This window comes from Terriglobus albidus (assembly GCF_008000815.1).
In the GTDB taxonomy this organism is placed as follows: Bacteria; Acidobacteriota; Terriglobia; order Terriglobales; family Acidobacteriaceae; genus Terriglobus; species Terriglobus albidus_A.
Genome location: NZ_CP042806.1, coordinates 172,746 through 288,088 on the forward strand (window position 1 = coordinate 172,746; position 115,343 = coordinate 288,088).

Here is a 115,343-nt window from a genome sequence, read left to right on the forward strand (position 1 = left end):
AGATCGCCGTTAACCTTGACCGTCTGTCGTCGGAACTGGAAGACCTCGCCAGCTTCTCCGATGCTCCGCCCTCCGAGGAAGGCACCGCTGTTACGCGCGTCGTTTTCACCAGCACCGATCTGGAAGCGCGCACCTTCCTGGAGACACTGGCCGAGAAGGCCGGCCTCCGCATTCGCCGCGACGCCGTCGGCAACATCTTCTTCCGCTGGGAAGGCTCTGACCCATCGCTCGCGCCCATCGGTACCGGATCGCATACAGACGCGATTCCTCATGCCGGTATGTATGACGGTACGGTCGGAGTGCTCGGCGGTCTGGAAGCGATTCGGGCGCTGAAGGAAGCGGGCTTCCAGCCCAAACGCTCGATCGAGCTGCTGATGTTTACCTCCGAGGAGCCGACACGCTTCGGCATCGGCTGTCTCGGGTCACGTCTGCTCTCGGGCACGCTCTCGCCGGAGAAGGCCGATGCCTTGATCGACAAGCACGAACGCACACTGGAAGAGGTCCGTACTGCTGCCGGTTTCTCCGGCGGTCTCGATACCGTGAAGCTCCCCGCCGGCTACTACCACCACTGGCTGGAGTTGCACATCGAACAAGGACCGTTGCTGGAGCGGGAAGGCCTGCCCATCGGCATCGTCACCGCCATTGCGGCGCCTGCCAGCTATAAGTTTTACCTGGAAGGTTTCGGCGGACATGCTGGTGCCCTGTTGATGCCTGAGCGCAAAGATGCCCTCTGCGCTGCTGCGGAGCTGATCCTCTCGGTCGAGCGCAATACCCTGGCCACCGGCGCGATTGACACCGTCGGCACTGTGGGGACAGCGCAGATCCATCCTGGCGCCGTGAACTCCGTGCCCAGCCGCGTGACGCTGGAGCTGGATCTGCGCGACATCGACCCGGCGCGCCGCGAGTCTGTCATCGAAGCCGTCCGCCGCGATATCGCCGCCATCCAGGCGAAACGTGGTGTCACCGTCCGCGAAGAGCTGGTCAATGCCGACCCGCCGGCAACCAGCGATGCCACCATCGTGGCCGCGCTGGAAGAGGTCTGCCGCGATGCGAAGATCCTATACAAGAAGATGGTGAGCCGCGCGTACCACGACTCGCTTTTCATGGCGCGCATCTCTCCCATTGCGATGATCTTCATTCCATGCCGCAACGGCGTCTCGCATCGCCCGGATGAGTATGCCTCTCCAGAGGCAATTGGCACCGGCGTCAGCGTCCTTGCAGCCGCCATGGCACGGCTTGCGGCACAATAGGAACACAGACGCGCATGCCGATTCTCTCCATCAATCCCTCTACAGGAAAAACGCTGCGGCACTTCGATGCCCTGCCCCCGGAACAACTGGAGGCCAAACTGGCCCTCGCCGCCTCCGCCTGGAAGGCGTACCAGGAGGTGCCGCTGGAGCACCGCGCTCTCTGTATGCGCAAGCTGGCCTCTCTCATTGAAGATGAGACGGAAGAGCTCGCACGCCTGATGACGCTGGAGATGGGCAAGCCCATCCGCGCGGCCCGTGCCGAGGCACAGAAGTGCGCCACCGCATGCCGCTTTTACGCCGAGAACGCAGCCAAATTTCTTACGTCCGAGGCGGTCCCGACCGAAGCCTCCAGCAGTTATGTCCGCTTCGATCCACTGGGCGTCATTCTTGCCGTCATGCCCTGGAACTTTCCGCTGTGGCAGGTCTTCCGCTTCCTGGCTCCAGCCCTGATGGCAGGCAACGTCGGTCTGCTGAAACACGCCTCGAATGTGCCCCAGTGTGCTCTCACGATCGAGGCACTGACTCGGCGCGCAGGGTTCCCCCGTGGTGTTTTCCAGGCGCTTCTCATCGAGTCGTCTGACGTGGCAAAAGTCATTGATGATCCACGCGTCGCCGCGATCACGTTGACCGGCAGCAATCCCGCCGGTTCCGCCGTTGCCGCACAGGCAGGCAAGCTGATCAAGAAGACCGTCCTGGAGCTTGGCGGCTCTGATCCATTTATCGTGATGCCGTCGGCCGATCTGAACGTTGCGATCGACACCGCCATCAAGGCACGGACCATCAACAACGGCCAGTCGTGCATCGCGGCCAAGCGATTTATTGTTCACGAGAGCATCTACAACGAGTTTCAGGAGCGCTTCTCCGTGGGTATGGATAACCTGAAGGTGGGCGATCCCCTGCTCGATGAGACCGACGTCGGCCCGCTGGCAACTTCGAAGGGCCTGGAAGAAGTGCAAGCTCAGGTACAGGCCTGCATCGATGCCGGAGCTCTACTGATCACCGGCGGCGAACGCATGATGGTGGACCAGGGAAATTACTTCGAGCCTACCGTGATCGCAGGTTTGTCGCGCACCGCACCGGTCTATCGAGAAGAGATCTTCGGTCCGGTGGCGCTGCTCTTCCGTGTCCACTCACTCGATGAAGCGATTGAGGTTGCCAACGATACGCCCTTCGGCCTTGGAGCCTCTGCCTGGACACATGACCCGGTCGAACAGCAGCGCTTTGTTGCTGATCTGCAGGCCGGCTCGGTTTTCATCAATGCCATGGTCGCCAGCGATCCACGCCTGCCGTTCGGCGGAGTGAAGCAGTCCGGTTTCGGCCGTGAGCTTTCAGCAGTGGGCATGCATGAGTTTATGAATCGGAAGACGGTTGTCGTGGCTTAAGCAGTTAGGCGCTTTCGCCCTATTTTGATTCACCTCGAAGCTGGGTGGGATATATTCCCCAAAAACCGGGGTGCCTCACATATGGGTCCAAAACGGATCGAGCTTCGCTCGATCATCCCACATAAGCTTCGCGTATGTGGGGCACCCGGTGTATGGGCTGCAGATAAACAGAAAGGCGCGGCCGATAGCCGCGCCTTTCTTCATTTGGATTAGTTTAGAAGTTGAAGCCCATCTGCAGCGTGATGCGGCGTACTGCGTTGGAGGAGCCGCCGGGGCCCATGAAGCCGCCGCCACCGATCGAGTTCGACCGGCCGAATTGCTGCGAGGTCACCGTACCAACCGGAGCGCCGTAGTTAACCACGTTCAGGAGGTTGTTGGCCTGGATGGCGAAGTTGACGGTGTACTTGTGGCCGGAGCTTGCGCCGCCGAATGGTCCGCCAGGACCGCCGGGGCCACCCTGACCACGGCCGCCGCCACCACCGCCGCCGCCCGGAGGCGGCATCATTCCGCCCTGCTGCTGACGGCGCCCGCCGTTAGGACCAGCGGCAGCGCCGGTCTTCTCACCAAAGCCGAAGACCTTGTTCAGACGCAGGTTGAAGTTCAGCGAAGCCGGACCGGTGCAGTTGTTGATGGGAATCTGGGTGTAGTTTCCGCTCTGCTGAACGCTATACCAGGCGTTTGAGGTCTGCCCGGTCGGCAGAGCAGCAGCAGCGGTGCAGGCTCCGGCAAGGTTAGCGCTTCCCGCATTAGCCCACGCTGGACGATCGTTATAAACCGAGTCACCGTTCAGGTCTCTGCCGGCAAGGATGTTGTATGGCGTTCCCGAACTCGCTACCAGGAAGGGGCTGGCAGAGAAGCCGTGTTTGAAGTTAATGTTACCGGCCATGAGCATGCGGTTGCGCACGTCGAACTGAGTGCGACCGTAGTCGGCTTTCGTGTCCGTCGCGCGTGATGGGATAAAGGTGGCGCCAGAGGCGTTGCCGTTTACGAAGTTCAGCGAGTAGAAGCCGAAGAGAGAGACGACATTACTCAGCCGCATGTTGCCATTCACAAATATCTGGTTCTGGTTGAAGACACCGCCAGAATCGTAACGATAGTTGATCATGTTGGTTGCGGTGTTGGCGAAGGCGCGATTCAGGTACTGGTGCACACCACGCGAGTTCAGGTAGTTCACCGAGATGGAGGCCTTGCCGACCTGCTGGTCGACACCGCCGGCGAACTGCATGATGTAGGCCGAGCGGGTATCCCCGATGCTGTAGATCGTATTCTTCCCGGGCGTGCCGCCGCTCCCGGCGCAAGCGTTCGGATTGCTTGGACCGCAATTGAGATACCCACCCGGTGCGGCGCTGACCGTTGTGGTCTGAACATTGGTGCCGTTCTGGCGAACAACGTTCATCACCTGCGTAAGATCGAAACGATCATAGAAGATGCCGTAGCCGATGCGGACAACCGTCTTCGGCGAGCCGTGCTTGTTCGGAACACCCCAGGCAAGCGCAACACGCGGCGCGATGTCGTGATTCGAATCGATCTGATTCTGCGTCTCGAAACGCATACCTGCGCTGAGTGTGAGATTGGGACGGATCTTCCAGTCATCTTCCACATAAAGACCAACGTCGGTCACGCGCGAGGTGACCGACGCCTGGTTAATCGTTGAGACGGCATACTGGTTGACCTGGCCCTTCATGTAGTCCTGGATAGTGGCGTAGGTGAAGGTACCGTTCTGGTTAGCCGTTGAGTAAGCGCTCTCCTCGGTGGTACGCAGACGCCCGCCAAAACGCACGAAGTGCTTTTGCAGAGCGACGGAGGTATAGTTCTGCAGCTCAAAGTGAGTATCGGTCACATTGGAGTTACCGCTTGTGGAGCCGCCGATGCTCATACCGCCCGAGACATTCAGGCCGGGAAGATTCGGATTCAGAGCAGTCGCGGTCGCATTCGAACGCTGCCACTCGAAACGGGTCTCATTCACCACCTTGGGGCTGATGATCTGTGAGTCGCTGATCTGGATGGTATCTTCCTGGCTGGTGGAGTTCTGTCCGCGCGAGGGCAGCACATAGCTGCCGATATTGTTGTTCTTGTTGTTCCCCTGCTCATGCTCATACCGGAAGGTCAACGTGTTCTTGTCGGAGAGAGCGAAATCCAGACGCGGGTTGACCTCCCAGCGCTTCTGCGGATGGTTGATGGCGCTACCCGTGTATTCGCCGATCGTACAACCCGCAGCGATTGATCCGGGAGCGCAGATCGTCGACGCATCGCTAAAGTTCGTCGCGAAGATCGGTACGCCCTTGGAGATGATGTTGTTGTCCTCGATATCACGGTTGCTGCCACTGACATTGAACGATGAGGTCTTGGTCAACGGGCCGCTCAGGCTGCCCAGCAGGAAGAAAGTGTGATAGTCCGGCTGGTTCTGTGCAAACGGGCTGCTCGTGTTCAGCCACTTCTGATTGCCCTGCACGTTGATGTTGCCGCGGAACTTGTCCGTACCCGGCTTGGTGAGGATCTCAACGCGGCCGAAGCCCAGCTTCTCATACTGAGCCGAGAAGGGGTTCTGATTGACACGGATCTCACGGATCGACGACTTCGGAGGCAGCGTGCCACCGGTAAAGCCGTCGATGTAGATCTGCCCGCCGTTCGGTCCAGCCGAAGGTCCGGCCAGAGCCGAGAGTTGGTTCTGCAGCTCGTCCGGATCGTCAGAAAGAGCGTCCAGATCCTTATCCTTGATGACCGTGGCGCTGGCATTCGAGTCAGAGTCCACGCTGACCTGGTTGGTCTGCGTGGTAACGTTCACCTCGGCATTGGCTTCCGCGATCGCCAGCTTGACGTCCAGATTGAGCGACTGGCCCGCGGCGACGCGCACACCCTGGCGCACGAATGAACCGAAGCCGGACATTGTCACCGTGATCGAGTAGCTGCCCGCCGGCACGTTGGAGATGGAGTAGCTGCCATCTCCCTTGCTCTGCGCCGTCAAGGCCTTTCCGTTGGCCGCTGTCGCGGTAATCGTCGCCCCAGGCACCACCGCAGCATCAGGATCCGTCACGAGACCGCGAATCGTTCCCGTCTGCTGCGCCTGTCCGGCGACACTCGCTGCCAGAACCACCAGCAGCCAGACACACTTCCACCATGAGCGTTTCATCTCAGCTCCCAGGCACGACAAGTGCCACACTCAAAATCCGTTCGTACTGCGTTCGTTTGCTTTTCTACTTACTGCGCGTCCCCGCCTGCTCCGCCGCCCATGCTCCACGGCGCCAGATTCATGGAACTGGCTCCGTTGGGCGCGGCAAGGATAGGCTCAACTCCGCTCAACATGGTCACCGCCGTGACGGTGTCCGCATTCGCCGCGCCAGTGCCGACGATCATTAGCGCATCGCCGTTCTTCACCGTTGCCAGCTCACCCGTTGGAAGGCGCGACAGCATGGAAGCCAGGTCGCCTCGAGGACCACCACCACCCGGACCGCCAAAACCCCGTCCACCACCTGCACCGCCAGGTCCCATACCTCCTGAACCTGCAACAGCACCTTCACCACCGCCTGCCGGCCGTCCCATACCCTGCGGTGCACCGCCGCCTGAGACTCCACCGCCTTGAGGTGCGCCACCGGGAGCTCCTCCACCGTTAGCACCAGCCGCACCATTCGCAGCGCCGCGAGCGCGCGCAGCAAGCATGGCCGCCATCTGCGGTGGCAGAGCACGGAAGTCAGAGTTCGAAGTCACCATGACGGTGACGTTCTTCTTGCTGGCAAGGTCCTTCAGGACAATCTTGCCGCTGGCGGCATCCACGCTGGTCACCGTGCCGGCCAGGTTACGGAAGGCGCCGCTGACGATCTCGTCGGCCGCAATCGCGGTGCCGTCTTCGTTCTTCTCGCCACGCACGCGAAGCTGGTCGCCTGGCCTGATGTCGGACAGTGTGCCGGGCTTCGTATCTTCAAACTTCACCGAATCGGCCGCGTACCGGCGGAAGATAGTCTTCGGCGTTGTCGTGATCTCGACAACCTTCTGGCCCTGCTTAATGGAAATGGAGCCACCGTTCACGGCGTTGACAAGACCGCCCGATCCACGGCGAGCCCAATCCGCCTGGGTCGCCGCATTACGCTGGGCGATATCGCCGGACTTCATGAGAACCACGCGAACCGCCGTAATCGCGGAAGCATCACCAGGACCGCTGGCAAGCACGCGATCCCCGGCAGTGATATCAGAAGCCGTAGCCGGCTGCGCGGTCTTCAGATCAGTGCTCCCAGGGGCGAGCTGCACCACCTTGGTGGTGTCACCAAGGGTTACGGTAACCGTTGCTCCCTTGTCGGTCGCCACCGTCATCGTCTTTCCATCGACACTCTTTACGGTCCCGAGAGCCGATGCATTCTGGGCTACAGCACAGGGCGAAACGGTCATCACCACCGCGGTTGCGGTGAACAGGGTCGCCAGAAAGTCTCTCTTGGTTGCGAACATAGCCAAATCCTCGACGGACCACCACACAGAGTCGGCTATCTCGCACAAAAATCCTGCGTGCCGCACTGCAGTTGGGGAGTCTGCAGGGATTACGGTCGAACCGTCGTCTAAGTTTCATGAAATTTCGGGGGAAATTTACGCTGAAACCTTCCTGGAAAGCGCTCGTCTAAAGCGTTTTCTCTGTTGCTGGGTATCCCGGAAAGAACGTGCAGTGGCGTTTTATTGCAGAAAACGCCCATTAGGATACGAAGGCCCTACACCCACAGGGAAAATGCTCTATTGACGCCGCAGAACGGCCGTTGCCCCATCGTGTAGCGTCAGTGTACCGCTCTGGAGGGTAGAGGTGCCCGAGCCGAGAATCAGTTCGGTAACGAGTGGCACAGAAAGCCGTACCTGTTGACAACCCAGGTTCACCGCCACGATGACCACTCCACGGTGCACCATGAGCCATCCCTGTTGTTCATCAAATTCCACGCGGCAGGCGCCCGGAGCACCGTCCTCAAGCTCCGGCAAAGATCGCCGCAACCGGATCAGTTCCTTGTACCAGGCCAGCATCTGTGCGTGCTCTCCCGCAGCTGTTTCTTCCCAGCGAAGGCCGCTGCGCTCGTAGCTTGCACGCTCGACGGGATCGGGTACATCTTCCGGCTTCCATCCAAAGGCCGAGAACTCGCGCCGACGGCCTTCGCTCACCGCGCGTGCCATCCCAGGGTCTTCATGGTCGGCAAAGTAAAGGAAGGGCGTCGACGCAGCCCACTCTTCGCCCTGAAACAACATCGGCACAAATGGTCCCAGAAGTACCAACGCCGCGGCAGCACGCGCACGGTCCATCCCGGCGACCATCGCAACCCGATCACCCTGGGCACGATTTCCCACCTGATCGTGGTTCTGGATATAGCCCAGAAAACGATGTCGATCCAGAGTCCCAGCGGGCCGGCCGTGGATGCGGTTGCGATGACGTGAGTAGATGCCATCGTAGACAAAGGTCTCTTCCAATGCCTTGGCAAGCTTTGCCAGACCGCCAAAGTCTTCGTAGTAACCGCGCGTCTCCTGCGGAGCAACAGCAGTAAACAGCGCATGATGAAAGTCGTCGCTCCACTGCGCATCGATGCCATAACCGCCTGCTTCGCGCGAAGTCACGACACGGGGATCATTCAGGTCACTCTCAGCAATCAACGTGAGCTGCCGCCCGATCGCGGAGCTAAGATGTTCGACCTCGGTCGCAAGCTGCTCCAGGAAGTGAATCGCGGAACGGTCCACAAACGCGTGCACGGCATCCAGACGTAGGCCATCCATGTGGAAATCACGCATCCACATCAGTGCATTGTCGAGGAAGAAGCGCCGTACCTGGTCTGCTCCCCACTCTTCGAAATTCACTGCACCGCCCCAGGGCGTGTGATGGGTGTCAACCAGATACGGGCCGAATTTACCGGTGTAGTTTCCTACCGGACCGAAGTGGTTATAGACCACATCCAGCAGCACGGCCAGTCCTTTGCCGTGAGCCGCATCGACGAAGCGCTTCAACGCATCCGGTCCACCATACGGCTGATGCACGGCATACAGCGCTGCACCGTCATATCCCCAGCCAAAGACACCTGGAAATGCGGCTAACGGCAGCAGCTCCACATGAGTAACGCCCAGCTCGACCAGATAATCGAGCCGCGCAATCGCTGCATCCAGCGTGCCCTCCGGCGTAAAGGTGCCGATATGCAGCTCATAGATGACGGCGCTTGAAAGTGGCGGCGCCTGGAAGCCTTTATCGGTCCAGGCAAAGGCGGCCTGATCGTAGACGCAGGACAGGCCATGGACGCCATCCGGCTGCCATAACGACCGTGGGTCCGGCCATGGCTGATCGTCATCGTCTACGGCAAAGCCATAGCCTGTACCGGGCCCCGCGTCGGGAGCCTCCAGCCTCCACCAGCCGTGATCGTCCACACTCGCAGGCGGCTGCATCTCGCGAAGTTCGTTGTGCAAATACAGACGGACGCGAGAGGCGCGCGGCGCCCATACTTCAAATCGATGCATCTTTTACTCCCGCACCAGCAGCGCGACCGGAAAGCGCTGCAGGAAGCTGGCGGTCTTCTGCCGTCCGCCATGTTCGATCTCGCCGGTCAATACATTCTTCCAGCGGCCTTCGGGGACATCGACCGTGGTGCCTGCCCAGCTATCTCCAAGCTTAATGCGCCAACGCGGAGCCAATGTGATGACACTATGATTTCGCAGATACGCGATGATATGCGCCGCCTTCGGCCCCTGCACCTCCAGTGGCGTGTAGGCTGCGGTTGGTCCGAACCACTCGGGGTGATCCTTTCGCAGCCATAGCAGCTTGTGGATCAGCCACAGCTTGGGCAGGCCTTCTTCGCTGCGTTCCGTCATCTCCTCAGGAGAGAGTGACTGTACCTCCCGCAGGAGACTGCGGCGGAGATCATAGTCCACCGGACGGCGATTGTCGGGGTCCACCAGCGAGTAGTCCCAGAGCTCTCCGCCCTGGTAAAGATCGGGCACTCCCGGGGCCGTGTACTTCAGCAATGTCTGTGTCAGCGAGTTCATCCAGCCGGCCTCGCGGACACGTTCCACCATCTGCTCCAGCTCATTTACGAAAGGCTGGTGCTCGAGAATCCGTTCTATGAAGCGATGCAGTGCATCTTCATATTCACGGTTATTGTTCGTCCATGTGGTGTGCTGTTTGGCCTCGCGCATGGCCTTGTCCATGTAGGCCGTCAGACGCTTCTTGTCGATCGGCCATGCGCCGATCATCGTCTGATACAGAAAGTACTCCGTGTTGCGATCGGGATACCGCTCACCGCGGAACTCAGTATTCATGCGCGACCAGCGATTTAACGCGGCACGCCAACGAGCCGGAATCTCTGTCAGCACAGCCAGGCGCGCACGTACATCGTCAGCGCGTTTTGTATCGTGCGTTGAGAGCGTTGTCATCGTTTGCGGATGAGTCTGCTGCATGGTCGCGCAGTAGTTGTGAAACTCCTCCACCCCAATGCCGTTATGCGCTGGATCGGCGCCCACTTCATTCAACCCGATCATGCGGTTATAGGTGTAGAAGGCGGTATCTTCCACGCCCTTGGCCATCACGGGCGAGGTGAACTGCTGGAAGCGCATGACGAACTCGTTCTCGCGGAAGCCGCGCACCTTCAGCGTAAGCACATCGCCAACAAAGTCGAAGAGACCTGGATCAAGATCGGGACGGCGGCGCTTGGCTTGATTGATAGCCTGCCAGAAGCGGTAGCGGTCTTCATCGGTAATGGTGTCGCGATCGGTAGCGACATAGGTGCGGTAGACCTGGAAACAACTTGCCACCTCACGGATGACGCGGCGGATCTCCGCACGCGTCGTATCGCGGCGATCACGATTGTTCTCGCAGATCTCCACCAGCAGTGCCGCCAGACGATTGACGTCCGAGCCCAGAGCCTCCTGTGTGACATGATGCTTCTTCTCATGCGCCACATCTTCAAAATCGACAGGTTCGTGTGTGAAGTCTGAATAGATAGTAGTCATCTCTTCCAGACCGGGGCCATGCGCCAGCAGGCCATTACACACATTCAGAAAGTCATATCCGCTGGTGCCGTGGATGGGCCATTCCTGCCGTAGCCACTCGCCTGACTCGAGGATCTTCTCGCCGATGATCCACGCATCGGGAGCCTGTTCGCGCAGACGCCGAAAGTATCCCTCGGGATCGCGCAGGCCGTCGGGGTGATCGACACGCACACCGTCGAGCGCACCCTCTCTCAGCCACTGCAGAATCAGCCCATGGGTCTCTTCGAAGACGTGTTCACGTTCGACACGCAGACCGATGAGTGTATTCACATCGAAGAAGCGTCGGTAGCCAAGCTCCTGGTCAGCCGTACGCCAGTAAGCAAGGCGATAGTTCTGCTGGTTCAGCAGATCATCCAAAGCATCGATGTTGTTATTCATATCCGCCACAGCCTGATCGATAGAGCGGCAGATATTGCCGTCTTCAGCGCACAGACGTTCCAGCAAAGCGTAGATGACGGTCTTGTCGCGGTGGCGGTTGACGGCGACACTGCGGTCCGTCGCCTCCGGCGCAGGCAGGCGGGCAAACGAGTCGGCGATAAAGCTCAGGGTATCGCTACGCGCATACTCCCCGGCACGCAGCAACAGGCCGTAAAGCGAGCGCGGCGCCACGGGAAACTCGTTCTTGATGTAGAGCACGACGAAGCCCGCACCGCGGCGTGCGACTTGAATCTGGCGATCGGCGAGCACCTTGCCGTACTGGTCGCCAAGGATCGGTACCAGCACCTTGTTCTGCAGCTTGGCCTCGTCCGGATGCCAGTTAATGTCGAACCACGTCGAGAAGCGCGACGCCGGTCCGTTTTCCAGCACGTCCCACCAGAGCCGGTTTTCCGGTCCAAGCGCCATGTGGTTCGGCACGATGTCAAGGATCTGCCCGAGACCGAGTTCGCCCAGGCGCCAGCGCAGGCGCCCGTGGCCCTCGATACCTCCGAGCTCCTCGTTCACCTTCTGGTGATCAACAACGTCGTAGCCGTGCATGGACCCGGGAGCAGCCTGCAGATACGGCGAACAGTAAATGTGCGTGATACCTAAATCGTGCAGGTAGTCCGCGATGGCGGACGCGTGGTCAAAGTCGAAGCCTGCATGCAACTGCAGACGATAAGTGGACGTGGGGATGCGGGCCATTCTTCTCTACTTTCCGTGATGGCATGTCTCGGTCCTTGGGACACACTAAGGTCTGCACCTTAAGAAGCGAATTTCGCCGACGGGGTTGGATGGCTGACGCAGGAGACTAAACGGTAGAAAACAAGCGCTGCTTTCGTGGCATGTGACGTCAGGAGACGGCTTTTCCACCGGGCAGTTCGCGAGGAAGCCGGCTGGTCGCCACCGCTTGCGCGATATGAAAGGCGGACAACAGCGCAAAGGCCGCCGGAAATACGATGGAAGAGGCAGAGGCCATGCGCCAGGCAACAAACGTTGCAAGCAGAGTGGTCAGCGTAGGTCCTCCGAGACGCTGCACAATATTCAGCGTAGTGGTGGCCATGGGAAGCTGCTCCCACGGAACCGCGGCATACGCCGCCGAGATCGATGGTATTCCGATGGCTCCCATCCCCACCCCACGGAGAAAGAGCGTCACCGCGAGCATGGATGTCACGAGGCCATGCAGGCTGAGATAGAGAAAAGGAAGAGTTGCCGCCAGCGAGAGCAAAGCTCCGGCGAATGAGACGCGGCGAATGCCGAAGCGTTGTGTCAGCGTTCCCATCATGGGATAAGAGCAGAGCATGCCCAATCCCATCGGGGTAAGCATCAGACCGGTTGCCGAAGGCGACTTCCCGCAGGCGCGCATGAGGAAGAACGGAACCAACATCTGGCCTGCAAATGAAATTCCATTCGAGAGGAACTGTATCGTCGTCGCAGTCCGGAACGTGCGGCCACGAAAGAGCTGCAGATCGAGAATTGCTTCGTCTCCCTTACGTAGTGCAGAACGCACGAAACAGACAAGAAAGACCACTGCGATGATCATCAGAGCGATCCCTGCGGTCTCGCGGATGTGATCCGTACTGTAGAGGAAGAGCACCAGGGCCGGAGCGAGCAGCAGGAAGCCTTGAAGATCGAATGCCGTCGAGCGAAGATCGGTCTCGTCCTTCGGCAGAAAGAGCACGGCGAGTACAACTCCCAGCGCGCCTACCGGCACATTCACAAAGAAGAGCCAGCGCCAGCCGGCGTGTTGCAGGATCAGGCCGGCGATAACCGGACCAAGGATCGGGCCAAGCAGGATGGGCGCTGTGGCGTAGCCCATGATTCGAGCCATGTCCCGGCCAGCGGCGCGGGCAATCATCATTTGTGCCAGCGGCGCCAGCAGGCCGCCGCACATGCCCTGTAGTACTCGAAATGCGATCAACGACGCCGGTGACCAGGCAAAACCGCAGAGTGCGGATGTCGCAACAAAACAAGTGAAGGAGACGAGATAGAGCCGGCGTGTTCCCAAACGGTTTACCAGCCAGGCATTGAGCGGCAGCATCAATGCCAGCGCCAGCAGATATCCGCTTGTCACCCACTGAATCGCAGACAACGTCGTTCCCAGGTCATGTGCCAGCGATGAGAGCGAGACATTGACGATGGTCGAGTCAAGCTGCGACAGCAGCGAACCGATCACTGCGACGACAACAATCTTCCAGACCGCTGGTCCGGTTTTGGGATGCGTGGCGAGTTGGTGGGTCGTGGTCATCAGAGTAGAGAGATCGGGCCGCTTTTTTTGAGCGATGGAAAAGTGATCTCGCCTCGCTCAGCGGTGCTTTACGGGAAGAAGATGCGGTTCGCGCGAAACGCGAATGCCCATGTCCCGCAGGGGTTACCACCCCGGACATGGACATCCGAATTTGTGGCAGCTAAGCCAGAGCTTCCAAAATCTGAGCGGTAGTGCGCACGCGCGAAAGCCGCGGGAAGATGAACTGGAAGGCGAAGGCATGCATCTCTGAAGTGAAGGTGCTGCAGGCATCTTCGACGGTGACGAAGTCGAAACCAAGTCCAGTTCCATGTCGCAACGTCGACTCCACGCCCATGTTCGTGGCAATACCGGTCAGGATAACGGTCTCAATCCCACGGGAGCGAAGCTGCTGCTCCAGTTCGGTTTGCGCGAAGGCTCCCCAGCCGTACTTCGTGATCGCCAGATCGCCCGGCTGCATGCCGGCCGAAGGGACAATCTCCGAGGCCTCCGGCGGCGGTGGCGGAGCGCCGGGCTGGCGCGCCGGCTCATCCGCAACCATCGCCCTGTAGTTGGCAAAATCGACGTGAACGTACACCACCGTTCCTCCCTTGGCGCGCAACGCCTCCGCCAGTGCGCGGGAGTTGTCAACCACCTGCGAGGGCGGGTAAGGCTTCGTGGCGCGGCTGACGATGCCGTGCTGCAGGTCAATGATGACTAGGGCTGTCTTCGTGGGCGCCAGAGCAAGGGAGGACATGGGCGATAACTCCTTTTTTGTAAATTCGAGGGTACCCTCGAATTTCTGTCCGTAGAATATGAGGATGCCCTCGAATTTGTCAAAGACGCTGCGAACCGCTCCTGTACAGGAACGTTCCACCAAACGCCTGCAGGCTTTTCTCGACGCCGCGGCGGCGCTCTTCGGCGAGCTCGGATATGAGGGCACAACGATGACCGCTGTCGCCGAACGGAGCGGATCGTCCATCGGTGCGCTCTACAACTACTTCCCCGATAAAGTGGCGCTGGCCATGGCCCTGATCACCCAATACGGCGCGGAGATGGAGGCTGACTGGCGATCGCTGATCGACCAGGCTCGTTTGCTCTCCCCCGAGGAGTTCGCCGATTGGTTCATGGAGCGTATCCGGGCCTTTGCCGAAGATCGTCCCGCGTACCTGAGTCTGGTCGCCGCCCCCGTTAAATTTCGCCGGGATCCGAAGGTGCGCCGCTCCCTCCGTCTGGTTGTAGCCGAGGCCTTTCGCGCAAGGAACCCCAACATAGCGGAGGAGCAAGCCATGCTCTACGCAAATGTTGTGTTCCAGATGGTGAAGGGTATGACGGCGATGCTGGTAGAGTCTGGTCCGAAGGAAAAACCTGCCATTCTGGCGGAGTTCAAAAAGGTACTGACACTGTATCTGGGCAGCATCTTCGATGCCGCGTGACGCCGGAGCGGTAGACCGCATCCAACGGAGTGACCGTCATGAACGAGGCACGACCCCCTGTGAAGAAGGCCGGCAGCGCAAACGATCCGCTTTGGTACAAAGACGCCATCATCTATGAGTTACACGTCAAGGCGTTCTGTGACTCGAACAACGATGGCATCGGTGATTTCCCTGGCCTTGTCTCCAAGCTCGACTACCTGCAGGACCTTGGTATCACCTGCATCTGGCTTTTGCCGTTTTTCCCTTCCCCGCTGCGGGATGACGGCTACGATATCGCCGACTACACCGCCGTCCACCCGGCCTACGGCACTCTGGAGGACTTCAAGCTCTTCCTGACGGAAGCCCACCGGCGCGGTATCCAGGTGCTCATCGAGCTGGTCATCAACCACACCAGCGACGAGCATCCGTGGTTCCAGCGCGCACGCAGGGCTCCGGAGGGTTCCACGGAACGTGACTTCTACGTCTGGTCACACACCGACAAGAAGTATCCCGGCGTACCGATCATCTTCAAGGACACGGAGAAGTCGAACTGGACCTGGGACGACGAGGTGGGCATGTTCTACTGGCACCGCTTCTTCCATCACCAGCCGGACCTCAACTTCGACAATCCGCTCGTCTTCGACGAGGTGGTCAAGGCGATGCGTTTCTGGCTCGATCTCGGAGTAGACGGCTTCCGTCTGGACGCCATTCCCTACCTCGTCGAACGCGAAGGCACACGTTGCGATGCATTGCCCGAGACCCACGCCATCATCAAGCACATCCGGGCGATCATCGATAACGAGTACACCAACCGGTTTCTTCTCGCGGAGGCCAACCAGTGGCCCGACGATGTGCGTCCGTTTTACGGCGATGGCGACGAGTGCCACATGTGCTTCCACTTTCCCCTGATGCCGCGCATCTATATGGCGCTGCGGCAGGAGGACAGGCTTCCGATCACCGACATCATGACGCGCACGCCTCCCATTCCTGACAACTGCCAGTGGGCCCTGTTTCTGCGCAATCACGATGAGCTGACGCTGGAGATGGTAACGGACGACGAGCGCGACTACATGTACCTGGCCTACTCGGCCGACCCGCGCATGCGCATCAATGTGGGTATTCGCCGGCGTCTGGCGCCGCTGGTCGACAACAACCGCCGCCGCATCGAACTGCTGAACTCGATCCTGCTTTCGTTTCCCGGAACACCCATCATCTACTACGGCGACGAACTCGGCATGGGCGACAACATCTACCTGGGCGACCGCAATGGTGTGCGCACTCCGATGCAGTGGTCGGGTGACCGCAATGCCGGCTTTTCCCGCGCCAATCCGGAGAAGCTTTATTCGCCCGTGATCATGGACCCGGTGTGGGGCTACCAGACCATCAATGTGGAGGCACAGCAGACGGACACCTCCTCCCTGCTGCACTGGACCCGCAATATGGTGGCGTTACGTAAGCTCTTCCAGGTCTTTGGCCGCGGGTCGCTCGAGTTCCTTACTCCGGATAACCGCAAGGTGCTGGCCTACATCCGGGAGTATGATGGCGAACGGATAGTATGCGTCGCCAACCTGTCGCGCTTCGCGCAGCCGGTTTCTCTGGATCTGTCACGCTTTGTGGGCATGATGCCGGTGGAGATGCTGGGCTACGTTCCCTTCCCCCTCATCACGCATGCGCCGTACCCCCTGACGCTGGCTCCATACAGTTTTTTCTGGCTGGAGCTGCAGCCGGCGCCTCCACAACTGGATAGAGTGACGCAACAACAGCAGCACGAACCGGCCCGCGATCTGCTGTTGATGACCGAGCCGGTGGGACATCCGGTAGAAGAAGTGCCGGGACCTCCCGAAACAGGTAACGATCCGGGTAGTGTCAGCAACTAAACTTGCTTGAGAGCACGATGTCTACGACCGCCGCCCCTCAACCTTCGACCAGCGCACCCCAGGCAACCGCGCCTGCACTCCTGCTTGCACTGCCGCCGCTTGATGCCGAGCAATTACGTGCCGCCTTCAGTCATCTGCGGCCTGTCCTCGCCGGCCTGCCGGTACTTGTTGCGTATCTCGGGGAAGAGGTACCCGCCGATCTTCCGTTTTCGGCGGTTGCGGTCACACCTGCTGCGGCGATTCCTTCCGCACGCTGGATTCATACGGCCGCGGAGTATCTCAACGCCTACAAGCTGATGAACGAGTATCAGGCGCCGCGCTGCCTTATGCTGGGCTCGGAATCGTGGACCCTGGCTCCGCAAAACCTGCGGACCATGGTCACCGCCGTCATGGAGAACGAAACCGACCTGGTGCTGCCGCGCTACACAACGTCTCCTCACGACGCTCTGGTGAACAACACCATCCTGGCGCCGGTTACGCGGGCACTGTTTTCCATCAAGGTGCACACGCCCCAGCCGATCGACCTCGCGTTCTCCATGCGCATGGCAGAACGTCTGGCATCGACCGCGCAGCGATTTACGGCAGCCAATCAGAACGATGCCCTGCTGTGGCCTGTCGGTGAAGCCGCAACTGCCGGCTTCAATACTCAGGAAGTCGCAATGGACACGCGATCGTTCCCGGTCCCCGAGGTCACTGACCTTACCCAGTTGCTGACCTTGGTGGCGGGCTCGCTCTTCTCCGACGTGGAAACACGAGCCACCTACTGGCAGCGGGCGCGAACACAGGCAACCGTGGTCGGCAGCGAGCCTCTGGTCTTCAGTGCAGAGCCACCCAGGCCTGATGTCACCACCATGATTGAGACCTTCCGCATCGGCTACAAGAATCTCTCGGAGATCTGGTCGCTCGTGCTGCCGCCGAACTCTCTGCTTGGCCTGAAGAAACTCTCGATCCTGGAAGAGCAGAGCTTCTTCATGCCCGATGCGCTCTGGGTGCGTATTGTGTATGACTTCCTGTTGGCCTGGAGGCTGCGCACCATCAACCGCGCACACCTGCTGGGCGCTTTGGCGCCGCTGTACCTGGCATGGGTAGCGGGCTACATTCTGGGCGGACGGAAAGAGGCCCATATCGAAGCATTGGCCGCAGCCTTCGATTCCGATAAGCCCTATCTGGTCTCGCGCTGGCGCTGGCCCGACCGCTTCAACCCATAACCAACGTTTTTGCTGAGATATGAGATAAGAGTTACCGAAAGGAGACCAACGCGATGTGGCAACAGATTCAAGAGGCCCTCTCCGGCTCCGCCCACCGTGTTCTGTCGCGGCTGGCCAGCCTGCTGCCCGGTCTGCTGGCATTGATGCTGGCAATCCTGATCTGCACCCTGATCGGTGCGGCACTGGCATGGGTGGTGCGCCGCGTCCTCATGGCGATCAAGTTTGACGAACGCATCAGCTCCGGCGCGCCCACCAGCGTCTCGGACTTCGCTCCGCGTCGATCCGCAACCCTGCTGATCTCGCGCATCGTGCTGTGGGGATTCGTCGTGCTCGGCTGCATCATCGGTATCTCTACGCTCGATGTCTCGGCCGACTCGAAAGATCAGATGACGACTTTCTTCCTGCCCTACGTGACCCACTCCGTAGGTGCAATCATCATCTTCCTGATTGGCAACCTCTCCGCACGTTTCCTGGCCCGCACCGTGCTCATTGGCGCGGTGAATATGCGGCTGCAGTACGCCCGCTTCCTCTCGCTCGGCATCAAGTGGCTGGTGCTGGTGCTCACCGCCGCCATGATCCTGGATCACCTGCAGATCGGCGGCAACATCATTGAGCTGGCCTTCGGCATTTTGTTCGGCGGCATCGTACTGACGATGGCGCTCGCCATTGGTCTGGGATCGCGCGACATCGTCTCACGCTCGCTCGAGAAGAATGCACCGCAGGACCCGTTCATCCCAACGCCGCCGCCACAGGAGCGGCCACAGGTACGGCATTTCTGAGCACTATTGGTGAGCCACAAACCGGGTGCCCCACATACGCGAAGCTTATGTGGGACATTCGCGCTGCGCGCGAACCGCTTTTAGTCTGTTTCTCTAAATAACGAAACCACAAAGGTCAAACGGATCGAGCTTGCGCTCGATATACCCCACATAAGCTTCGCGTATGTGGGGCACCCGCTCAATGCATCAACGATGCGCTATCGCCAGTCGTCGCGGACGGACTGCTGCTCTTCCATCACCTTGTCGAAGTCGTCTGCCTTCTTGATCATGATGTCACCGAAGGCTTCGCCCTGGCGGAGCAGCACAGCCTGCAGACGCACCAACTCCAGCATGGCGAGGAACATGCAGATGAGCGCGCGCTGTGAGTGGGTATTCAGCAGCAACTTGCGCAGTGAAACCGGACGGTCTTCCATCACCATGCGGCGCTTCACATAGTCGATCATCTGCGCCACGGTCACGGACTCCTCGTCCACGTTCAGCACCGGGCGCTTCTTCATGCGGTCCAGGATCTCCTGGAAGACGCGCACCAGATCGACCGTGTCGGCCGCGATCTCGCGGTCGCCTTCGGTGATCTGCTTGAAGTCACGCAGGCCCGGATTGGTCCAGACAGCCTCTTCGATCTGCTGTTTCTGCAGCAGCATCTGCGCCGCGGCCTTGAACTTCTCGTGCTCCAGCAGGCGTTCGACCAGCTCGCGCCGCGGATCTTCGGCCTCGCCGGCGGCGACCTCAGCGGCCTCGCGCGGCAACAGCATCTTGCTCTTGATGTGAATCAGCAGCGAGGCCATGTAGATGAACTCGCCGGCGGCATCCACATCGGTCTGCTTGATGTGCTCGCAGTAGGCCAGGAACTGCTGGGTGATCTTCGCGATCGGGATGTCGTAGATATCGATGGACTGCTTGCGGATCAGGTCCAGAAGCAGGTCCAGGGGGCCCTCATAGACCTGTCCGACAAGGATGGAGAACGGTGACTGCGACGCCTCTTCCTTGGCGGGATCAGGGCGCTTGGGATCTACCTTCGCAGGAGCGGCCGCTGGCTCCGCCACGGTCTGGACTGGCCCCTGATCTGGACCCAGATCAGGGCTCTGACCTGGGGTCTCGGCCGCGGGAGCCTGCGTTGCCTCGGTGATGGTCTCTTCCGGCATTCGTTTTATTTTAGGGCGTTGCCCATGGCGGAAAAAGTGGGGGAAATTTCCCCACTTTTCCGACTAGCGGCGACGACGGCCGCCGCCAGAACGGTTACCAGAACGGTTACCCGGACGCTTACGACGGCCGCCACTCCCACCATTCCCGTTCGAGGCAGGTGCTGCGGCGCCATCGCTCTTCCAGCTCCGGTTCTCCAGGGCCAGCAGAGCGTCGATGTTGCCCAGGTCAAGGTTTCCCAGGTCGACCGGCTTATTGCGCTCTTCCTTTTCGAGAGCTTTATGATCGGCCTCGATCCACTTGAAGGCAAAGCCCAGCTCCCGTTCCAGTTTTTTGGCCTCTTGACGCTCCTGCGGCATCACGTAGGTGGTCGCGGTGCCTGTGGCGCCTGCTCGTCCGGTACGGCCGATGCGGTGCACAAAGTCGTCAGACGCGTTGGGCAGATCGTAGTTCACCACGTGCGCAATGTGAGAGATATCGATGCCGCGCGCCGCAACATCGGTCGCCACCAGAATGCGGTGATTGCCATCGGAAAAGCTCTTCAGGGCAGCGGTGCGCTGCGACTGCGAGCGGTCGCCATGAATCACCGTGGCGTCATGTCCCTGCTTCTGCAATTTGCGCGAAATCCGCTCGGCCCCATGCTTAGTGCGCGAGAAGACAAGGAAGCTGCCCTCGTGCTCGTTTAGCTCCTGGTCCAGCAGCGCCTGCTTCTGGTCCTGCATGACGACGATAGCCCGCAGGGTGACACGGTCGGTGGGCTTGCTGGTGGTGCCGATCTTGATGCGGACCGGCTGCTTCACATAATCCGCCAGAATGTGCTCAATGTTGGCATCCAGCGTGGCCGAGTAGCACATGGTCTGGCGCTGACGCGGAAGCGCACCCACAATACGCCGAATCGAGGGCAGGAAGCCCATGTCGAGCATGCGGTCGACCTCATCGAGCACCAGCATCTCAACGTGCTTCAGGCTGACTTCGCCACGCTTGAGAAAGTCTTCCAGACGTCCCGGAGTTGCGACCACCAGGCGCGGACCGCGGCGAAGCTGGTCAAGCTGCTGGCCCTCGCTCAGACCACCGACGACCAGGACAGAGTCCTTCTTGGCGGCGGGCTCGATCTTCGCGTAGCTGTCGATCACCTGCATGGCCAGCTCGCGTGTAGGCAGAAGAATCAACGCACGTACCGGCTTTTTCACGCCGGCCGCAGGCACCTGTGTCTCCATGCGGTGAATCAGCGGAACCAGAAAGCTGAGTGTCTTGCCGGTGCCGGTCGCGGCAGTGGCCAGCACGTCCTTGCCTTCCAGAGCTGGGGGAATAGCGCCCGCCTGAACGGGCGTGGGAGTAATAAATTTGGCTGCATCCAGGCGCTGCTTCAACTCCGGCGAGATGGCGAAGTCAGAGAAGTGCACCTTGTGTGTATGTTCCTTGGATTGTGTCGTCAAAAAAGAATGTCCTTTACGGGTATGGTTTCTACAACGCAGCGGCGGCACCAAAAGGCCAACCGGTAGAGCAGCACTGCGTTTTACGTAAGAAACCCATCGTCCGCGGGACGCGTGCTGTGCAACATGGCGAGGAAAGCGGATATGCCTTCCATCCAAGCCAGAGTAAGAACTGCGCTACAGCTCCGGTTGTGCTGGTCTCTGGCCACGCCACCCTGCGGCGGCGCTCCCCATCCACAACCTCTACTTCAAGGGTACCATGCGTAGCGCCCTAACAAATTGTGGGCCATTCTGCCTCCCCGAGCATCAGAAGCATTGAATAGAAAAAAGGACATAAGCGAGGTCCGCATGAAGCAAGTCCTGCGGTTTTTTGCCCTGGCCGCTTTAGGATGCATCAGTACAGCCGCCCTGGCGGGCGAGAAGTACCACATCAACACCCATCCCATTCCAGATAACACCGTGCTCCGCGGTGTGCGCGTCATTGATGGTACGGGCGCCGCGCCCATGGAAGACATGGCGATCGTCATCCACAAAAAAAAGATCGTTGCCATAGGCCCCAATGCGCAGATCAACACTCCCAGACATGCGGAGGAACTGAACTGGAACGGTAAGACAGTGATTCCTGGTCTCATCGACGGCCACGTGCACCTTGGCTTGGTGCTGCACGACAAGGCCGAGGGCTCAGCCGACGCCTACACCGAGGCCAATGTGGTGGGCGAGCTCTATCTGTACCAGCGCTACGGCGTCACAACCGTCAACTCTCTCGGCTTGAATCCCGACCTGGTCTACGACCTGCGCAAGCGCCAACGTCAAGGCTTGATCGGTGGCTCGCGTCTGCTCACCGCCGGCCGCGGCATTGCGATTGAAGGTGGAGCTCCTCCCCTCACGGTGAAAGACGATGCCATCTATCGCATCAAGAACCCGGAAGAGGCGCGCGAAGCCGTGCGCGCTATGGCGAAGCAGAAGGTAGACATCATCAAGGTGTGGGTAGATTCGTTGCGCGGCTCACGCCCCAGCATGAATCCCGCGATTTACAAGGCTGTCATTGATGAGGCTCACCAGCATCAGCTTCCTGTTGCAGCGCATGTCTATTACCTGGCCGATGCCAAGGATCTGGTCGCAAGCGGCGTGGATATTCTCGCGCACTCCGTGCGCGATGCCGGCGTCGATCAGGAATTGATTGACGCGATGAAGACCAAGGGGACCTGGTACATTCCGACGCTCGCAGCCGACGAGTCTACCTTCACCTATCTGGACCATCCGGAGTTTCTGGATGGCACCTTTGTCCGTCTGGCTGCGGGTCCGGGACTCTCGGCCCGCCTTGCCGACACGGTCTACGAAGGAAAGATCGCTGCTGATCGTGGCACCACGATCAAGCGCCAGGACCTTGCCATCGCAATGCAGAATCTTCGCCGCGTTGCAGAAGCAGGCGTGAAGATCGGCTTCGGTACGGATGCAGGGGCGCAGCCGGTACGCATTCCTGGCGTCAGCGAGCATCGTGAGTTGCAACTGATGGTGCAGGCCGGGCTCACTCCGATGCAGGCCATCACCATCGCCACTTCAAAGTCAGCGGCGATGCTGCACCAGACGGATACCGGCACCATTGCGGTTGGGAAGACCGCTGACCTTTTGGTGCTGGATGGCGATCCGCTCACGCAGATCGAGAACACCGAAAAGATTCTTGGTGTGTGGCATAACGGACAGCGCGTCGGTGAACTGGCGACCAAGTAAACAACGAAATACGCAGCAAAGAAGAAGGGCCGGTGAATACCGGCCCTTCTTTCTATTCGATGCTCGACTTAGAGGAGGCTGACGCTCAGATATGACAGGCAACCATGCCGCGCTTTTCGAGATATTTCTGGTGATATTCCTCTGCTTTCCAGAAAGTCTGCGCTGGTTCAACGGCTGTCACGATGGAGCGTGAGTAGGTTCCCGAGGCGGACAGGTCGGCGATCTTCGCCTGCGCTGCTTGGGCCTGCTGCTCGGAGTGGGTGAAGATGACAGAACGGTACTGGGTGCCCCAGTCCGGTCCTTGGCGATTCAACTGCGTTGGGTCGTGCAAGGAGAAAAAAGCATCGAGCAGGCGATCGTAGCTGATGCGGCTTGGATCAAAGATGACCTGAACCACTTCTGCATGGCCTGTCCGGTCCGTGCAAACCTCTTTATACGTTGGATGTTCGAGGGCCCCGCCCTCATAGCCGACTGCTGTTTCTAACACACCGGAGAGCTCATCGAAGCGTGTTTGCACGCCCCAGAAGCACCCGGCACCAAATGTTGCTTTTTCAATTGGCACTGCGGTGTTCCTTTCTACAACTACGAACACGAATAAGATGCCAGCCGAGTATGGTTTGTCATCAACAATCTGATGAAAAATCGAAAGATAGTAACCGGTAGTTCCATTGTTAACAACAGGTTGCGAGTTATATACACACGGGTGTACCCTACCGATCACCGGGCTGCGCAAGGCGTACACGACGCCCTGTTTTCTAACAATCGTCCCTAAAATAAAGACGCATTAGTGCGAAATGTGGATGACATGAAAGTCGTGCCCGAAATGGGACAAAGAGGCTTTGGACTGTAACCCGAAAGCTTAGCGGGACCGGCGCCTGGGGCCTGCCGGTTTGAAGCTGGACTTTGCTCCGGGCTTACGCTTCGGTTTGGCTGGTTCCTTTAGCTTGGCAGCCTCTGGGAGCACCTTCTTGCGTTCCACCTTGCGGCCCTGGCTGGCGCGCCCCAAGGCAGTAACCTCACCCGGCGTCAGCTCCCGGAACTCGCCCGGCTCCACGTCCAGCACCAGGCCGCCGTAGGCGATACGGCGGATCTTTTCGACGTGGTGGCCTATCTCTTCGAACATCTTGCGGAGCTGCCGGTTACGTCCTTCGGTCAGGGTGACCGAGTACCAGGGATTCTCGCCGCCGCGGGTCAGCGTAATCTCCGCCGGCTGGGTCAGCACACGGTTGCGGCGATCGCCCTCCTGCAGGCGGCCGCGCTCGATCATGATGCCGCCGCGAAGCTGGTGCAGCGCCTGCTCGCTGGGCTGGCCGGAGATCTTCACCAGATAGGTCTTAGCCACACCACTGGAAGCCTTGGAGAGAGCATTCGCCAGCTCGCCATCGTTGGTAAGGATCAGCAGGCCCTCGGAAAGGTAATCGAGCCGACCGACGGGGTATAACCGCTCCCGCGGAGCCTTTGGCGACTTCGCAAGGAGCTCCATGATCGTCGGCCGGCCCTCCGGGTCAGAGAGCGTGGTGACGTAGCCGCGCGGCTTATTCAGAACAAAGTAGCGATGGCGCTCGGGACCGTGCAGCAGCTTACCGTCGACACGGATGTGATCGCGCTCGGGATTGGCCTTGGTGCCAAGCTCGGTGACAATTTCGCCGTTCAGGGTGACACGACCGGTAAGAATCAACTCTTCCGCAGCACGCCGCGAGGCGAGCCCAGCCTGGGCAATGATCTTCTGGAGACGTACGGGCTCGCTCATATCCCCTCCATTATCGCCTGTCAGAGCGGAAAGGAAGGAATAACGAATTCGATCGCACTACACGGTCTCGATGCCGGCAGCGCTCGCCTTCTCCTCAGATTCCACATCCTCAGGCTCCGCGACGGAGGCCGGAGCTTCTTCCGCTTCAGCAACTTCCGGGGTTTCCACGGTCTGTAGCTCTTCGTCAGCGTTGCTGGTTTCGCGTGCCGGCTGGGAGTCCTCCACTGATTCGCCGCTGCCGTCAGCCTGCGGCTCGGGCACTGGGGTCTCCGGTGTTTCCTCGCCTGCCCCCTGGGGCTCGACGTCGGGATTCGGCGTGCCTTCCGGGTTCGGATTGATCTCCATCGGGAGGTCCTCCTGCTCGGCGAGTTCGCCGGCCATCTTCTCGAACTCTTCGATGCTGGGAAGCTCGGAGGTATCTTTCAGGCCGAAGCGGAGCAGGAACTCTTTGGTGGTCTTGTAAAGGATGGGGCGGCCGATCACCTGCTTGCGGCCGGCCGTAGTGATGAGCTTGCGGGTCATCAGGCCGCCAAGCACACCGGCGGAGTCAACTCCTCTGATTTCAGAGACTTCTGCAGCCGTAACAGGCTGCTTGTATGCGATCACCGCCAGGGTCTCAAGGGCCGGAAGGGAGAGTTTGAGAGCCGGCTTCAGGCTCTTGGCGAAGTCGCGGATCACGTCGTGATACTCCGGCCGCGTGGACATCCGGAACCCGGAAGCGACCTCGGTGATGTACACGCCACGATCTTCGTAGTTTTCCATCAGGGCGGCGATCTCGGCCTTCAGGTAATCGCGCAGACGGCGCTCACGCTGCTGGGCAAGCTTCTTCTCATCGACCAGCAGGGGCTCGCTCTCGGCAGCAGCGGGCTCAGCTGGAGCCTCCGAAGCGGTCTCCGCAGCTACCTCTGCGTTGGCCTCTTCCTGAGCCTGTGCCTCGCCCTTTGCCGGTGCGGGCGTTTCGGCCACGGGACTAGTCTCCGCATCCTGCGGGGCAGCCTCTACGGCCCCTGGAAAGGTCTCGGTGCCGCCTTCTTCCACGGTCGGAGCGAGTACCTCGACGGTCTCGTCGGGAATGGGGAGCTCGGGCTGCGCTGCTGCGGCGTCCTGCTCCTCGAGTGCCTGTTCGAGGTCGGGACCGAGGAGAGTGATCAACTGGGCGAGCGTAACGGGCTCTTCCGCAGCGTAGATGATGGCTTCGATCTTGGCTTTAAGGCTCATTTTCCTGTCCGTGACAGTGTAAATGGCGGGCTTGGGTGGATTTCTTGGTCTTTATTTTCCGTTTCCAGCTACATTCACACCCGATTTTAGAATTCGGGCGTACAGGAATACCGGTATATCGAAAATACGAGACCTAAAGCGTCTGCGCGAAAGCAGCGATCAGGTCGTCTGCATCCTCAATCCCGAGTGACAGGCGGAGCAGGTCGTCTGGAATCGAGCGGTCGTGTTCAGCGGGCACACTGGCGTGCGACATCGCGGCCGGAATACTGATCGTCGAATTGACCGAGCCGAAGCTTACGGCGATTTTGAGCAGGTCAGTCTGCTCCGCAATTCGCTTTGCTGCGATACGCGAGCCAGCGCGGAAGGTCAGCAATGAGCCGGGACCATTCGCTTGACGATGCTGCAGCTCGTAGCCAGGATGCGACGGTAGCCCCGGATAGTTCACTTCGGCGACACGCGGGTGCGCCGCGAGAAACTCCGCCACCTTGCGCGCATTCGCCTGCTGCGCATCAATACGCAGCTTCAACGTCTTGAGACCCCGCAGCACCAGGTAGCAGTCAAACGGGCCAAGCGCCGTCCCCTCGGCGTTCTGCAGAAAATAGATCTCCTGCGCCAGCTTCTCGTCCTTCACGACGATCACGCCGCCGGTGACATCCGAGTGCCCGCAGAGAAACTTTGTCGCGGAGTGCAGAACAATATCGGCGCCCAGGGTGAGCGGATTCTGCAGATACGGCGACATTACCGAGCTGTCGACGCAGACCAGGGCTCCGTGGCGGTGGGCCACCTCAACGATGGCAGCCAGGTCCAGAATGCGTAGCAGCGGATTGGTAGGCGTCTCGAGATAGACAAGTTTCGTCTTCGGCGTAATCGCCGCATCAAGTGAGACAAGATCCTGCGCGTCGACAAACTTCACGCTCAGGCCGGCACGGCCAATCACCTTACCGAAAAGACGCGACGCTCCGCCGTAGAGATCGTAGTCGGCGACTATCTCATCGCCTGCGGACAGCAGATGCGTCACCGTCGCGATGGCGGCCATGCCGCTGGCGAAGACAAAACCGCGGGTTCCCTGCTCAAGCGCCGCCATCTGGTCTTCAAGCACCTTGCGTGTTGGGTTGCCGGAGCGGGAGTAATCGAACTTCCCGAAGGCATCCGCCTCTTCCTGCGCAAAGGTCGCCGTCTGATAGATCGGTGTGGCCGAAGGATGCAGCGGATCGCCGGGAGCAGCGTCAAACTGGACCAGCCGCGTTCCGAACTTCACGCCTTGCTCCCGAAGACAACGGCGAAGGCCTGCTCGAAGTCAGCGATGAGATCCTTCGGCGCCTCAAGGCCGACCGAGAGACGGATCAGGCGATCGGAGATGCCCAGCGCCTCGCGTGCTTCACGCGTGAGATCGCAGTGCGATGCCGTGGCCGGATTGGTCGCCAGCGTCTCCACTGAACCGAGGCTCTCGGCGCAGGTGCAGAGCTTGAGCGCGTTCATGAAACGTAGTGAGTCTTCCGTACTGGCATCGAGCTCAAAGCTCAGCATGCCGCCGAAATCCTTCTGCTGCGAGGCAGCCAACGCTTTCTGCGGGAAGGAATCGAGGCCCGGATAATTCACCTTGGCCACACGCGGATGCGCTTCGAGCCATGCGGCAATCTGCTTGGCGTGGCTGCAATGTACATCCAGGCGAGCCGGCAGTGTCTTGATGCCCTGCAGTGCCAGCCATGAGTCAAAGGGAGTCTGGATCGAACCAATGGTCTTGCGTACCAGACGCAGGCGCTCTACCAGCTTTTCATCGTTGGTAGCCAGCGAGCCGCCGATGGTAGCGTTGTGGCCATCGATGTACTTCGTCGTCGAGAGCATGGAGACATCCGCGCCCAACGCGAGACAGTCCTGCAGCAGCGGCGTGAGGAAGGTATTGTCCACGGCAACGAGGATGTTCTCGTGCTTGTGCGCAACCTCGGAGACACCACGGATGTCTGAGATCTTCAGCGTGGGGTTCGCTGGGGACTCCAAAAAGATAAGCCGAGTGTTCGGCTTGATAGCGGCTTCCGCCGGCCCAGCGCTGGAGGTATCGACGTAGCTGTACTCAATACCGAAGTTGCCCAGCACCTGGTGGAACAGACGCATGGTGCCGCCGTAGATCACATCCGAGAGGATGACGTGATCGCCTGCTTTAAGGATCGCCATACACAGCGTGTGAATGGCTGACATACCAGACCGGAAACAGAGTGCAGTCGCCGTGTTCTCAATCGCGGCGATGGCCTGCTCCAACGCATTCACTGTCGGGTTTGCGCCACGCGAGTAGCCGTATCCCTTGGTGACGCCGACACTCTCATGGATATAAGTCGCCGTCTGGTGAATGGGGAAAAGAATGGAGTTGGACTGCATCTCGTAGGAGCGATTGGAATGAATAACGAGTGTAGATGGATCGAAGTCTGGACGTTCTGACACGGTATGCTCCCTACGTTGATTGAAGCACAACTAGCTTAACTGAGGGTGCGGTGCGGATTGGATGGGGAAAGACAGGGGTTGAAGATGGTTTTGTTTGGGTTGGATGGGACTGAAGGTAAAGCAGTTCGCGCGTAGCGCGAATGTCCCACCATCGCGATGCGATGGGTGGGACACCCAGATTTGCGGGAACGCTTAAAAGCGGGTCCTTCGCTACGCTCAGGATGACAAGGGTAAAGGTGATGCCCTCTTTGGTTGTCATCCTGAGCGTAGCGAAGGACCTGCTTATTGCCAGAAGAAAGGCCGACAGGACCGCCGGCCTTTCCAACTAGCATCCAGCAACTAGCAACCAGCAACTACTTCGCCGGGCACATATTCGCTCCTGCCGTCAGCTTCTCGAAAGGTGCCGCGATCTCCGCCACCGAGCGCAGATGTCCGTTGGTCATGACGCATTGCACATTGGTGACGTCGTTGATGTTGGTCAGCGGATCGCCATCGACGATGATGAGGTCTGCGAGCTTACCTTTCTCCAGCGTACCCAGATCTTTGTCCAGCAAGGCCGCCTTCGCCGCGATGCTGGTTACTGTCTCCAGCGCCTGCCAGGGTTGCAGACCATACTTCACCTGGCTGCGCAGGTTGAGGTGTAGTGAGGTAGAAGGCAGGTCCAACGGCGAATCAGTGCCACCGATGTACAGTCCCTTGCGATCGAGCACGCCCTTCACCGTGGACTCTTCACGCATCACGCGGTCTTCGCTGGCGGTTGAAGGATTCTTCACCGCGGCATTGCGACCGTTGACCAGGCGGTTCTTCTCCCACGGCGGAGCGATGTTGTAACGGCTGTCATCGGCCATCGTCGGCCAGTTGCCGATGATGGACTGATTGAGCAGCGTGGAGATAGTCCACATGCCAGACTCGGCTTCGAGCTGCTGTACATCCGAATAGCTGAAACCCGTCAGAGAGCGGGAGTACGCCCAACCAGTGCGGGCCGTCGCCGAGACGTGACTCATGCCGTCGTTGCCGATAGCCACCGCAGGCAGCAGATAGTGCGAGGCGGTCTGTACCCCCATGACGTTATGCGCGAAGTCATCGCCTTTCTTCATCCAGCTGTAGGGCAGACGCACATACAGCTTGAGGAAGTCGAAGTCCAGGGCATGCAGGCGCTGGAACTCGCGTTGCAACTGGGCTTCGCTGGTGGTCGCAATCATCATCGGGTAGTAGACACGCTCGCCATCGACAGCCTCGCCGGTAGCAAAGAGACGCGGACCAACTGCAGCGCCGGAGACAAAGGCCTCTTTCTCTTCGACAGCTCGGTAGGCGTTATCCGCCATGTCGCGCAGCGTGGTAATGCCATAGGCCATCCATAGGCGGCCCATGCGGTCGCCGTAGTAGATGGAGTTGTCGGAGTTCGGGTGCGAGTGGTTCTCCCACAGGCCAGGCAGCACCGTCGAATTCGGCGCTTCGATGACCTTTGCGCCCGCAGGTACAGGCTTGGTGCCATGCGGAGTGACTGAGACCACGCGGTTGCCGGTCACCAGGACATCGACGTCCGTCTGGGCATCGGGTCCACTTCCCTTCCAGAACTTGCCCGCATGAATCACAGTGGAGCCCGTCGGCTGTTCAGGCGTGTACTTCAGACTCACAGCCACCGGTGTAATGACTTTGCTCTTGCGATCGATCAGCTTCAGCTTGCCGTTGTTCAGATAGAGAAGCTTCGAACCGTCGCCGTTATACGTCGGCGCGTCGGTCACTTCGTTGTTCAGAGGCTCAGCTTTACCTGCAGGTGCACCGTTCTCATCCACCGGCATGGTGTAGAGCACGTCGCTCATCACGAAAGCCATCTCCTTGCCGGTAGGCGAGTACACAGGGCCGTCTTCCGTTCGCGTCGTCACTGACTCAAACGGAGCCGGCTTATGCCATGTCTGCTTCTTTGTCGCGATATCGACCAGCAGGATGTCGCTGGTGCCTTCGCGGAAGCGCTTCGTATAGGGATGAATCGTCGCGATGGCCAACGTCTTGCCGTTAGTAGAGAAGCTCGCACGTCCCGGGAAGAAGGTCGCCGGAGCAACAACCGAATCCTTGCCGGTGGCAATCTCTGTCAGATGTGTAGCTCCGGTCTGGTCCTGCGAGGTAAACCATTTGCAGTCCGGAGAGAGAGCGGGAAAGATCTGCGCCGTGCTCTTCGATGGCGAAGGATGCTTCTCTTCGCCGGTCTTCGGATCGAGCAGGTAGACATTCTCGACGCCATCCTTGTCCGAGACATAGGCGATCCACTTGCCGTCCGCTGACCACATCGGCCCCTGCTTGTAGAAGCTGTCGTTGGTCAGCGCCTTGGGCACAGGATTGCCGATGGTCAGCAGATAGAGCTGATTCAGCGCGACAAACGCAACCTGCTTGCCATCCGGCGAGAGCGCCGGACCATAGAGGCCGAGCGCCTGGCGAGGCAGCTTCGAGTCAAAGCGGTAGTCCTTCGACCTGAAGATGGGGCGGATGGACTTGATGTCTGCAGTGAACGGAATCTCCGTCTCTGTCTTCGCGGAGAGGTCGGCTTTCACGAGCTTGCCGTTGGTGGTGTACAGCAGCGACGTCGGCGAAATCCACGCGGCCTCGAATGGAAACGCGTCATCGTACTTGCTGGAGATGGGCTTTCCATCAACGATCAGCTTTGATGGAAAGAGCGTCTGTCCTGCACCGGAGAAGTAGACATAGGCCAGCTTGCCGTCAGACGAGACCGAGGGAGAGTCGATGCGGCCTGTCTTCACCTCGACCAGCGTCTTCTTCGCCAGCGAGGCAGGATCTATCTGAATCACCTGGCGGCCGGTCGCAACCCGCAGACCGGGGATCATCTCCTCATCGATGGCGGAGACGTAGACGATCTTGCCGTCGGGCGTCCATCCGGGCTCGTACTCATCATTCGTGCCGCTGGTGATCTGCTTCGGCTCGCCGCCGTCGATACCGACGGTCCAGATATCGTAGGAGCCTTTGAAGTCACGATCAGAGGCAAAGGCAATGGTCTTGCCGTCAGGAGAGATACGGGGTTCGCGGTCATCGCCGTGGCCGGAGGTGACCTGCTTCAGGCCAGTACCGTCAGCATTCATCTTCCAGACGTGGAAGGTACCGCCGGCATAGGACTGGAAGACCACCGTCTTGCCGTCGGGCGCAAACCCCGGATACGCCGCCTCATCTGTAGGCTGCGTAAGCTGCTTCGCCTTGCCCCCCTCGATGGGAAGAGAGAAGAGTATGCCCTGCAGATCGAGGATGACGGTCTTGCCATCGGGCGAGACCGTCGAGGCCATATTCGTGCCTTCATGAATGGTGATGATCCTGGTCTTCGAGGTAGAGGCAGCGGGCTTTGCGGCGGCAGGTTTCGTGGCCTGGGAAAACGCCGGTACCGAGAGAAGCAGAGCAGCGGAGGCGAGAGCGGAGAGACGCATGAACCTTGAAAGCTCCTTCAACGGAAGAACGCAGTGCGCCCCATTTGGGAACGCACTGCGTGGATTTATGTGAGGCGGAAACAGTTTAGAAGCTAATGCGGCCGATGAACTGAAGCTGACGTGGAGCGAACTCGAGGTAACCGCTGCCGCCGGCCGCCGTAGGCGTGCCATAAGCCGAGGAGTTTGCGTTGGTGTTGTAGCTGTAGGGGTTGAAGTGGTTGAAGAGGTTGAAGACCTCCACGGCGACGATCCCCTTGATCTTTTCGCCGATGGGGAAGGCCTCCTGCAGGCGGCTGTCGATACGTTCGTAGGCACGGCCGCGGAAGGCATTACGGGCCATCACCCAGGAGCCGTAGCTTGCGTCGTAGGAGAACTTCGAGATTGGGGCATATACCGCGAGGCAGGGCGCGACAGCGCAGGTAGTGCCGGCCTGGATCGGTGTTGTACCGGCAGCGACGGTGCGGTTGTAGGTCGGAGTGCCGCCGTTCGGCGATGCCGTTCCGGTTGCGGTCGCGAAGGCCAGACCCGAACCGAAGCGGAAGAGCGAGGAGAGGGAGAGACCGTACTTCCACTTGTACTCGCCATTCAGCGTGAGCGAGTGGCGTTGGTCATCGGTGCCGTTACCCCACTCGTCCTTGATGCCGGAGGCGAAGGGCTTGTTGGGATAGTAGAAGGGGCCTTCGGTAGAGTTCTTGGTGCGCGCCCAGGTATACGCGAGAGCTCCGGTGAAACCGGCCGTCGTGGAGTGCTTGATGCCCATCTGCAGCCCGTCATAGATGGAACCTGCTCCGCCGGGTGTGAAGAACTGCGAGACCGAGGTGAACGACTGGTTGCAGACCTGGCGGGTGGTGCTGCTGTAGCTGGAGATAGTGTCAAGCGAGACCGAGCCATTGCCGCAGACACGGGTCGTGCTGGAGGCGAGCGTCGAGTTCGGGTTCAGGTTGCGCTGTGCATTCGTCGGATCGACGAGGAAGTTGCCGTTGAGGCGGATCCAGTCGTCGTACGCACGGGTATGGACAAAGTCCATGTTGAGGACGGTCCTCCAGGGCAGCTCACGCTGTACGCCGAAGGAGAGCTGCAGCGCATACGGCACCTTGGCATCCTTGGCCAGCGGCTGCACTGCCTGCGAGTACGCTGCAGGATTGGCCGCCGGGTTGCCACCCTTGAACGGATCGGAGAAGTTGATCGGACTCGCCGCCGTACCGCTGACCGAAGCCTGGATGGTGGAGACACCGTTGAAGATCTGCTGATCGATGATCTGGTTCGCGGAGATATCGGCGAAGTAGAGACCCGCGCCGCCGCGGATATTGGTCTTGCCGTTGCCCATGGGATCCCAGGCAAAGCCGATGCGCGGAGCGAAGTTGTTGTTGTCGTTGCCCTGCGGCACCAGCAGGCCATTGCTGAGCTTCGGTCCGCCGGTGAAGGCGCCGAAGTCGTTGTCGTAGCGGACACCGAGGTTCAGGGTCAGGCGCGGAAGAATCTTCCAGTCATCCTGGAACCAGAAGCCGTAGATGGAGCGCGGGACATCGACGGTGAAGTCACCGAAGCCCTTGATGAAGGTCGAAGCGCCGCCGCAGACCGAGTTGATTGCGGTGTAGTTCCAGCTCGACGCGTCGGAAGCGCCATTGGGGAACATGGAGTTGTACTGGGCTGCCGTGATGGAGGCGCTGCAGGGGTTGATGCGGCCGCGCACGTTCTGCTGGAAGTAGCCGCCGTGACCGGTGTAGATATACTCCGCGCCGAACTTGACCGAGTGCTTGCCCTTCAGCCAGAAAAGGTCGTCGCGGTAGTCCTGATTGTTCTGCGCAAAGATCTGCGGATAGTTATAGGGACCGCCGACGGTGATGTTGGAGAAGATGATCTCCATCGACTGCGTGTAGGGCAGGTTCTGCCAGCCGAAGTGGTGATATCCGCCATGAAGATCGTTCACCAGGTTGGGGGTGAGATTCGAGTTCCAGTCGGCGACGAAGCCGTAGCTGGTACGAGTGCCCTGGTAGGCGCGCGACGGATCGGCGTTGCCGCTCACACCGAGGTAGTCGCTCTTGTAGGTGAAGCCGTCACCGCGCACAAAGATGCGGTTGGTCGCATTGATCTGGTAGTCGCCGCGACCCAGGTACTCATTCACGCGCAGTGTGTTCGGATGCGAGAAGGCAGCGTTCGTTACCAGGTTGGTGGTGGTTGCGGTATCCGGCTTGCGCTCGCCCTCGTAGGAGCCGAAGAACCAGAGCTTGTCTTTCTTGATGGGACCGCCCATGGTTCCGCCGAACTGCTGGTCGCTGAAGGGCAGCACCTTCTTGGCGACGGGGTCAGGAGCATTCAGGGAGTCATTGCGGAAGTACCCGAACGCTCCGCCATGGTAGGAGTTCGATCCGGACTTCGACTGCGAGTTGACGTAGACACCGGCCGAACGGCCCAGTGTTGCGTCGAAGCGATTGGTGATGATCTGGAACTGTGAGATCGCGTCCTGCGAGAAGCGCGGCTGGCCAAAGGCGGCGCCGGCGGTATCCTGCGAGACCTGCAACCCGTCCATGGTGATCATGAACTTGCCCGATTCCGATGCGGAGCCGACGGGGACGTCCGAGGTGACGGCGTTGATCTTGATGCCCGGAACCAGCGTCGCCAGCGACATGTAGTTGCGGCCATTGATCGGCACGCCCTGAACTTCCTGCGGCGTGACGTTCCCGGCTACGACGGAGGAGGTGGTATCGATGGCGAGCGACTCGGCTTCAACAACGATCGAGGTCGTGGTTGAGGAGACGGGAAGCTGCAGGTCCAGGGTCACAAGCTGACCGACAAGCAGTGTCACCGGCTTCTTGACCGGCGTAAAGCCGGAAGCGGAGGCCGTGATCTCGTAGTCGGCGGCTACCAGCGATGGCACAAGGTAGACGCCCTCTGCGTTGGTTGTGGCGTGAAACACGGCACCTCCGACACGGAGGACATCGACCGTAGCGCCGGAGATGGCCGCGCCTTGCGCATCGGTGACCTTTCCAGTGAAGCCGGTTTGCTGGGCACGGCCGACTGCGGTGACCACGGAGAGTGCAACAAGGAGAAGCAGGGAGCGAAGGAACATCTTCATGCCAAGTGACCTCACAAAAGCAAATTCAGATAGAGGGGCCTCCGTGCCGCGATATCGATAACGGGAAATCGTGGAACTGGGCCCTGTATGTGGTTCTTTGTGTGCCGGTACTGCTGGGTGGCGGTGACTCAGGGAGCTGATCCGCCGAATGCTGCAAACGGGACGAATGAAGACCATCCCCGGGAACAGCACATTTTCGATCGTGTGTGAGAGCAGCGTAAAAGCGGACCGGCAAGATGTCTAATCGAAAAATTTTCAGGAGTGATTGATAAAAGGAGAATTCATCTTTTATTGACAATCGGGAGATACGGGGCAACACTAAAACTCAACCGCGACCACAAGCACGACAACCTGAGCAGGAATCTGGACTGGGAGAAGAGGGTTTTGGACTTTCGTATCCGGCAGTTGCAGTGTTTTCTCACCCTGGCCGAAGTGTTGAACTACGGTAAGACCGCACGTTCGCTCTACATCAGCCAGCCGACGCTGACCTTCCAGATCAAGGGTCTGGAGCACGCACTCGGCGTGAAGCTGTTCGAGCGGACACGGCAACACGTGCGCCTGACCGAGGCCGGTGCGGCCTTCCGCGAATACGCCAAATCGATTCTGGACACGGTCGACTCTGCCCGCGACTGCCTGCAGTCTCTGGACTCGCGCCTGCGGCTGACCATCGCCTGCGGGCCAGTCGGACAGTTCGTTCTGTTGCCGAATGTGATCCGCATGCTCGCAGATGAATATCCGACGTTTGAGCTCGAGGTCTGTGAGATGACCACCGAGCAGCAGATGGCCGCCCTGCCGGAAGGCAAAGTCGACGCCCTGCTGATGATGCCGGCGCTGCCGATTGAAGGCATCCATTTTGACCCGCTACGGCAAGAGAAGATGATGGCTGCGGTCAGCTCCGAGAGCCAGTTGGCTCGGCAGAATGCGATCAGCGTCCAGGTCTTCCGCTCGACACCAATCATCGCCTCGCGACTGAAAGATTGCCGCTTCCATCAGCCTGCGCTGCACAGCATGCTGGCCCCGTTTGGCATCACACCGAAGTTCACGGAGAGTCCGCAGTCCTGTTCGGTGCAGTTCGCTTATGCGGCCGCAGGCGAAGGCATCGCCCTTACGACCGAAGGCATCCGCACCTGCGTGGTGCCTGGAGTGACGATGCTTCCGATCGAGGAAGAACTTCCTCCGGTGACCCTCGGACTCGCATTCCTGGAGAGCAATCTGTCGCCGGCAATGAAAATCTTCCGCAAGGTGGTCCTGATGTCCAGCCGCAGACTGGCTGCCACAGCGCGCACGCCACGCCTGGCTCCCGTGGTGGTGAAAGAGTTCGCTTCACGGCGGGAGATGGCGGTCTAGGACGTGTCATCAACTTGCTTATTCATTTGGGTATTTGATGGCCACCCCTACGAGTCGGTAGAGAAGCAGATTTCTCCGCTCCCTTTGGTCGCTACGAAATGACAAACAAAAAGGTATCGCGCGAAGCGCGATACCTTCGCTAGACCCCACCTTCGCGATGAAACCGCGAAGAGTGGGGCAACGAGTGCCTGCGACTTCCTGAATTTCGTCGACCACCCGAGCCGCCAAAAATTTCGGTGGCAGTGTAATCCCGTTCTGCGCCCCCTCGTCTCTCACCTGCAGGGGGATTTTCGGGGACCTCTGAGAACCTCCTGAGTGGGTGGTGTGTGGCCGTTCGTGGGGGACGAGCGGCCCCCCGCCATACAACACCTACGGTATCTTTCCCCGTCTCTTTCCGATCCATCCAACAACCTGTTTGTTGTTACCGCACAGAGAGATACGTGTGTAATCGCGCACGCGAAAGCCCGCGTCTGTAATGGACGAATCAGCATTTCACTCAATGCCTAAATGATTTCCGCAAACAGGCGGCTAGAGCATTTTCCCTGTAGATGTAGTGTCGGGCTTCCGTATCTAGGAGCGTTTTCCGCAATGAAAACGCCGCTGTACACCGCTTCCGGGATACCCAGCAACAGGGGAAATTGCTCTGGACCGTCATGGCGGGGCTATGGGCTGAATCGAGTTGGACTTTGAAACAGTTCATCCGCACTACTTTGTCTTTCCTCTCTCTGGCCCTGGTGGCCTCCGTTGGCCAGGCCCAGACTTCGGTTTCAATCCACGACATCATGACCAGCCTTCCCAGCTCGCCATATCTGGGCAAGAGCGTCTCCACCTCTGGCATCGTGGTCGGTGTCATGAGCACCGGCGGGTTTTATATCTCCGAACCCAGCGGTAGTTGGGACAGCCAGGTCTCCACCGCGGAAGGCCTGCCGGTTTTCTATGCCGCCGGCGCGAACCCCACGTGCGCTGTGGTGGGAAATACCGTAACCGTTGTTGGAACAGTGACTAACACGACTGCCGTTACCGCGGCCAATACGCCAGGCACTGGTATTACACCCACCTCTTGCACGGTGACGGCAACCAACGGCACCATGACGCAGTCGATCTCGGTAAGCAGCGTCCTTACCAGTTTCGGCGATGCGCTGAAGTACACCGGCATGACAACCTCGGCCACGTTCTATGCGGTCTCACCGACGGGCGGAACACTGGATGAGTCCACAGAAACAGTCACCTCGAATGGGCAGTTCTGGGCGACACTCAGCTCCAACACCTCGACCAATAACCATCTCTTCCGCTCTACCGGTATTGCGGGCGATGAGTATGTTCCCTCCGGCGCTCCCAGTACGGTGCCGACGTGGAGTGGCAACCCGCAACGCATCCTGATCGACACCACGACCTTCGGCGGAACGGCAGTCGACATCACCGTCGGCCAGTCGATCACCTGCACCACGGGTTCAAGTATCAAAGTGGGCGCAACCGCCGGCATCGGCCTGATCGACTACACGCTTGGCTATGCTCGCCTTTTGATCTTCCCCACCAGCGTCTGCACCGTCAATGGAAGTGTTGCGACCACCACTTCGGCAACCGCCGACTCCACACACTTCCAGGTAGGGACGCTGGACCTGAATCGCTTCTACTCCACCACGGGAGCGACAACCGGCTCGGTTGCCATCTCATCGAGCGCCTATACGCGCCGCCTTACCAAGGCAGCGTTGGCCATCGTCAACTCCCTCGGTACGCCGGACATTTTGAGTGTGCAGGAGGTGCAGGACCAGACGACCCTCGATGACCTCGCCTCCGCCGTCAACACGCTGGGAAGCACCAGCTACAAGGGCTACCTGGTGCAGAGCAGCGACAGTAACAGCCTGAACCTGGGCTTCCTGGTCAACAGCTCGCGTATCGACGTGGACTCCGTGACCCAGATGGGAGGCAGCGCCACCTACAGCGGCGGAACACTGTTTGAGCGGCCTCCACTGATGTTGAAGGCGGAGGTACATCGCGTCGGCAAGACGTATCCGGTCACCGTGATCAACGTGCATCTGACCAGCCGCGACAACATCGGCGACAGCAGCCTGGGGGCGGATGTGCGCGCCCGTCGTGCAGCACAAGCCTATTACGTCAGCCAACTGGTACAGACGGAGCAGACTGCCGGCGAGAACGTCCTTGTGAACGGCAACTTCAATGCCACCGAGTTCAACGACGGCTACGTCGACGTGCTGGGCATCATCAACGGCTCGCCCGCGGCTGCCACCGCGGTCACTCTGTACCAGGCGACTGCAACCACCGGAGCATTGCAGAACTTCACCGGCAGCGTGACCACACTGCAGCGCTACAACTCCATCACGCGCGGCCAGACAGAAGCAGTCGAGCACATTCTGGCTTCTTCCACGGTGACCGCATCCACCACGGCGCAGAACTCACTGGCCAGCTACATGACCAGCGTGGTGCAGCCGCACTTTACCGCCGACTTTGCTGCGGTAAATACAAACAGCTCCACCACGCCCGCCGGCCTTACTCCACACGATGGCCAGGTGGTCAGCTTCCTGATTCCCGCCGTTCCTACCTCGGCGGCTGTCTCTGCCTCCTCACTGAACTTCGGCGATGTGTACGTTGGCGGTTCGAAGGCGCTCTCGGTGACAGTACAAAACACCTCGGGCTTCACCTCGACGGTGAACGTTACCAACATTGCCATCAGCGGCACGAACGCAAGCGACTACACGCAGACTTCAAACTGCAGCGCGTTGAGCGATCAACAGACCTGCACCATCACCGTTACCTTTGCGCCGACGGCGACCGGCACCCGCACCGGAACGCTGACGATTACGAACGACTCCACCAACGAGCCTTCACTCACGGTCGCACTGACCGGCAATGGCCTGCCGACGACGGCAACGCTCTCGCCTTCCAGCGCCGCCTACGGCAACGTAATCCTCAACACGACTTCCGCCGCCCAGACCTTCACCTGGACCAATACCAGCGCGATTGCGCTGAAGGTAAGCGCAGCGACGGTCACCAGCGGATGGACGGTGGTCACCAATAACTGCGGCACCGTCGCCGCAGCGGCAAGCTGCACCATCCTGGTTGCCTTTACACCGACCACACTCGGAACCCAAACAGGCACGTTGACGGTGACTTCGAACAGCAGCGTGAACGGAACCCTGACGGCCTCACTCAGCGGCCGTGGCGTTGCCGATGTGGAGGCCTCGCCCACCTCGTTGAGCTTCGGCAACGTGGACATTGGTTACAGCTCGGCGGCGCAGACAGTCACCATCACCAACTACACCAATGCGATCATCGCCCTGACCTCCATCACCATCACCGGGGACTACGCTTACACCAGCACTTGCGGCAGCACGCTGGCCGGTCTGGCAAGCTGCACCCTGAGCGTGACCTTCACTCCCACGGCCACCGGAACACGAACCGGAACGATAACGGTTAACACCAACGACACCAAGGTGCCGGTCATCACTGTTCCCCTCACAGGCAACGGCGTGGACTTCTCCATCGCATTGAACCCAACCTCCGGCAGCGTGGTTGCCGGGCTGTCTCTCAGCTCGACGGCTACTCTTACGCCCATCGGCGGCTTCAACAACTCGATCACACTTAGCTCCTCCACCACTGCGGGAGGAACGACCGTAAGCTTCGCCAACAGCACTCTGACACTCTCGTCTGCGACGACCGATGCCGTGACCATCGCCACCACGTCGCAATACGCCGTGATTGGCTACACAGGCTACGGACGGTGGATGTCGATCTTCGGTGTCGCGGGAGGCCTGCTGCTGTGGTGTGCCCGTCGCCGCGTAAAAGGCATGGCACGCGCCGGAGCTCTCTGCGGTCTTGCCTTGTGCGTACTTCTGCCGCTGGGTGGATGCAGCAGCAAGCTGCCTTCCAAGAACAGCGATCCGACCTACCCAGGAACCTACACCGTGACTGTGACGGCCACCGACGGCACCTTGACGAGGTCGGCTGCCTACACCATGACAGTGACAGCTAAATAACTGTAGGCACAAGCTTTGTGAGCAGGCGGGGTGGCCTAACGTGCCGGTTGCCCCGCCCTTTTTTGTTAGAATAAACACGTGATGCGCCGCGTCTTCACCGACCGCTGTTGTTGTCTCCTCTAGCGCCCTCCCCACTCGCGCTCGCGCATCGTTCTCTTGTCCCAAATCATCTTTTCTGGAAGTACCGGAGTCTATGAGTACCCTTCTTCCCACTGACGCTGCATCGTCCGTCGCCGAGCTCCTGACGCCGCGCAAGATGGACCATCTGCGCGCGTTGGAGGCCGAAAGCATCTTCATTCTGCGCGAGGCCGTCGCCGAGTTCGCCCGGCCGGTCATGCTGTATTCCATCGGCAAAGACTCAAGCGTTATGCTGCGGCTGGCGCAGAAGGCCTTTTACCCCGGCAAGATTCCCTTCCCTCTGCTGCACATCGATACGAGCTACAAGTTCCCGGAGATGATCACCTTCCGCGACAACTACGCGAAGGAGATCGGCGCCGACCTGATCGTGCACCGCAATGAGAAGGCCATCGCCGATGGTGCGAATCCGCACGACCTGGGAACGCAGAACTGCTGCGGGCTGCTGAAAACGCGTGCTCTGCTCGACGGTCTGGAGGCCGGCGGCTTCGATGCAGCCTTCGGCGGAGCGCGACGCGACGAAGAGAAGAGCCGCGCCAAGGAGCGCGTCTATAGCTTCCGAGACGGCAACGGACAGTGGGACCCGAAGAATCAGCGTCCAGAGCTCTGGCAGATCTATAACTCGCGCCTGAAAAAGGGCGAGAGCATCCGCGTCTTCCCGCTCTCGAACTGGACCGAGCTCGACATCTGGCTCTATCTCTACGCCGAACAGATTCCAATCGTGCCGCTCTACTTTGCGCGTGAGCGTGAGGCGGTCATCCGCGCCGGGCAAATCACACTGACCTATCCCGAGACCCGCCTGCTGCCTGGGGAAAAGATTGAGACAGTGATGTGCCGCATGCGCTCGCTGGGCTGCATGCCCTGCACCGGTGCGATCCGCAGCGAAGCTGACACCCTTGAAAAGATCATCGCGGAGCTGATCAGCTTCCGCCGCTCGGAGCGCGAGAACCGCGCTATCGACCACGACGAAGAGGGCTCCATGGAGACCAAGAAGCGGGAGGGCTACTTCTAAATGGCCACCGCATCGGCAAGCACCGACTTCCGCGCATTCCTCGACTCGCATCTCGACCGCGATCTGCTGCGCTTTACCACCGCCGGCTCCGTCGATGACGGCAAGAGCACACTCATCGGCCGCCTGCTGCACGATACCAAGAGCGTCTACGAGGATCAGCTCGCCTCCGTCGCGAAGAGCCGCGTCAATCGCGCCGGCAATGGGCGTGTTGATCTCTCGCTGCTGACCGACGGTCTGCGAGCAGAGCGCGAGCAGGGCATCACCATCGATGTGGCCTACCGTTACTTCGCCACCTCGAAGCGCAAATTCATCATTGCCGACACACCGGGCCACGAGCAGTACACGCGCAACATGGCCACCGGTGCATCGACGGCTGATGTTGCCATCGTGCTCGTCGATGGAAGCAAAGGCATCCTTCCGCAGTCGCGGCGTCACAGCTTCATCGCATCGCTGCTGGGCATTCCCCACGTCGTTGCGGCGGTAAACAAGATGGATCTTGTTGGCTACGACGAAGCGAGGTTCCGCGCCATCGAAGCTGACTTCCGTGCCCTGGCAAAACGGCTCGGCCTGCGCAGCGTGCAGATCATCCCCGTCTCGGCGCTGGAGGGCGACAACGTCGTCACCTCCTCAGCCAACATGACGTGGTACAGCGGACCGACGCTGCTCGATTATCTGGAGACTGTGCCGTTGCGCGTGCATGTTGCCGACCAGCCGCTCCGTTTCCCGGTACAGCTCGTTGTTCGTCCTGACCGCACCTTCCGCGGCTTTGCCGGGCAGGTTGCCAGTGGCATTGTCCGCGCAGGTCAGCATGTCGTTGCGCTGCCCAGCGGCCGCCGCACCCAGGTGAAGCGTATCGTGACCTGGGATGGCGATCTGAAGGCTGCCGGACCAGGCGAGAGCGTCACCCTGGAACTGACGGATGAGATCGACGTCAGCCGCGGCGAGATGCTGATCTCGCCCGACGCGCATTCGAACTCCGTTCCCACGGTAAGCACTGCCTTCGGAGCGAAGGTGGTGTGGATGCACGAGGAACCACTCGAGGCGGGCAAAACCTATCTTCTGAAGCAGACCTCACGCGTCGTACGTGCCGAGGTGAAGCGCATCGCCTATCGCGTCGACGTCAACTCGCTGGAGCATCTGGATGCCACCGAGCTGAAGATGAACGACATCGCGGAAGTAGAGTTCGAGACCAACCTGCCGCTCTTCTTCGATGCCTACCGCGAGAACCGCGTGACCGGTGCGGCGATTCTGATCGATCCGCTGTCGAACGCAACTGTCGGCGCGCTGATGATCGACCGCGCCGTGAGTACAGCAACCCGCGACAGGTTACCTGCGCTACTCGCCGCCGCACACATCGACCTGGCCGAGCGCCTGCGGGAGCTGCTGGCCGCCGCCGGGCATCGCGCCGTGGTGCTGCATGGATTTACTCCGGATGAGGTTCCGGTTGCGGTGCGTGCGTTGCAGCTTGCCGGTGTGCTGGCGATTGTTGCCGGGCTCGTAGAAGGCGCTACGGTCCTCAATGCCACTGATGATGCCGGTCTGATCACCGCCCTGGCGGAGATGGGAGTAACCGTATGAGCGTCGCCGTTCCGGTGGACTACGAATCGTTGAATGCGGAGCAGTTGGCCGGGCAGATCTTCTCCGAGTATGCAGGCGTGCCCGCCTGCTTTACCTGCAGCTTCCAGACCGAGGACATGGTCGTGCTGGACATCCTGCGGAAGATTCAGCCGGAGATCGCGGTCATCTTCCTGGAGACCGGCTATCACTTCGCGGAGACTTACGCCTACCGCGATCAAATGGTCGCGGCGTGGAACCTGAACCTCATCAATGCGCTGCCGGAAGACACACGTGCCGAGCACGAGGCGAAGCGCGGCCTGCTGCACATCGTGAACCCGACCGAGTGCTGCAACCTGCGCAAGGTGGGGCCGCTGATGAAGTCATTGGAGCCCTACGGTGTGTGGTTCACCGGCCTGCGCCGGGAACAGTCGCCGACGCGCGCCAACCTCAAGAAGGTTGAGGATCATCGCACTCCCAACGGCCACGAGCTGAAGAAGATCTCTCTGCTGGCGGACTGGAACTGGGAGCAGGTCACCGCATACGCCAAGGCTCACAACATCCCCGAGCTGCCGTTGTATGCCAAGGGGTATACCTCCATCGGATGCGAGCCTTGCACCGCGATCTCCAGTGATCCCAATAACGCCCGCGCCGGGCGCTGGGGCGGAAAGAAGCTGGAGTGCGGTATTCACACCTTCAGCGAAAAACAATGACGCCGCTGCTGCGCGTTCTCGCACGGCTGCGCTAGCATCTCACTACGTATGAAAGAGCGCAGAGACATCGTCGCGCTTTCGGGCCAGGCTGCCGGCGGCGTTCTGGTCACGCTGGTTCGCGTGCATGGCTCCAGCTATCGCCGCCCCGGAGCCCGCCTGCTGATCCTGCCGGACGGGCGCACGGCAGGCACCATCAGCGGTGGCTGCCTGGAAGCGGAGATCCTGCGCAAGGCCCTATGGAAGGTGCGCAATGGAGCCGTGATCGAGCGCTTCTCCACTGCCTTCGATGACACTGCCGAGATTCCATACGGCCTGGGCTGTGGCGGCGTCGTGGACTTGCTGCTGGAGCCTGTGGACTCTGATGCCTGTAAGGCTCTTCTAGGGGCAATGGCGGCCGCGCTGCATGGATATCCCTGCGAGGTTGTGACCTGGCTCCCTCGCCTCAGTGAGGCCGGCCTAAAGCGGTTGATCCGTTCAGCGCGCGGCGAGGAGCTCTTTGCGGACACAAACTTCAATGGCTGCGACGAGGCTGATCCCGAACACTGCTTTGAAGAGACACTGGCCGCACCACAGCGGCTTGTCGTGCTGGGAGCGGGTGACGACGCTCGTCCTGTCGTGCGCATGGCCAACGAACTTGGCTGGACCGTGATTGTCGCCGATGGCCGGCCACAGCTCGCCAAGTGGGAGCGCTTTCCCGGCGCGGAAGCCGTGGGAGTCGCCGAGAAACTCGTTGACGTGAAAGTGACCTCTAACGACGCGGTGATTCTGATGACGCACAGCTACGAGCAGGACCGCCGCTGGCTCACCGAGCTGCTGCCGCTCGCGCCAAAGTACCTCGGTCTGCTTGGCGCGCGGCATCGCTCAAGCCTGTTGATTGAGGAGGCGGCGCAGCAAGCCGGTCTCACTCTGCAGGGGGCCTGCAACCGCGTGCATGCGCCTATTGGTCTCGACCTGGGCGGCGATGGTCCGGAGGCAGTTGCGCTCGCCATTCTTGCCGAGGTGCAGGCGGTATTGCACGAGCGTCCCGCAGGCTCACGCCAGCTCACCGCCGAAAACGTGCGGACCATCATCGACGAAGGGCCGGCCGTTCGTTATGAAGATGTGTTGTGTGCTCTGGATGTGCAGCCATGAAGACAGCAGCGCTGATTCTGGCGGCAGGGGCGTCGACACGGCTGGGTCAGCCGAAGCAACTGGTGCGCCTCGGCGAGGAAACGCTGCTCCAACGGGCGATCCGTATCGCCAATGAAGCAGGCTGCGAGCCTGTCGTTGTCGTTCTAGGCGCCAATAAAGAAGAGATCGAAGCTGTGGTTCCGCTTGGTTCCATACATGTGGTGCATAACGAGGAATGGCAGGAAGGAATGGCGTCATCCATCCGTGCGGGCCTGCGCGACCTTGCTGTCGGCATGACAGAAGGCGTGCTGGTAATGGCCTGCGACCAGCCCCGCGTCACGGTGGAACATCTACGTGCGCTGCTCAGCGTGAATGGCCTGGCTTCCAGCGGATACGCGGGCCGGCGTGGAGTTCCGGCGGTCTTTCCACGCGATCTGTTTTCGGAGTTGATGAAGCTGCAGGGAGATGCGGGAGCACGAGAGATTCTGCAACACGAAACAGTGACAGTGATTGAGCTACCCGGTGGCGAAGTGGATATCGATACGCCGGAAGATCTGGAAAAACTTAAGTAGTTCGTCCCTCACTCGGGTGCCCCACCCCGGGCGGAAGGAACATCTCTCCCGCCAAACAGTCGATGGTCCCAATGAACGGGTTCCGGTATAGAGGCGATGATTCGTGGGAAATCGGGATGGAGAGGGTTGATCAAGATGTTCTTCTCTCTGCCCTCTGTGACAACGCTTGGAACGCTGAGCACTGCGGACCGCATTTCTTTAAGCCAGCGGTCTCCGACAGAACGAGCCTCTGTCACATCTTCCGCGTCCCAGAAAGGCAACTGCGAGGGCAAAAGCGTCTCCACCTTGATGGAGTCTGGAATCGTGATGCGGACCACCTGATGATGTTTCGGTGGAATCGAGAGATTTGCGTGCACGAGAACTTCAAGCATTGCGCCGGCATAGCTTTCGGCCGCGTAGATTACGCGCTGTCCTACAGAATTCCAACGGCCGCCATGCAACATAGCACCCGTTCCGTCGTAGATCGGGTGTCTCGCGTCAGCGATCCGATAAGCAATCATCTCTAAATCGGAAGGCCATAGAAGAGCTTATCGAGCAGGTCTTCCACGCGACGGGCTCCAAGCTCGGTGCGGGCTACTTCCAGCGGAGTTCTATCATTGAGCTCCCGATGAGGCTTATTCATCCACTCTCGCGCTTGCTCGCGATCGTCCCAGACGTATTCCGCCTGAGCCAGTACGCGGGCGAGCCGTTCAGTCCGCTCGCTTTCGTCAATCGAAAGGCGCTTTGTGCGACGTTTCCAGGTTGCGGCCGGAACGATCTTGAATTTGTACGCGCTGGCAACGCGACGGTCTTCGTAGAGACGGGCCGAGAGCCGCTCCAGTGAGCGCTTCGGCAATCCGGCAGAGACGGCAGACTCCAGGTCACCCACCGTCCGGATGGACGAACTGAGACCAAGAATTTCGGCAATCGATCGCGGCTCAACCATACCGGGATTACCCTCAAGCTCAGTATAGCCCAGAATAAGGCTCAAATGGCGTTGCGAGAGTGGGGCACCCAGGCAGGCACAACAAAGCAGGTCCTTCGCTCACGCTCAGGATGACAGCGTTAGACAGAGATCACAGCGAAAGCAAAAACTCATCCAACAAATTGCATGCGACTGCAATACGGTACTTCGCCGTCGAACGGATGTCATCGATCGGCTTGATCTCAGACGCCAGCACCGCGGCAGCCTGTGTCCGCAGCTCCGGTGTGATCGCCTTACCGAGCAATAGTGCTTCCGTCGCGTGCAGGCGCGCGGGCCGATCGACCAGACTTGCTCCCGCAAGACGAATCTCACCAACGTGAGAACCATCCATCAACGCGGTCGCCGCAAGCGCGATCTTTGAGATGGCCTGCGCGTTGCGCGTGCCAACCTTACGCACATACTGTCGGTGTTGTGCGAAGCGGCGCGGCAGGTGGATCGCATAGATCAGCTCGCCCGGTAACAGCACGGTTTTCTTGTAGCCGAGATGGAACTCGTCGTACGGCAGCGTGCGGCGGCCATTCGCGCTCACCAACTCGATGGTTGCGTCGTAGACCAGAAGTGCCGGCGGATTATCCGCCGCGGGTGAGGCATTCGCAATATTGCCGCCAAGTGTCCCGCGATTCTGATTGGCGATGGACCCCGTCCACGCCGCAGTCTGCACCAAGAGCGGAAACTCCCGTGCGATGGTCGGATTGCGGCGGATATCGGTGAACGTCGTTCCAGCACCGAGTGTCAGCGTTTCGGGCTTTTCTTCTATGAAGCGCAGCTCTTTGAGACCGTCGAGCGAGATGAGCTCGTGCGGTCCAAGCCGGCCGACGCCGAACGCCACCATCAATTCAGTTCCACCCGCAAGAGGCGTAAGCGTGGGATTCGCCGCAAGCGCGGAGAGCACGGCATCGAGCGTGCCGGGAGCAACAAGTGTGTAGTCGCGAACGTCAGATCGCATGGCTTACTTCCCCGCCTCCGCCAGCTTCGCCGTCTGCTGTACGGCTTCGAAGATCCGCATGTAACCGGTGCAGCGGCAGAGATTGCCGGAAAGACCTTCCCGGATCTCATCGAGTGTCGGAGCCGGATGCTTCTCCAGCAGATGGTGGGTCGCCAGGATCATGCCCGGAGTGCAGATGCCGCACTGCGCTCCGCCATTTTCCAGAAAGCACTGCTGGATGGGATGAAGGTGCGATTGCTCTCCGAGACCTTCGATGGTCGTGACAGTGGCTCCCTGCACCTGCAGCGAAGGCACCAGGCAAGAGTTGACCAGCTCGCCGTTCAGCAACACGGAACAGGAGCCGCACTCGCCTTCGCCGCAGCCCTCCTTTGTTCCGGTAAGGTGCAGATGTTCGCGCAGCAGGTCGAGCAGGCGCGTCATGGGAGGCGCATCGATGGTGACCTGGCTGCCGTTGAGAGTGAAGGTGATGGTGCTCATGCGTGATTCCAATTCTGAAATGCAGCTCTCTCTGCTGCGCTACGGTGTTGTGCCGCTGAAGACCGGACCTGCAACGGCAGGCTGGAGTTGTGAACTGTCAGCGGAAGTAAGTGTCGGGTTCGCCAGCTTGTCGAAGATATCCTCCGGCAACAGCGGGCAATGGTTGAAGCGAACACCTGTCGCCTCTTCAATCGCATTCAGAATCGCCGGGGCTGGACCGTCCATCGGAAGCTCGCCGATGCCCTTTGCTCCAAAGGGTCCATGAATGCTGGGAACCTCTTCAAAGAGCACATGGATCGGTGGAAGATCGGCGCTGGTAGGCATGATGTAGTTCGTCATCTGGTTGTTGGCCATCACGCCGTCTTTCCACACGCACTTCTCATAGATGGCATAGCCGATGCCCTGCGCGACACCGCCCTCAACCTGTCCCTTGGCCAGCACAGGGTTCAGGACCTTGCCGACCTCCTGCAGCGCCCAGAAATTCTTCACCTCGGCCATGTAGGTGCGTGTATCCACCGCGACCTCGGCGACATAGACCGCCCAGGCATACGCCGGATATGCGTCACCGCGATACTTATCGTCGTCCCAGAAGATATCGCCCGGCGCCTGGTAGCGTGCCGTGGCACGGAGTTCCCCGAGTTGCTGTTTGTACGCAAGCGCGGCGTGGCAGAACTGTTCCGGCGTATACGTCTCTCCCAACAGCCCGCTTTCGCGCATACAGGTCAGCAGATTGTGCGATGCATCCTCAACCAGTTTGCCGACAATCATTGCGGTACGCGACGCTACGGTCGGTCCGCTGTTGGGTACACGGTTCGTGTCAGGCTGCGCGATGCGCACGTTCTTGTACGGAATCTGTAATGCCTGCGACGCTACCTGGCAGAGGATCGTGTTGGTGCCCTGCCCAAACTCAGTCGACGAGACCAGGATCTCCGGTCTGCCTTCATCATCGACCTCAATCGCCACCAGCGAGTTCAACCGCCGCTCGCCGCTGCCGGTAAATCCGGCGCCATGCATGAACGCTGCAAAGCCGATCCCGCGCTTGATGGGCGAGGTGGGATTGGTCTTTGCGAATTCTGCGCGTTTGGCGTGATATCCGCTCTCTTCCAGGGCACGCGTCAGCATGCCGTTGAGGTCAATGGGATCTTTGATCAACTGCCCCGTGGCCGTCGTACCGCCGGGCTGAAGGAAGTTGCGGCGGCGAAGCTCTTCGGGCGTGATGCCAACGGTCTTCGCGATCAGGTCCATGTGGCGCTCGAGACCGAAGATCGATTGTGGCGCGCCAAAGCCGCGGAAGGCTCCATGCGGAGGACAGTTCGTTGCCACCGCCTTGGCACGGATGCGCAGATGCGGCCAGTTGTAAGGCCCTGCTGCATGAATCGTACCGCGCGAGAGTACCACCGGCGACAGCGTTACATACGCGCCGCCATCGATCGCAAACTCGATCTCGCCGCCCAACAGCCTGCCATCCTTTGAGACCGCCGTGCGGTGGCGTGTACGCGAGGGATGACGCTTGGTGGTCGCCGCCATATCCTCCAGGCGGTCATAGACCATCTTCACCGGCCTGCCGCTCTTCATCGCGAGCAGCGCGGCATGGCAGCCAATCACCGAGGGATAGTCTTCCTTGCCGCCGAAGGCTCCGCCGGTCTCCACCTGAATGACACGGCACTTCTCTTCCGGCAGGGCAAACGCAAGCTGCAGCGCGTGATGCAGATAATAGGGACACTGCATCGATCCCCATACCGTGACACCTTCTTCGGTGTACTCCGCGATAACGCCGTTGTTCTCGATGTAGAGCTGTTCCTGTGCGCCGGTGGAGTACTCGCCTTCGATGATGTAGTCGGCTATCGCCCAAACATCGTCGACGTGGCCTTTCTCCATCAGGTAGGTCTTGAAGACGTTGGGCGAATCGCCAGCTTCGCTGTTCCAGATCACCGGCGCATCGGGAGCTTCTGACTCTTCAATGGTGAAGACCGCCGGCAGAGGCTCGTATTCGATGGTCACGGCATCGACGGCCTTGCGCAGCAGCGCCTTGTCAGGATGCGCCAGCAGTACGATAGGTTCTTCGGGATGATTGACGATCTCTTGAACGAGACAGGGATGGTCCTTGAGCAGATGAACGATGGTGTTCTCGCCCGGGATGTCCTTCCAGGTAACGATGGTGAATTCGTTCCACGGAATGCTTTCGCCATAGCGGATGGCGGTGATGCGCCCACGTGGAAACTTCGAGCGCACGGTGGCGCCGTGAATCATCCGCGGGAAGTGAAGATCGTCAATGTACTTGGCGCGTCCAAGCACTTTGGCCTCGCCTTCATAGCGAAGTGCAGGTGCGCCGACAATAGGTTCCTTGGGTGCCATGGTGGAAAAAGTATTCGGCATAGCATACGTCGCTCCAGCCGATTGCGGAAGTAGGGATTCTGCTAGAGCATTTCTCCTAATACCGTAGCTTTGGAAAAATCTGCGAATGCCGTTTTCTGTTCGGAAAACGGCTCAAACAGCCAAAACTTCACCCCAGCGAACCAGGTTCGCTGGGGACCCCGATCCTCCGCTCTACACCCTTAGGAGAAATACTCTATCGCAGTAGCGCGGCGTATGCCCGCTCTGCCTCGTCGCTGAAGACAACGAAGAGTACGCGATCGAGCAGCGGCGTATGAGCGTGCTCGCGAACAGTGCGCACGGCGATCTCCGTCGCCCGTCCTAACGGAAAACGATATACCCCGGTCGAGATCGCTGGAAAGGCGATGCTCTGGGCGCCATGCTCCCGCGCCAGATCAAGGCAGCAGGTATAACAACTTGCCAGCAGATCGTCTTCGCCGCTGCCGCCTCCGTTCCATACCGGACCAACGGTATGAAAGACCCACTTCGCCGGCAGGCGGAAGCCTGATGTCGCTTTGGCGTCGCCGGTTTTGCAGCCGCCCAGCAGACTGCAGGCATGCAACAGCTCGGGACCGGCGGCACGGTGGATCGCGCCGTCTACCCCACCACCGCCCAGCAGCGAGGAGTTGGCGGCGTTCACGATCGCGTCAACCGCCAGTTTCGTGATGTCTCCGCGGTGGACCTCAAGCGATGCCATACGTCTTCAGATGCTATTCTCGGCCTACCAGGAGCCAATCTGCATGTTGCCGTACCTTCGTCGCGCCGCCGTCTGTCTGCTTACCGTTGCCGCCCCTCTGCTCTCTGCCCAATCGGCCCTACAGGCCCAACAGACGCAGAAGCCGTGGCCGATCAAAGCCGTCATCGTCACCACCTTTGAGATTGGCAAGGACGAGGGCGACGTCCCCGGTGAGTTCCAGCTCTGGGTCGAGCGCGAACACCTGACGGAGACGCTCGACTTCCCCGGCGGCATCCATCCCATCCGCACTAATCCGGAGCACACCGTTCTGGGTATCCTGAGCGGCACAACACTGGTGAACGCCACCACCTCGCTGATGGCCCTTGGCACGGACACGCGTTTCGACCTCACCCATGCGTACTGGCTGGTGAACGGGATTGCAGGGGTTGATCCCGCCGATGCCGGGATCGGCTCTGCCGCATGGGCCAACTACGTCGTCAACGACATCTCGCGCTACATCGATCCGCGCGAAATGCCAAAGGACTGGCCCACCGGCTACTTCGCCATCGGAGCCCACGAGCCGAACAAGCTGCCGCCCTCGGGAGGCGTGATCAACGACCGCGTCAATGCCTATAAGCTCAACACTAAACTGACCACCTGGGCTTACAACCTCACCAAGGACACGCAGCTTCTGGACTCACCCCAGGTCGCCGAGTTCCGCAAAGGCTTCACCGGATATCCCAACGCCCAGAAACCGCCGATGGTGATGATCGGCGATACCTTCGCCTCTGACAGCTACTGGCATGGCAAGCTGATGACCGACTTTGCCAACGACTGGGTAAAGCTCTTCACCGATGGCCAAGGCAACTTTGTGATGACCGAGATGGAAGACTCCGGATTTACCGAAGCGATGAAGCGTCTGGACCGCATGAAGCGGGTCGACTACCAGCGGTTGATGGTGCTGCGCACTGGATCGAACTTCTCCATGCCTCGCCCCGGTCACACCCCGATCGAGAGCGTGAACTCGCCCTACATCGGCACCCGGCCGGCGGTCGAAAATGCGTGGCGTGTCGGCAGCAGGGTTCTGCACGAGCTCACCTCCAAATGGGAGACCTACGCGACTCACGTCCCCGGAGAATAAGCTGAAGGATGTGAGTCCTACACTTCCATTCCACGCAGACTGGCGGGCCCAGGTGCTGACCGGGCCCCCGCTCATCGCTCCCGCGCGCCAGTTCACCTATCCCCGCGCGGTTCCCGGAGAGGAAGATGCCCTCGCCCGCGGCGCCATGTACGCCCTGGTGAAACCGTCATCCAGCGGCGAGTTCCTGGCGACCTGCGCCCGGGGGTTTGCCGACTCGGCATTACCGTCCGGCATCTGGAGCTGCCCCCGGCCGCAGGAGATCTGCCTGGTCTCGGGTGGCTACGCCTGCATTGTGGACACGCTCGCGCCAGACCAGGCCGCTCTGGTACCGCAGCGGCCCGTCACCGAGGTGGTGCCCGCCGTCGAGGCAGGCCTGCTGCTCTTCGCCGGCTTCCACACCGTCATTGCCTGGGGAGCGAATGGCCTGGCCTGGGAGACCGGAAAGCTGACCTGGGAGGGCCTGACTCTCGGCGCAGTGGACGGGAACATCCTGAACGGCATGGGATGGGACATGATGGCCGATAAAGAGGTGCCGTTTGAGGTGGACCTCACGACCGGAAAACATACGGGTGGAGGGTTCCGGGGGTAAGGGATTTCGAGCGAAGCTCGAACCGGGTGGGAGCCGTGGGCTTCAGCCAGGCTTCAGCCCACGGTCAATCGACTCAATAACGAAAGGGCTTTGAGCCCTGGGCTCTCTTCTCGACTAGAGTAAAGGCCCAGGGCTAAAGCCCCTTTACTTTCATTGCTTTATCAGCGGGCTGAAGCCCGCTGCTCCCACCAACCTCTCCCCGAAATAGATCAACCGTTACTCAATGCCGAGTCAAACGCTATGTCGTCGGCTGCAGTTTCCGGCGCTCCGTCTCGAGATAGGTGAACCGGATACGGTGGATGACCGTGATGGTCGAGAGCACCGCCAGCACCCACAATGCGGGAGCCATCGTTCCCCAGTGGTTGAACAGGGCGCCCAGGATAATAAGCACGATGCGCTCCGGCCGCTCCATGAAGCCGACCTTGCACTGGCCGATCAGTGCCTCGGCGCGGGCGCGGGTGTAGCTGACCATCAGGCTGGCCGTCATGACGAAGGCTGCCAGGAAGACATAGAAGAACCGGTTGCCGCGGGCGTAAAAGACCAGCAGACCGAAGAAAAGCGCCACGTCGGAGTAACGGTCAATCACGGAGTCGAAGAAGGCTCCGAAGACCGAAACCTGATTGGTCTGCCGGGCGACACGGCCGTCGACCATGTCGAAGAGTCCCGCACCGATGATCACCAGGCCGGCATAGAGAAACATGCGGTCGGCATTCGCCCGTCGCGCGTAACCAAAGAAGAAAGCGGCGACGATGTTGATAATCAGACCGATGAAGGTAAGCGTGTTCGGGGAGATACGGGAGAGCGCCAGACCGTTCACGATCTTCTGCAGCAACCAGCCACAGGCTCGTCCAAATGCACTTGTCCAAGTCATTGTGTTCCGCTCTTTAGTCTAAACGCCCGTGGCAACTACGCCAAAATCGGGTCACTGGCCAGGAGGCACATAAGACGTGGCTCCTCGCCGGAGAACCGCGCTCAGCCAGATCCGGTTTCTGCTATTCCGCCGCTTCGTGAATCGTGGTGAGCTTCAGGATCTCCAGCTCGCGCTTGCCGCTGGGGGTAACTACGGTGGCGATATCGCCGACTTCCCTACCCACAAGAGAGCGGCCGATCGGCGAGGTTGTCGAGATCAGCCCTTTGGCCACATCCGACTCCTCGCTGGTAACCAGCTTGTAGGTCAGCTCTTCGTCTTTGCTGGAGTCAAAAACCACCACGGTGGAGCCGAAACCCACCTTGTCGTTGGGAATATTCGCCAGGTTGACCAGCGACAGCTCGGCCATACGCTTCTTCAACTGGCCGAGGCGGGCGTTCACAAACTCCTGCCGCTGCTTGGCCATGTGATATTCAGCGTTCTCGCTCAGGTCGCCAAGGGCAACCGCCTTCTTGATCTCAGCCGGCAGCTCGGTCGTCAGCTCGTACTCCAACTGCTTGATCTCTTCTTCGAGCCTCTTTTTGATGTGTTCGGGCATTCGCTTCGGGCCTTTGAAATGAAATAAGCGCTTCCCCGCGCGCTATTGGAACCACGCGTGGGCAACGCCCGCATGCGGCTATTCCTTGGAAACCTGATTATACGACGGGTGGTGTTTCGCGGGCGGCGCGGTAAGCCTTCTCGGCAAGGTAGCTTTCGAGCAGAACAACAGCCGCCACCTGGTCCAGCACCTCTTTGCGGTTCTGCGTCCCGTAGCCTGCCTGGTTCAAGCGTTCGTGGGCCTCGCGTGTCGTCAGCCGCTCGTCGAAACACACCACCGCAATGCCGGTGGCCTGTGCAACAGCCTCGGCAAACTCCCGCGACACAAGAGCGCGTTTGCCTTCGGTCCCGTCCATGTTGAGCGGCAGACCGGCAACGATCTCGGTGATCTCGTGTTTGCGAACCAGACGAGCGATGTTCTTCACATCGTCTTTCAAGCGGGTGCGCCGCAGCGTGAACAGAGGCTCAATCGTCACCCCCAACCGATCCGTCATAGCGAGACCGACAAAGGCGTCTCCGATATCGATCGCGAGTGTGCGAGAGAGCGGCTGCGAATCCATATCTGTCACTCTAACCCTCCGGAGCCTGTCACTCTCCCCTTCCGATACCGGTCACTTCATTCCACCGCCGCGGAAAAATCTGCCGCGCGGCTCCCTAAATTTTTCGCGCCGTCTGCCGATAACAAAGATGAAATCGTGTGAAATCAGAGGTTTGCGCTTTGGCACATTACATGCACAACTATCCCCAAATCCGGCGAAGGAGAATGTTTAGCTGCATGATGCGCAATCCGGCGACGGCCATTTGCCCCAATTGCCGCCAAGGCCATTTCAACCGCCGGGGTACGGAATCGGCCCCGCAACGGTACTTTTGCCAGATCTTCCGGCTCTTTCCGTGGGCGTGTTCTCAGTGTGAGTACACCGTCTATAGCCGGGACCGTGGCCATGTGCGGTACACCCCCAAGGTGGACGGTCTAACCCCAGCCGCAGTCAACGACCGCGTCCTGCGACGCGACCGTTCCGACTCGTGGGCGTAAAATCCCCAACCTTCAAAACTTATTCAGGTCAGCGCCCTCTGGAAGGATCAGAGGAATTGCTGACATTTAAGTCGAGATGTATCCCCGGCATCTCGGGGACGTAGCACTCTCCATCACGGGCATATGTCTTCGCACAGCTCGCTGTAATCTCGAGTCTTTGCGGAGACTGAGCAAACTGCCACACCGTCGCATTCGGGGTTCCGCTGTCGCTGAGCTTCGGTACATTCAACACACATCCAGGAGCAGGCCCTACCGGAGCGCAGGCGTCCTGCGCTACCCACAGCACAACCTCGTGCAGCTTGAGCTTCTTCACCCAGGCGGAGATATCTTCGGCCGTGGTGATGTGGACACCGCCACCCTCATCCACTGGCCGGCCGCTGCAGTAGGCCCCGGGAGTGTATCCGGCGGCTGCCACCACCTCTGTCCACCCCAGCGTGTAGGCTCGCTGTTCTTCGAGCATGCGTCCGCCGTCTTCCAGGTCCAGAAAAATCACCGCACCTGCAGGGAAGCCTTCACGCCTGGCGGCTGCGACTGCGGCAATGCCTTCGCGTTTGCCCAATGCCTCGGGCTTAAGACCGCGTCGCCCTGCAGCCTTGATCTCCACATCCCGCTTTCCGTTCCAGAGGATCAGGAAGCCGTAACCCATGCCGCGGATCGTCTCGCGCTTGCCGACCCAGGTATTACGGGTCTCTTCAGGAGGATTGTTAAGCCAGTAGCCGGTAAAAGCGAAGCGTGATTTTGCGGCGCGCAGGGCGGCATCTCCGGGATAGTCGTTGCGGTCGAAGCCAAGCTTTTCCTGGGCGTGCGCCAGCGTGGAAGCACCCATCGTCAGCGCCAATAGAAACCATCGAAACTTCCGCGAAATCATCTGCACATGCCCATGCTACCGTGAGCGCATGACCACAGCCGTTGCCGATCTGCGTTATCCCATCGGGAAGTTTTCACGTCCTGAAACCATCACGCCCGCGCACCGCAAGGAAGCGATCGCCGAAATTGCCGCACTTCCGGAGAAGCTCACCGCCGCGCTCGCCCGGCTGAGCGAAGCACAGCTCGACACTCCCTATCGCGAAGGCGGATGGACAGTACGTCAGCTGGTGCACCACATCGCTGACTCGCACCTGAACGCCATCACCCGGCTGAAACTGGCGTTGACGGAAGAGAAGCCCACAATTCGTCCGTACGACGAGAAGGCCTGGGCAGAGCTGCCGGACACCAGTCTCGACGTCGCCGTCAGCGTCGACCTTCTGAAAGCTCTTCACACGCGCTGGGCCACGGTTCTCGAATCACTCGACGACGCTCAGTGGCAGCGCCTGCTGCAGCATCCGGAGGAGCCAGCACCATGGACTGTGGAGCATCTGACTTTGATCTACGCCTGGCACTCGAAGCACCATGTAGCGCACATAAAGCTGCTGGAGCAGCATGACTAAATAATTGAATGATTGAATAATCGGGCGCCATCGACGTCTATCGAAGCCGGGACTATCCCATTCTTCAATGATTCAATCATTCCATTATTCAATTGGTTTCCGTATCCCCAGCGTCGCCTTCTTCCGTTCCTGCGGCTTAATGGCCTCGCGGTTTTCGGGGGCGTTGGGGTGAACGCCGAAGTCCCATACGCCGAGGTTGATCTCTTTCTCGCTGAGGATCTCCATCAGGGCGTACTCGCCGAAGTCGAGCTGTTCCTTTGGCGTGAGCTTCATCCAATGGCCGCCGGGCAGCATCTCGACCGTGGTGGGGATCACGTCCTCCTGCCGCTTGGTCGTGCCGATCATCGAGATGTTGAAGCTGGAGACGACGCGTACATCGCGCCGCACGTCGCAGCGAACGATGACGTAGGTGCTCTTATCGGATCCACCGGTCGGAGCCTGCTGTTGTTTGGAGCCGTGAGTGTTGACCTCGAAGGCGTTTGAGGGGCCATCCGTATCGTCATCACCGACACGGATATACAGCGGGCCGTCGGGTACGTGCAGTTGGATGGGCGAGCGTGAGCCCTTCAGCTCCACGACCTGGTGCGAGGTAGAAAGCGGGTTGATCGCTGCCTTCAGGATGTTGTGCGCCGTCTGCTTATTCAGCTCTCCGGAGGACTGAGCCAGCGGCACCAGCTCCGGCGTGCCGCGGAAGGTATCGAGCGCGAGAACCGAGGTGTCTTCGGGAAGACGCAGATTGGGTGCTACGTCGGGAGTGCGGGCGCGCAGGTCGGCCTCTTCCTTCTGGAGCTCGGGGTCGAGTTGCACCTTATTTTGTGCAGCCTGGGCAGCGCCGGGAGCGTGGTCCTTCTGGTACCTCTCGGTCGCCTCCCAATCAATCAGGTTGGAAGGGATCTCTTCCTGGCTTCCGCCGCGCTCAGCCGAGGTATAGACCACGTTTTTACCGGAGATGCGGTAGCTGGTCACGACCTGGTAACTGCCGTCTTTCAGGATGAGACGGGTGCGCTGTGGGCCGTTATAAGGCTGCTGCGCGACAGCCAGGCCACAGCTTAGGCAAGCCAAACCACCGCTCAGGAACAAGATAAGCGCCACGGAGCGCGACATTTTCGTACTTAGAAGCGTCTTCAACATAAGTGGCCACACGGTTAGACGTATTCGTGTGTGCTTTCGCAACTGTGATACGGTCAGTGCTATGAGCATGCTACGACAGATCAATGCTGGCGAGCGGCGCACGTGGATGCGCTGGGTTGCCGTGTTGTGCATGCTTCTGATCATGGTGGCCAGCACGGTTGAACTGTGCCACACACATCCGGATATGGTGAAGCAGTCGCGCGATCAGCGCCAGTCTGCGCCCACCGACCATTGCCCGCTGTGCGTGGCCATGCACTCGGCGTTACCCACTTCCCTGCATGTAACTCCCGAGCCTGTGATGCACGTCGGGACAGTACAGGGACCGGCCATCGATACGCGCCGCCGTCTGCTGTGGGCACATGGGCTGGCCAGCCGTCCTCCTCCGTCCGTGACAACGATCGCTCTGTAGGCAAGGGCCTCCCTGCCGTTTATCGGCGGAGCACCCTCACATAGCGCGTTTTCACCAGTAAAGACAGGAGTTCCCATGAAGAAGCTTTTTCTGCTCGTACTGAGCGGAATTGTTCTGCTTTCCGCTCGCGTGTACGCCCAGGGTACGGCGGGCAGTGTCAGTGGCATTGTTACCGATTCCACCGGTGCCGTAATCTCAGGCGCGGTGGTCACCATCACTAACCCGGTCAGCGGTCACGCCCAGACCGCAACCACCGGCAGTGATGGCCGCTACACCGTCAGCAATCTTCCTTTCGGCCGCTATCACGCCAGTGCCGCGGCACAGGGATTTCAGCCGCAGGCTTCGGACGTGCAACTGCGTTCCGCGGCCGCTGCCTCGCTCGACTTCCATCTGGCCGTCTTTGCCGGAAATGAGGTCGTGACCGTGGAAGCCGATGCCGAAGATCTGATCAATCGCGATCCGGTTGCCAGCACTGCGATCGACCGCAGCCTCTATGAGAAGCTGCCGACCGAGAGCACGGCCGCTCCTCTTAGCTCGCTGGTCACACTCAGCACACCCGGCATCGCCTCCGACTCGAACGGCCTGTTCCATCCGATGGGCGAGCATGCCGACACCACCTACTCCATCGACGGCCAGCCGGTCAGCGACCAGCAAAGCCGTGTCTTTGGCAACCAGCTCAGCGTGAACGCCATTCAGTCGGTCAATGTGATTGAGGGCATTCCTCCGGCCGAGTACGGCGACAAGGCCAGCCTGGTAGTACAGACCACGACCCGTTCCGGACTCGACTCCAAGCATCCGACTGGAACCATCTCGGCCAGCTATGGCAGCTTCGGCTCTGCAACACTTTCAGGGGCAGTCGGCATCGGCACCCAGCACTTCGGCAACTTCGTCAGCCTCGACGGCGTCAACAGCGGCCGCTATCTGGATACACCGGAGTTCCGCCCTCTGCACGCGCACGGCAACAACCAGAACTTCTTCGATCGCTTCGACTTCAAACCCGATGATCGGGATACCTTCCAACTCAATCTCTCCGCTTCCCGTTCGTGGTTCCAGACACCGAACCAGTACGACCAGGAGGCCGCCGGACAAGATCAGCGCGCCAAGATCCTGAGCTACAACATCTCGCCGAGCTGGACCCACGTACTGAACTCCAGCATGTTGTTCAGCGTGAATCCGTACCTGCGTCAGGACAACTTCCACTACTATCCGTCGGACAACGTCTTCAACGATCTGCCGGCGACGCTGTCGCAGTCGCGCCGCCTGCAGAACGCCGGCATCAAGACCGATTTCTCGTGGACCAAAGGCATCAACACGCTGAAGGTGGGCGCCAACTTCTATCACACTTTCCTGCACGAGGGCTTCTCGCTGGGCATCACCGATCCCAGCTATAACGATCCCAGCAGCGACAGCTATAACCCCAATTTGGCTCCCTACGACCTGACCCGCGGCGGCGCGCTCTACCGCTTCAACGGCCGCACCGACATTAAGCAGGAGGCACTTTACGTGCAGGACTCGCTGCTATGGCGCGGTATTGAACTACAGCTCGGAGTCCGCGCGGACAACTACAGCGGCCTGAGCAGCCGGTCGATGGTGCAACCGCGTCTCGGCCTTAGCTATCAGGTCAAGCAGACCAATACCGTGCTGCGCGCCGGTTACGGCAAGCTGTTCCTGACGCCATATAACGAGAACCTCATCGCCTCAAGCTCGACCGGTGTCGGTGGCCTCTCCAATGGTGTCTTCGCCGCCGAACCTCTGAAGCCCGGCGGACGCGACCAGTACAACGTCGGTTTCGAGCAGGGCTTCGGCAAGCACCTCGTCGTCAGCGGTGAGTACTTCTGGAAGTTCACCGACCGGGACTTCGACTTCAGCGTGTTGTTCAACACGCCGCTGGCCTTCCCGATCCAGTGGAAGAAGTCGAAGATCGACGGCTTCGGCATCAAGGTGAATATGCCGAACGTAAAAGGCTTCTCGGCCTACTCCGTTCTGGGCCACACCCGTTCCCGCTTTTTCGGACCGGAGGTTGGCGGCATCCTGTTCAACGATCCCAGCGTGACCGATGCCACCGTCTTCCGTATCGATCATGACCAGGCCTTCCAGCAGACCTCGCACCTGCAGTGGCAGCCGAAGAAGGAAGGTGGATGGGCAGGCCTGACCTGGCGGTATGAGAGCGGACTGGTCGCCGGCAACGCTCCCTTTGCTACCGATACAACCTCGCCGGTGGACCTGACCTACCTGACTGCTGACCAGCAGCAGCAGATCGCACTGACCTGCAACGGCGTACGCGCCACAATGAACGCACCACTCTCAAGCTGCGCGCCGAACCTGCTCTCTTCGCCCCTGGTTTCCATCCCAGCCCCTGGGACGGAGGATGATGACCGCAACCCGCCTCGCATTGCTCCGCGCACCATGTTCGATGCCGGTCTGGGGTGGGACAACCTTTTCCATAAGGACCGAATCAAAACGAACATAAGCCTGACAGTTGTGAATCTGACAAACAAGTACGCGCTGTATAACTTTTTGTCGACGTTCAGCGGAACACACTTTGTTTCGCCACGCACAATCAACGGGCAGGTGTCATTCAACTTCTAATAGCCCTCCCCCGGTTTCGTTGAGTAGCCCTCCCCCGGCGCCTCAAACAACGGTTGGATGACACCACAGCGGCTCCGGAGCGAACCTCCGGAGCCGTTTTTGTCCTCAGCGAAAACGGCTATAATGGATCGTGCACCCCTGTGGAGCCAATCCTGAACAACTGAATATGTGGAGGCGGAGATGTCGGCAAAATACATCTTTGTAACGGGCGGAGTCGTGTCTTCCCTGGGTAAGGGGCTTTCTGCTGCCTCAATCGGCAGCCTGCTGGAGGCGCGTGGTCTTCGGGTCAATCTCATGAAGTTTGACCCCTACCTGAACGTCGACCCCGGCACCATGTCCCCTTTCCAGCACGGCGAGGTCTTTGTAACCGACGATGGAGCCGAGACCGACCTCGACCTGGGCCACTATGAGCGCTTCACCCATGCCCGCCTGTCGCGCGATAACAATCTGACCAGCGGTCGTATCTATGAGCAGGTCATTACCAAGGAGCGCCGCGGCGACTACCTGGGCAAGACCGTGCAGGTGATTCCCCACGTCACCAACGAGATTAAGAGCGCCATGCGCAAGGTCGCGGCCGACTGCGACGTCGCCATCGTCGAGATCGGCGGTACGGTCGGCGACATCGAGTCGCTGCCCTTCCTGGAAGCCATCCGTCAGATGCGGCAGGACCTTGGCCGCGACAACACCTGCTTCGTCCACGTGACCCTGGTTCCCTGGATCGCCGCCGCGCAGGAGCTGAAGACCAAGCCCACGCAGCACTCCGTGAAGGAGATGCTCTCCATCGGTATTCAGCCGGATGTGCTGCTTTGCCGCAGCGAGCGCAACCTGCCCCGCGACATGCGGTCAAAGATCGCCCTCTTCTGCAACGTAGAGGAAGCGGCCGTCATCGCCGCGCGCGATGTTGACACTATCTATGAGCTTCCCATCGCCTTCGCTGCCGAGAAGGCGGACGAGCTGATCCTGAAGTATCTGCGCATCGATGCGAAGCCGGCCGACATCTCCAAGTGGCAGGACCTGGTGCACCGCGCCCACAATCCCAAGGACGAGGTCCACATCGGCATCGTCGGCAAATATGTGGAGTACGAGGACAGCTACAAATCGCTGAAAGAAGCCCTGATTCATGGAGCGCTGCGTCACAACCTGAAGCTGCGCGTTACCTGGATCGAGGCTGAAGGCCTGGAGACCGAAGACGACAGCTACCGTGAACAGTTGCGGGATTTCGACGGCATCCTGGTGCCCGGCGGCTTCGGCAAGCGCGGTATCGAGGGTATGCTCAACGCCATTCGTTATGCGCGTGAAGAGAAGGTGCCTTACTTCGGCATCTGCCTGGGCATGCAGACAGCGTGCATCGAATACGCCCGCAACGTCTGCGGCCTGGCCGGCGCCAACTCCGGCGAGTTTGACCCTGCAACACCACATCGCATCATCTATAAGCTGCGCGAGCTGATCGGCGTGGAAGAGATGGGCGGCACCATGCGCCTGGGCGCGTGGACCTGCGTGATGGAGCCGGATTCGCTGGCTGCCAAAGCATACGGAGCAACCGAGATCAGCGAACGCCATCGTCATCGCTATGAGTTCAACCGCGAGTACGAAGCAGTGCTTACCGGCGGCGGCCTGCGACTGACCGGAACCACGCCGGACGCGACCTACGTAGAGATCGTTGAGATTCCCACGCACCCGTTCTTTATCGGCGTGCAGTTCCACCCTGAGTTCAAGTCGAAGCCGCTGGAGCCGCACCCGATCTTCCGCGACTTCGTTGCTGCCAGCTACAAGAACCGCGGCCACAAAGAAGCTCCGTTGACGGCAGGGCAATCAACGGCGCTCGCGGAATAAAGAACGAGCGAATATGATTCATGCAATAGAAAAGCACCGCAATGAGCGGTGCTTTTCTATTGGGGACAATATCGTCGGCCTAGCGGCCGGATAGAGCTCCAACCAGGTCCACCACGTCGGCGATGACGCGGGTAGTCGGGTTATAGGCGACCACATACCCCTCGTAGTAGCCATACCGGTATCCCGGTGGAGGCGCCTGCAGGCCACTGTAGTAGGCCGGAGGCACCGTCTGAATCACATAGGTACGGGGAACCACATAGCCGGAATAGAAGCTGGGACGGCGGCGGCCCTTCCAGCGGCGAACATCGTTGTCATAGTAGCCGCGGAAGTGCTCACGCTCGTCACCACGGAAGCGCCAATCGGGACCCATCTTTTTGGCCTGGCCCGGCGGGATGTTGCCGTCCATTTTCTTAGCCTGACCTGGCGGAAGATCACGGTCCATCTTCTTAGCTTGACCCGGTGGGAGTCCACCATGACCTGGCTGCGCATACGCGGTCGCTGTTGCCACCGCCGCAAATAAAAGTGCTACACGGAGAGACTTCAAGGGAGCGTACATTTTCTTAACTTTCTCCTTACTGCTTTCATTAGATGCAATTTTCTGTTCAGCCACCATGAAAAACGCGCATCCAACTTCTTGCCATGGTTGAGGAACGGAAGCATAGCGGATGGGCGGGGCGCTTTGTCATAGCGCTAACTATTGTCTTTCTAGTGGGATCGGTAGCAACCGTCCTTTATCTGCGGCATGCGGTCACGGGTGTCTCCGGGCGCATCGCTTCCCTGCTGTTAGGCCGGCCCGTAAGTTATGACACTTCGGTGCCGGTGGTCATCGAAAAGATCCAGTCGCTGCGGCGGATGGAGACGGTCTCGTACTCCATGGACACAATCGTCGAAGGCAAGCGCGGCAATGACGTACTGCCGGATCTGCTTTTCGGCGACCGCCTGCTGCTGGTCGTTCACGGACAGGCGATCGCCGGTGTCGATCTCGCCAAGCTGAAACCTGAAGATGTGCGAGTCGCCAACGGCGCCATCCATGTGGAGTTGCCGCCTTCAGAGCTCTTCTCCGCCAATATCGACAACCAGAAGACCCGCGTCTATCTGCGGACGACAGGTCTCTTCGTGCCCGCAGATCAGAATCTTGAGACAGAGACCCGCGCCAAAGCCGAGGACCAGTTGAAACAGGCGGCGCTGAAAGACGGCATCCTCGACAACGCCAAACGCAATGCGCAGGCAACCGTAACCACGATGTTGAACGGGCTGGGGTTTACGCGCGTCGATGTGAAGTAGCACTGACGCGACAGGCTCGCTGAAGATCGTTGCTGGAGCGTATTCGTTTGGTATTTTTGGTAGGAATTTAGGGTATTCCTCACCCACCCTAGCGTTGCGAGGGTGGGGCACCCGGCGAAGAAAAATGAGAGAAACAGATTTCTCCGCTGCGCTCCGAAATGACAAACAAAGGTGCCATGGCTCTGAGCGCTGAAGGCGCGCTCTATATCAGCCTGGGGCAACGCCCCAGGTCTCCGGCACATTGAAAGTCCAAGGGCTGAAGGCCCGCTCTATAACTAGGACTCTCAAAGCAACGCGAATTGGCCAACACGCCGAGGAGCTATGTTTACGCCCGCTGAACGCCCGGGACATGGGGCACTGGGTGCGACAACTCTCCCTGCCTCTTGACGAAACCATAACCATTTGGCTATGGTTTCAGTGTGAAAGCAGCCCATGCCAATCACGTCTTTCGGGCTCTTGCCGATCCGACCCGCAGGTCGATCTTCGAGGAGCTGACCCGGCAGGGAGAACAGACCGTTCACGCATTGACCCGTTATGCAGGTGTATCGCAGCCTGCTGTCTCCAAACACCTGACGGTGTTGAAGCGGGCAAAGCTGGTACGGCATCGCCGCGAAGGACGCGAGACACACTATCGCGCGCAGCCCGATGCCCTGGCGCCGATGGTGGACTGGCTGCAGCACTACGGCACCTTCTGGAGCGACAAGTTTGATCGCCTGGAAGCCCTTCTAGAGAGGATGGAACCATGAGCAGCTCCGCAGAGAATACGCGCACCCTTGTGATCGAGAGAGTCTTTCCACACACACCGGAGAAGCTGTGGCGGGCGCTCACCGAAACTCCACTCATCGCGCAGTGGCTGTTGAAGAATGACTTCGCGCCGACGGTTGGACACAAGTTCCAGTTCCGTTCCGAGCCGATGCCGCAGTGGGATGGCGTGATCGACTGCGAGGTGCTGGTCGTCGATCCGTTGAAACAGCTCTCGTATAGCTGGAATGCTCTTGGACTTGAAAGCGTGGTGCTCTTTACGCTGGCGCCCACACCGGGCGGCACACATCTCCGCATGGAGCACTCCGGTTTCCGTGCCGATCAACAGGCGGCATACCACGGAGCGAACTACGGCTGGCAGAAGTTCCTTGGCGGTCTGGAGCGCGTACTCGCAGGAGATGTGCAATGAAAGCCTCCAAAGGTCTGCTCCTCGGCTTCTGGATCTCTACCGTCATCTTCGCGCTGCAGATGGGCTTCACCGCCTACGCTCAATTGAAGTTGCCCCAGGTGGCCGAAACCTTCACCCATCTCGGCTTCCCTGGCTACTTCCGCATCGAACTCTCGTGGGCCAAGTTTGCAGGCCTCGCAGCGCTGCTCATTCCCATGGTTCCGGCGCGGCTCAAGGAGTGGGCCTATGCCGGCTTTGCCATCACGCTCGTTTCGGCGTTGCTCGCTCATCTTGCCGTCGGGGATGGGTTCGCAGCATGGAGCTGGTCGGTAGGAACTGGCGTACTGTGGGGCGCGTCGTACTTCTTCTTCCGCCGGCTGCAGCTGGACGCCGCCCCTTCTTCGGTTTGAGGTGTGTAAGATACACCTGCGATGACGAAAGCTGTTCTCCTGCTCGAATGTTCTGACCGCAAAGGCCTGGTTGCTGCCATCATGAACTTCCTCGTGTCGGAGTATGACGCGAATATCCTTCATGCCGGCCAGCACCAGGACGCGGAGCTCGCGCGCTTCTTCATGCGCATCGAGTTCGAGTGTGCCAGCGAGCTGATTCACGAACGCGTCTTCGCAGAGCGCTTCCGCAAGATCGCCGATGAATACAACATGCGCTGGCAGCTCGCCGAAAGTGATGTCAAACTGCGCGTCTGCCTCTTTGTCTCGCAACATCTGCACTGCCTGGCCGACCTGCTGCAGCGCTATCAGGCCGGCGAACTCGAGTGCGAGATCGCACTCATCATCGGCAACCATCCTGATGGCGAAAAGCTGGCTGGCTTCTATGGCGTGCCCTTCGTTCACCTGCCTATTGATCGCGACAATAAGGCACAGGTGGAACAGGGGCAGCAACGCCTGCTGGCAGAACACCGCGTCGATCTGGTCGTGCTTGCGCGCTACATGCAGATCCTGTCACCAGAGTTTGTCGCAAAGTGGCCGGCTCGCATTATCAACGTGCATCATTCGTTCCTGCCTGCCTTTATTGGAGCAAAACCCTATCATGCAGCCTTCAATCGGGGAGTGAAGCTGATCGGCGCAACCAGTCACTATGTCACCAGCGATCTGGATGAAGGCCCCATCATCGAACAGGATGTGGTTCGCGTTACACAGGGAGACACGATCCCGGATCTCGTCCGCAAGGGACGCGATCTGGAACGTATTGTTCTCTCACGCGCGGTTCGCTGGCACCTGGAGCACAGGATTCTTTACTACGGGAACAAGACCGTGATCTTTGACTAGCGCGTCTTGATTGATTCGACTTTTGCTAGTGTTTCAGCGAGCGCTCTTCGCACCGCAGGTGCGAATGTCTTGCTTAAGGGGACGGCTTTAGCCGTCCCGTCCTCGCACTGAAATACATGCGGCTTTAGCCGCTGAGGGTGTCGTTCGGTGAAAACTGTTCTAGAGTATTTCTCCTGTTGCTGGGTATCCCGTGAGGAACGTGCAGCGGCGTTTTCATTGCGGAAAACGCCCATAGATGCACAAGCCCCGCAATACACCTGCAGGAGAAATGCTCTAATGTTTTTTGCCGAGGAAACATGAAGTTGCCGCATCCGTTACAACTTCGTCTGCCTCCGTGCAGATGGCATCGAAGGCAGACCTTATGGCTCTGCCTTGTGATTTTGTTTTTCTGTATCCCTCTCTACGGCATCGATCGCGACCGCACGCTCGGCCAGCTTCATCACACGGGTTGGACTTACATCGAAGGAGCGCCCGGCCAGGTACGGGCGTTAGCCCAAACTACGGATGGTTATCTGTGGCTGGGAACGGCAACCGGATTATTTCGTTACGACGGCATTCAGTTTCAACTCTACAAACCACAATCCGGTCAGGCCTTCCCGCAACGCGACGTGGCCTCTCTCTTCGCTACGCCAGATGGTGGCTTATGGGTGAGTTACTTCTATGGAGGAGTGAGCTTCGTTAAAAACGGGACAGTCACGGACTATGGGAAGCGCGACGGGCTTCCTTCCGGTACGGTACTGGCATTTGCGCGTGACCGGCAGGGCGTGATCTGGATTGCAGCGGGGAACGATGGGCTTGCTCGGCTGCAAGGTTCACGCTGGAAAAAGGTTGGTACGGACCTGGGATTCTCAGGCGCAGCCAATACCGTCTTTGTGAATCGCGCCGGTACCGTCTGGGTGGGCACACCGACCAGCGTCGCCTATCTCCCCGAGGGAGGGGCGCGATTCCAGATCGCTGCACGGGGCCTGCTTCGTGTCAGAAACTTTGCTGAATCGCCCGACGGCACATTATGGATGGCGGAATCAGGTTATGGCGTACGGCCTGTTCCCTTGCCCGAAAAGAACGGCGGCAAGCGGGGGCCGGCAGTGCTGGTAGGATCGCACGCAATCGCATTCGATCAGCGAGGAAGTCTTTGGATTACCACTCTGGGCAACGGAATCCGTCGCGTTCCCTATCCGGACCGTCTCCGCCCACCAAAGGTGGAAGGCCCATCCGCATGGCGATTCCACAATCCTGAGGTGGAGGAGTTCACTCCACAGGAAGGCCTGACAAGCGATTACGTGGATTGCCTGCTGGAGGACCACGAGGGAAACCTATGGATCGGCACGAGCGGCGGTCTGGATCGGTTCCGGCAAAGTCCCGTCGTCTCGGTCCCGGTACAGCCCGTTGCGAATCATGGTGCACTGCCGATCCCGTCCGTGCAATCGTTCACGACAAGTGCGCTGGCTGCAGGAGACGAGGGTGCGCTTTGGGCTGCAGGGATTGGGCCTCAGGTCCTGGTGAAGATTCACGATGACGGGGTCGTCACACAACTCCGTGACCGGTACATTGATTGCATCTATCGCGATCCGAGTGGTGTTGTGTGGCTGGCGACGCCGTGGTCCATCTTCCGGCTTGCGGGTGAATATGAGATCCCATCGACAAAGGCAGCGGTAACGTACAACTTCGATAGCGTCGTGTCTGCAGGTCAGGGCCAGACACTACGCCGGCTCCATCTCCCAACTGGAGATGGAGTTGCTGTGAGCCTGCAATCGCGCGTCAAGACGATGACCCAGGACCAATCAGGCAGACTATGGGTATCGATGGAGTCAGGGACCTTTCGATTGGAGAGATCTGGATGGACCAGCCTCGAAAGTCTTGGTGGACCTCGGGGTACCGCAACCGCCGCATTTACTGATTCCCAGGGACGTATATGGTTCGGATTCGCAAACACCATTGCCATGCTGGATCGAAAGGGCGTAAGGACCTTCTCCAGAAAAGACGGCATTCAAGTGGGAACCATCACATCGATTCAGAGCAAAGGGTCGAAGATCTGGATCGGTGGCGAGTTCGGTCTGGAGTTCTGGGACGGCAACCGTTTTCAGCCGGTAAGCCCGGCAGACGGAAGCGCCTTCAGCGGTGTCTCTGGAATCCTCGCGAATTCTGACGACGGACTATGGTTCGCTGAGCAGCGGGGAGTGATTCACATTCGCGAAGCTCAGCTACAACAGTTGAGCCCCGGCAAAGTGGAGTTCGAGAGTTTCGGTTTGCTGGACGGTTTTACCGCTGCACTCAGGGGCTCTCTCTCCTCACCATCGGCTGCACAGACAACGGACGGCCGCCTCTGGTTCGCCACTACAAAGGGGCTGGCCTGGATCGACCCCAGGCGCGTTGTACGGAATGAAGTGCCACCGCCGGTATTGGTCGAGTCCGTTCTTGCCAATGGCAGGAAATACGACACCTCTGCATTCTTCAGGTTGCCGCCCCGGACGAGGAATCTACAGATCGTCTATACAGCGACAAGTCTCACGATTCCCGAACGCGTTCGCTTTCGCTACAAACTCGAAGGCCAGGACAAGGACTGGCAGGACGCGGGAACACGCCGCGAGGCCTTCTACACCAATCTCGACCCGGGCTCGTATCGATTCCGCGTGATCGCCTGCAACAACGATGGGGTGTGGAACGAAGCTGGATCGACGCTGTCTTTTGTTGTGTTGCCCGCGTTCGACCAGACGTTATGGTTCAGGCTTCTTTGCGTGGCCGTTCTGGCGGGGTGCCTGTGGTTGCTTTACCTGCTGCGGCTGAAACAGGTAACCGCACACGTCCGGGAGCGGTTAGGCGCGCGTCTGGAAGAGCGGGCGCGTATCGCCCGTGAGCTGCATGACACGTTGCTGCAAGGTTTTCAGGGCCTTTTGTTACGCTTTGACGCCGTAAAGAAGGCAATTCCCCAGGACCATCCTGCACGTAACCAGATGGAGAGTGTGCTCGATCGCGCCGACGAAGTTCTGCACGAAGGACGGGAACGAGTTCGCGATCTTCGTCATGACGAAATCTCTGCAAACGAACTGCCTGACAAGCTCGCGGCATCCGGCGAGGAGCTCAGAAAGGATCATGAGGTCAGCTTCAGCCTGAGCGTGATCGGAACGCCACAGCCCCTCGATGCAACAGTCGGCGACGAGGTAATCAGGATAGGACAAGAGGCATTGGCCAATGCGTTTCGACACTCCAGGTCTTCGAAGATCGAGGTTGAGATCACGTATGACCCTAACCGGGTACGGCTCAGAGTGCGTGACGACGGCGTGGGAATGAGTCAGGATGTGTTGGTTCGCGGCCGGGATGGTCATTGGGGGATTGTCGGCATGCGTGAGCGGACCCAGAAGATCGGCGGACAACTGAAGATCTGGAGCCAGGAGAGCGCCGGAACCGAGATTGAGCTCACAATTCCGGCCGCGATTGCATATCCGCTCGCCCACAAGGCAGAACGTTGGCATTGGATTAAGCGCCTTCTCAGTCCAGGCGGCTAAGCGCGTCGATTCATTCGCGACAACCCTTCTCCACAAGAAATTTAGCCAGGTGTATCGACACATTCGCCGTTCAGTTAAGAGTTATGGAGCGGGCCTTCAGACCTTCTCTTCTCAATGTGTCTCGAGACTGGAGCAGTTCTTGGGTCATACACATTGGTGCGTAACTGAATCAACAGGTTCCACAGAACGGGGAGTAGCGATCCATGTCCGTGCCTTCTGTATAGGCCTGATGTCCGATGAACGAAATTCTCCGCTTCGTATACTAGCGACATCTTCTCGCAAGGTCTCGACCAGTCATGCACCTTCGTCACCTGCACTCCGGCATTCTTTCTCTGTTCCTCATATCGGCGGCCCAGGCGCAGTTCGGCTCCGCACCTGTGGGGAACACTCCGTCGCCGAACGCGGCGGGCGGATATATTCGTGACTCGCGCCAGCATCCTGCCGAGCCCTCCCGCGACAATGCGTTTTCCATGACCGCCAATCGCTACGGCATCGCCGCTACGCTGCAGACGCTCGCCTCGCAGGCCAGCGCCACCATCCTTGCCAGAGGAGGAAACGCCGTCGATGCAGCGATCGCAGCGAATGCGGCCCTGGGCGTGATTGAGCCTGAGATGGATGGAATCGGAGGCGATCTCTTCGCCATCGTCTGGGACCCGAAAGAGAAGAAGATGTACGCCCTCAACGCGAGCGGCTGGTCAGCCAAAGCCGAGACTATCGACGCCATGAGAGCGAAGGGCGTTACCAAAATGGACGGCGCCAGCATCTATGCGGTCACCGTTCCGGGCGCCGTTGCCGGATGGGCAGCACTGCATGCGAAGTTCGGCAAGCTGCCGCTTGCTGTCGACCTCGCTCCTGCCATCGCTCTGGCGGAGGACGGCTTTCCGGTCACCGAGACTGACTCGGCCACCTGGGCGCAATACGGCGTGCCTTTCAAAGACCGAGCGGCCTTCGCCTCTGTTTTTCTTCCCAAAGGGACCTATCCACGCGAGGGAGAGATTTTCCGTAATCCTGATCTGGCTAACAGTCTCCGCCTGATTGCGAAGAATGGAGCCGATGCCTTCTACCGCGGCCCGATCGCTGATGCAATCGTCCGGCTCTCTGACCAGAGCAACGGCTTTCTCACTAAGGCCGACCTCGCCGAATACAAGCCGGAATGGGTCGAACCCATCTCCACGACCTATCATGGCTGGAGCGTCTACGAGACTCCGCCGAATACCCAGGGAGTCGCGGCCCTCTCCATGCTCAACGTGATGGAGCTCTATCCGTTGCGCGATTGGGGGCATGACTCGGCGAAGACCCTGCACATCGAGATGGAAGCCAAGGCGCTTGCCTATGCCGACATGCTTCACTACGTCGGCGATCCGAACACGGATGAGATTCCGACAAAGAAGCTCCTCTCGAAAGAGCTCGCAAAAGAGCGCGCCAAAGGCATCACCGATCAAGCGAACTGCAAAGTGCTTCCCTCCGACCGCAAGGCGCAACTCGACAAGCTGCAGTCAGACACGACGTACCTCGCTACCATCGATCGTGACGGCATGGTAGTTTCATTCATTCAGTCGGATGCCGGCAGCTTCGGCTCCGGCCTGGTTGCGGAGCACACCGGCTTCGTACTGCATAACCGTGGCAGCGGTTTCTATATGCAGCCCGGCCAGCCTAACTCGCTGGCAGGGCACAAGCGGCCGCTACACACCATCATTCCGGCGATGATGCAGAAGGATGACAAGACCATTGGCTTCGGCATCATGTCCGGTTTCAACCAGGCGCAGGCTCATGCGCAGTTCGTTGCCAATGTCGTCGATTTCGGCATGAACATCCAGGCGGCCATGGATGCTGCCCGCTTCAACAAGGGAAACTCCGGCTGCACCGTCAGCGTTGAGGATGGCTATCCGCATGAGGCGCTGGAACAGCTTGCCTCACAGGGACACCAGATTGTCCTGGTGCCGCGCTACTCGCAGGTGATGGGACGAGGCAACGCGGTCATGCGCAACGAGACACTCGGCGTGAACTTCGGAGCTACCGATCCCCGGGCCGATGGACAGGCAACTCCGGAGCAGCCACCGTTCTAATTCTCAGTCGGTGTGCGATCAACGTGGTCGATGACGAGGAACTCGACGGGAACGTTTTGCGGCTCCAGCTTTAAGCCGAGTGTCGTCTGAATCGCGGTGAAGATGGAAGGAAGACCATCATCGGTGGTGGATGCGTTCGACGCGAAATCGAGCTTGATGTCATAGCTGCCGCCGAGCCCGGTTTTATCGACAACCGGGCGTCCGGCAGGATGCTGCAACATGCCGGCAAGATACGGCATAGACCAGTTGAGCCCGTTCAGTTGCTCGTCCGTAACGCTGACGCGATACCCCGGGAACTTTGAGCCCTTGGTCGGTTCAAGCTTTGGGCCGTCCTTCGCGAGCATAAGCGCATAGCCGGGCATCTGCCTGGTCTCAGTGTGCGTGACCAGATGAAAGCGTTCCTGTAGTAGAGACTGAAGCAGGGGCCTGAGCTCTTCGCGGCTGAGAGCAATGTTGCCGGAGGGCCTGGCGTCTACATCGAAGTGCGTGGCCCCAAGCCACGATGGCTTGTTGGCGATCTGATTAGCGTCGATACCGTAGGCCAGAACTATTAACCATTGCAGAGATAAGTTGTGCGCTGTGAACTTGCCCGTACTCGGAGGGCTCCACGAGCCATCAAGCTCGCTTCCTGTTGACTCGCGAATGGACGCGACTTCAAAGGATGGCCGCGATTGGGCGGAACAAGCGGTTCCCACAACAAGGGCAAGCAACAGAGCAATGAGCGCCTTTGAGGACATAGGAGTCGGTTCAGCTTATGATGTTCCCGGATGGCATAGGCATGTCAAGAACATTCAACTCAGCGAAGCTGCAGCTTGTTGGTGTATTGCTGATTCTTATCGCCGCCGTCTTCGCCCGCGCTCAAAGCACGCCTCTCATCGACTATCACCAGCACCTGCTCAGTCCCGAGGTGGCGAAACTGATTGGAGCATCCAGAACTTTCTCCGCAAGCGATCTGATCGCCGAGATGGATCGCGCCGGCGTGAAGAAGGCAGTGGTTCTATCGCTCGCATATCAGTTCGGCAACCCGAATCGGCCTCCCGTACAGGATGAGTATGCCAAGGTGAAAGCGGAGAATGACTGGACTGCAGAACAGGTCAGGCAATACCCGGAGAGGCTCGTTGGAGTCTGTGGTATTGATCCACTGCGTGAATATGCCGTAGCTGAGATTGAGCGATGCGCCGAAAACCCTTATCTCAAGACAGGCATAAAGCTGCACTTTGGAAACTCCGACATCGATCTTGACAATCCGTCCCACGTCGCTGCGCTTCGCAAGGTATTCCAGGCAGCCGACCGGCATCACATGGCGATCATCGCGCATATGCATGCGAACGTGACACATCATCGGCCGTACGGAAAGAAACAAGCGGAGATCTTTCTGAGCCAACTGCTTCCTTCAGCTCCCCATAGCGTAGTGCAGATTGCCCATCTCGCGGGAAGCGGAGGATGGGACGATCCGGCAACGGATGAGGCGCTTTCGGTCTTTCTTCATGCAATGTCACAGCGCGACCGACGCGTAGCGCACGTTTACTTCGATATCTCGGGCGTAGCCGGTCTGGGAGACGCTTGGGAGAGCAGGAAAGACGGGATCGCGGCCGAAATTGCATCAAGGATTCGCCAGGTTGGTGTGCGCCGCGTTCTGTTCGGAAGCGACGGCGCATGGACAGGCTTTACCCCAGTGAAGGCCATTGCCGCCTACCATCAGCTTCCTCTGACAAAGGAGGAGATCACTACGATCGACAACAACCTTGCTCCCTACATGAAAGTGAGCAGCGGGCGTTGAGGCACTAAAGGACTACAGGCCATCCATCGGCCCAGCTGACCTCTTTGACCCAGAGCGTGGCTCGGCCGCCTTCTGTGATCTTCTGTCCATGGAAGACGATCATCGTCTTTCCACTTGAAGGATCGTCATACACCGTTCCACCACCGACGCCGACCCATTGTGCGCTCCCCTCAAGAATTACCGTCGAACCACCATCCATCATCGGCGTGCCGTCTTTGGCGACAAAGGGGCCATTAGGACTCTTCGATCGTCCGACAGCCATCTTGTAGTTGTTGGTAGCGAGATCGGCGTTGCAGCAGCGATCGATGGAGACAAACAGGTAATACCAACCGTCGTGGCGAAGCTGCGAGGAACCTTCGATGGGATGCACCGGAACCCATGGGCGGGCGGCCATCTCATAGACCGGTCCAGGCTTCAGCATGCCGGTCGCCGGATCGATCTCACGCTGGCGGATGCCGTCCCAATAGCTGCCGTAACTCAGCCAGACACGGTCGCCATCGACAAGGACGTTGGGATCGAGGTCGTTAATCTCCGCTCCTGCAAAGGATTCAGTGACCATGCCGCGGTCGACCCAGTGATAGCGAGGGTCCTGAAAGTCGAGCGTGACATTCGTTGCCAACCCGATGACCGTACGGGTCGTATTCACGATGGAGGCGGAGTAGTAAATGTGATATTCGCCGTTGAAGTAGGAGATGTCCGGAGCCCAGATCTCCGTGAGACCCGGGAGCTTAGCCTGTAGCCAGGCCGGCACGGCGGGAAAGACACTTCCGCAATAACGCCATACAGCGCGGTCGCTGGAGCATAGAAATGGAAGCGAGCCATTCCATGCGCCGACGGCATCGGTGACAAAGAGATAGTACGTTCCGCCGGCATAGATCACGCTGGGATCGCGTACCGGAGCGATATCACCGCTCACTGAGGTTGCACCAAGAGCGATCGTCGGCTGACCGCCGTACGAGAGCGGATTCGCCGCGATATCGGAGGCATGGAGGCCTGAACCGCAGCTCGAAAGCAAGGCAGAAAACGCACTGAGTGCGCAAAGGACCAAAGCCCTTCGGGGGGGGGACATAACAACACCTGCAACTTCGCTGTACTTCGATTATCGCTAAAAGGCTTGGCAAATGGGAACACTTTCGACCTGCAGCGGCGTTACAGTTCCAGGGTGGGAAGAAAGCATAAGCCGGGAGTAGCGGCCTTAACCGAATGCAGGTTGAGATCCCTTCCTGTTTTCTATGACTTACCTGTTAGATAGCAATTCCTATGTGGTCAATCACATGTGCCCTGTCATTCAGGAGCCCTCCGATAAGACTTGACATTTCTATTCCATAGGCATAGATAATCTATGCCTATGGAATCTACCTCTAAGCAATCGATGCCTTCCGGCGCCCTGGCGATGCTGGTCCTGCGCGTGCTGAGGGCGGGACCGCTCCACGGATATGCCATCGCACAGAAGATTCATGTGCTCTCCAATGAGGTTCTGGAGGTAGAAGAGGGTTCTCTCTATCCCGCGCTGCAGAAGATCCTGCTGAAGGGATGGGTGAGCGCCGAATGGGGCATCTCCGAGACCAACCGGAAGGTGCGCTTTTACAAACTGACGACGGCGGGCCGTAAACAATTGGAAGCTGAGCTTCGGGACTATGACCGGGTCACCGAAGCGATCAAGGCGATTCTGAGGACGGCCTAGGAGGCGGGCATGGGTGAGCTTTGGCGGAGACTCTGGTACCTGCTGCATCGCAGACGGATGCAGCGCGAATTGCAGGACGAGATGGTCTTTCATCGTGAGATGCTGGAGCGCTCCGGCACGCCGCGCAAGCACTTCGGCAATGAGACGCTGCTGCAGGAACGCTCCCATGAGATGTGGGGATGGACATGGATCGAAAGGCTGGGGCAGGACCTGCGCTACGGCATGCGGACGCTGATGCGGTCGCCGTCGTTTTCCATCGCGGCAGTGCTGGTGCTGGCCGTCGGCATCGGTGTCAACGTCGCGGCCTTCGGTCTGTTCAACATGTTCGTGCTAAAACCGCTGCCGGTTCGCGATCCGGATACACTGGTGCGGCTGCAGCGAAGCGCCCCTGGCACCTTTTCTTCCTCGGTTCCCTATCCCTCGATCGCGTTCTACCGCGATCACGCGAAGACACTGCATTCGGTGATGGCCAGCACCGATCGCGACGTGATTCTCGAACAGGAGAACATACCGGCCCGTACGCGGTTTGTGACAAGCAACCTGTTCCATGAACTGGGAGCGGAGACCGGACTGGGACGCGTGTTTGATCCTGACCTTGATGACCCGAAGGGCGCGCCTCCAGTAGTAATGCTGAGCCACACCTTCTGGGAACAGCACTATGACAGCAATCCTGCCGTCGTAGGCCGTGTTGTGCATCTGAACCACAAACCGGCAACCGTAATAGGAGTCGCTCCGCGTAACTTCAGCGGTCTGGGGCTGCCGCATGAACCTGCATTCTGGATACCGCTGACACAGGAACCCTACTTCGTGGAGGGCAGTACTGTTCTGACCGATACCTCTCTCGACGGAATGGTTGATATGTGGGCTCGCCTGGAAAAGGGAGTCTCACCAAGGGCAGCGGAGCAGGAGTTGCTTGCGCTAACTGACGAACTGCGTCGTCAATCACCAAAATCTGTGTGGGACAAGGAGAGGCTTGTCAGCGAGCCCGGCGGGTACCTGCAGGCGGTACGGAAGGACGACGTGCCGATGATCATGCTGGTAGGGACACTGGTGCTGCTGATCCTGACCGTCGCATGCAGCAACCTCGGTGGCCTGATGCTCGCGCGTGGTGTCACTCGTTCCCATGAGATCTCGATCCGGTTTGCGCTGGGCGCAAGCCGGCAGCGCATTGTGCGGCAGCTCTTAACGGAGAGTCTGCTGCTGGCCGCGATGGCCGCCACGGCTGGAGTTGGTATGGGATATCTCTGCCTGCGGGTCTTTCTCTCTCAGGTGAATGCTCCTCCATGGCTCAATCCTGCTCCCGACTGGAGAGTGGTGCTCTTTGCCGGCGCAACAGGGTTGATTGCGTCCGTAGTCTTTGGCCTGGCTCCGGCGTTGCAACTTACCGCGAAACGGAGAAGCGGAACGCGATCGAGGCAGGTGCTGATCACGGCGCAAATTGCGGCAAGCTGTGTGCTGCTGATCGTCGCCGGGCTTCTGGTCCGCGCATTACACTTCGCGGTCTCGGGTGATGCAGGTTATGACCACGAGCACATCCTGGTCGTGGATCCTGACCTTGCGGCCCATGGATATTCTGCTACAACAGCGAGAAGCTACCTGGACACGGCACAGGCGAGATTGCGCCAACTGCCCGGAGTCACCTCTGTTGGCCTTACATCGATGGCTCCGTTGGGCCATAAGAATGTGACTTCACTTGGCGGATATCCTTTCGGAATCTTCGTCAGCCATGTAGAGCCTGGTTTCTTCAACACAATGGGGATCGCGCGCCTCAACGGACGCGACTTCCAGCGGGGAGACACGAACGAAGTCGTTGTCAGTGAATCATTAGCCCGGCGTGTGTGGCCGGGTGAGGCTCCTCTTGGGAAACAGTTTCTTCTCGACCCTTCCAATGCGCTCTCGGAGAAGTTCACCGTGGTGGGTGTTGTAGCGAATGCGCGCATGATGTCGATGCACGACCCCGATGCGACAGAGCTATACCAGATAAGCGACGATGGATCTCTGCCGCACATGGTGCTTCTGGTACGCACCCAGGGAAAGCCTGAGGATCTGGCAACCGCGGTGCGGACCGTAACCTCCAGCATTGATACCGGCCTATTCCCCACCGTCCATCGTTTGAGCGAGTCGTTCCAGGACGAGGTTGGCACTGTAGAAAAGGGAGCCATGATCGCGAGTCTGATGGGAGCCTCCGCCGTGTTGTTGGCGGCCGTAGGCCTGCTTGGACTGGTCGCATACGCCGTCTCGCAAAAGACACGGGAGATCGCCATCCGTCTCGCTCTCGGCGCAAAGAAGACACATGTGATCAAAGCTATGCTGCGTCAGTTTGTTGTGCCGGTGGCGATTGGATTGATCGGCGGCGCGGGATTGGCTGCGGCGGCTTCACAACTGCTTCGGCGCATCCTATATGGCGTGAGCGGCCTCGACCCGGCCGCCTATCTCGGTGCGATTGGACTGCTGACTGTCATCATCTCGTTTGCGGCATGGGTGCCGGCACGTAAAGCTCTCGGGGTTGATGCAATGAGGGTCCTACGGCATGAGTAGGCAGTCGAATCAGCGGCATGAGCAGAACGAGGATCAACCGACGATAGCAACATGACCGAGAATCCCCTCGGCGAGCCTCTCGTCGCCATCGATTGCGATTTGCGACATGGCGACATCGCGGTCGATCCCTTTGGTGAAGAGCATCCATGCGATCTGCTCAGGCACTGTGACGCTGCACGCAATCCGCGAAGGCATCTCCTTAAGAAAGTGCCAGCGATGCTCCTCCCGCGAGAGCACCCAGGTTCCGCCACACTCTCCTGAGATCTCAAGCAAGACATTGATTCCGGATGGCGCATCGATATGCCGATAGGCATACGGTAGACCGCGAATGAAACAGTCCAGCACAGGATGATAGAGCTCCGGCGTCAGAATTCCCGGCCTGCCCGTCGCCAGACGGATCTGCTGCTGATGGTGCCAGCGTTCGGTCAGCTCCCGTGCCGTATCGAACCAGTTCGCCGAGGTCTCTTCTCCTGCCCAGCTGACGTTGAAGGTTGCCTTGGCAAATGGATCGAGCGATTCGTGAAAGTCCGCCGATTGCTCGCAAGCCGTCTTCATTAGGTCAATCATTACCGGCGGGCTGAGCCGGCGAAAGACGGATACGCCCTCATAGTTCAGACGATTGACCAGTGAGACGACCTCCTGCGGCGTTTGCGGAATCTGCTTCTCGACAAACCACGCGTCACGCACCATGGAGAGCTTCCGCAATGCGGTATCCAGAAGATGTGCGGTGACATCGCGCACCTCCCACCGCGGCGATACGGTGCGGTATCCCCACTCTTCTTCGGTGAGAGAGCTCAACAGATGCAGCAGCTCGCGATCAACCTTTCGCAGAAGAGGAGCGCAAAGAATAGGTTCGTACCCTTCAAGCCGGCGGTGGGTTTCCATCGCGCCATGCTAGAGCATTTTCCCTGTTGCTGGGTAGCCGGAAAGAGGAGTGCAGCGGCGTTTTCATTGCGGAAAGCGCCATAGATGCAGAGGCCCCACTCTACACCTACAGGGAAAAATGCTCTCCCAGAACAAACCTTTGAGCAAATCTCACTCCGAATCGCGATCGCGTTTCCTGCGCTGATAGGCCGCGACTTTGATCTTGTTACCGCAGATATTCATGCTGCACCAGCGGCGTGATCCCTTCTTACTGGTGTCGAAGAAGTGGACGATACACGACTCGCATTGACGGATACGTGAGGTCTCGGTTTCGGCCAGAAGATCGGCGGCTCCATCAACAATGGGAGCCCACAAATCCGCGGGCTCTACGGGATCAAAAAAAGTCTCGCGCACAACTCCGCTATCGCGCCTGCGAAGCGTGGTGCGAAGGGGATATTGCTGCAGCCGCGCATTGATCTCTTTCAGGAAATCATCGGAAGGAGCTGAGCCGGCCTCCATGCGCACGACCGCATCTCTTAGACGCTCCCGGAAGGCGATGAGATCTTTCCGGAAGGCCTCTGCTTCGGAGGATTGCCGCCAACTCCGCAGAAGTGACTTCGTCTTCGGTGAAGTCACCACTCCCGATGCGATAAGCCACCGCTCCAGGGCGTGCACGTCCGGCAGCAGCTCGGTCGGACCGTCGGCCAGGATCGGCTTCGTGTTGAGAAAGTCCAGGATGGGACGGTTGGCGACGAACAAAAAGCCGTCAACCCATTCGCCGGCATCTGGAGAAGCAGTTCGCATGGTCTTCCTTTCCAAAATATCGTATGAAAATCATAACACCGTTATTGACATTTTTAACGGTGTTACATAATCTGGGTTCGTTCCGCTGGAAAGCGGACCAAAAGGAGGAAACAACATGACCACGTTTCAACAAGCTACTGTCCGCGGCCTGAAGGTCTTCTACCGTGAGGCGGGTTCCAGCTCTTCCCCCACCATCGTGTTGCTGCACGGGTTTCCCAGCTCGTCGCACATGTTTCGTGACCTGATTCCGAAGCTTGCGGAGAAGTTCCACGTCATCGCCCCGGACTACATCGGCTTCGGCTACAGCGACATGCCCTCGGTGAGCGAGTTCGAATACACCTTCGATCGCCTTGCGGACTATACCGAGGAGCTTCTCTTCAACGTCCTGGGCCTGAATAAGTTCAGCATCTACGTGCAGGATTACGGAGCCCCGGTCGGCTATCGCATCGCCTACAGACATCAGGACGCCATCGAGGGAATCGTAGTGCAGAACGGCAATGCCTATGCCGAGGGCATCGGATCGGGCTTCGACGCGATGAAACCGTTCTGGTCAAACCGCAACGCTGAGACAGAGAAGCCCGTCCGCGGCCTTCTGACGAAAGAGACGACCATCTTCCAGTACACGCACGGCGTGAAGGACATCTCCCGCATCAATCCGGACTCCTACACCGTCGATCAGTTCTTCATCGATCGCCCTGGCAACGACGCCATCCAGCTAAACCTGCTCCACAACTACCAGTCGAACCTGACGCACTACGACGAGTGGCATGAGTTCTTCCGCAGCCGGCAGCCAAAGACGTTGATCGTGTGGGGCAAGAACGATCCGTTCTTCACCGTCGAAGGCGCCAAGGCCTATCTGCGCGACATCCCTGCCGCGCAGCTGCACCTTCTCGACACCGGCCACTTCGCGCTGGAAGACTCGGTCGATTTCATCGCTCAAGAGATCACAAAGGTTCTCGGCTGAGCTTCAGCCCCACCTGATTTCGTTCGCTGGAGTATTTCTCCTGTAGGTGTAGTGCCGGGCTTGTGCATCTATGGGCGTTTTCCTCAATGAAAACGCCACCCCACGATCCTCCCGGGATACCCAGCAACAGGAGAAATGCTCTATTACAAGGCAAAACCAAAAGAGGAGATACATCATGTCGTACTCAAAGAATGCCACCATCGTTCTGGTCCACGGTGCGTGGGCCGACGGATCAAGCTGGGAGCTCGTTATTCGCAAATTGCAGGAGCAGGGCTGGAATGTTGTCACTGCGCCACTGCCTCTCACCTCGCTGAGCGATGATGCCGCTGCCCTGCGCCGCACCATCGACCGCACCGAGGGTCCGGTCATCCTTGCAGGACATGCCTATGCGGGAGCCGTGATTGGAACCGCACACGAAGAGCGCGTCAAAGCACTGGTCTACATTGCCGCGCTGGCGCCCGACGAAGGAGAGACCGTCGCCCAGGTCTTCTATCGCGACGAACCTCATCCTGATGCTCCAAAGCTCGCGCCCGATGCCGACGGCTTTATCTGGATGCCGGACACGGGCTTCGAACAGGCCTTTGCGCAGAACGCCACCGACGAGCAGATCGCTGTTACCCGGGCTGTACAGCGCCCCATCGCGGTGAAGAGCATCCAGGAGCCGGTGACCGCTCCGGCATGGAAGTCGAAACCGTCGTGGTATCTCATTGCGGAAGACGACCGCATGATCAACCGTAAGACCCAGCGCTTCATGGCGGAACGCATGCACGCCATGATGGAATCCTTTCCCGTGGATCACACGCCGCTGCTGACCGCGCCGGAGAAGGTCGTGGACATCATTCTGGAAGCTGCGCAGTCGACACTGGCCTGAAGGGAGGCCGCTCATGTTTGACAAGAAGACAACCTCAGAACGACTGGCAACATTCTCTGACGGAGTCTTCGCCGTCATCATCACCATCATGGTGCTCGACCTGAAACCACCGGAGGAGCCGACGCTACGTGCGCTGGCTCCTCTGTGGCCTCTGCTGCTGAGCTATGCAGTCAGCTATTTGTTCATCGCGATTATCTGGATCAACCACCATCACCTCTTCCGCTTTGCCCGCATCGCAACGCCGGAGCTGATCTGGTGGAACTTCGCGCACCTCTTCATGATCTCGCTGGTACCGGTCACCACCCGATGGATGGCCGGCTCCAGGCTCGCCGCGGCTCCCGTGTTTGTCTATGCGCTGGTCTTCGTACTGGTTGAGATCGCCTACATCTCCTTCGAGCGGACCGCATTCTCACAGGCAACCGAGGGAGACATTCCTCCACGGATGCGGCGCGCCGCAAAGATTCGGTCGTATGTCGCGCTCTGCATCTTCACTACAGCAGCAGCCGTCTCATTCTCGTCTCCAGCCTGGGGACTAAGCCTGGTGTGCTGCGTCCTGCTGATCTATCTGAGCCCTCGCATGCCGGAGCTCTTTCATCGAATCGTGCGTCGCTAACCGGGCCATCGGAAACCCCACCCTCGCGGCAAAGCCGCGAAGAATGGGGTTTTGAACTGTGCGCGACCAATTTTGTTTGTCATCCCGCAGGGATCTGCTTTTCCAATCTTTGCTCGGGATAAGAAGCATCCGTAGCAAAGTGGATTTCTCCGCTACGCTACGAAATGACAAACAAAAGTGCATAGCTCTAAGTTATCGAGTCGGTACACCCTATTGCTGCCCCTTGTGCTGCTCAATAATCTCCAGCACCTCTGGAATCGCCTCAAGCGGACGTTCCGGTTTAGGGACCTGCGCGCCGGCGGCAAGCAGCGCCCTTGTTACCTCGGGATAATTACCCTTCTCGCGGTGCCAGCTATTTAGTGAGCCGTGCAGGGCCCACGCAAGCGGGCTGCCTCCGTGTTCGTTCTCGAAGATATTCACCACTGCATTGTGTCGCAGCAATGCAGTGATCATCTCGAGATTGCCGTGCCACGCGGCATAGTGCAGCGCGGTCTGGTTGTTCTCAAGCGTGGCAGTTGCGGGCCATCCGCTGGTAACCAACAGTTCCACAGCGCGTGCGTTGTTACGTATTGCTGTTCCCACGATGCGACGGGCGGCATTGGAAGAGAGCTTCTGAAACAGGTTGGGATGCTCCGAGAGGATGTTCTGAACGCGGGCGTCTTCCCCAATCTCAGCCGCGTTGATGAGGCGAAGCCATGCCGGACTGCGCTGCATCAACAGCTCGAAGACCGCGGTGTGGCCAAACTCATGCGCGATCATGTGCGGCGACTTCGTCATCCCGAAACCGTAGAAGTAGATCGATCCCCCGGAGTGCGGATTCTGTTTGGGAAAGTATCGTTCACTAACTGTGGTGCGGATGGTTTCGGGGTCATGGTTGAGAATGCGCTCCACCAGTGACAGATCGCCGATGGCCGATGCCATCAGGATGTCAGTCTTCGCTCCGAACTCAATCAGGAAACGGGCGACGTCGTGCCGGTAAGGCTCGCGCCACTCCAGCATCTGCCGCGTACAGACCATGTACTGGGCCGCAGTGGACTCATGATCGATATCGCGCGCATCGATCTCTGCGCCACGGTGGACCAGAAGCGAGGCAATCTCATACGTCGCCGCAAAGTGTAGTGGGAGTTGTCCATCCCCTCCACGGGCATGAACAAGCTTCGGATCAGCCGCCAGCAGTTCGCGCACGCGATCGATCATGCCCAGCCTCGCGGCGGCATGGATGTCCACCTTCGCTCCGCGTGAGATGAGGTAAGCGGCAAGCTCACTGTCTGCGGAGTCGAGCACGCCGAAGCTTCCCGCCCACCACCGCGTTCGCGCGTTAACATCGGCTCCAGCATCGAGCAGCACATCGATCATCTCGCGATTGTTGCGCTGCACCGCCGCAACGATGGCAGGAGCATCGAAGCTGTAATCCGGTAAAGGCTCGTTGATTGTTGCCTTGAGCGAGGGATGACGCGTCACCACCTCGCGGACCAGCGCCGCCTGATTGGACTTGATGGCGGCAGAGAGCGCCTTCATCGCGTCTTCCGAGGCAAGCTCGACGTGGAGCTTCAATGCTGGCCAGGTATCGAAGCCATACTCACGGGCGATGACATGGAGCGCATCGGCGAGCTTGGGCTTCGGTGAGGTAACACCACATGCGCTGAAACGCGCGGTCGCGGACGAGTTCGCAGCCTGCGATTGCTGCAGCAGCGTACGTGCCTGGTTCTTGAGATGTTCGAGGTTAGGACGCGCGGGAAGTTCGCGGATAGACATAACTCACTCCTTCTTATGGGCCCGCGATCCGCTTCGCCGGGCGAGAAGAGAGTGTGTTGTGAGATCACGCAAAAGCAAAGGTGGGATAATCCCTTTCCGCGGACGGGGTGCACCCTTGGTGTGCGATACGAGTGTAGCAGTAATTGGGTAGGTCCGGATGTCAAAACATGGCGCATGCGAGCGGACTATATGATGATCTGGCACTCGATAACATGAGGTTTCCCGTGGCATTGCCGATTCCCGCAAAGCAGCTTCTGTCTCGCATCGCCTGCCTGTCTGCTCTTTTCATTGCAGCCGTTTCGGCGCAGGCCCAGGTTGAGTATGTCGATCCGACGATTGGCAATGTCGGCATCCTGCTTGTCCCGACCCGTCCGGCCGTTTACCTCCCGAACAGCATGGTGCGGATGTATCCGCTGCGGTCGGATGCGATGGATGACCGCATTCATTCCTTCCCGCTGACGATCAGCTCACATCGCATCAGCGAGTTGTTCAGCGTTATGCCAGGAGACGGCTCCCCTGCCGCCTACGATCAGGAGACGACAACGCCGTATTACTACGAAGCACGGTTGCGGAGCTCAGGCACCGTTACGGAGTTCACAGCGACTGAGCGCTGTGGCTACTTCCGTTTCACCTTCCCGTCCGGCAAAGCCGGCCTGGTGCTTGCCAACCGCATTGCGGGAACCCTCGCGGTTGACGACAGCAAGGTTGTCGAAGGCGAAGAGCGCTTCGATGGAATGAAGGCGTATGTGTATGGCGAGTTCAGCAAGCCGGTAACTTCAACCCCTCATGGGGCGAACAACAAAGAAAGCCTCACTCTTGCTGCCAATACCGGCACGCTCGAATTCCGCTATGGCATTTCGTTCATCAGCGTCGAGCAGGCGAAGAAGAACCTGCAGCATGAGATTCCATCGGAAAATTTCGAGGGCATCAAGTCCGCCGCCAAAGCCCGCTGGAACCAGACGCTCGGACGTGTCGCAGTTGAAGGCGGAACGGAGGCACAGAAGAGAGTCTTCTATACCGCGCTCTATCGCAGCTCCGAGCGGATGATCAACATCACCGAAGACGGACAGTACTACAGCGGCTTCGATCATAAGGTCCACACCGACAGCCGTCCGTTCTACGTCGACAACTGGCTGTGGGATACCTTCCGCGCGCTGGAGCCGTTGCAGACCATCCTCAATCCGGAGATGGAAGCGGACAAACTGCAGTCGTATGTGCGGATGTATCAGCAGAGCGGCATCATGCCGACCTTTGCCATTCTGACGGGACCGTATGCCTGCATGAATGGCAACCACTCCGCTCCGTGGTTTGCCGATGCGTGGTTCAAAGGCGTGCGCAACTTCGATCTGCCGACTGCCTATGAAGGTATTCGCAAACGTTCTCTGGAAACGACACTGCTTCCCTGGCGGCTGGGCCCAAAGACCTCGCTTGACGACTTTTATGCGCAACACGGCTACATGCCGGCGCTGCGGCCGGGCGAAACTGAAACCGTCACACAGGTGCATCCCTTCGAGAAGCGTCAACCCGTTCCGGTCACGCTGGGCAACAGCTTTGATGACTGGGCAATTGCACAGCTTGCACGTGAGCTAAAGAAGCCGGGGGATGAATCCCTCTTTCTGAAGCGTGCAGGAAACTACCGGAACCTCTTCCGCGCCGATAAGTCCCTGATGTGGCCGAAAGATGATGCGGGCAACTGGATCGAACCGATGGATCCCAAGTTCGGTGGAGGCATGGGTGGGCGCGACTTCTACGATGAGAACAACGCCTACACCTATACCTGGGATGTCGCGCACGACTATGCCGGCCTGGTCTCACTGATGGGAGGTACGCAGAAAGCGGAAGCAAATCTCGACCAGCTCTTCCGCGAGCCGCTGGGGCGGTCGAAGTACGAGTTTCAGGCAAAGTTCCCTGACTCCACCTCGATGGTGGGGCAGTTCTCCATGGGCAATGAACCCAGCTTTGCGATTCCCTATATCTATGACCGTTTAGGAGCTCCATGGAAGACACAGGAGCGAGTCCGCATGCTGCTCGATGCCTTCTTTACCGACACACTGCAGGGCATTCCCGGCGACGAGGATGGCGGCGGCATGAGCGCCTTTGTTGTCTTTTCGATGATGGGTTTCTACCCTGTGACGCCCACGGTGCCAACCTACGATATCGCCAGCCCTGTCTTTGAGAAGACGACGATTCACCTGCAGAACGGTAAAGACTTCGTGATCGTTGCGAAGGGCGCATCGAAGCGGAACAAGTATGTACAGGCGATCCAGCTGAATGGGAAGCCTCTCGATCATGTCTGGTTCCAGCATGCCGACCTGACGCAGGGAGGCACGCTGGAGCTGACGATGGGAGAATCGCCGAACGCAGAGCTCGGTGCGAAGCCGGAGACATTCCCGCCGAGTTCGATGGACGTGCATCCGGAGAGTTATCGGTAGATCTTTTTGTTCAGGTGGGAGCCGTGGGCTTCAGCCTAATGTCACTTACTTTGTACCTGTGAGTTGGAAAATTGTGTGCAGGAGAGGGAGATAAGAAGCAATCTGTAAGAGCTCTGGGAATCGCGTCAGGTCTGGATGGAGATCAAGGCAGAAGCAGAAAACCTACTGAAGTTGTTTGAACGGGTTGTTCCTGTTATCTCGTGGGGGGAATTTGGCGGTGGTGGCCAAATCTACACGTTGCCGGTAGTGGTGGAGATGATGTTGCTGCAGCGTCTGAGTGAACACGGGACGCAGCAGGAAGCTGTTCATGCGCTGTTGGGTGGTCGTCTGGATAGGCTGCTACCCAACAGCAAGCGCGTGCAAGGGGGACGTATTTCAGCCAACACTGGCGGCTACGCCCGGGCATGTGGGCGAATCACCCCAGAGACGGTGGAACAGGTCTGCGATCAGACGTTGGCCGCACTGAGCGGTCAGATCGAAGCGGAGGCGAAATGGGGTCGCCCGGTGCTGCTGCTGGATGGCAGCAGTGTGCGCCTGGAGCATACAGCCGATATCTTGAAGGCATTTCCAGCGGGCCGAAACCAGCACGGTCTCGGTCACTGGGGGATCATGAAGTGGGTCTGCCTGCATGATGTGCGGACAGGGATCGCACAACGTCCAGCCTGGGGACCGATGTATGGACCGGAGGCGGTGAGCGAGCAAAACCTTGCGAAGAAGGTTCTGAGCCGGGCACCCGCAGGCAGTGTGATTATCGGGGATGGCGGCTTCGGGATCTTCGCTTTTGCGCAGGAAGTGATCGGCAGCGGGCATCAAGCTCTGTTCCGTCTGAGCAAGGCACGGGCCCTCTCCCTGGGAGGTAAATCTCTGCCGGCTCAGGGGGAGTTTTTGGTGTGCTGGAAACCCAGCGCGCAGGAACGCAAAAAATACCCAGAGCTGGCGGATGCTGAAATAAAAGGCCGCTTGATCGTGTGTTCGGCCAAGGGTTTTCGCGACAGCCTCTATCTGTTCACCACGCTGGAGCAGGAGGCCGACGAGATCGTCGCTCTGTACGGAGAACGCTGGAATCTGGAACTGGATCTCAGAACCCTGAAGGGAACTCTGCGGCTGGAGCACCTGCATGGCAAAAGCCAAGCCGCGGTAGAGAAAGAGTTGCTTATCGCCGTCGTAGCCTATGGGTTGGTCAGGGCTTTTATGGCCACCGCCGCCCGCAGGGCCGGCGTCGATCCACGAATCTTGAGCTTCACGCAGGCCTACGGCCTGATCAATGCCATGAGCCCTAAACTCTGCTCTCCAGACCCAGTCCTCAGACAACAAACCTACGACCGGCTACTCGATTACATCTCCAAAGCAAAGCTGCCTCAACGAAAGAAAAAACGTTCTTACCCCAGAGAAGTCTGGGGTAGAGGCAAATCCTTCCCCTCCAAACATCACTTCGGCCCTCTACCAAAAACAAAAAGTAAGTGACATTAGGCTTCAGCCCACGGTTTATCCGCCTTATACGAATGGGCTTTAGCCCTGGGCCTTTCCTACGAAATCAGGGAAAGCCCAAGGCTAAAGCCCACTCCTTCTCACGTTATATCAGCGGGCTGAAGCCCGCTTTTCCCACCCGGTTCGAGCTTCGCTCGAATGCCCACATAAGCTTCGCGTATCCACCCCAACGAAGCGAGGCTTGTAGGAGGCCCCGATATGCGATGGATAGGGCACCCAAATTTGAAGCTCCGCTTATAGCCTTTCGCACAAACGAGCGGCCTGTGTCTGCAGATACTGCTGTTCCGGCAGGCTGGTCGTGCGGGTAGCCGCCATATGGTAATGGGCGATAGCGGCCTTGTAGTCACCGGCCATCTCAAGCAGGTGAGCACGAGCGGCGTCGAGGCGATGATGCCTGGCGATGCGTTCATCGGCATCGAGAGCCCGCAATAGCTCAAGCCCTTTCGTTAGTCCATAAACCATCGCAGCGGCAATGGCGTGATTCAAGGCGACCATCGGGTTATCGGAGATGCGTTTCATCAGCTCGTAGAGAGCGAGAATCTGCGGCCAGTCTGTGTCTTCGGCTCGCTGGGCTTCATCGTGCAGTGCGGCGATGGCTGCCTGAAGCTGATAAGCGCCGACAGCTCCACGCGAAATGGCCTTCTGCAGCAGCGCTGCACCTTCGGCGATCTCCGGCTGTTTCCATAGCGTACGGTCCTGACGATCGAGCGGAATCAGTTCTCCTCCTGGTCCGGTTCGTGCCTCGCGCCGCGCATGCGTCAGCACCATCAGTGCGAGCAGGCCTTCGACTTCGGGATTCTCCGGCATCAGGGCATGGAGTGATCGTGTCAGGCGAATCGCCTCCTGAGAGAGCTCGATACGTTGCGCCGATTCTCCGGCGCTGGCGACGTAGCCTTCGTTGAAGATGAGGTAGAGGATATGCAGTACCGCCGCGAGCCGTTCGCTCTGTTCCCTGCCTTCGGGCATGTGGAAGCGTGACCCCGCAGTCTTGATCGCCGCCTTTGCACGGCTGATGCGCTGGGCCATCGTTGCCTCTGGCACAAGGAAGGCATGGGCGATCTGTGCCGTGGTTAGGCCGCCGACTGCTCTGAGAGTAAGCGCAATGGCCGATGCCGGCGTCAGGGATGGATGACAGCAGAGGAAGAAGAGCGTGAGGGTGTCATCCGGATCTACATCTGTAGCATCCTGACGAAGAGCATCAAGGGCGACCTCCTGTTCACGTTCTCTGCGTGCGATCTCGCTGCGGATCGCATCGAGCATGCGTCGCGAGGCCACGCGGATCAGCCAGCCGCGCGGATTCTCCGGAACGCCCGTCTGCGGCCATTGCAGCGCCGCGGCGATCAACGCCTCCTGTACGGCGTCTTCCGCGGCAGCGAAGTCGCGGTAGCGGCGAGCGACAATACCCAGCACCTGCGGCGCAAGGTCGCGCAACAGGTGCTGGGAGTGCTCGTCGAGTTCCGTAGTCAGGGCCTCGCTCACAGATCCCCGGCCTTCCGTGTCATGATCTGCCGTACCTCGATCGGCATTGCCGTCGCGCTTCCTCCCGGCGCAGGACCTGCGGAGAGCCGTGCGGCGATCTCATAGGCGCGCTCCTGGCTTTCGACATCGATGATCCAGTAGCCGAGCAGGAACTCTTTGGATTCAGGGAAGACTCCATCGGTGATGGGCATACCATCTTTTCCAGCGGTGACGATCCGCGCCTGCTCGGGACCGGCGAGAGCCTCGCTGGCAATAAACTCGCCGCTCTCGGTGAGATCCTGGTTCAGGCGATGTAGAAAGGCGAAGTGTTTCTCGACATCTGCCTTCGGCCACTGACGGTATGAGTTCACGCCCGCCTTGTTGCTGGTCATCAACAAAATGTAGTTCATGTACTTTGCTCCTCAAATCTCTTTCTGTTGTGTGAGATATGTTGCTACTTGCCGGTGACAAACATCCAGCGGACACCGAATTTGTCGTTGAGAGCTCCGTAGGCGCCGAAGAACTGCTGCTGCAGCGGATCGGTGATTTCGGCCCCGTCGGAGAGCTTGTGGAATAGCCCAGTAAGGGCTTCCAGCATCCCTCCGCTGAGATAGAGACAGTTCATATTGCCACGTGCCATCTTCCTGTCGGGATGCAGCCAGTCAGAAGCTGAGATCTCAAGCAGACCGCTGCGCAGGTTGGCATTGAGAACCTTCTCCTGGTGTTCGGCCGGCATGTGATCCTTCACAGGCGAGTCCTTCACCTTGAGCACTTTTAGCTCGCCGCCCAGACAGGAATGGTAGAACTCCATTGCCTGGAGGCAGTTGCCGTCGAAGAGAAGGTATGGGGTCAAGGTGGTTCGTTCTGTATCGTAGGTGCGCATGGTTTGACTTGCCTCCGAGTGAGATTGAGATGGAGCCGCGACCAGGGCGGCAGCAGAAGCTGCAGTGGCGACGAACCGGCGGCGGGTAAGTGAGTTGGCGTTAGACATGGCTGACTTTCCCCTTTCACGCGATAGTCGGAGCCAGGGATCGACTTCTCGACATGGCCGTGAAAATAATTTCAGCCCCGGAGAGATATCACCGGTCTTAATCAAAACCTGTGAGAATACAGGCATGACAACGCATCCCCATGCGCCGGCGCCCGCCCCCACGACACGGCGGACTGTTTTCGGACGCACAAAACTGGTGCTGCTTCTGGCGTTAGCGGCGCTGCTGGTGTTCTTTCTGGTCGTCTCCTGGACGACCCGCGATTCAATGGCCCATCTCCCCTTCCTGAAAGGACAGGGCAAAGCACGGGTGCTGGCCGACCAGGACACTCTTGTTGATACGCGGCCGTGGCAGACGGCGCAGGCCCTGGCTTCGCTGGCGGTGACCGCGGAAGAGGTAGAGTATGCGCGTCAGGCTGAGAAGCTGGCCGACCATGAGGTAGACCAGGCCTTCGCTTCGGCATTACGGCTGGCAAGTGCCCAGGTGCAGCACAAGTCTCTCTCCGGAGAGGCACTGGAGCTCTCGCAAAAAGTTAAAGAGCTGCAGACTCTTGTGAAGCAGGACCAGGCAGCGGTGCAAGCCTTAACTCCCGCTTCCGCTCCGGCAGCAAGCGCCTCCGGTGGAGCCGCACAGGCTGTCGCCAACTCCGACGATCTGGAGATCGCCAAGGCGCAACTTGGGCTTGATACGGACCAACTTGCCGACGCGCAGCAGGATCTGGCGCGTGCGGTCGGCGACCAGCGCAGCCGGATTCAGGAAGAGCTTGCCGAGCGCGAAGCCGCGGTAAAGAAGTATGACAGCGAAGCGCATGGCAACACCCAGACGGCGGTTCTCTCCGCGGGACAGTACGGCACACTGGCGGGGCGCATCCGGGCATGGATGAACCAGCGCAGCCGCTATCAACTGATCCAGCAGGCGCTGCAACAGGCGAACGCGGACATCGCAGCCCTGACCGCGCAGCACAATGCGCTGGAGGCAAAGGCCAACAGCGCGGCAGCCAGCGGCGATGACCATGCCTCACGGCTCGCCAGCCTGAAGGAGCGTGCCGCTGAGCGGCAGATCCTAAGCATCTTTGACGACCGCATCCAATCGCAACAGCAGCTCGCCGATGTCTATCGCAAGTGGAGCGATCAGGTGCTCCTGCAGCATCGGATCGTGCTGCATCTGCTGCTGCAGTCGCTGGCGGTGATTGTTGCCATCCTGATCTGCATGGTACTTACCGACATGCTGCTGCTGCGGTTACTCGAGCGACCGGCGCTTGATCGCAGACGCAAGCAGACGCTGCAGACGATCCTGCAACTGGGCATCCAGGTACTGGGCATTTTGTTGATCCTGCTGGTGGTCTTCGGGTCTCCGCGACAGATGACGACCATTCTGGGCCTCGCAACCGCAGGCCTTACTGTTGTGCTGCAGGACTTCATCCTCGCCTTCTTCGGCTGGTTTGTTCTGATGGGCAGAAACGGCATTCGTGTTGGCGACTGGGTAGAGATCAATGGAGTCGGCGGCGAGGTGATCGAGATCAATCTCTTCCGCACCACGATGCTCGAGACAGGCAACTGGACCGCCAAGGGGCACCCCACCGGCCGCCGCGTGACCTTCATCAACAGCTTCGCCATCCGTGGACAATACTTCAACTTCTCCACCACGGGACAGTGGATGTGGGACGAGATCTCCGTGAGCATCCCCGCATCGGATAACACGTATGAAGTGGTGGAGGAGATTCACAACGTCATCGTGCAGGAGACGGAGAAGAGCGCACGACTCGCCGAAGACGAGTGGAGACGCAGCACACGGCAGTATGGACTGAGCCAGTTCAGCGCCGATCCGGCGATCAACCTGCGCCCTTCTGGTGCTGGGATTGACCTGGTGATCCGCTACATCACGCGGGCGTCAGAACGCTTCGAGACGCGGAACCGGCTGTATCAGCGCGTGATCGATGTGATGCACAAACCGGCTGCGCTTGCGGTGCATACCGGGGAGAAGGTGGGATAGACGGGTCACCTTTTCATTTGTCATTCTGAACGTAGCGCAGGACCCGCTTATTTTTTGTCATTTCGCAGCGACCGAAGGGAGCGGAGAAATCTGCTTCTCTACCCAGTACCCTTCCAAGGGAAAGCAGATCCCTGCGGGATGACAAAACTAAAAAACTATTCGCGCGGAGCGCGAATACCCAGGTCCCCGAGGGACCTGGGCACCCGGTATCGGGGCACCCCGAACGTTATTCAATCATTCAGTTATTCAATTAACTACTTACCTACGAACTCTGCATTGATCCACTTCTTCGTCGCCTCATACTGCTGCGGACGTCCGAGGAAGTTTTTCACCAGAGTATTCGCGCTCGCCGTGCCGCCCGGTTCCAATATCGTCTTGCGATAGCGCATAGCTGCCGGGCCATCGAGCAGGTTCTTTGGATCGAACTGACCGAAGAAGTCCAACGCGATCACCTTACTGAGCTGATAGGTGTAGTAGTTCGATGAGTAGCTGATCAGATGTGTGAAGGTGGCATACATGCGCACGTCCGGTGTGCCGGCATAAGGCGAGTACTTCGCCTGTGCTGTGTACCAAAGCTTATCCACGTCCACGTTCTTCGCCGGAAGATGGAACATCTCCAGCGCGTAGGTGCAGAACTGCAGCTGGCGCTCGACAGCAGTGCCGCGTCCGAACTCGTCGGCGCGGATCATACCGTCGAAGAGCTGTTGCGGCATCAGCTCGCCGGTCTTGTAGTGTTTGGCGAAGGTGTCGAGCACGGCCTTTGAGGCGAAGAACTCTTCCAGCATCTGTGAAGGCGCTTCGACGAAGTCCCACTCAATCGAAAAGGCGCCGGTGCCGGCCCACTGCTGACGGTTGCCGAAGATGCCGTGCAGCATGTGGCCGAATTCGTGAAAGAAGGTCACCACATCGGCGTACTGCATCAGGCCGGGATCGGTTGCCGTTGGCTCCGGGAAGTTTGCATTCAGACGAGCCTCGGGAAGGGCAATCCCCTTCTTACCCTGCACGACCGTGCCGGCATTGAACCACTTGTTCTTGCCGGCACGCGGATGCATGTCGAGATAGATGATGCCGATCTTTTGACGATCTGGCGTGGAGCGGTCGAAGACATCGAAAGCCTTGACCGACGGATCCCAGAGAACAGCGTTTTTCATCTGAACAAACTCGATGTGGAACATGCGGGCGGCGGTGTCGAGCACGCCTTTCTCGACCTCTTCATAAGGGAAGTAGGCGCGTACTGCCTGGGAGTCGAAGTTAAAGTGATCGCGACGGAAGAGCTCGCCAAAATACGAGGCAGAGTAGTCGGGAATCTGCGTCAGGCCGGGCTCCTGCTTCTGCGCGAAGGCGAGAAGCTGGGCGTACTCCTTGTCCATGGCAGGGCGTGCTGCCTTGTCGAGGTCATCGATCAGCGACTGAATGTTGCCGGGTGTGCCGATCATCTTGTCGGCGCTGGACAGTTCAGCCCAGCTCTTCATCCCGATCAACTGGGAGATCTCTTCGCGCATGGCAATGAGTTGGACGAGGAGACCTTTGTTGGCCGGATAGCAGCGGCCCATGTAGGTGAGGTAGAGCTGCTTCCGTAATGCGGCCGACTTGGCATAGGTGATCACCGGCCGATAATCAGGCTCGTCGGTGGTGATGGTCACCATGCCGTGTTCGTCAGGCTGATGACGGGCGATGTAGTCGGCGGGCAGACCATCGAGCTCGCTTGCCTTGACCTTGATGCTGGCAGTACCTTCGGCGATGTTGCGATTGAACTGGAGAGCGACGGCGGTGAGTTTATCCCGCAGATCGCGGATCTTCGCGCGGGTGGCCTCATCTTTATCGACACCGGAGAGCCTATATCCCTGCAGCTCGCGCTCGAGATAATGCTTCGTCTCGGCGTCGAGGCCGTCAGTCTTAATGGCGACCAGCGCGTCATAGAGCTTGCGATTGAGAGAGATCTCCGCACCAACAGAGGACACGCGCCGCAGTTCGGTCTGCGCCACATCGCGTAGCTCCTTCACCGGAGAGGCATTGTTCAACAGCGACGGCCCCATGCTTGCCGTGGAGAGGGCGCGGCCCATCTCATCAAAAGGCGCCAGGGTGTTCTCTACCGTGCGCGCCCCCTGAACTTCGAGAATCTGTTTCTCCAGCCGGGCGACATCGTCGAGGTGACGCTGCACCCAGGCTGTGACGCCGGCAGGATCGGGATTGCCGATCCAGACATGCAACGGATCGTTGGCGGGCGTTTCGGCGATGGCGGGGGCGGCGGTAAGTGTACTCATCAGCAATCCTGCAGCAAGAAGTTTGCGCACAAGCGACGTGCTCCGATTCGATCTGGATTGGGATGAGGATAACGCACTGAGAGACAAAAGCCCCGCTGACATGACGAGGCTTTCTTTACTGGCCGTACCGACAAATTCATTTAGTCTGACGTGGTCTCAGACAACCGCAAAAATGGGTGGGAGCAGCGGGCTTCAGCCCGCTGATAAAGGATAAGAAGTGAATGGGCTTCAGCCCTGGGCTCTCTTGTCGGTTAGAGGAAAGGCCCAGGGCTAAAAAGCCCACGACTCCTACCCGATTCGAGCTTCGCTCGAACATCCCGCCCATCGCGATGCGATGGATGGGGCACCCGGAGTTTGGGCTCCGAAACGTAGGCACTCCCTGAGACTCGTTTAGCTTCCGAAGTAGCGCATATTCTTCAGATTTTCGATCAGGCTCGGTCCGGCAGGCTTCCAACCCAGTACCTGTTGCGTCCATGCGCTGGAGGCCGGCATATCCAGACCGGCGAAGATGGCCAACCAGCCGAAGTGCTCGGCGGCCTGTTCCTGTGAGATCGAGACTACCGGTACCTTCAAACCCTGGCCGACGACCTCAGCGATCTCGCGCATCGTGACGCCTTCTTCTGCTACGGCGTTGTAGCGCTTGCCTGCTTCGCCCTTCTCCAGCACGAGGCGGTACAGCTCTGCCGCTGCAAACCGGGGCACAGCGGGCCAGCGATTGCGTCCCTCGCTGATGTAGGGAGAGATCCCCTTCTGGCGTGCGATCTGAATGGCATAACTGACCAAACCTTGCTTTTCGGTATCGTGCACCTGGGGTAGACGAACGACCATGGTGCGGACTCCGCTTTCTGCTACCGCAGCAGCGGCTTCTTCGGTAGCGCCGCGGGGAATGATCTTCGAGCTCACCGGAGGATCGGTCTCCAGACCGATGTGGCCGTTGCCTCCATGGCCCGCAATGCCGGTGCCGGAGGTGACGATCAGCGGACGGTCGGAGCCGGCGAGCACTTCGCCGATAGCCTGGATCACCTGGCGGTCGGTCTCGCAGTTGGCTGCGAACCGGGAGAAGTCATGATTGAAGGCGGTGTGAATGACGGCATCGGCATTCGCTGCTCCGTTCCGCAGACTTTGAAGATCTTCGAGGTCGCCGCGATGCACCTCTGCTCCCGCGTGGCGGAGCTGCTCCGCGCCCGCATCGGAGCGCGTAAGGCCGAGGACCTGGTGGCCGGCCTGAATGAGTTCCGGAACAATCGCCGAACCGATAAATCCTGTTGCGCCTGTAAGGAAAACCCGCATCGATACTCTCCTCGTTAGAGGGGGTGAAAGCCCCTCTAACGAGACAATAGGTGATGCTCAACATACGATCTATGCTTAGGAATCCGTAATACCTTCGCGAGCGTCCAATATAGCTAGAGCATTTCTCCTGTTGCTGGGTAGCCCGGAAGGGGAGTGCAGCGGCGTTTTCATTGCGGAAAACGCCCATAGATACGGAATCCCTACATTACACCTACAGGAGAAATGCTCTATGGATCCCCTTTCGGCTGTCCTGTCGCTGCTGAAGCCGCGCAGCTATACCTCCGGCGGTATGGATATGGGCGGCGACTGGTCGATCCAGTTCGGGCCGCATAACGGCATCAAGTGCTACGCAGTGGTCTCGGGCGACTGCTGGCTTGCGGTGGACGGTGTTCCCGAGCCGGTGCATATCTCCGCGGGCGACTGCTACCTGTTGCCCTCAGGCCGTCGCTTCCGGATGGCGAGCGATCTCTCGCTGCCGCCCGTCGATGCCCAAACCATCTTTCGCTTCCCTCTGAATGGCGCCATTTCAACCTACAACGGCGGAGGCGCGTGCTTCGGGCTGGGCGGGCACTTTGCGCTCTCGGGCGACAGCAGCATGCTGCTGAAGGTGCTACCGCCCATCGTGCATCTCGCAAAAGAGTCAGACCGCGCCGCGATGCGGTGGTGCCTGGAACGGATGATGCAGGAACTGCGCGACCCGCAGCCGGGCGGATATCTGATTGCGCAGCAGCTTACCTACATGATGCTGGTGCAGGCGCTGCGTCTGCATCTGGCGGAAGAGGGGAACGGCAGTGTTGGCTGGCTGTTTGCGCTGGCGGATAAACAGATCAGTGCGGCGATGAGTTGCATCCACAATGAACCGGCGCGGCGATGGACTCTGCAGCAACTAGCCGAAGAGGCGAGCATGTCGCGGTCCAGCTTCGCGGTGAAGTTCAAGGAGACAGTCGGTTCTTCTCCGATGGAGTACCTGACACGGTGGCGCATGCTGTTGGCTGCCGATAAGCTAGCGAATTCTTCGGATTCAATCGCTGCGATTGCGTTGTCGCTGGGGTATGAGTCAGAGAGCGCGTTCAGCACTGCGTTCAAGCGGGAGATGGGATGTTCGCCGCGGCAGTATGTGCGTGGGTGTGGAGAGACTCGACTTTTAGAAACGAACTCTCCACGAGAAGTGAAAAACGGTTCGAGCGTAGCTCGAATGCCCACGTCCCAGAAGCGGGACATGGTGCACCCGGTGCATGGGTGATCACGATTAATTACTCAAGTGACAGCAACCGTGGGTTCTACTTCGTTTTGGCTTATCGCTGCCCATTCTTTCCGTAAGAACAGCGCAATCGCAGCAGCGAGCAGAAAGCCCGCAGTCGTAATCGAGAGTCCGAAGCCAAACCCGCGCTCCTGCGCAACGCGGCCCACGGTGAAGGGTGCGACCGCGCTGGCGATGCGGCCGAGGTTGTAAGCAAAGCCCATCGCGCGGCCGCGTAGCGCCGTGGGAAAGGCCTCGCTGGAGATAACGGAGAAGCCGCTGAAGAAGCCTGTGCCCCAGAAGCCCACCACCGGGCCGAGCAACAGCAACGCCGTCGGCGTCTTCACCACTGCGTATAGCGGCACCACCAGCGCGGCCATCAGCAGGAAGGTGACGTAGACCGGCTTGCGTCCAAAGCGGTCTGCCAAGGGGCCGAAGCTGACATATCCAAGAAACGTGCCGAGCTGCATCACGATGGTGAACGTAGACGTGTGCAGTACATCGAGACCATGACCGCCTTTGCTGACCGGGGCAGAGAGAAACGACGGCGCCCAGGAGAAGAGTCCCCACCAGGCGAAGAGGCTGGCGGCGTTCATGCTGGTGATCACCAGCGTGCGCGGAGCGAGCTTGCCGCGGAAGAGTGCGCGGGCAGAGACGTTGGTCGCGGGTGTCCAGTGTTCCGGCTCCTTCACCTTGCGGCGGATCCAGATCGTGATCAGCGCAGGAAAGAGGCCCGCGAGAAAGACAGCGCGCCAACCGAAGTGCGGCATAATCAGCGCGACGACTGCGGCAGCCAAGGCATAGCCGATAGCCCATGCACTCTGCACCAGCGCGAGGGCCTTGGCCCGGTGCTGCTGCGGCCAGGTCTCCGCAACTAACGCCGCGCCCGCAGCCCACTCGCCGCCCATACCGATGCCGAGTAAGAACCGGCAGATCGCAAGCTGCGGAACCGTATGGACGAAGGCGCAGAGGCCGGTACAGACGGTATAGATCAGGATCGAAAGTGAGAGAGCACGCGTGCGGCCCAGGCGATCCGCGACAAAACCGAAGCCTATACCTCCGGCAGCGGCGGCGATCAGGGTGAAGCTCATGATCAGACCAGCCGTGGCGGAGCTCATGCCAAGGTCTTTCTGCGCCGCTGGAATAACCATGGAGTAGAGCATGACGTCCATGCTGTCGAGCATCCAGCCGAAGCCGGCGGCCAGCAAAGCATTACGCCGCGCCGGCTGCTTGGCCAGGGACCAGAAGGCTGGATTGTTTGCCAGGCTGTCCGTCAAAGATGCTCCTGCTTCAGAGGGTTAGTGATGCGCCGGGGTTGGAGGTGCGGGCTGCGGCGTTGCGGGCGTCGGATTCGTCTCCAGCGGCTCACCAGCCGTGCCGGTGGGTGCGGTGCCTGCTGTTGCAGGCTGCCCCGGTGCCGCCGCCGATGTGGCTTCTTTGGTCTCCGGCAGAACTGGGCGATCGCGGTTCACAGACCACTGCACGCCATCGAAGAACTCCTTCTGCGTACGCTTGATCTTGAACTTGCCATCGGTAAGGAACTGCAGGTGAGCATGATCGTATGCGAGCCCGGCGCCGGCGACAAGATGTAACCATTCACCGCGTGCGGTTTCGTCCGGAGCCTCGGTATAGCCGTCGTCGTAGGTCACGTCCGGAAAGCGCGCGCTGAAGGCTGACGCGCGTGCGCCCGGCTGCTGGCCCGTAACCGCCATGTAAACACGCACACCTTTATAGATGGGCTGCTGGAAGGCGCGCGGATCCCACTGCTGGCCATAGCGGAAGTAACGCGCGTTCATGCGCGTATTCATATCAAGCACACCCGGGGCCTTGGCCATGCCGTCGACGATGTAGTCGCGCAGCGTGTAGTTCACGGTCTTGCTCTGCGGATGGTCGGCATCGTTGAAGTAATAGAGACTGGTGAACCATCCACGCGGAGCCCACCATGCGCGTCCCAGCTCCGCTCCGTTACGCGAGATGACCCATGCCGAGTACTCGGAGAAGGGCTGCACCCACTCATGCGAGGGATAGCCATGCGGATTGAGGAAGCCGTCCGGCAGCCACGCCTCCCAGAGCTGACGCCGTGTGCGCGACTCGGGATAGAGCGGGTCCTGCTCCCAAAGGCCGGTAATCATATCTGCCGTGAGCGAGGCGTGATAGCCGGCGTGCAGCATGTTGTCGGGTGTGATCCTGGCCAGGTCCATCGCCAGCTCCGCGCCGTCCGGATTGGTGATGGGATGAAGAACGACGTTCACCTTCTCAAGCGACTTACGGCGCGCGGCATCAAGTACCAGCTCTTCAGCGAACTTGTGGATATGACTGGTGCTGCTGACCTCGTTGGCGTGCTGACGGCCGGAGTAAACGATGGCTGCCTTCAGCGTCGTCTCCTTCGCCATGGAGCGCAATGCGGAGGGCGTTGGCAGCATGACGTCCGCCGCCCAGATGTTGTTACCCATGTAACTGCGGCCCATCCAATAGACGTTCACACCCGGGAAGGTGGACAGGCGCGAGAGTAGACGCTCATTCTCGTCGAGCCCGATCGGTTGATCCCACTGCACGTATGTCTTGTCGGCTTTCTGCACGGCAGGTGTAACGTCCGCGATCTGCGGCCGCGGATGCACCGGTGCGGGCACGGCGGCCTGCGCAACGATCTCCTCCGGCTTGGTGTGCTCGGCAGGATGCAGCTCGAGAGGCAACTCAAACTCAAAGGCGAGCTGTTTCAGATGGGGATAAGAGATGCGCGCGGTATATAGCCCGGCCGCGTGCATCTTCTCAAGCCAAGCAAGCTCTGCCTTCGCCTGCTCGGCAGAGAGGACAGTACGCTCCAGCGTGTCTTCGGTGACGAGGTTGCGCCACTCTTCAAATTTGTCTTCATTGCTTGCGACCGGCAGGCTCCACGTAAGAGCGGTCACGGCATCCGAACCTTGCTGGATGCGGGTTGCTACCAGGCGCGGGTCGCCGGCTTCAAGCGCGGAGAGATCGCGCTTGAACTCATCGCCCGCATCGCCGGCCTTCCATGCAAGCTTGACCTGCGGGTGCGAGGCATCGCTACCGTAGAACTCAACATGGATCCGCGGATCTTTGCCCTCATTGGAGAGATGCGCAATGGGGACGATGCGCCCCATGTAATCCATGATGCCGGTCGAAAAAGTATTGCCAAAGATATAGAAGGAGTTCTGCGTCGCGAAGAGAAGATCTTCCTGCAAGCCTTCGAGCGAAGAGATACGTTCCTGATCGAGTCCGAGAGCATAGTCAGGCTCACTCATGTGGAAGTCAACCTTGATCGTGTCGAAGAGTGGCTGGTATTCGAGCTTGGGTTTGCCATTGCTCTGAGCCAGGACGTAGTGAATGATCTTCGGCATGGTGGCGTCCTGGTAGTGTTCCCAGAACATCTCTACGTCGGTAGGCACGCGTTCGGTCGCGATGCAGGTGCCATCGGCTGAAGCGAAGGTCACCCAGCCGGTCTCGATGCCAACCTGCTCGTAGTTATTGAACTCGGTCGAGTAAGGCCGCTGATGCACATAGGTGGTGAACTCGCGGGTGACAATCTCCTTACCCGACTTATCGAAGGCACGCACGCGATAGGTGGGGCCACTGTCACTCGTCATCTTCTTGAAGGCAATATTGGCCAATGGAAGCTTGAGATCGCGTGCCAGGATCTCGTCGACAGGATAGAGTTCCTGCACCCAACGCTCTTCGGTGCGCATAGTGGATTCACTCTTGGGATCGCGATAGGGAGCGAATTCGATGGTGAGCTTGTCAGCATGTTTCGCGGCGAGCTCGGGCTCGACGGAATCGACCAGCCAGCTATAGCCCTGCTTATAGGAGGAGAGAACTTCAACGCGCGCATTCTTGACGCCCGCTGCTTCGAGCGCGGACTTGAGATGTGTGGCTAGCAGCTTGCGCTGCTCCGGGCTTTCACTCACGCCTGCCTGCACCAGCACAGGCTCGCCCGCATGAGCCTGCGCGGCGAGTTTCTGCGCGGTAGCCAGCATGCGCTTGCCCTCCCACTCAAAAGTGAGGTCTTCGGCGAAGGTAGGAGCGGCCTGTTTGAAAGAAGCAACTTCAGACTGCAGGTGCATGGGCACATCGCCGTCGCAGCACTTCACACCGGCGTGTTTGCTGCCGGTAACGACTTCAATGTTTGTGGTGTGCAGACGCTCGGCGAGCATGTCGCGAATGAAGCCGTTGAGCTTAGGATCAACCTCATCGACATCGATCTCGGCGCGGATGCTGGTGAGTCCAGCGGGATGCTCTTTGGCAAGCTTCGCCGACCACTGGTCGAGATGGTAGAGCGCGGCGGCGGCCTGCCCGACATCCGACTTCTGTCCGAAGAAATGCCGCAGGTCGTCGCGCACCTCCTCCACGGAGGCATAGCGCTTATTCGGCTCCCAGAGATAAGGAAGATGATTCGCGGCATAGTCCAGAGCAGCCGCAGCTCCCGCGTTGTCGCCGCGAATCAACAGAGCGTCGCTCTTGCCTGCGGCGTGATCCACGATGCGCAGCTCGCCTTCGCCGGCAGCAAGGGCCGGGAGAGCCTTGCCCGCACCCGGCTGCATCTTGTCGAGATCGATATTGGGTTTGGCGGCGAGCAGGTCGCGCAGGTGGTCGGCTGCGGGCGAGCCTTCGACGATGACAGGAGTGCCCTGCAGTTGCGAAACGGTGACGCCGGTCTCAGGCACAGCCAGCGGAAGCGTAATGCCAACCGTCTCAAGACCGATGCGCGCTGCCAGGTTGGCCATCGCGATTCCCTGCTGTCCTGCGGGAACATAGAGCTTTGCGGCGGTACCGGCAGGAATGGGTTTCTTGGCATTGCCGGTCAGCAGTCCCTTGATGGTGTAAAGGCGGGCGAGATCGAGAACTCGGGCATCACCGTTGCCTTCCGGCATGGCAGGTAGCGCGCCCGCGCGAGCCGCAGCCGACCCGGCGAATGTCAGCGGTGTCTCGCCGAGCATGATCTGTACTTCACGTACGACGCCGAAGGATACGGCAGTTCCGGTTCCCTCTTCCGGCTTAAGCAGCTTCTGCAGCGTGGCTACATCGATGGTTCCATCGAGCTTTAACACCGCTCGGCGGATACCGCTGTTGTTGCCGGCGAAGACCAGTGCCTGCAGCTCCGTCTTCGCAGTGCTCTTTCCTTTTACGAGAGCCGCGTTAATGTTCTTTGCGGGGAGACCAATTTTGTCTCCCGGAACGGACCACAGGAACGGCGCACGCTGCGCATACGCGTTGGCGGCATTCAGCAAACCAACAGGATCCGGACCGACGATGGCGATGCCGCCATCCACAGCTACTACCGCTCCTTCTCCGAAACCGAGCGTGCCAGCGACTGCATGAACTGCCGCGGAGGATGCGGCCGGAACGGAACTCTCACCGATCCAGATATTCGGGGCGCTGCCGGTACACCCTGTCACGGCCTGCGGAGCCCCTTGAATCACGACAGGCAGCGTTAGCGCTGAGCTCTCATATCCGATGCGTGCAGCCAAGTTGGCGGCGGCAGCATTTTCCGCGGCATTGGGATTTGTGGGGACGATAATGTGTCCGCAGACAGCATCGGCGATCTTGTCGCCATTCGTGTCCTGCAGCAGCATGCCGAGCTGCCATGGATTCTCGAGGAAGGTCTCCTTCTCCACCGCGGGTGCGGGAGCCGCGGCCTCCGCAGCAGGGGCAGGCTTCGATGTCGCCGGTGCTGGAGTAACAGGCTTCTTCTTCTGACTGTGCAGCGGCGACGTGGCGGCGAGCACAAGCGTGCACGCGATCGGCAGTGCAAGACGTTTCATCGAGATCTGTCTCCGTTCACAGGTTTGGTAGAGTCGACGGGAGGAAGAGCGTTTGCGGGCCCCGAAGGCTGGGGCGGAGCATGACGTGCCGTGCGCAGATACAACACGGCATAAGTACCCAGCCAGTGTGAACCCAGATAGCCGGCATCGGGAAGGCCTTTCAAGCCGCCGGCAGCGTTAATGGCCGCAAGCTGCTGCAGCAGTGTGATGCGCGCGTCTTTCGCTGGAAGTGCATCAGCAATCTCGGTCATGGCGTAGGCACGATCGAAGGCAAGACCGATGAGGTGCGACTTGCCGGCAAACTCTTCCTTATCTGTGATTCTGGAGACATCGACACTCTTTGCCAGCGTCTGGAACTGCGGTGACTCCAGGGGCGGAAGGAAATCGGCCAGCCACTGCGGAAACTGTTCCCGCGGGAGGATGCGGCTCATCAGTTGCGCCTCTGCCAGGCAGGGCGAGAGAAACTCGGTGCCGCCGGGCTCAAAGGCTGTGGGGCAGTCACGATCAGTAACGAAGAGGCGGTTGGCGTTGCGCACCACAGCCGCTTTCAACGCGTCATTGGGTACAGCGCTCAGCGCATCGAGCACCAGAACCATGGACATCGCAGTATTCGGATGCACACCGGCGCGCGAGGCGACTGGAAGATGATCGTAGTAGTCGACCAGCTTGGTAGAGAAAAACTCCTGCAGCGGCTTGATGTTCGCCGTGAGCTTCGCCGCTTCAGGATCGTTCCATGTGCTGAGCTCGGCGTGCAGCTTCAGAAGCCAGGCGTAGCCGTAGGGCTTCTCGAAGTTCTTCGCTGTCTTGAAGAATTCCAGCTCGCCGGCGATGTTCTTTTCTCCTAGATGCTCGGTGAGCTTCTCCTGCATGAGGCGGCGTAGCGGAAGATCGGGGTAATCCTTGGACAGCGCGACCATCATCCAGGTGCTGTTCACGGCGGAGTGCCAATCATAACAGCCATAAAACGCGCGGGTTTTGTCGTAATCGACCGGGAGCTTCGGGCGTTCTCCGTAAAGCCACAGGTACTGTGCGCCTTCCGGCGCTGCCTGCGGATGATCGACACAGGAGAGCGGCCAAGCCGCCAGATAAGTGGCCTGTTCAAGCCCGAAGGTGGGAACCGTCACCTTTGGCAATGACTTGCCGTAGGCAGCAAGTTTCGACGCATCCACAGAACGATGCTGGGCCGCGGCGACAGCCGAGCCCAGCGTGATAACCAATGACAACGACTTCCATCCAACTGCCATGCCTGCCCTCGCAGAAAAAGGGCCCCGCCGCGCAGCGGGACCCGGGTCACGACGACGTTAGAAGGTGAAGCGGGCCGCCAGCTCACCCTGTTGACGATTGCCTGAGTCAGTAGCGCGGCCAAAGGTGGCCGATGCCGCCGAGGTTGTAATGCTGTTGTAGAGGTAGTTATTGGCGCCGAAGAGGTTGAAGGCCTGGCCATAGACCTCGAGGCTGAAGCGGTCGTGGATGCGGAAGTTCTTCAGCAGCCGCAGATCGAAAGACTTGTATGCACTGTTCTGGACTGTGGATGGATCGACTGCCGCCAGACCGCGGGACGCACGGTACGTGTTAATCAGTGAGAAGTCCACATCGCGGTTAACCTGATTGCGAGTAGTTCCGGGAACATACTGGGTGATCGAGTCAGCGTTCACCGTCGCCGCATAGGCGCTGAACGGCGTGGCCGAGCGAAGCGTAAGAATGCCGCTGCTCACGATGCCCCAGGGAAGCTGATATCCAAAGCTGGCTACCAGAGCGTGGCGGCGGTCGGCATTGCCAGGGCCCCAGTCGAGCCCCAGATTCAGCGGGTTGGTAGCCGTCGCCTGCGGGTTGTTATCACGCGTGCTCTGCAGCGTGTAGGAAACCGTGTACATGTGGCGGCGCGACAGCCGCTTGTCGACGCGGACAAAGAGCGCCTTGTACTTCGAGGCCGCGATCGGCGCGCGCATATAAATGATGTTCCATCCCGTCGCCGGGCGGGTGGTGCCGCTGGTGGGGTAGTTCAGGTCGATGGTGCGGTAGTCGTGCAAGCTGTAGCTGTACAGACCATCGAGGTTGACCGAGAGATTGTTGGAGATCTGCCGCGAGTAACCGGCCGAGTACTGCTGCGCGTAAGGGTTCTGGAAGTTCGGCGCCATGAAGGTCACCGTAGGCTTGTTCGTCGAGCAGTAGTCCGCCGCCGTCTTACCCGCGCCGAAGGGATTTGGATAGGAAGGGCTGACGATAGAGATGCTGCAGCTCACCAGGTTGCGAGCCTCCGAGAAGTTCTGCAGCGTCTGAATGTTGTTGTAGTAGATGCCGTAGCCGGCGCGGATCACATCCCGCGACTTGCCGGTGATATCCCACACCAGGCCGATACGCGGAGCGAAGTTGTTGCTGTCGCCGCGAGCCTTGTTGTTGTTGATGAACGGAATCTGCGACTGCGCCGTCGTATAGTTCAGCCGCTCATTGAACGATCCGAACTGGCGCTCCCAGCGGAGGCCTAGATTGACAGTGAGGTTGCGCGAAACCTTCCACTCGTCTTCGCCATAAAGACCGAGCGGCGCGGTGGGTATCTTCGTCGAGATGAACGGAATTGTCTGCGTGTACGAGGTGGGGTTCTTCAGCGCGGCGATGGTGGATGCGTTGTTGGGATCAAAGACCTGGTCCGTGCCGAAGGTCCAGGTACCGTTGTAGTTGCTGGCCGCACCGTCCGTGAACGGAATGTAGCTGACATCAAAACCCGCCTTGAACGTGTGCTTACCGAGAACGTAAGAGACGCTGTCAAGAAGCTGGAAGCGGCGCTCCACACCGGTGTCGGCATAGCCGAAGCCATAGCTGAAGCCGGGGAAGGTGTACGCCGTCTGTAGGCTGTTGAGCACCTGCTGTGAGTAACTGCCAGGGTTGGTTGGGATAGGAGCGTTCGGCGGGCCGAGCTGGTAGGAGGCGTACGCGTACTGGAAACGAAGATCGTTCAACAGCCGCGGCGAGAGTGTATAGGTATGGCCGACGACGAGCGACTGGCGTGGAATCTCGCCGTTGTAACAATTACGGACCGTGGCGCCACCGCAACCCTGATAGCTGAGCAGGTTCCACTCCTGGGCGTAGCGCGCAAAGAGTGCCTGCTTGTCAGTCAGCTTATGGTCGACACGCGCCGTAAACATCTGGTCATGGCTGGGCTTGGAGAATGCTCCGTTGTTGGCGCTGTAATAAGAAGGGTTGGCGGCGACGGTGTAGACCTCAGAGGTCTGCGTGCGCTCAAAGGCCAGATAGAAGTGCGTACGGTCTTTCAGGATAGGACCGCCGATATCCCCCCCAAACTGATTACGATTGAACTCCGGATTGACAGTCTGATTGAACTTCGGCGCGTTGATCGCCTTGTTGCGCCACAGCTCGAAGGCCTCACCGTGAAAGGCATTGGTCCCGCTCTTGGTAACGACGGAGATGAGGCCACCCATCGAGAGACCGTACTCGGCCGGGTACTGCGTGATGTTGACCTTGAACTCCTGCACGCCGCCTTGAGGGAAGTTCTGGCGAGGCTCGCCCATCTCGGCGAAGACATTGGAAACGCCATCGATGACAAAGCCATTGGTGTAGTAGCCCGAACCGCCACCGATCTGCACGTTGTTATAGAAAGAACGCGATGCATCCTGACTGGTGCCGGGAACAAGAAGCGCGAGATTCAGGTATTGCCGCGTGTTGACCGGAAGCTTGTCGATCTCGTCCTGCGTCACCACTCCGCCAACACTGTTGCTCTCGGTATTGATCTGCGGAGAGTAGCCGTTGACCTCCACGACTTCGCCGGTGCTCCCCACGCTCAGTGTCACATCCTGCGTGAGGTGAGCATCGAGGTTAACAGTCAGATTGCTGATACCCGTCTTGCTGAAACCCGCTGCCGTAATCTCAAGCCGGTAGTGACCGGGCGCCACCTGCTGGAAGCGGTAGCTGCCATCGCCGCTGCTGGTCTGGCTGGACTTGATGCCGGAGTCGGTGTTGACCAGGGTGACGGAGGCATTGGCAATGTCTGCTCCAGTCGCATCATGCACCGTGCCTGCGATGTCACCAAGGGTACTTTGGGCCGCGAGCATAGCGGCCGAGGACAAGAGGAGTAGACAGGAGAAGACCTTGGTGCCAGACAATGGGCGCATCGCATCCTCCGGGCTCAGCCAGATGGCAGCCGCGCCCTTTCACAGAGTTTTAACTGCGGGTTCCTTGCTTATAAAAATGAAATCAGATTTTGTCAATAGATAATTTACAAACCCTACACGTCTTGCTTTCCTTAAAAATTCCCCAGCAAATTCCGAAATTGTTTGGTTTGCATCAAGATCAGTGCTTTTCGGCGGTCTGAAAATTTCTTGGATTGTATACAGGTTGCGTGCAATAATTCGCTCGTGACGGAAGCCATACGAATCTACAGCGAGATGCGCAACGACATCATCAGTTGCGATCTGGAGCCGGGGGCTTCGGTATCGGAGGCGGAGCTATGCACCCGCTACGACGCCAGCCGCACGCCGGTGCGCGAGGCCTGCCGGCGATTGCAGGAAGAGGGCCTGCTTCAGATTGTTCCCTTCCGGGGATACACTATCTCGCCGCTTACGATCGATGAGTATCGCAGCCTGAATGAGATGCAGCTTGTACTCGATCCGGCTGCTGCCGCCATGGCCGCGGAACGCGCCACCGATGAGCAGATCGCGATGATTGAGCGCTGGGCCAACTACGTTTACCACGCCGGCGAGAAGAAGAGTTACGAGACCTTTCTGGAGTGGAACCGCAACTTCCATATCGAGATTGCACAGGCAACCGGCAACGACATCATGGTCGAGATGACGGTGAACCTGCAGACCCGCTTGATTCGTTACTTCTACCTGGTGATCTCCATGGCAAGTTATGGCAAGGAGCTGGTGAACGAGCACCAGGCGATGGTGCGCGCCATCCGCGCACGTAAGCCGGAGCAGGCGCGCGACCGGGCAACCGAGCACGTTATCCGTACGATGGAGAGAACATCGCTGATCCGCATTCCGCAGGGAGGTTTCCGCGGCGATCCGCGAAAGGATATACAGCCCGTCCGCAGCCGGACATGATGTACGTTCCGGTAGTGCGGGCATATGATTCCTTCCAAATGGAGCAGTACCTTTGCGAGTAGCGATCGATAGTGGCGGCACCTTTACCGACTGCGTGTATCTGGTAGACGGCGAAGTTCGGGTCCTGAAGTTGTTTTCGACTCCGGCCGATCCCGGCCGTGCGGTGCTGGATGCGGTGAAGCAGGTAGCAGAAAGCTCTGCGGTTCCGGAGGTGCGTCACGGCACCACCGTCGGAACCAATGCCATGCTGGAGCGTAAAGGCGCGCGGGTCGCGTTCGTTACCACCGCTGGTTTTGAAGACACCATCGCAATCGGCCGCCAGGCGCGCACCAGCCTCTACGACTGGTTTCGGTCGCCGCTACCTCCTGTCGTTCCGAAAGAGCTTCGCTTTGGCGTGGACGAGCGCGTTACCGCTGAGGGCCTTGTTCTGCGCACTCCATCGGAAGAATCGCTGCGGCAACTGGCAGCAGCAATTCAAGACAGCGGAGCGGAAGCCATCGCCGTCTCCCTGCTCTTCTCTTTTGCCAACCCTGCAAACGAGAAATTGGTCGCCGAGGCACTGCAGCCACTGGGGCTGCCAATCTCGATCTCTCATCGGATTCTGCCCGAGTTCCGCGAATATGAGCGCGGCAGCACAGTCGTCACCAACGCCTATCTGGCGCCAAAGGTAAGCACCTATCTTCACCGTCTGGGAACGGAGATCGAAGCTGCATATACCGGCGGCAGTGTTCAGGTGATGCAGTCTTCGGGCGGCATCATCGCCGCATCGATCGCTGCCGAGGAGCCGGTGCGTACAGTGCTCTCCGGCCCGGCAGGCGGCGTGATGGGAGCCTACCGGCTGGCGCGGCTGGCAGGGTTCGATAAGATCATTGGCTTTGACATGGGTGGAACATCCACGGACGTCTCGCTGATTGATGCCGCGGAAGGCGGGCCGCGCACCACCAGCGATGCTGTCGTCTCAGAGATGCCGGTGAGCGTGCCTATGCTCGACATCCATACCGTGGGCGCAGGCGGTGGCTCTATCGCACGCTTCGATGCGGGCGGAGCCTTGCATGTCGGGCCGGAGTCCGCGGGCTCCGTTCCAGGCCCGATCTGCTACGGACGCGGAACATTGCCGACCGTTACCGATGCCAACGTCACGCTGGGACGGCTTGATCCCGATCTCTTTCTCGGCGGCAAGGTCCGGCTGGACGACACGCGCACGTTGCAGTTGATGGAGGAGGCGCGCGGTTCCCTTGGCAGTGTCGAGCAGTTTGCCGCAGGCATCGTATTGCTGGCCGAAACAGCAATGGAAAAGGCGATCCGTGTCATCTCGATTGAACGCGGCTACGATCCGCGCGAGTTCACGCTGGTGAGCTTTGGCGGCGCCGGTCCGCTGCATGCCTGTTCGATGGCGCGTTCGCTGCAGATTCCGCGCGTCCTGGTGCCTCGGCTTCCGGGGGCACTGTCTGCGCTGGGAATTCTTCTTGCCGATACCGTCCGCGACTACAGCCGGACCGTCATGCTGCCTGCATCCGATGCGGAAACACTTGCAGCCCAGCTACAGGAACTCGAAACGCGAGCTATCGAAGAGCTGCAACGACAAGGGCTATCCGGCGAGGCCGAACACTCTGTCGAGCGGTCTATAGATCTGCGCTACGTCGGTCAGGGATATGAGCTGAATGTCCCCTACGGAGCGAACTACATGGGCGAGTTCCATTCTCTCCATCGCAAACGCTATGGATATGCCAGCGCGGAAACTCCAGTGGAAGTGGTGAATGTGCGCGTCCGTGTCACGGTCCCCACCGCTCCGGTGGAGCTTCCGAAGTCAGAGCTGATTGCAGGCGATGGATCCCAGGCGGTACGAAAGACACGTCCGATCTACTTTGATGGAGCTTGGAGAGAAAGCAAGGTCTACCAACGTGAACAGCTCAGATCGGGCGATCGATTCGCTGGCCCTGCCCTGATTGCGGAGTATAGCTCCACCACCGTGGTTCTACCTGACTGCATCGCCGAGGTCGATGCTTTTGGCAACTTAGTCATCGAGGTGTACGTCGCATGAGCACGGTGCAACTATCAGAGCCCCAGGGAATGGCGACGGCTATCGATCCGATTGAGCTTGCAGTCTTCAAAAGCGCGACACACTCTATCGCTGAGGAGATGGGCGCCGCGCTGCGCCGCACCTCCTTCTCGCCGAATATCAAAGAGCGCCGTGACTACTCCTGCGCGGTCTTCGATAGCATGGGCCAGGTCATCGCCATGGGCGACCATATGCCCGTCCATCTGGGATCGATGCCTATGTCTGTCAAAGCAGTGATGGAGAGCATGACGCTTCGTCCCGGCGATATCGCCATGCTGAACGATCCATATGCGGGCGGAACCCACCTGCCGGATATCACGATGGTGCTGGGCGTCTTCGCCGCAGCCGATGCGGAGTCACCGGTGATGTATGTCGCCGTGCGAGCACACCATGCCGATGTAGGCGGGCTGTATCCCGGCTCCATGGGCCTTTGCCGCGAGATCTATCAGGAAGGTTTGCGCATCCCTCCAGTGCGCATTGTGGAAGGCGGCGAGATCAACGGCGCAATCCTGCAGCTTGTGCTGCATAACGTACGTACTCCCGAAGAACGCGAAGGCGATCTGCTCTCGCAGATTGGTGCCTGCCGCGTTGGTGAACTGCGTCTGCAGGAGCTGATCGCGAAACACGGCGCTGAACGTCTTCGGCGTCTCACCGTCGCGTTGCTCGATTATTCCGAGCGCCTGATGCGAGCGCAGTTCGCGCAGTGCGCGAGCGGCAGCTATACCGCCGAAGACTTCATGGACAGCGATGGCTTCGATGAGACCCCGCTGCCTATCCGCGTCACCATCACGCTGGACAGCGAAGCACAGGCTGCGAAGGTCAGCTTCAAAGACTGCCATCCGCAGGTGAAGAGCAGCATCAACGCCGTCTACGCCATCACCTATTCGGCCGTGTATTACGTGCTGCGCTGCCTGCTGCCGGAAGATGCTCCTGCAACCGCAGGCCTGATGCGCCCGGTCATCGTCGAGACAGAGCGAGGCAGCATTGTCGATGCAGTGCTTCCCGCACCTGTAGCCGGCGGCAACGTCGAGACCTCGCAGCGCATTGTGGATGTGCTGCTGCGCGCACTCGCAAAGGCAATGCCCGACCGCATTCCCGCCGCCAGTTCCGGAACGATGAACAACCTCACCATCGGTGGCGTGGATCATCGAACAGGCAAGCCCTTCGCTTACTACGAGACTATCGCCGGAGGCATGGGTGCACGACCCACGGCAGATGGCATCTCCGGCATTCATACCCACATGACCAACTCGCTGAATACGCCGGTCGAAGCGCTGGAATATGCCTACCCCTTCCGCGTCATCCAGTACGGCTATCGCGACAACTCCGGCGGTGAAGGACAGTATCGCGGCGGCGACGGCATCGTGCGCGAGATCGAACTGCTTTCGCCCAGCACCATTACGCTGCTGACCGAGCGGCGCAAATTCGCACCGTACGGTCTGCAGGGAGGCGCGGATGGAGAGCGAGGAATCTCTTATCTGCGGAGCGGAGAGACAGAAGAGGAGCTGCCGGCCAAGTGCAGCATTCAGGCGAGGGCCGGCGACCGCATCCGTGTGGAGACACCCGGCGGAGGCGGCTGGGGGGAAGCGATAGTGGAAACCCCGCGTATCGAACATATCGCGCGAGAGTATTCGCCCGAGTGAATTGGGTGGGAGCCGTGGGCTTCAGCCCACGGTCTATCGATCCGACAAAAGGAATGGGCTTTAGCCCTGGGCCTTTCCCTGAATGGGATAAGAGGCCCAGGGCTAAAGCCCATTTACTTTTTATCCTTTATCAGCGGGCTGAAGCCCGCTGCTCCCACCAGTTTCAGCATGGCGTAGTGAAGAAACAACAACAAACTGAACATCCCAAGCCAACACTTCGCTAGAGCATTTTCCCTGTGGGTGTAGTGTAGGGCATCCGCATCTATGGGCGTTTTGCGCAAAGAAAATGCCGCTGCACGTCCCTTTCCGGATACCCGGCAACAGGGAAAACGCACTAGACTAGCGAACACTATGAAGAAAGACGCAACCCGCGCTGTCCAACGCGGAGCACAACATCGTAAGTCCGTCGCGCGTACTGAACTCGGTCATTGGGACGCCGCACAGCGCACCGCCGATCCTCGCAAACTGCTGGCGAAAGCGACGCGCGGACGCGTCGCTGCCTTGATCCCGCTCAAGAACGAACGCATGGCTGCCTCCGCCTTTGCCTTCTTCCGCGGAGCCGCACCGATCATGGCCTTCGATCTCTCGCTTGCGCCGCACACCCCCATCATCTGCCAGCTCTGTGGCGACGCTCACGTGCAGAATCTCGGCGCGTATGAGGGCGACGATGGACGACTTATCTTCGATATCAACGACTTCGACGAGACCATCCGCGGGCCCTTCGAATGGGATATCAAGCGCATGACCACCAGCATTCTGCTCGCGGGAGACGATGCCGGAGTCCACAAGACCGGATGCCATGGCGCCGCCGACATCTTTCTGGCCAGCTATTGCAGCCTGATGGAACAGCTTGCCCGTCTGCCGGTGCTGGAGGCTGCACGTTTCCAGGTGCATCGGCTACATGCGGTATCGTCCATCTCTGAGATTCTGCGCAAGGCCGAGCGCTCCACACCCCTGCACACCCGCGAGCACCTGACCGAAGAAACAGCGCGCGGCCGCGTCTTTCGCAACCTGCCGCCGGTATTGCATCGCGTCAAAGGAGAGCGGAAACGCGTTGTGCTCGCCTCGCTACGCCGGTATCGCGAATCGCTGCAGCCGGAGCGCCAGCACTTCCTTGCCCGCTACAAACCGCTCGACGTTGCCTTCAAGGTCGTTGGCACCGGCTCCGTTGGCATGCGCGACTACGTGGTCTACATGGAAGGCAACGGAGCCGACGACCCGCTCTTTCTGCAGATCAAGGAAGAAACCAGTTCCGTCTACTCCCCTTACCTGAGCGCCAACGTTATCAAGACGCCCAACCATGGGCAACGCGTTGTCAACGGACACCGCGCCATGCAACTGCAGAGTGACCCGATGCTTGGGTATACGCGCTTCGAAGGCCGCGATTATCTTGTCCGCCAACTCAACGATCACAAGGCCACGCTCGATGTCACGCATCTGGATGAAGCCGGCTTGCAGCAGTACGCCGAGGTCTGCGGAGAGCTACTCGCTCGCGGACACGCTCGTTCGGGCGATCCCGGGCTGATTCAGGGATACATCGGCAAAGGCAGGCGCTTCCGCGAAGCCATGCTGGAGTTTGCACATGCCTACGCCACGCAGAGCAGGGACGACTGGGAGAAGTTCAGGGCAGGTTTGGCGTAGCTCGCCTCATAGCAGTACCATGCTGTCGCCATCGCGAGATGCGGAGAAACATATGGGGATTTTTGACGATCTACTGGAAGCAGCCAAGCGCGGAGATGACGGCGAGGTTAGAAAGATCGTCACCCAGCACCCGGGGCTTGTGCACCAGCGAGACGAACGCGGAGCCACCGTTCTGCACCACGCCGCATTTGGCGGCCATCGCGCGATTGCGGAGTTTCTAATCCAGCAGGGAGCAGAGATCAACACCCGCGACGGCGAGTTCGGCGCCACACCGGCAGGCTGGGCCATCGAATATCTTCGCGAGATGGGCGGCTTCCTCGCCGTCGAGCTGGACGATCTCGCCTTCGCCATCGAGAGAGGTGATGCGATATGGGTCGCACGCCTTCTCAGACGATTCCCGGCGCTTCGTCGGGCCAACAATTCAGATGGAACGCCGTTCTCGCAGTTGGCTGAACAGACGGGAGATCCGCAGATAACACGATTGTTTCGGGCGGCCGAACACGCAGGTGAGTGAATGGTCTTTTAGTGTGTTGCATCTGATGTTCTCGCGCTAAAGGATGAAGTGCATTCGTCATTCGAAGCTTTGAAAAGCGGGTTCCTTCACGAATCACCCCAGCGAACAAGTTCGCTGGGGACCCCGAACGGTTCAGGATGACAACATTCTGCTAGGAAGCTCAGATTCCGGACACGAATGGCGGACGCTATGATGCTGACAGTGGCTCCCACGTCAGATATACAAACCAGGCTCCGGATTCGCAGATCCTCCATCCTGCGCCTTGTTCGATGGCTTGGTCTCGGCATCGCAGCTCTCTGGTTGCTTGCGGCGTTATCGCTCGTAGCTCTGAGATGGATCGACCCACCCACCACGGCGGTCCATATGCAGCGCCGTATCCAGTCGTGGACGCAAAGCGGCGCCTATAACAAGCGCTATAGGTTCATTCCACTTAACCAGATCTCGCCCGACCTGCAGCATGCCGTGGTGGCTGCGGAGGATGCACGCTTTTACCAGCATCATGGCTTTGATTGGAGCGAGATCCAGAAAGCAGCCAGAGAGGACATGGAGGGCGAGCGCACGCGCGGAGCCTCCACGATTACGCAACAACTGGTGAAGAACCTCTTCTTCGGAACGGGCCGCTCTGTCATCCGCAAGGTAGCTGAGGCAACGCTGGTGCCGGTGGCGGAGCTGGCGCTTGGGAAGCAGCGCATTCTGGAGCTCTATCTCAACGTGGTGGAATGGGGCCCGGGATTCTACGGCGCAGACGCTGCCTGCCGCACCGACTATCGAACCTCAGCGCGCGGCATTAGCCGGGCGCAGGCGGCGCGGCTGGCTGCGATTCTTCCTGCTCCATTGAAGCGGAGGCCCGAACGCATGAACAGCTACAGCGGAATCATCCTGAAGCGAATGGCGCAGATGGGCTGGTAGAGCATTTCTCCTGTAGATGTAGTGTAGGGTTTCCGCATCCATGAGCGTTTTCGCAATGAAAACGCCGCTGAACGCCCCTTGCGGGATACCCGGCAACAGGAGAAATGCTCTCTAGCTCTGCTCTCTGATCGCAAACATCAGGCCGTCTTGTGCGTGGAGAGGAAGATCTGAAAACAGGTTGCCGTTCCCTGGGCGCCGAAGTGGCTTCGGAAGGTAAGCGTGCCATCATGTTTTTCGACGATGCCGCGACTGATCCACAGGCCCAGACCGGTGCCCTTGGTTGACTTGGTGGTGTAGAAGGGTTCGAAGAGACGCCGTGCATCTTCCGGCCGTATGCCACAACCGCTGTCCGTAATACTGACCACGATTCCCGGCAGGTATTCTCCGCGCCGGATGGCATTCCTCACCCGGATGCGGAGACGCCCTCCCTGGGGCATGGCCTGGATCGCGTTGGCAACCAGATTCATGAAGACCTGTTTGAGCTCACCCGGGAATCCGTGCACCTCGCCCGTGACCTTGTATTGCGTCTCCAGCCGGATATTATTCGAGACCAGGTTGGCGTGCTGCAATTCGAGAACATCTTTCAGCAGATCGCTGAGATGTAACGGTACTGCGATCTGTGACTCGCGATAGAAGCTGAGCGTCTGTTTCGTGATGTGCGAGACACGCGCCAGTTCCTGCTCGGCCAGCTGTGCGTAGTAGCGGGCTTCGGTATCAAGCGAAGGATGGTTCTGTAGCAGGAAGAAGGCATTGGTAATGGCCGCGAGGGGGTTATTGATCTCATGAGCGACAATGCCGGCAAGTTTGCCCATGGCGGCCAGGCGGTCGTTACGACGCAACGCCTCTTCCGCCCGAAGTTGCGCGGTGATATCGCGATTGATCTCGAGCACCATCCCACCGCTTACTGTCAGCGCCTGACGACAGGCGACAACGACCTCACGCCCATCCTTACAGCGGTGCACCAGATCGCCATCCCAGCGACTATCTGCCCTGAGCGTTTCTCGCATGTGATCAAGACTCACGGGCCATCTGGTGGCAAGAAGGACATGGGCGTTCTGCCCAATGGCTTCTTCACGGCTCCAGCCGTAGAGAGCCTCAGCACCTGAGTTCCAGAAATGGATGCGACCCGACCAGTCGCGCACCATAATGGCCTCGGTGGCCAGCTCCAGCAGCTCCGCTCGTTC

84 protein-coding genes and 1 pseudogene (2 of these 85 cut by a window edge) are annotated in these 115,343 nt (G+C 59.4%); 43 read left to right on the forward strand and 42 right to left on the reverse strand.

Annotated features, from left to right (window positions below; translation table 11 throughout):
- Positions 1–1,250, forward strand: partial view of a M20 family metallo-hydrolase gene (locus FTW19_RS00730; protein WP_147645796.1) — the 3' portion only. The gene continues 4 nt to the left of window position 1, outside the view; 1,250 of the gene's 1,254 nt are visible here — the last part of the coding sequence; its start codon lies beyond the left edge, outside the window; it ends in the stop codon at positions 1,248–1,250.
- Between the two features lie 14 nt (positions 1,251–1,264).
- Positions 1,265–2,632: an NAD-dependent succinate-semialdehyde dehydrogenase gene (locus tag FTW19_RS00735; protein WP_147645797.1), complete on the forward strand. Its 1,368-nt coding sequence runs from the start codon at positions 1,265–1,267 to the stop codon at positions 2,630–2,632.
- Between the two features lie 214 nt (positions 2,633–2,846).
- Here the strand turns inward: FTW19_RS00735 and FTW19_RS00740 are convergent, their stop codons facing one another.
- The 6 genes from FTW19_RS00740 to FTW19_RS00765 form a co-directional block, all read right to left on the reverse strand.
- Positions 2,847–5,762, reverse strand: a complete 2,916-nt coding sequence (locus tag FTW19_RS00740; protein ID WP_147645798.1) for a TonB-dependent receptor — start codon at positions 5,760–5,762, stop codon at positions 2,847–2,849.
- A 68-nt stretch (positions 5,763–5,830) separates the two neighbouring features.
- Entirely contained in the window at positions 5,831–7,069 is a 1,239-nt protein-coding gene (locus FTW19_RS25650) for a DUF5666 domain-containing protein (protein WP_222705513.1), read from the reverse strand.
- A 276-nt stretch (positions 7,070–7,345) separates the two neighbouring features.
- Positions 7,346–9,091, reverse strand: coding sequence for a malto-oligosyltrehalose trehalohydrolase (treZ, locus tag FTW19_RS00750; protein ID WP_147645799.1), 1,746 nt, complete (start codon positions 9,089–9,091; stop codon positions 7,346–7,348).
- A gap of 3 nt (positions 9,092–9,094) precedes the next feature.
- Positions 9,095–11,740: a malto-oligosyltrehalose synthase gene (gene treY, locus FTW19_RS00755; protein WP_147645800.1), complete on the reverse strand. Its 2,646-nt coding sequence runs from the start codon at positions 11,738–11,740 to the stop codon at positions 9,095–9,097.
- 148 nt (positions 11,741–11,888) lie between these two features.
- The gene (locus tag FTW19_RS00760; RefSeq protein WP_147645801.1) at positions 11,889–13,283 is read right to left on the reverse strand and encodes a DHA2 family efflux MFS transporter permease subunit; all 1,395 of its coding nucleotides are present in this window, start codon (positions 13,281–13,283) and stop codon (positions 11,889–11,891) included.
- A 160-nt stretch (positions 13,284–13,443) separates the two neighbouring features.
- Positions 13,444–14,016 (reverse strand): isochorismatase family protein, encoded by a 573-nt coding sequence (locus FTW19_RS00765; protein ID WP_147645802.1) that lies wholly within the window; start codon positions 14,014–14,016, stop codon positions 13,444–13,446.
- Between the two features lie 64 nt (positions 14,017–14,080).
- Between FTW19_RS00765 and FTW19_RS00770 the strand changes: the two genes are divergently transcribed.
- The 4 genes and pseudogenes from FTW19_RS00770 to FTW19_RS00785 all read left to right on the forward strand — a co-directional run bounded on the left by FTW19_RS00770 (position 14,081) and on the right by FTW19_RS00785 (position 18,538).
- Complete coding sequence (locus FTW19_RS00770; protein ID WP_246153508.1) at positions 14,081–14,695, forward strand: TetR/AcrR family transcriptional regulator; 615 nt, start codon at positions 14,081–14,083, stop codon at positions 14,693–14,695.
- A gap of 59 nt (positions 14,696–14,754) precedes the next feature.
- A pseudogene (gene treS / locus FTW19_RS00775) lies at positions 14,755–16,407 on the forward strand (maltose alpha-D-glucosyltransferase); the annotation flags it as partial.
- Positions 16,408–16,568: 161 nt separating this feature from the next.
- Complete coding sequence (locus tag FTW19_RS00780) at positions 16,569–17,759, forward strand: hypothetical protein (protein ID WP_147645805.1); 1,191 nt, start codon at positions 16,569–16,571, stop codon at positions 17,757–17,759.
- Between the two features lie 53 nt (positions 17,760–17,812).
- Positions 17,813–18,538 carry a hypothetical protein gene (locus FTW19_RS00785; RefSeq protein ID WP_147645806.1) on the forward strand — a complete coding sequence of 242 codons (726 nt, stop codon included), beginning with the start codon at positions 17,813–17,815 and terminating at the stop codon, positions 18,536–18,538.
- 197 nt (positions 18,539–18,735) lie between these two features.
- Here the strand turns inward: FTW19_RS00785 and FTW19_RS00790 are convergent, their stop codons facing one another.
- Positions 18,736–19,680 carry a segregation and condensation protein A gene (locus tag FTW19_RS00790; protein WP_147645807.1) on the reverse strand — a complete coding sequence of 315 codons (945 nt, stop codon included), beginning with the start codon at positions 19,678–19,680 and terminating at the stop codon, positions 18,736–18,738.
- Between the two features lie 63 nt (positions 19,681–19,743).
- Positions 19,744–21,114 carry a DEAD/DEAH box helicase gene (locus tag FTW19_RS00795; RefSeq protein WP_246153509.1) on the reverse strand — a complete coding sequence of 457 codons (1,371 nt, stop codon included), beginning with the start codon at positions 21,112–21,114 and terminating at the stop codon, positions 19,744–19,746.
- A 345-nt stretch (positions 21,115–21,459) separates the two neighbouring features.
- Here FTW19_RS00795 and FTW19_RS00800 point away from each other — a divergent pair, with 345 nt between their 5' ends.
- Entirely contained in the window at positions 21,460–22,842 is a 1,383-nt protein-coding gene (locus FTW19_RS00800) for an amidohydrolase family protein (RefSeq protein ID WP_147645808.1), read from the forward strand.
- Between the two features lie 85 nt (positions 22,843–22,927).
- Here FTW19_RS00800 and msrA read toward each other — a convergent pair whose 3' ends face one another.
- From msrA to FTW19_RS00835, 7 genes are all read right to left on the reverse strand, one after another.
- Entirely contained in the window at positions 22,928–23,584 is a 657-nt protein-coding gene (gene msrA, locus FTW19_RS00805) for a peptide-methionine (S)-S-oxide reductase MsrA (protein ID WP_348641837.1), read from the reverse strand.
- 117 nt (positions 23,585–23,701) lie between these two features.
- Positions 23,702–24,592 (reverse strand): pseudouridine synthase, encoded by an 891-nt coding sequence (locus tag FTW19_RS00810; RefSeq protein ID WP_147645809.1) that lies wholly within the window; start codon positions 24,590–24,592, stop codon positions 23,702–23,704.
- A 57-nt stretch (positions 24,593–24,649) separates the two neighbouring features.
- Positions 24,650–25,810 (reverse strand): SMC-Scp complex subunit ScpB, encoded by a 1,161-nt coding sequence (gene scpB, locus FTW19_RS00815; protein WP_147645810.1) that lies wholly within the window; start codon positions 25,808–25,810, stop codon positions 24,650–24,652.
- Between the two features lie 133 nt (positions 25,811–25,943).
- Positions 25,944–27,068 (reverse strand): trans-sulfuration enzyme family protein, encoded by a 1,125-nt coding sequence (locus tag FTW19_RS00820; RefSeq protein ID WP_147645811.1) that lies wholly within the window; start codon positions 27,066–27,068, stop codon positions 25,944–25,946.
- A complete protein-coding gene (locus FTW19_RS00825) occupies positions 27,065–28,246 on the reverse strand; it encodes a trans-sulfuration enzyme family protein (RefSeq protein WP_147645812.1) in 1,182 nt (393 codons plus the stop codon). The genes FTW19_RS00820 and FTW19_RS00825 overlap by 4 nt, the downstream gene beginning before the upstream one ends.
- A gap of 353 nt (positions 28,247–28,599) precedes the next feature.
- On the reverse strand, positions 28,600–31,674 hold the full coding sequence (locus FTW19_RS00830) for an amidohydrolase family protein (RefSeq protein WP_187143184.1): 3,075 nt from the start codon (positions 31,672–31,674) through the stop codon (positions 28,600–28,602).
- A gap of 85 nt (positions 31,675–31,759) precedes the next feature.
- Entirely contained in the window at positions 31,760–34,750 is a 2,991-nt protein-coding gene (locus tag FTW19_RS00835; RefSeq protein WP_187143185.1) for a TonB-dependent receptor, read from the reverse strand.
- Positions 34,751–35,134: 384 nt separating this feature from the next.
- On the opposite strand from FTW19_RS00835, the gene FTW19_RS00840 reads away from it, so the two are divergent.
- From FTW19_RS00840 to FTW19_RS00870, 7 genes are all read left to right on the forward strand, one after another.
- A complete protein-coding gene (locus FTW19_RS00840; RefSeq protein ID WP_147645815.1) occupies positions 35,135–36,097 on the forward strand; it encodes a LysR family transcriptional regulator in 963 nt (320 codons plus the stop codon).
- A 638-nt stretch (positions 36,098–36,735) separates the two neighbouring features.
- Positions 36,736–40,092, forward strand: coding sequence for a choice-of-anchor D domain-containing protein (locus tag FTW19_RS00845; protein WP_147645816.1), 3,357 nt, complete (start codon positions 36,736–36,738; stop codon positions 40,090–40,092).
- Positions 40,093–40,285: 193 nt separating this feature from the next.
- Positions 40,286–41,239, forward strand: a complete 954-nt coding sequence (gene cysD, locus FTW19_RS00850) for a sulfate adenylyltransferase subunit CysD (protein WP_147645817.1) — start codon at positions 40,286–40,288, stop codon at positions 41,237–41,239.
- Entirely contained in the window at positions 41,240–42,817 is a 1,578-nt protein-coding gene (cysN, locus tag FTW19_RS00855; RefSeq protein WP_147645818.1) for a sulfate adenylyltransferase subunit CysN, read from the forward strand. It begins immediately after the preceding gene.
- Entirely contained in the window at positions 42,814–43,506 is a 693-nt protein-coding gene (locus FTW19_RS00860; RefSeq protein ID WP_147645819.1) for a phosphoadenylyl-sulfate reductase, read from the forward strand. The genes cysN and FTW19_RS00860 overlap by 4 nt, the downstream gene beginning before the upstream one ends.
- Positions 43,507–43,554: 48 nt before the next feature.
- A complete protein-coding gene (locus FTW19_RS00865) occupies positions 43,555–44,637 on the forward strand; it encodes an XdhC family protein (RefSeq protein WP_147645820.1) in 1,083 nt (360 codons plus the stop codon).
- Complete coding sequence (locus tag FTW19_RS00870; RefSeq protein ID WP_147645821.1) at positions 44,634–45,188, forward strand: nucleotidyltransferase family protein; 555 nt, start codon at positions 44,634–44,636, stop codon at positions 45,186–45,188. The genes FTW19_RS00865 and FTW19_RS00870 overlap by 4 nt, the downstream gene beginning before the upstream one ends.
- Positions 45,189–45,196: 8 nt before the next feature.
- On the opposite strand, the gene FTW19_RS00875 is transcribed toward FTW19_RS00870, so the two are convergent.
- The 6 genes from FTW19_RS00875 to FTW19_RS00900 form a co-directional block, all read right to left on the reverse strand.
- Positions 45,197–45,688 (reverse strand): RES family NAD+ phosphorylase, encoded by a 492-nt coding sequence (locus FTW19_RS00875; protein WP_147645822.1) that lies wholly within the window; start codon positions 45,686–45,688, stop codon positions 45,197–45,199.
- 2 nt (positions 45,689–45,690) lie between these two features.
- The gene (locus tag FTW19_RS00880) at positions 45,691–46,158 is read right to left on the reverse strand and encodes an antitoxin Xre/MbcA/ParS toxin-binding domain-containing protein (protein ID WP_246153510.1); all 468 of its coding nucleotides are present in this window, start codon (positions 46,156–46,158) and stop codon (positions 45,691–45,693) included.
- Between the two features lie 85 nt (positions 46,159–46,243).
- Positions 46,244–47,098, reverse strand: a complete 855-nt coding sequence (locus FTW19_RS00885; RefSeq protein WP_147645823.1) for an FAD binding domain-containing protein — start codon at positions 47,096–47,098, stop codon at positions 46,244–46,246.
- A 3-nt stretch (positions 47,099–47,101) separates the two neighbouring features.
- The gene (locus FTW19_RS00890) at positions 47,102–47,575 is read right to left on the reverse strand and encodes a (2Fe-2S)-binding protein (protein WP_147645824.1); all 474 of its coding nucleotides are present in this window, start codon (positions 47,573–47,575) and stop codon (positions 47,102–47,104) included.
- Between the two features lie 39 nt (positions 47,576–47,614).
- On the reverse strand, positions 47,615–49,951 hold the full coding sequence (locus tag FTW19_RS00895; RefSeq protein WP_246153511.1) for a xanthine dehydrogenase family protein molybdopterin-binding subunit: 2,337 nt from the start codon (positions 49,949–49,951) through the stop codon (positions 47,615–47,617).
- A gap of 193 nt (positions 49,952–50,144) precedes the next feature.
- Positions 50,145–50,645 carry an O-acetyl-ADP-ribose deacetylase gene (locus FTW19_RS00900; protein ID WP_147645825.1) on the reverse strand — a complete coding sequence of 167 codons (501 nt, stop codon included), beginning with the start codon at positions 50,643–50,645 and terminating at the stop codon, positions 50,145–50,147.
- 43 nt (positions 50,646–50,688) lie between these two features.
- Between FTW19_RS00900 and FTW19_RS00905 the strand changes: the two genes are divergently transcribed.
- Positions 50,689–51,765 carry a purine nucleoside permease gene (locus FTW19_RS00905; protein WP_147645826.1) on the forward strand — a complete coding sequence of 359 codons (1,077 nt, stop codon included), beginning with the start codon at positions 50,689–50,691 and terminating at the stop codon, positions 51,763–51,765.
- A gap of 10 nt (positions 51,766–51,775) precedes the next feature.
- Positions 51,776–52,354, forward strand: coding sequence for a hypothetical protein (locus FTW19_RS00910; protein ID WP_147645827.1), 579 nt, complete (start codon positions 51,776–51,778; stop codon positions 52,352–52,354).
- A gap of 238 nt (positions 52,355–52,592) precedes the next feature.
- Here the strand turns inward: FTW19_RS00910 and FTW19_RS00915 are convergent, their stop codons facing one another.
- From FTW19_RS00915 to FTW19_RS00930, 4 genes are all read right to left on the reverse strand, one after another.
- Positions 52,593–53,225: a CDP-alcohol phosphatidyltransferase family protein gene (locus FTW19_RS00915; protein ID WP_147645828.1), complete on the reverse strand. Its 633-nt coding sequence runs from the start codon at positions 53,223–53,225 to the stop codon at positions 52,593–52,595.
- 121 nt (positions 53,226–53,346) lie between these two features.
- Positions 53,347–53,820, reverse strand: a complete 474-nt coding sequence (locus FTW19_RS00920) for a GreA/GreB family elongation factor (protein ID WP_147645829.1) — start codon at positions 53,818–53,820, stop codon at positions 53,347–53,349.
- A gap of 97 nt (positions 53,821–53,917) precedes the next feature.
- Positions 53,918–54,379 (reverse strand): Holliday junction resolvase RuvX, encoded by a 462-nt coding sequence (gene ruvX / locus FTW19_RS00925; RefSeq protein ID WP_246153779.1) that lies wholly within the window; start codon positions 54,377–54,379, stop codon positions 53,918–53,920.
- A 501-nt stretch (positions 54,380–54,880) separates the two neighbouring features.
- Entirely contained in the window at positions 54,881–55,720 is an 840-nt protein-coding gene (locus FTW19_RS00930) for a glycoside hydrolase domain-containing protein (RefSeq protein WP_147645831.1), read from the reverse strand.
- Between the two features lie 28 nt (positions 55,721–55,748).
- On the opposite strand from FTW19_RS00930, the gene FTW19_RS00935 reads away from it, so the two are divergent.
- A complete protein-coding gene (locus tag FTW19_RS00935; RefSeq protein WP_147645832.1) occupies positions 55,749–56,279 on the forward strand; it encodes a YfiT family bacillithiol transferase in 531 nt (176 codons plus the stop codon).
- A gap of 84 nt (positions 56,280–56,363) precedes the next feature.
- Here the strand turns inward: FTW19_RS00935 and FTW19_RS00940 are convergent, their stop codons facing one another.
- Positions 56,364–57,371 (reverse strand): hypothetical protein, encoded by a 1,008-nt coding sequence (locus FTW19_RS00940; RefSeq protein WP_246153512.1) that lies wholly within the window; start codon positions 57,369–57,371, stop codon positions 56,364–56,366.
- A gap of 100 nt (positions 57,372–57,471) precedes the next feature.
- Between FTW19_RS00940 and FTW19_RS00945 the strand changes: the two genes are divergently transcribed.
- The 3 genes from FTW19_RS00945 to FTW19_RS00955 all read left to right on the forward strand — a co-directional run bounded on the left by FTW19_RS00945 (position 57,472) and on the right by FTW19_RS00955 (position 62,241).
- Entirely contained in the window at positions 57,472–57,819 is a 348-nt protein-coding gene (locus FTW19_RS00945; protein WP_147645833.1) for a hypothetical protein, read from the forward strand.
- 75 nt (positions 57,820–57,894) lie between these two features.
- Positions 57,895–60,408, forward strand: coding sequence for a TonB-dependent receptor (locus tag FTW19_RS00950; protein ID WP_147645834.1), 2,514 nt, complete (start codon positions 57,895–57,897; stop codon positions 60,406–60,408).
- Positions 60,409–60,588: 180 nt separating this feature from the next.
- Positions 60,589–62,241, forward strand: a complete 1,653-nt coding sequence (locus FTW19_RS00955) for a CTP synthase (protein WP_147645835.1) — start codon at positions 60,589–60,591, stop codon at positions 62,239–62,241.
- Positions 62,242–62,320: 79 nt separating this feature from the next.
- On the opposite strand, the gene FTW19_RS00960 is transcribed toward FTW19_RS00955, so the two are convergent.
- Positions 62,321–62,797 (reverse strand): hypothetical protein, encoded by a 477-nt coding sequence (locus FTW19_RS00960; RefSeq protein ID WP_147645836.1) that lies wholly within the window; start codon positions 62,795–62,797, stop codon positions 62,321–62,323.
- Between the two features lie 83 nt (positions 62,798–62,880).
- Here FTW19_RS00960 and FTW19_RS00965 point away from each other — a divergent pair, with 83 nt between their 5' ends.
- The 7 genes from FTW19_RS00965 (at position 62,881) to ggt (ending at position 71,530) form a co-directional block, all read left to right on the forward strand.
- Complete coding sequence (locus tag FTW19_RS00965) at positions 62,881–63,525, forward strand: DUF4230 domain-containing protein (protein WP_147645837.1); 645 nt, start codon at positions 62,881–62,883, stop codon at positions 63,523–63,525.
- Positions 63,526–63,944: 419 nt separating this feature from the next.
- Entirely contained in the window at positions 63,945–64,271 is a 327-nt protein-coding gene (locus FTW19_RS00970; RefSeq protein WP_147645838.1) for an ArsR/SmtB family transcription factor, read from the forward strand.
- Positions 64,268–64,696 carry an SRPBCC family protein gene (locus FTW19_RS00975; protein WP_147645839.1) on the forward strand — a complete coding sequence of 143 codons (429 nt, stop codon included), beginning with the start codon at positions 64,268–64,270 and terminating at the stop codon, positions 64,694–64,696. Before FTW19_RS00970 ends, FTW19_RS00975 begins: the two co-directional genes overlap by 4 nt.
- The gene (locus FTW19_RS00980) at positions 64,693–65,085 is read left to right on the forward strand and encodes a DoxX family protein (RefSeq protein WP_147645840.1); all 393 of its coding nucleotides are present in this window, start codon (positions 64,693–64,695) and stop codon (positions 65,083–65,085) included. Before FTW19_RS00975 ends, FTW19_RS00980 begins: the two co-directional genes overlap by 4 nt.
- Positions 65,086–65,106: 21 nt before the next feature.
- Positions 65,107–65,961, forward strand: a complete 855-nt coding sequence (gene purU / locus FTW19_RS00985) for a formyltetrahydrofolate deformylase (RefSeq protein ID WP_147645841.1) — start codon at positions 65,107–65,109, stop codon at positions 65,959–65,961.
- Positions 65,962–66,257: 296 nt separating this feature from the next.
- Entirely contained in the window at positions 66,258–69,464 is a 3,207-nt protein-coding gene (locus FTW19_RS00990; RefSeq protein ID WP_147645842.1) for a sensor histidine kinase, read from the forward strand.
- 296 nt (positions 69,465–69,760) lie between these two features.
- Positions 69,761–71,530 (forward strand): gamma-glutamyltransferase, encoded by a 1,770-nt coding sequence (gene ggt, locus FTW19_RS00995; RefSeq protein WP_147645843.1) that lies wholly within the window; start codon positions 69,761–69,763, stop codon positions 71,528–71,530.
- Here ggt and FTW19_RS01000 read toward each other — a convergent pair.
- Positions 71,527–72,267 carry a TIGR03435 family protein gene (locus FTW19_RS01000; protein ID WP_147645844.1) on the reverse strand — a complete coding sequence of 247 codons (741 nt, stop codon included), beginning with the start codon at positions 72,265–72,267 and terminating at the stop codon, positions 71,527–71,529. The genes ggt and FTW19_RS01000 overlap by 4 nt on opposite strands.
- Before the next feature lie 41 nt (positions 72,268–72,308).
- Between FTW19_RS01000 and FTW19_RS01005 the strand changes: the two genes are divergently transcribed.
- Positions 72,309–73,310, forward strand: coding sequence for an amidohydrolase family protein (locus FTW19_RS01005; RefSeq protein WP_187143186.1), 1,002 nt, complete (start codon positions 72,309–72,311; stop codon positions 73,308–73,310).
- Between the two features lie 4 nt (positions 73,311–73,314).
- On the opposite strand, the gene FTW19_RS01010 is transcribed toward FTW19_RS01005, so the two are convergent.
- On the reverse strand, positions 73,315–74,379 hold the full coding sequence (locus FTW19_RS01010) for an arabinan endo-1,5-alpha-L-arabinosidase (protein ID WP_147645846.1): 1,065 nt from the start codon (positions 74,377–74,379) through the stop codon (positions 73,315–73,317).
- A 279-nt stretch (positions 74,380–74,658) separates the two neighbouring features.
- On the opposite strand from FTW19_RS01010, the gene FTW19_RS01015 reads away from it, so the two are divergent.
- Together FTW19_RS01015 and FTW19_RS01020 are read left to right on the forward strand one after the other, a co-directional pair.
- A complete protein-coding gene (locus FTW19_RS01015) occupies positions 74,659–74,994 on the forward strand; it encodes a PadR family transcriptional regulator (RefSeq protein WP_246153513.1) in 336 nt (111 codons plus the stop codon).
- Between the two features lie 9 nt (positions 74,995–75,003).
- A complete protein-coding gene (locus FTW19_RS01020; protein ID WP_147645847.1) occupies positions 75,004–77,532 on the forward strand; it encodes an ADOP family duplicated permease in 2,529 nt (842 codons plus the stop codon).
- Between the two features lie 33 nt (positions 77,533–77,565).
- Here the strand turns inward: FTW19_RS01020 and FTW19_RS01025 are convergent, their stop codons facing one another.
- On the reverse strand, positions 77,566–78,417 hold the full coding sequence (locus FTW19_RS01025) for a maleylpyruvate isomerase N-terminal domain-containing protein (RefSeq protein ID WP_147645848.1): 852 nt from the start codon (positions 78,415–78,417) through the stop codon (positions 77,566–77,568).
- Positions 78,418–78,567: 150 nt separating this feature from the next.
- Positions 78,568–79,200 (reverse strand): CGNR zinc finger domain-containing protein, encoded by a 633-nt coding sequence (locus FTW19_RS01030; protein WP_147645849.1) that lies wholly within the window; start codon positions 79,198–79,200, stop codon positions 78,568–78,570.
- A 115-nt stretch (positions 79,201–79,315) separates the two neighbouring features.
- Between FTW19_RS01030 and FTW19_RS01035 the strand changes: the two genes are divergently transcribed.
- The 3 genes from FTW19_RS01035 to FTW19_RS01045 all read left to right on the forward strand — a co-directional run bounded on the left by FTW19_RS01035 (position 79,316) and on the right by FTW19_RS01045 (position 81,648).
- Positions 79,316–80,164, forward strand: a complete 849-nt coding sequence (locus FTW19_RS01035; RefSeq protein ID WP_147645850.1) for an alpha/beta fold hydrolase — start codon at positions 79,316–79,318, stop codon at positions 80,162–80,164.
- A gap of 175 nt (positions 80,165–80,339) precedes the next feature.
- Positions 80,340–81,035, forward strand: a complete 696-nt coding sequence (locus FTW19_RS01040; protein ID WP_147645851.1) for an alpha/beta fold hydrolase — start codon at positions 80,340–80,342, stop codon at positions 81,033–81,035.
- Between the two features lie 13 nt (positions 81,036–81,048).
- Positions 81,049–81,648, forward strand: a complete 600-nt coding sequence (locus FTW19_RS01045) for a TMEM175 family protein (RefSeq protein WP_147645852.1) — start codon at positions 81,049–81,051, stop codon at positions 81,646–81,648.
- A 210-nt stretch (positions 81,649–81,858) separates the two neighbouring features.
- Here the strand turns inward: FTW19_RS01045 and FTW19_RS01050 are convergent, their stop codons facing one another.
- Positions 81,859–83,403: an ankyrin repeat domain-containing protein gene (locus FTW19_RS01050; protein ID WP_147645853.1), complete on the reverse strand. Its 1,545-nt coding sequence runs from the start codon at positions 83,401–83,403 to the stop codon at positions 81,859–81,861.
- 224 nt (positions 83,404–83,627) lie between these two features.
- Between FTW19_RS01050 and FTW19_RS01055 the strand changes: the two genes are divergently transcribed.
- Both FTW19_RS01055 and FTW19_RS01060 read left to right on the forward strand, forming a co-directional pair.
- The gene (locus FTW19_RS01055) at positions 83,628–85,835 is read left to right on the forward strand and encodes a GH92 family glycosyl hydrolase (protein WP_246153514.1); all 2,208 of its coding nucleotides are present in this window, start codon (positions 83,628–83,630) and stop codon (positions 85,833–85,835) included.
- Between the two features lie 135 nt (positions 85,836–85,970).
- A complete protein-coding gene (locus FTW19_RS01060; RefSeq protein WP_147645855.1) occupies positions 85,971–87,299 on the forward strand; it encodes an IS4 family transposase in 1,329 nt (442 codons plus the stop codon).
- A 258-nt stretch (positions 87,300–87,557) separates the two neighbouring features.
- Here the strand turns inward: FTW19_RS01060 and FTW19_RS01065 are convergent, their stop codons facing one another.
- The 3 genes from FTW19_RS01065 to FTW19_RS01075 are packed head-to-tail and all read right to left on the reverse strand — an operon-like array spanning position 87,558 to position 89,772.
- Positions 87,558–88,802, reverse strand: a complete 1,245-nt coding sequence (locus FTW19_RS01065; protein WP_222705514.1) for an RNA polymerase sigma factor — start codon at positions 88,800–88,802, stop codon at positions 87,558–87,560.
- A complete protein-coding gene (locus tag FTW19_RS01070) occupies positions 88,799–89,191 on the reverse strand; it encodes a YciI family protein (protein WP_147645856.1) in 393 nt (130 codons plus the stop codon). Before FTW19_RS01070 ends, FTW19_RS01065 begins: the two co-directional genes overlap by 4 nt.
- A 44-nt stretch (positions 89,192–89,235) precedes the next feature.
- Entirely contained in the window at positions 89,236–89,772 is a 537-nt protein-coding gene (locus FTW19_RS01075; RefSeq protein WP_187143187.1) for a VOC family protein, read from the reverse strand.
- Positions 89,773–89,896: 124 nt separating this feature from the next.
- Between FTW19_RS01075 and FTW19_RS01080 the strand changes: the two genes are divergently transcribed.
- Positions 89,897–91,762, forward strand: a complete 1,866-nt coding sequence (locus tag FTW19_RS01080) for a mechanosensitive ion channel domain-containing protein (RefSeq protein ID WP_147645858.1) — start codon at positions 89,897–89,899, stop codon at positions 91,760–91,762.
- Positions 91,763–92,016: 254 nt separating this feature from the next.
- Here the strand turns inward: FTW19_RS01080 and FTW19_RS01085 are convergent, their stop codons facing one another.
- Positions 92,017–94,026, reverse strand: coding sequence for a M3 family metallopeptidase (locus FTW19_RS01085; RefSeq protein WP_187143188.1), 2,010 nt, complete (start codon positions 94,024–94,026; stop codon positions 92,017–92,019).
- Positions 94,027–94,416: 390 nt separating this feature from the next.
- Positions 94,417–95,316, reverse strand: coding sequence for an SDR family oxidoreductase (locus FTW19_RS01090; RefSeq protein WP_147645860.1), 900 nt, complete (start codon positions 95,314–95,316; stop codon positions 94,417–94,419).
- A 229-nt stretch (positions 95,317–95,545) separates the two neighbouring features.
- Here FTW19_RS01090 and FTW19_RS01095 point away from each other — a divergent pair, with 229 nt between their 5' ends.
- Positions 95,546–96,559: an AraC family transcriptional regulator gene (locus FTW19_RS01095; protein ID WP_147645861.1), complete on the forward strand. Its 1,014-nt coding sequence runs from the start codon at positions 95,546–95,548 to the stop codon at positions 96,557–96,559.
- Between the two features lie 14 nt (positions 96,560–96,573).
- On the opposite strand, the gene FTW19_RS01100 is transcribed toward FTW19_RS01095, so the two are convergent.
- From FTW19_RS01100 to FTW19_RS01115, 4 genes are read right to left on the reverse strand one after another with little or no spacing between them, the layout of a single operon-like run.
- The gene (locus FTW19_RS01100) at positions 96,574–97,833 is read right to left on the reverse strand and encodes an MFS transporter (protein WP_147645862.1); all 1,260 of its coding nucleotides are present in this window, start codon (positions 97,831–97,833) and stop codon (positions 96,574–96,576) included.
- Between the two features lie 21 nt (positions 97,834–97,854).
- The gene (locus FTW19_RS01105) at positions 97,855–102,333 is read right to left on the reverse strand and encodes a M14 family metallopeptidase (RefSeq protein WP_147645863.1); all 4,479 of its coding nucleotides are present in this window, start codon (positions 102,331–102,333) and stop codon (positions 97,855–97,857) included.
- On the reverse strand, positions 102,330–103,577 hold the full coding sequence (locus FTW19_RS01110; RefSeq protein WP_147645864.1) for a DUF2891 family protein: 1,248 nt from the start codon (positions 103,575–103,577) through the stop codon (positions 102,330–102,332). Before FTW19_RS01110 ends, FTW19_RS01105 begins: the two co-directional genes overlap by 4 nt.
- Positions 103,578–103,634: 57 nt before the next feature.
- Positions 103,635–106,460: a TonB-dependent receptor gene (locus FTW19_RS01115; protein WP_147645865.1), complete on the reverse strand. Its 2,826-nt coding sequence runs from the start codon at positions 106,458–106,460 to the stop codon at positions 103,635–103,637.
- 243 nt (positions 106,461–106,703) lie between these two features.
- Here FTW19_RS01115 and FTW19_RS01120 point away from each other — a divergent pair, with 243 nt between their 5' ends.
- The 6 genes from FTW19_RS01120 to mtgA all read left to right on the forward strand — a co-directional run bounded on the left by FTW19_RS01120 (position 106,704) and on the right by mtgA (position 114,159).
- On the forward strand, positions 106,704–107,393 hold the full coding sequence (locus tag FTW19_RS01120) for a GntR family transcriptional regulator (protein WP_187143189.1): 690 nt from the start codon (positions 106,704–106,706) through the stop codon (positions 107,391–107,393).
- 52 nt (positions 107,394–107,445) lie between these two features.
- A complete protein-coding gene (locus FTW19_RS01125) occupies positions 107,446–109,434 on the forward strand; it encodes a hydantoinase/oxoprolinase family protein (RefSeq protein ID WP_147645867.1) in 1,989 nt (662 codons plus the stop codon).
- The gene (locus tag FTW19_RS01130; RefSeq protein ID WP_246153515.1) at positions 109,431–111,095 is read left to right on the forward strand and encodes a hydantoinase B/oxoprolinase family protein; all 1,665 of its coding nucleotides are present in this window, start codon (positions 109,431–109,433) and stop codon (positions 111,093–111,095) included. Before FTW19_RS01125 ends, FTW19_RS01130 begins: the two co-directional genes overlap by 4 nt.
- Before the next feature lie 351 nt (positions 111,096–111,446).
- Positions 111,447–112,736: a DUF2252 domain-containing protein gene (locus FTW19_RS01135; protein ID WP_147645868.1), complete on the forward strand. Its 1,290-nt coding sequence runs from the start codon at positions 111,447–111,449 to the stop codon at positions 112,734–112,736.
- Between the two features lie 52 nt (positions 112,737–112,788).
- Entirely contained in the window at positions 112,789–113,250 is a 462-nt protein-coding gene (locus FTW19_RS01140; protein ID WP_187143190.1) for an ankyrin repeat domain-containing protein, read from the forward strand.
- A 189-nt stretch (positions 113,251–113,439) separates the two neighbouring features.
- Positions 113,440–114,159, forward strand: coding sequence for a monofunctional biosynthetic peptidoglycan transglycosylase (gene mtgA, locus FTW19_RS01145; protein ID WP_246153516.1), 720 nt, complete (start codon positions 113,440–113,442; stop codon positions 114,157–114,159).
- A gap of 137 nt (positions 114,160–114,296) precedes the next feature.
- On the opposite strand, the gene FTW19_RS01150 is transcribed toward mtgA, so the two are convergent.
- Positions 114,297–115,343: the 3' portion of a hybrid sensor histidine kinase/response regulator gene (locus tag FTW19_RS01150; protein WP_222705515.1), read on the reverse strand. It continues 960 nt past the right edge of the window; the window shows 1,047 of its 2,007 coding nt (coding positions 961–2,007); the start codon falls outside the window, past its right edge — the gene reads right to left on this strand; the stop codon is at positions 114,297–114,299.

Bases quoted from the DNA above. Each gene is read 5' to 3' on its own strand.
- FTW19_RS25650 (WP_222705513.1), bottom strand. From the start codon at position 7,069: ATGTTCGCAACCAAGAGAGACTTTCTGGCGACCCTGTTCACCGCAACC.
- FTW19_RS00900 (WP_147645825.1), bottom strand. From the start codon at position 50,645: ATGGCATCGCTTGAGGTCCACCGCGGAGACATCACGAAACTGGCGGTT.
- FTW19_RS01005 (WP_187143186.1), top strand. From the start codon at position 72,309: ATGTCAAGAACATTCAACTCAGCGAAGCTGCAGCTTGTTGGTGTATTG.
- FTW19_RS00875 (WP_147645822.1), bottom strand. From the start codon at position 45,688: ATGATTGCTTATCGGATCGCTGACGCGAGACACCCGATCTACGACGGA.
- FTW19_RS00950 (WP_147645834.1), top strand. From the start codon at position 57,895: ATGAAGAAGCTTTTTCTGCTCGTACTGAGCGGAATTGTTCTGCTTTCC.
- FTW19_RS00800 (WP_147645808.1), top strand. From the start codon at position 21,460: ATGAAGCAAGTCCTGCGGTTTTTTGCCCTGGCCGCTTTAGGATGCATC.
- FTW19_RS01000 (WP_147645844.1), bottom strand. From the start codon at position 72,267: ATGTCCTCAAAGGCGCTCATTGCTCTGTTGCTTGCCCTTGTTGTGGGA.
- FTW19_RS00945 (WP_147645833.1), top strand. From the start codon at position 57,472: ATGAGCATGCTACGACAGATCAATGCTGGCGAGCGGCGCACGTGGATG.
- ggt (WP_147645843.1), top strand. From the start codon at position 69,761: ATGCACCTTCGTCACCTGCACTCCGGCATTCTTTCTCTGTTCCTCATA.
- FTW19_RS00915 (WP_147645828.1), bottom strand. From the start codon at position 53,225: ATGACTTGGACAAGTGCATTTGGACGAGCCTGTGGCTGGTTGCTGCAG.
- FTW19_RS00990 (WP_147645842.1), top strand. From the start codon at position 66,258: ATGAAGTTGCCGCATCCGTTACAACTTCGTCTGCCTCCGTGCAGATGG.
- FTW19_RS00810 (WP_147645809.1), bottom strand. From the start codon at position 24,592: ATGAGCGAGCCCGTACGTCTCCAGAAGATCATTGCCCAGGCTGGGCTC.
- FTW19_RS01015 (WP_246153513.1), top strand. From the start codon at position 74,659: ATGGAATCTACCTCTAAGCAATCGATGCCTTCCGGCGCCCTGGCGATG.
- FTW19_RS00885 (WP_147645823.1), bottom strand. From the start codon at position 47,098: ATGCGATCTGACGTTCGCGACTACACACTTGTTGCTCCCGGCACGCTC.
- FTW19_RS01110 (WP_147645864.1), bottom strand. From the start codon at position 103,577: ATGGCAGTTGGATGGAAGTCGTTGTCATTGGTTATCACGCTGGGCTCG.
- FTW19_RS01030 (WP_147645849.1), bottom strand. From the start codon at position 79,200: ATGCGAACTGCTTCTCCAGATGCCGGCGAATGGGTTGACGGCTTTTTG.
- FTW19_RS00785 (WP_147645806.1), top strand. From the start codon at position 17,813: ATGTGGCAACAGATTCAAGAGGCCCTCTCCGGCTCCGCCCACCGTGTT.
- FTW19_RS00930 (WP_147645831.1), bottom strand. From the start codon at position 55,720: ATGATTTCGCGGAAGTTTCGATGGTTTCTATTGGCGCTGACGATGGGT.
- FTW19_RS00955 (WP_147645835.1), top strand. From the start codon at position 60,589: ATGTCGGCAAAATACATCTTTGTAACGGGCGGAGTCGTGTCTTCCCTG.
- FTW19_RS01035 (WP_147645850.1), top strand. From the start codon at position 79,316: ATGACCACGTTTCAACAAGCTACTGTCCGCGGCCTGAAGGTCTTCTAC.
- scpB (WP_147645810.1), bottom strand. From the start codon at position 25,810: ATGAGCCTTAAAGCCAAGATCGAAGCCATCATCTACGCTGCGGAAGAG.
- mtgA (WP_246153516.1), top strand. From the start codon at position 113,440: ATGATGCTGACAGTGGCTCCCACGTCAGATATACAAACCAGGCTCCGG.
- purU (WP_147645841.1), top strand. From the start codon at position 65,107: ATGACGAAAGCTGTTCTCCTGCTCGAATGTTCTGACCGCAAAGGCCTG.
- FTW19_RS01095 (WP_147645861.1), top strand. From the start codon at position 95,546: ATGGATCCCCTTTCGGCTGTCCTGTCGCTGCTGAAGCCGCGCAGCTAT.
- FTW19_RS01085 (WP_187143188.1), bottom strand. From the start codon at position 94,026: ATGAGTACACTTACCGCCGCCCCCGCCATCGCCGAAACGCCCGCCAAC.
- FTW19_RS00935 (WP_147645832.1), top strand. From the start codon at position 55,749: ATGACCACAGCCGTTGCCGATCTGCGTTATCCCATCGGGAAGTTTTCA.
- cysN (WP_147645818.1), top strand. From the start codon at position 41,240: ATGGCCACCGCATCGGCAAGCACCGACTTCCGCGCATTCCTCGACTCG.
- FTW19_RS00770 (WP_246153508.1), top strand. From the start codon at position 14,081: ATGCCCTCGAATTTGTCAAAGACGCTGCGAACCGCTCCTGTACAGGAA.
- FTW19_RS00980 (WP_147645840.1), top strand. From the start codon at position 64,693: ATGAAAGCCTCCAAAGGTCTGCTCCTCGGCTTCTGGATCTCTACCGTC.
- FTW19_RS01140 (WP_187143190.1), top strand. From the start codon at position 112,789: ATGGGGATTTTTGACGATCTACTGGAAGCAGCCAAGCGCGGAGATGAC.
- FTW19_RS00895 (WP_246153511.1), bottom strand. From the start codon at position 49,951: ATGCCGAATACTTTTTCCACCATGGCACCCAAGGAACCTATTGTCGGC.
- FTW19_RS00765 (WP_147645802.1), bottom strand. From the start codon at position 14,016: ATGTCCTCCCTTGCTCTGGCGCCCACGAAGACAGCCCTAGTCATCATT.
- FTW19_RS00905 (WP_147645826.1), top strand. From the start codon at position 50,689: ATGTTGCCGTACCTTCGTCGCGCCGCCGTCTGTCTGCTTACCGTTGCC.
- FTW19_RS01060 (WP_147645855.1), top strand. From the start codon at position 85,971: ATGGAGATCAAGGCAGAAGCAGAAAACCTACTGAAGTTGTTTGAACGG.
- FTW19_RS00890 (WP_147645824.1), bottom strand. From the start codon at position 47,575: ATGAGCACCATCACCTTCACTCTCAACGGCAGCCAGGTCACCATCGAT.
- FTW19_RS00860 (WP_147645819.1), top strand. From the start codon at position 42,814: ATGAGCGTCGCCGTTCCGGTGGACTACGAATCGTTGAATGCGGAGCAG.
- FTW19_RS00835 (WP_187143185.1), bottom strand. From the start codon at position 34,750: ATGAAGATGTTCCTTCGCTCCCTGCTTCTCCTTGTTGCACTCTCCGTG.
- FTW19_RS00965 (WP_147645837.1), top strand. From the start codon at position 62,881: ATGGTTGAGGAACGGAAGCATAGCGGATGGGCGGGGCGCTTTGTCATA.
- cysD (WP_147645817.1), top strand. From the start codon at position 40,286: ATGAGTACCCTTCTTCCCACTGACGCTGCATCGTCCGTCGCCGAGCTC.
- FTW19_RS01010 (WP_147645846.1), bottom strand. From the start codon at position 74,379: ATGTCCCCCCCCCGAAGGGCTTTGGTCCTTTGCGCACTCAGTGCGTTT.
- FTW19_RS01135 (WP_147645868.1), top strand. From the start codon at position 111,447: ATGAAGAAAGACGCAACCCGCGCTGTCCAACGCGGAGCACAACATCGT.
- FTW19_RS01115 (WP_147645865.1), bottom strand. From the start codon at position 106,460: ATGCGCCCATTGTCTGGCACCAAGGTCTTCTCCTGTCTACTCCTCTTG.
- FTW19_RS01025 (WP_147645848.1), bottom strand. From the start codon at position 78,417: ATGGAAACCCACCGCCGGCTTGAAGGGTACGAACCTATTCTTTGCGCT.
- treZ (WP_147645799.1), bottom strand. From the start codon at position 9,091: ATGCATCGATTTGAAGTATGGGCGCCGCGCGCCTCTCGCGTCCGTCTG.
- FTW19_RS00870 (WP_147645821.1), top strand. From the start codon at position 44,634: ATGAAGACAGCAGCGCTGATTCTGGCGGCAGGGGCGTCGACACGGCTG.
- FTW19_RS00830 (WP_187143184.1), bottom strand. From the start codon at position 31,674: ATGCGTCTCTCCGCTCTCGCCTCCGCTGCTCTGCTTCTCTCGGTACCG.
- FTW19_RS01075 (WP_187143187.1), bottom strand. From the start codon at position 89,772: ATGTCTAACGCCAACTCACTTACCCGCCGCCGGTTCGTCGCCACTGCA.
- FTW19_RS00790 (WP_147645807.1), bottom strand. From the start codon at position 19,680: ATGCCGGAAGAGACCATCACCGAGGCAACGCAGGCTCCCGCGGCCGAG.
- FTW19_RS01050 (WP_147645853.1), bottom strand. From the start codon at position 83,403: ATGTCTATCCGCGAACTTCCCGCGCGTCCTAACCTCGAACATCTCAAG.
- FTW19_RS00920 (WP_147645829.1), bottom strand. From the start codon at position 53,820: ATGCCCGAACACATCAAAAAGAGGCTCGAAGAAGAGATCAAGCAGTTG.
- FTW19_RS01020 (WP_147645847.1), top strand. From the start codon at position 75,004: ATGGGTGAGCTTTGGCGGAGACTCTGGTACCTGCTGCATCGCAGACGG.
- FTW19_RS01090 (WP_147645860.1), bottom strand. From the start codon at position 95,316: ATGCGGGTTTTCCTTACAGGCGCAACAGGATTTATCGGTTCGGCGATT.
- FTW19_RS00735 (WP_147645797.1), top strand. From the start codon at position 1,265: ATGCCGATTCTCTCCATCAATCCCTCTACAGGAAAAACGCTGCGGCAC.
- FTW19_RS00780 (WP_147645805.1), top strand. From the start codon at position 16,569: ATGTCTACGACCGCCGCCCCTCAACCTTCGACCAGCGCACCCCAGGCA.
- FTW19_RS01070 (WP_147645856.1), bottom strand. From the start codon at position 89,191: ATGAACTACATTTTGTTGATGACCAGCAACAAGGCGGGCGTGAACTCA.
- FTW19_RS00975 (WP_147645839.1), top strand. From the start codon at position 64,268: ATGAGCAGCTCCGCAGAGAATACGCGCACCCTTGTGATCGAGAGAGTC.
- FTW19_RS01045 (WP_147645852.1), top strand. From the start codon at position 81,049: ATGTTTGACAAGAAGACAACCTCAGAACGACTGGCAACATTCTCTGAC.
- FTW19_RS00865 (WP_147645820.1), top strand. From the start codon at position 43,555: ATGAAAGAGCGCAGAGACATCGTCGCGCTTTCGGGCCAGGCTGCCGGC.
- FTW19_RS01105 (WP_147645863.1), bottom strand. From the start codon at position 102,333: ATGAAACGTCTTGCACTGCCGATCGCGTGCACGCTTGTGCTCGCCGCC.
- FTW19_RS00740 (WP_147645798.1), bottom strand. From the start codon at position 5,762: ATGAAACGCTCATGGTGGAAGTGTGTCTGGCTGCTGGTGGTTCTGGCA.
- treY (WP_147645800.1), bottom strand. From the start codon at position 11,740: ATGGCCCGCATCCCCACGTCCACTTATCGTCTGCAGTTGCATGCAGGC.
- FTW19_RS00760 (WP_147645801.1), bottom strand. From the start codon at position 13,283: ATGACCACGACCCACCAACTCGCCACGCATCCCAAAACCGGACCAGCG.
- FTW19_RS01040 (WP_147645851.1), top strand. From the start codon at position 80,340: ATGTCGTACTCAAAGAATGCCACCATCGTTCTGGTCCACGGTGCGTGG.
- ruvX (WP_246153779.1), bottom strand. From the start codon at position 54,379: ATGGATTCGCAGCCGCTCTCTCGCACACTCGCGATCGATATCGGAGAC.
- FTW19_RS01080 (WP_147645858.1), top strand. From the start codon at position 89,897: ATGACAACGCATCCCCATGCGCCGGCGCCCGCCCCCACGACACGGCGG.
- FTW19_RS01130 (WP_246153515.1), top strand. From the start codon at position 109,431: ATGAGCACGGTGCAACTATCAGAGCCCCAGGGAATGGCGACGGCTATC.
- FTW19_RS00960 (WP_147645836.1), bottom strand. From the start codon at position 62,797: ATGTACGCTCCCTTGAAGTCTCTCCGTGTAGCACTTTTATTTGCGGCG.